General features: G+C 64.7%; 99 protein-coding genes and 3 pseudogenes (1 of these 102 running past the window's edge). 53 read left to right on the top strand and 49 right to left on the bottom strand.

What is annotated here, in order from left to right; translation table 11 throughout:
- The 3 genes from EN824_RS21575 to EN824_RS21565 form a co-directional block, all read left to right on the top strand.
- Positions 1-830, top strand: the 3' portion of a protein-coding gene (locus EN824_RS21575; RefSeq protein ID WP_127277787.1) for an acetate--CoA ligase family protein. 1,249 nt of this gene lie to the left of the window's left edge; only the last 830 of its 2,079 coding nucleotides appear in the window; the start codon falls outside the window, past its left edge; the stop codon is at positions 828-830.
- Entirely contained in the window at positions 823-1,605 is a 783-nt protein-coding gene (locus EN824_RS21570; RefSeq protein ID WP_127277786.1) for a carnitinyl-CoA dehydratase, read from the top strand. Before EN824_RS21575 ends, EN824_RS21570 begins: the two co-directional genes overlap by 8 nt.
- A 100-nt stretch (positions 1,606-1,705) precedes the next feature.
- Entirely contained in the window at positions 1,706-2,647 is a 942-nt protein-coding gene (locus EN824_RS21565) for an alpha/beta hydrolase (protein ID WP_127277785.1), read from the top strand.
- A gap of 18 nt (positions 2,648-2,665) precedes the next feature.
- On the opposite strand, the gene EN824_RS21560 is transcribed toward EN824_RS21565, so the two are convergent.
- Complete coding sequence (locus tag EN824_RS21560; protein WP_189343558.1) at positions 2,666-3,367, bottom strand: GntR family transcriptional regulator; 702 nt, start codon at positions 3,365-3,367, stop codon at positions 2,666-2,668.
- Positions 3,368-3,582: 215 nt separating this feature from the next.
- On the opposite strand from EN824_RS21560, the gene EN824_RS21555 reads away from it, so the two are divergent.
- The 7 genes from EN824_RS21555 (at position 3,583) to EN824_RS21520 (ending at position 11,935) form a co-directional block, all read left to right on the top strand.
- On the top strand, positions 3,583-4,623 hold the full coding sequence (locus tag EN824_RS21555) for an ABC transporter substrate-binding protein (protein ID WP_127277784.1): 1,041 nt from the start codon (positions 3,583-3,585) through the stop codon (positions 4,621-4,623).
- Between the two features lie 75 nt (positions 4,624-4,698).
- Positions 4,699-5,784: an ABC transporter ATP-binding protein gene (locus EN824_RS21550; protein WP_127277783.1), complete on the top strand. Its 1,086-nt coding sequence runs from the start codon at positions 4,699-4,701 to the stop codon at positions 5,782-5,784.
- Positions 5,781-6,707, top strand: a complete 927-nt coding sequence (locus EN824_RS21545) for an ABC transporter permease (RefSeq protein WP_127277782.1) — start codon at positions 5,781-5,783, stop codon at positions 6,705-6,707. Before EN824_RS21550 ends, EN824_RS21545 begins: the two co-directional genes overlap by 4 nt.
- Positions 6,704-7,504, top strand: a complete 801-nt coding sequence (locus tag EN824_RS21540; protein ID WP_127277781.1) for an ABC transporter permease — start codon at positions 6,704-6,706, stop codon at positions 7,502-7,504. Before EN824_RS21545 ends, EN824_RS21540 begins: the two co-directional genes overlap by 4 nt.
- 47 nt (positions 7,505-7,551) lie before the next feature.
- Positions 7,552-9,138 carry a gamma-glutamyltransferase gene (gene ggt, locus EN824_RS21535; RefSeq protein WP_135862769.1) on the top strand — a complete coding sequence of 529 codons (1,587 nt, stop codon included), beginning with the start codon at positions 7,552-7,554 and terminating at the stop codon, positions 9,136-9,138.
- 293 nt (positions 9,139-9,431) lie between these two features.
- Entirely contained in the window at positions 9,432-10,952 is a 1,521-nt protein-coding gene (locus tag EN824_RS21525) for an acyl--CoA ligase (protein WP_189343559.1), read from the top strand.
- Between the two features lie 2 nt (positions 10,953-10,954).
- Positions 10,955-11,935 carry a 2-dehydropantoate 2-reductase gene (locus EN824_RS21520; protein ID WP_127278044.1) on the top strand — a complete coding sequence of 327 codons (981 nt, stop codon included), beginning with the start codon at positions 10,955-10,957 and terminating at the stop codon, positions 11,933-11,935.
- A gap of 73 nt (positions 11,936-12,008) precedes the next feature.
- Here EN824_RS21520 and EN824_RS21515 read toward each other — a convergent pair whose 3' ends face one another.
- The 11 genes and pseudogenes from EN824_RS21515 to EN824_RS21455 form a co-directional block, all read right to left on the bottom strand.
- Positions 12,009-12,848: a hypothetical protein gene (locus tag EN824_RS21515; RefSeq protein ID WP_127278045.1), complete on the bottom strand. Its 840-nt coding sequence runs from the start codon at positions 12,846-12,848 to the stop codon at positions 12,009-12,011.
- Between the two features lie 338 nt (positions 12,849-13,186).
- A pseudogene (locus EN824_RS21510) lies at positions 13,187-13,465 on the bottom strand (branched-chain amino acid ABC transporter permease); the annotation flags it as partial.
- 26 nt (positions 13,466-13,491) lie between these two features.
- Positions 13,492-15,423 (bottom strand): ABC transporter ATP-binding protein, encoded by a 1,932-nt coding sequence (locus EN824_RS36105; protein WP_189522207.1) that lies wholly within the window; start codon positions 15,421-15,423, stop codon positions 13,492-13,494.
- Positions 15,424-15,631: 208 nt separating this feature from the next.
- Positions 15,632-16,576 (bottom strand): acetamidase/formamidase family protein, encoded by a 945-nt coding sequence (locus tag EN824_RS21490; protein WP_127278046.1) that lies wholly within the window; start codon positions 16,574-16,576, stop codon positions 15,632-15,634.
- Positions 16,566-18,209, bottom strand: a complete 1,644-nt coding sequence (locus EN824_RS21485) for an ABC transporter substrate-binding protein (RefSeq protein WP_127278047.1) — start codon at positions 18,207-18,209, stop codon at positions 16,566-16,568. Before EN824_RS21485 ends, EN824_RS21490 begins: the two co-directional genes overlap by 11 nt.
- A 46-nt stretch (positions 18,210-18,255) precedes the next feature.
- Positions 18,256-19,176 carry an ABC transporter permease gene (locus tag EN824_RS21480; RefSeq protein WP_127278048.1) on the bottom strand — a complete coding sequence of 307 codons (921 nt, stop codon included), beginning with the start codon at positions 19,174-19,176 and terminating at the stop codon, positions 18,256-18,258.
- A 30-nt stretch (positions 19,177-19,206) separates the two neighbouring features.
- Positions 19,207-20,112 carry an ABC transporter permease gene (locus tag EN824_RS21475; RefSeq protein ID WP_127278049.1) on the bottom strand — a complete coding sequence of 302 codons (906 nt, stop codon included), beginning with the start codon at positions 20,110-20,112 and terminating at the stop codon, positions 19,207-19,209.
- A complete protein-coding gene (locus EN824_RS21470; protein WP_127278050.1) occupies positions 20,090-20,707 on the bottom strand; it encodes an ANTAR domain-containing protein in 618 nt (205 codons plus the stop codon). Before EN824_RS21470 ends, EN824_RS21475 begins: the two co-directional genes overlap by 23 nt.
- Positions 20,704-21,798: a transporter substrate-binding protein gene (locus tag EN824_RS21465; RefSeq protein WP_135917573.1), complete on the bottom strand. Its 1,095-nt coding sequence runs from the start codon at positions 21,796-21,798 to the stop codon at positions 20,704-20,706. The genes EN824_RS21470 and EN824_RS21465 overlap by 4 nt, the downstream gene beginning before the upstream one ends.
- 196 nt (positions 21,799-21,994) lie before the next feature.
- Positions 21,995-22,477 carry a hypothetical protein gene (locus tag EN824_RS21460; protein ID WP_135932694.1) on the bottom strand — a complete coding sequence of 161 codons (483 nt, stop codon included), beginning with the start codon at positions 22,475-22,477 and terminating at the stop codon, positions 21,995-21,997.
- A 149-nt stretch (positions 22,478-22,626) separates the two neighbouring features.
- Positions 22,627-23,496 carry a helix-turn-helix domain-containing protein gene (locus EN824_RS21455; RefSeq protein WP_135932693.1) on the bottom strand — a complete coding sequence of 290 codons (870 nt, stop codon included), beginning with the start codon at positions 23,494-23,496 and terminating at the stop codon, positions 22,627-22,629.
- A 93-nt stretch (positions 23,497-23,589) separates the two neighbouring features.
- Between EN824_RS21455 and EN824_RS21450 the strand changes: the two genes are divergently transcribed.
- Together EN824_RS21450 and EN824_RS21445 are read left to right on the top strand one after the other, a co-directional pair.
- Positions 23,590-25,134: a 4-hydroxyphenylacetate 3-hydroxylase N-terminal domain-containing protein gene (locus tag EN824_RS21450; protein ID WP_135862790.1), complete on the top strand. Its 1,545-nt coding sequence runs from the start codon at positions 23,590-23,592 to the stop codon at positions 25,132-25,134.
- Between the two features lie 5 nt (positions 25,135-25,139).
- Complete coding sequence (locus EN824_RS21445) at positions 25,140-25,649, top strand: flavin reductase (RefSeq protein WP_135862792.1); 510 nt, start codon at positions 25,140-25,142, stop codon at positions 25,647-25,649.
- 323 nt (positions 25,650-25,972) lie between these two features.
- Here EN824_RS21445 and hpaR read toward each other — a convergent pair whose 3' ends face one another.
- Positions 25,973-26,368 (bottom strand): homoprotocatechuate degradation operon regulator HpaR, encoded by a 396-nt coding sequence (gene hpaR, locus EN824_RS21440; protein WP_245511996.1) that lies wholly within the window; start codon positions 26,366-26,368, stop codon positions 25,973-25,975.
- 215 nt (positions 26,369-26,583) lie between these two features.
- On the opposite strand from hpaR, the gene EN824_RS21435 reads away from it, so the two are divergent.
- From EN824_RS21435 to hpaH, 5 genes are all read left to right on the top strand, one after another.
- On the top strand, positions 26,584-26,970 hold the full coding sequence (locus EN824_RS21435) for a 5-carboxymethyl-2-hydroxymuconate Delta-isomerase (protein ID WP_135862795.1): 387 nt from the start codon (positions 26,584-26,586) through the stop codon (positions 26,968-26,970).
- 12 nt (positions 26,971-26,982) lie between these two features.
- Entirely contained in the window at positions 26,983-28,500 is a 1,518-nt protein-coding gene (gene hpaE / locus EN824_RS21430; protein WP_135862797.1) for a 5-carboxymethyl-2-hydroxymuconate semialdehyde dehydrogenase, read from the top strand.
- 14 nt (positions 28,501-28,514) lie between these two features.
- Positions 28,515-29,495, top strand: a complete 981-nt coding sequence (gene hpaD, locus EN824_RS21425; protein WP_135862799.1) for a 3,4-dihydroxyphenylacetate 2,3-dioxygenase — start codon at positions 28,515-28,517, stop codon at positions 29,493-29,495.
- A 250-nt stretch (positions 29,496-29,745) separates the two neighbouring features.
- Entirely contained in the window at positions 29,746-30,615 is an 870-nt protein-coding gene (locus EN824_RS21415; RefSeq protein ID WP_135862801.1) for a fumarylacetoacetate hydrolase family protein, read from the top strand.
- Complete coding sequence (hpaH, locus tag EN824_RS21410) at positions 30,612-31,418, top strand: 2-oxo-hept-4-ene-1,7-dioate hydratase (RefSeq protein WP_135932692.1); 807 nt, start codon at positions 30,612-30,614, stop codon at positions 31,416-31,418. Before EN824_RS21415 ends, hpaH begins: the two co-directional genes overlap by 4 nt.
- Before the next feature lie 24 nt (positions 31,419-31,442).
- On the opposite strand, the gene EN824_RS21405 is transcribed toward hpaH, so the two are convergent.
- From EN824_RS21405 to EN824_RS21380, 6 genes are read right to left on the bottom strand one after another with little or no spacing between them, the layout of a single operon-like run.
- Positions 31,443-32,465, bottom strand: a complete 1,023-nt coding sequence (locus EN824_RS21405) for a phosphotransferase (protein ID WP_127281113.1) — start codon at positions 32,463-32,465, stop codon at positions 31,443-31,445.
- Positions 32,462-33,748, bottom strand: a complete 1,287-nt coding sequence (locus EN824_RS21400) for an aminotransferase class III-fold pyridoxal phosphate-dependent enzyme (RefSeq protein ID WP_189522212.1) — start codon at positions 33,746-33,748, stop codon at positions 32,462-32,464. The genes EN824_RS21405 and EN824_RS21400 overlap by 4 nt, the downstream gene beginning before the upstream one ends.
- Positions 33,749-33,796: 48 nt before the next feature.
- Positions 33,797-35,146: an aminotransferase class III-fold pyridoxal phosphate-dependent enzyme gene (locus tag EN824_RS21395; protein ID WP_135932690.1), complete on the bottom strand. Its 1,350-nt coding sequence runs from the start codon at positions 35,144-35,146 to the stop codon at positions 33,797-33,799.
- Positions 35,147-35,167: 21 nt separating this feature from the next.
- On the bottom strand, positions 35,168-35,836 hold the full coding sequence (locus EN824_RS21390; RefSeq protein ID WP_135932689.1) for an HAD-IA family hydrolase: 669 nt from the start codon (positions 35,834-35,836) through the stop codon (positions 35,168-35,170).
- Positions 35,833-37,104 (bottom strand): Tm-1-like ATP-binding domain-containing protein, encoded by a 1,272-nt coding sequence (locus EN824_RS21385; RefSeq protein WP_189522206.1) that lies wholly within the window; start codon positions 37,102-37,104, stop codon positions 35,833-35,835. The genes EN824_RS21390 and EN824_RS21385 overlap by 4 nt, the downstream gene beginning before the upstream one ends.
- Positions 37,104-37,874, bottom strand: coding sequence for an IclR family transcriptional regulator (locus EN824_RS21380; RefSeq protein WP_135932688.1), 771 nt, complete (start codon positions 37,872-37,874; stop codon positions 37,104-37,106). The genes EN824_RS21385 and EN824_RS21380 overlap by 1 nt, the downstream gene beginning before the upstream one ends.
- A gap of 187 nt (positions 37,875-38,061) precedes the next feature.
- Between EN824_RS21380 and EN824_RS21375 the strand changes: the two genes are divergently transcribed.
- The 5 genes from EN824_RS21375 to EN824_RS21355 all read left to right on the top strand — a co-directional run bounded on the left by EN824_RS21375 (position 38,062) and on the right by EN824_RS21355 (position 43,965).
- The gene (locus EN824_RS21375; protein WP_135932687.1) at positions 38,062-39,510 is read left to right on the top strand and encodes an APC family permease; all 1,449 of its coding nucleotides are present in this window, start codon (positions 38,062-38,064) and stop codon (positions 39,508-39,510) included.
- 59 nt (positions 39,511-39,569) lie between these two features.
- Complete coding sequence (locus EN824_RS21370) at positions 39,570-41,057, top strand: aldehyde dehydrogenase (protein WP_135932686.1); 1,488 nt, start codon at positions 39,570-39,572, stop codon at positions 41,055-41,057.
- 242 nt (positions 41,058-41,299) lie between these two features.
- Positions 41,300-42,154 (top strand): MetQ/NlpA family lipoprotein, encoded by an 855-nt coding sequence (locus EN824_RS21365; protein WP_127275369.1) that lies wholly within the window; start codon positions 41,300-41,302, stop codon positions 42,152-42,154.
- Positions 42,155-42,239: 85 nt separating this feature from the next.
- Complete coding sequence (locus EN824_RS21360) at positions 42,240-43,328, top strand: methionine ABC transporter ATP-binding protein (protein WP_135932685.1); 1,089 nt, start codon at positions 42,240-42,242, stop codon at positions 43,326-43,328.
- Positions 43,309-43,965 (top strand): methionine ABC transporter permease, encoded by a 657-nt coding sequence (locus EN824_RS21355; protein WP_135921834.1) that lies wholly within the window; start codon positions 43,309-43,311, stop codon positions 43,963-43,965. The genes EN824_RS21360 and EN824_RS21355 overlap by 20 nt, the downstream gene beginning before the upstream one ends.
- Positions 43,966-44,240: 275 nt before the next feature.
- Here EN824_RS21355 and EN824_RS21345 read toward each other — a convergent pair whose 3' ends face one another.
- The 3 genes from EN824_RS21345 to EN824_RS21330 form a co-directional block, all read right to left on the bottom strand.
- Entirely contained in the window at positions 44,241-45,356 is a 1,116-nt protein-coding gene (locus tag EN824_RS21345) for an aminomethyltransferase family protein (RefSeq protein ID WP_135932684.1), read from the bottom strand.
- 185 nt (positions 45,357-45,541) lie between these two features.
- The gene (locus EN824_RS21340) at positions 45,542-47,239 is read right to left on the bottom strand and encodes a hydantoinase B/oxoprolinase family protein (RefSeq protein WP_135932683.1); all 1,698 of its coding nucleotides are present in this window, start codon (positions 47,237-47,239) and stop codon (positions 45,542-45,544) included.
- 265 nt (positions 47,240-47,504) lie between these two features.
- A complete protein-coding gene (locus EN824_RS21330; RefSeq protein ID WP_135932682.1) occupies positions 47,505-49,589 on the bottom strand; it encodes a hydantoinase/oxoprolinase family protein in 2,085 nt (694 codons plus the stop codon).
- 220 nt (positions 49,590-49,809) lie between these two features.
- Between EN824_RS21330 and EN824_RS21325 the strand changes: the two genes are divergently transcribed.
- From EN824_RS21325 to EN824_RS21305, 5 genes are all read left to right on the top strand, one after another.
- Entirely contained in the window at positions 49,810-50,637 is an 828-nt protein-coding gene (locus EN824_RS21325) for a ferredoxin--NADP reductase (protein ID WP_135932681.1), read from the top strand.
- 207 nt (positions 50,638-50,844) lie between these two features.
- Positions 50,845-51,891, top strand: a complete 1,047-nt coding sequence (deoC, locus tag EN824_RS21320) for a deoxyribose-phosphate aldolase (protein WP_127275362.1) — start codon at positions 50,845-50,847, stop codon at positions 51,889-51,891.
- Between the two features lie 59 nt (positions 51,892-51,950).
- Complete coding sequence (locus EN824_RS21315; RefSeq protein ID WP_135932680.1) at positions 51,951-54,323, top strand: aldehyde dehydrogenase family protein; 2,373 nt, start codon at positions 51,951-51,953, stop codon at positions 54,321-54,323.
- Between the two features lie 173 nt (positions 54,324-54,496).
- A complete protein-coding gene (locus EN824_RS21310) occupies positions 54,497-55,228 on the top strand; it encodes an SDR family oxidoreductase (protein ID WP_135932679.1) in 732 nt (243 codons plus the stop codon).
- A 210-nt stretch (positions 55,229-55,438) separates the two neighbouring features.
- Positions 55,439-56,284, top strand: coding sequence for a fumarylacetoacetate hydrolase family protein (locus tag EN824_RS21305; protein WP_127275359.1), 846 nt, complete (start codon positions 55,439-55,441; stop codon positions 56,282-56,284).
- A 167-nt stretch (positions 56,285-56,451) separates the two neighbouring features.
- Here EN824_RS21305 and EN824_RS21300 read toward each other — a convergent pair whose 3' ends face one another.
- The 6 genes from EN824_RS21300 to EN824_RS21275 all read right to left on the bottom strand — a co-directional run bounded on the left by EN824_RS21300 (position 56,452) and on the right by EN824_RS21275 (position 62,760).
- Entirely contained in the window at positions 56,452-57,450 is a 999-nt protein-coding gene (locus tag EN824_RS21300) for an ABC transporter ATP-binding protein (RefSeq protein WP_135932678.1), read from the bottom strand.
- A gap of 15 nt (positions 57,451-57,465) precedes the next feature.
- Entirely contained in the window at positions 57,466-58,527 is a 1,062-nt protein-coding gene (locus tag EN824_RS21295) for a Gfo/Idh/MocA family oxidoreductase (RefSeq protein WP_135932677.1), read from the bottom strand.
- The gene (locus tag EN824_RS21290) at positions 58,524-59,363 is read right to left on the bottom strand and encodes a carbohydrate ABC transporter permease (protein WP_135932676.1); all 840 of its coding nucleotides are present in this window, start codon (positions 59,361-59,363) and stop codon (positions 58,524-58,526) included. The genes EN824_RS21295 and EN824_RS21290 overlap by 4 nt, the downstream gene beginning before the upstream one ends.
- Positions 59,364-59,373: 10 nt before the next feature.
- Complete coding sequence (locus EN824_RS21285; protein WP_127275355.1) at positions 59,374-60,303, bottom strand: sugar ABC transporter permease; 930 nt, start codon at positions 60,301-60,303, stop codon at positions 59,374-59,376.
- Between the two features lie 235 nt (positions 60,304-60,538).
- The gene (locus EN824_RS21280) at positions 60,539-61,798 is read right to left on the bottom strand and encodes an ABC transporter substrate-binding protein (protein ID WP_127871134.1); all 1,260 of its coding nucleotides are present in this window, start codon (positions 61,796-61,798) and stop codon (positions 60,539-60,541) included.
- Positions 61,799-61,800: 2 nt separating this feature from the next.
- Positions 61,801-62,760 (bottom strand): N-acetylmuramic acid 6-phosphate etherase, encoded by a 960-nt coding sequence (locus EN824_RS21275; protein ID WP_135932675.1) that lies wholly within the window; start codon positions 62,758-62,760, stop codon positions 61,801-61,803.
- Between the two features lie 198 nt (positions 62,761-62,958).
- On the opposite strand from EN824_RS21275, the gene EN824_RS21270 reads away from it, so the two are divergent.
- From EN824_RS21270 to EN824_RS21250, 5 genes are read left to right on the top strand one after another with little or no spacing between them, the layout of a single operon-like run.
- Positions 62,959-63,837 (top strand): N-acetylglucosamine kinase, encoded by an 879-nt coding sequence (locus EN824_RS21270; RefSeq protein WP_135883820.1) that lies wholly within the window; start codon positions 62,959-62,961, stop codon positions 63,835-63,837.
- The gene (locus EN824_RS21265; protein ID WP_127275351.1) at positions 63,834-64,616 is read left to right on the top strand and encodes a GntR family transcriptional regulator; all 783 of its coding nucleotides are present in this window, start codon (positions 63,834-63,836) and stop codon (positions 64,614-64,616) included. Before EN824_RS21270 ends, EN824_RS21265 begins: the two co-directional genes overlap by 4 nt.
- The gene (locus EN824_RS21260) at positions 64,613-65,647 is read left to right on the top strand and encodes an SIS domain-containing protein (protein ID WP_135930727.1); all 1,035 of its coding nucleotides are present in this window, start codon (positions 64,613-64,615) and stop codon (positions 65,645-65,647) included. Before EN824_RS21265 ends, EN824_RS21260 begins: the two co-directional genes overlap by 4 nt.
- Complete coding sequence (gene nagA, locus EN824_RS21255) at positions 65,644-66,816, top strand: N-acetylglucosamine-6-phosphate deacetylase (RefSeq protein WP_135932674.1); 1,173 nt, start codon at positions 65,644-65,646, stop codon at positions 66,814-66,816. Before EN824_RS21260 ends, nagA begins: the two co-directional genes overlap by 4 nt.
- 10 nt (positions 66,817-66,826) lie before the next feature.
- Entirely contained in the window at positions 66,827-67,939 is a 1,113-nt protein-coding gene (locus tag EN824_RS21250) for an NAD(P)/FAD-dependent oxidoreductase (RefSeq protein ID WP_135862831.1), read from the top strand.
- A gap of 30 nt (positions 67,940-67,969) precedes the next feature.
- On the opposite strand, the gene EN824_RS21245 is transcribed toward EN824_RS21250, so the two are convergent.
- From EN824_RS21245 to EN824_RS21225, 5 genes are all read right to left on the bottom strand, one after another.
- Positions 67,970-69,496 (bottom strand): malonyl-CoA synthase, encoded by a 1,527-nt coding sequence (locus EN824_RS21245; RefSeq protein WP_135862833.1) that lies wholly within the window; start codon positions 69,494-69,496, stop codon positions 67,970-67,972.
- A 178-nt stretch (positions 69,497-69,674) separates the two neighbouring features.
- Positions 69,675-70,421, bottom strand: a complete 747-nt coding sequence (locus EN824_RS21240; RefSeq protein WP_127275346.1) for a GntR family transcriptional regulator — start codon at positions 70,419-70,421, stop codon at positions 69,675-69,677.
- 390 nt (positions 70,422-70,811) lie between these two features.
- A complete protein-coding gene (gene rpe, locus EN824_RS21235) occupies positions 70,812-71,489 on the bottom strand; it encodes a ribulose-phosphate 3-epimerase (protein WP_127871127.1) in 678 nt (225 codons plus the stop codon).
- A 220-nt stretch (positions 71,490-71,709) separates the two neighbouring features.
- Positions 71,710-75,570: a DUF11 domain-containing protein gene (locus EN824_RS21230; RefSeq protein ID WP_135862835.1), complete on the bottom strand. Its 3,861-nt coding sequence runs from the start codon at positions 75,568-75,570 to the stop codon at positions 71,710-71,712.
- Positions 75,571-75,580: 10 nt separating this feature from the next.
- Positions 75,581-77,545, bottom strand: a complete 1,965-nt coding sequence (locus EN824_RS21225; protein WP_127277751.1) for a hypothetical protein — start codon at positions 77,543-77,545, stop codon at positions 75,581-75,583.
- Between the two features lie 490 nt (positions 77,546-78,035).
- On the opposite strand from EN824_RS21225, the gene dnaK reads away from it, so the two are divergent.
- The 6 genes from dnaK to EN824_RS21195 all read left to right on the top strand — a co-directional run bounded on the left by dnaK (position 78,036) and on the right by EN824_RS21195 (position 84,002).
- Entirely contained in the window at positions 78,036-79,952 is a 1,917-nt protein-coding gene (dnaK, locus tag EN824_RS21220; protein ID WP_127277750.1) for a molecular chaperone DnaK, read from the top strand.
- Positions 79,953-80,150: 198 nt separating this feature from the next.
- Positions 80,151-81,281, top strand: coding sequence for a molecular chaperone DnaJ (dnaJ, locus tag EN824_RS21215; RefSeq protein ID WP_127277749.1), 1,131 nt, complete (start codon positions 80,151-80,153; stop codon positions 81,279-81,281).
- A gap of 105 nt (positions 81,282-81,386) precedes the next feature.
- Positions 81,387-81,992 carry a phospholipid N-methyltransferase PmtA gene (pmtA, locus tag EN824_RS21210; RefSeq protein WP_127277748.1) on the top strand — a complete coding sequence of 202 codons (606 nt, stop codon included), beginning with the start codon at positions 81,387-81,389 and terminating at the stop codon, positions 81,990-81,992.
- Between the two features lie 373 nt (positions 81,993-82,365).
- The gene (locus EN824_RS21205) at positions 82,366-82,962 is read left to right on the top strand and encodes an NADPH-dependent FMN reductase (RefSeq protein WP_127277747.1); all 597 of its coding nucleotides are present in this window, start codon (positions 82,366-82,368) and stop codon (positions 82,960-82,962) included.
- Positions 82,963-82,973: 11 nt separating this feature from the next.
- The gene (pyrF, locus tag EN824_RS21200) at positions 82,974-83,687 is read left to right on the top strand and encodes an orotidine-5'-phosphate decarboxylase (RefSeq protein ID WP_167531400.1); all 714 of its coding nucleotides are present in this window, start codon (positions 82,974-82,976) and stop codon (positions 83,685-83,687) included.
- A 27-nt stretch (positions 83,688-83,714) separates the two neighbouring features.
- Positions 83,715-84,002 carry a DUF1330 domain-containing protein gene (locus tag EN824_RS21195; protein WP_120017644.1) on the top strand — a complete coding sequence of 96 codons (288 nt, stop codon included), beginning with the start codon at positions 83,715-83,717 and terminating at the stop codon, positions 84,000-84,002.
- Positions 84,003-84,137: 135 nt separating this feature from the next.
- Here the strand turns inward: EN824_RS21195 and EN824_RS21190 are convergent, their stop codons facing one another.
- From EN824_RS21190 to EN824_RS21160, 7 genes are all read right to left on the bottom strand, one after another.
- Positions 84,138-85,196 carry a D-alanine:D-lactate ligase-like protein gene (locus EN824_RS21190; RefSeq protein ID WP_127277746.1) on the bottom strand — a complete coding sequence of 353 codons (1,059 nt, stop codon included), beginning with the start codon at positions 85,194-85,196 and terminating at the stop codon, positions 84,138-84,140.
- A gap of 128 nt (positions 85,197-85,324) precedes the next feature.
- Positions 85,325-86,200, bottom strand: a complete 876-nt coding sequence (locus EN824_RS21185) for an SMP-30/gluconolactonase/LRE family protein (RefSeq protein WP_127277745.1) — start codon at positions 86,198-86,200, stop codon at positions 85,325-85,327.
- Positions 86,200-86,838, bottom strand: a complete 639-nt coding sequence (locus EN824_RS21180; RefSeq protein WP_127277744.1) for a 2-dehydro-3-deoxy-6-phosphogalactonate aldolase — start codon at positions 86,836-86,838, stop codon at positions 86,200-86,202. Before EN824_RS21180 ends, EN824_RS21185 begins: the two co-directional genes overlap by 1 nt.
- Positions 86,835-87,788, bottom strand: a complete 954-nt coding sequence (locus tag EN824_RS21175) for a 2-dehydro-3-deoxygalactonokinase (RefSeq protein ID WP_135932673.1) — start codon at positions 87,786-87,788, stop codon at positions 86,835-86,837. The genes EN824_RS21180 and EN824_RS21175 overlap by 4 nt, the downstream gene beginning before the upstream one ends.
- Positions 87,785-88,552: an SDR family oxidoreductase gene (locus EN824_RS21170; protein WP_135930736.1), complete on the bottom strand. Its 768-nt coding sequence runs from the start codon at positions 88,550-88,552 to the stop codon at positions 87,785-87,787. The genes EN824_RS21175 and EN824_RS21170 overlap by 4 nt, the downstream gene beginning before the upstream one ends.
- Positions 88,553-88,719: 167 nt before the next feature.
- Positions 88,720-90,069 carry an EAL domain-containing protein gene (locus tag EN824_RS21165; RefSeq protein WP_135883834.1) on the bottom strand — a complete coding sequence of 450 codons (1,350 nt, stop codon included), beginning with the start codon at positions 90,067-90,069 and terminating at the stop codon, positions 88,720-88,722.
- A gap of 118 nt (positions 90,070-90,187) precedes the next feature.
- Complete coding sequence (locus EN824_RS21160) at positions 90,188-91,072, bottom strand: LysR family transcriptional regulator (protein WP_127277980.1); 885 nt, start codon at positions 91,070-91,072, stop codon at positions 90,188-90,190.
- Positions 91,073-91,190: 118 nt separating this feature from the next.
- On the opposite strand from EN824_RS21160, the gene EN824_RS21155 reads away from it, so the two are divergent.
- Together EN824_RS21155 and EN824_RS21150 are read left to right on the top strand one after the other, a co-directional pair.
- On the top strand, positions 91,191-91,916 hold the full coding sequence (locus tag EN824_RS21155) for an SDR family oxidoreductase (protein ID WP_127871119.1): 726 nt from the start codon (positions 91,191-91,193) through the stop codon (positions 91,914-91,916).
- Positions 91,917-91,921: 5 nt separating this feature from the next.
- On the top strand, positions 91,922-92,263 hold the full coding sequence (locus EN824_RS21150) for an Atu4866 domain-containing protein (RefSeq protein ID WP_135932672.1): 342 nt from the start codon (positions 91,922-91,924) through the stop codon (positions 92,261-92,263).
- A gap of 15 nt (positions 92,264-92,278) precedes the next feature.
- Here EN824_RS21150 and EN824_RS21145 read toward each other — a convergent pair whose 3' ends face one another.
- Positions 92,279-94,072: a GtrA family protein gene (locus tag EN824_RS21145; protein WP_135932671.1), complete on the bottom strand. Its 1,794-nt coding sequence runs from the start codon at positions 94,070-94,072 to the stop codon at positions 92,279-92,281.
- A 165-nt stretch (positions 94,073-94,237) separates the two neighbouring features.
- Here EN824_RS21145 and EN824_RS21140 point away from each other — a divergent pair, with 165 nt between their 5' ends.
- The 3 genes from EN824_RS21140 (at position 94,238) to gshB (ending at position 96,630) form a co-directional block, all read left to right on the top strand.
- A complete protein-coding gene (locus EN824_RS21140) occupies positions 94,238-95,239 on the top strand; it encodes a glycosyltransferase (RefSeq protein WP_127871116.1) in 1,002 nt (333 codons plus the stop codon).
- A gap of 3 nt (positions 95,240-95,242) precedes the next feature.
- Positions 95,243-95,617: a GtrA family protein gene (locus EN824_RS21135; RefSeq protein WP_135930738.1), complete on the top strand. Its 375-nt coding sequence runs from the start codon at positions 95,243-95,245 to the stop codon at positions 95,615-95,617.
- A 71-nt stretch (positions 95,618-95,688) separates the two neighbouring features.
- Positions 95,689-96,630: a glutathione synthase gene (gene gshB, locus EN824_RS21130; protein WP_135932670.1), complete on the top strand. Its 942-nt coding sequence runs from the start codon at positions 95,689-95,691 to the stop codon at positions 96,628-96,630.
- Positions 96,631-96,731: 101 nt separating this feature from the next.
- Here gshB and EN824_RS21125 read toward each other — a convergent pair whose 3' ends face one another.
- Positions 96,732-97,652, bottom strand: a complete 921-nt coding sequence (locus EN824_RS21125) for a LysR substrate-binding domain-containing protein (protein WP_135932735.1) — start codon at positions 97,650-97,652, stop codon at positions 96,732-96,734.
- Between the two features lie 104 nt (positions 97,653-97,756).
- Here EN824_RS21125 and EN824_RS35330 point away from each other — a divergent pair, with 104 nt between their 5' ends.
- The 6 genes and pseudogenes from EN824_RS35330 (at position 97,757) to EN824_RS21105 (ending at position 101,436) form a co-directional block, all read left to right on the top strand.
- A complete protein-coding gene (locus EN824_RS35330) occupies positions 97,757-97,927 on the top strand; it encodes a hypothetical protein (RefSeq protein ID WP_189522204.1) in 171 nt (56 codons plus the stop codon).
- Positions 97,928-97,958: 31 nt separating this feature from the next.
- Positions 97,959-98,567, top strand: a complete 609-nt coding sequence (locus tag EN824_RS21120) for a class I SAM-dependent methyltransferase (protein WP_135932669.1) — start codon at positions 97,959-97,961, stop codon at positions 98,565-98,567.
- Between the two features lie 225 nt (positions 98,568-98,792).
- A pseudogene (locus EN824_RS21115) lies at positions 98,793-99,434 on the top strand (magnesium chelatase domain-containing protein); the annotation flags it as partial.
- 223 nt (positions 99,435-99,657) lie between these two features.
- Positions 99,658-100,296, top strand: coding sequence for a hypothetical protein (locus EN824_RS21110; protein ID WP_135932667.1), 639 nt, complete (start codon positions 99,658-99,660; stop codon positions 100,294-100,296).
- A gap of 205 nt (positions 100,297-100,501) precedes the next feature.
- Positions 100,502-100,663, top strand: a complete 162-nt coding sequence (locus EN824_RS35325; protein ID WP_189522203.1) for a hypothetical protein — start codon at positions 100,502-100,504, stop codon at positions 100,661-100,663.
- 512 nt (positions 100,664-101,175) lie between these two features.
- On the top strand, positions 101,176-101,436 hold the full coding sequence (locus EN824_RS21105; RefSeq protein WP_135932666.1) for a hypothetical protein: 261 nt from the start codon (positions 101,176-101,178) through the stop codon (positions 101,434-101,436).
- Positions 101,437-101,472: 36 nt separating this feature from the next.
- On the opposite strand, the gene EN824_RS21100 is transcribed toward EN824_RS21105, so the two are convergent.
- The 4 genes from EN824_RS21100 to EN824_RS21080 form a co-directional block, all read right to left on the bottom strand.
- Positions 101,473-101,880: a hypothetical protein gene (locus tag EN824_RS21100; RefSeq protein ID WP_135932665.1), complete on the bottom strand. Its 408-nt coding sequence runs from the start codon at positions 101,878-101,880 to the stop codon at positions 101,473-101,475.
- A 569-nt stretch (positions 101,881-102,449) separates the two neighbouring features.
- The gene (locus EN824_RS36100) at positions 102,450-102,692 is read right to left on the bottom strand and encodes a hypothetical protein (RefSeq protein WP_245521002.1); all 243 of its coding nucleotides are present in this window, start codon (positions 102,690-102,692) and stop codon (positions 102,450-102,452) included.
- Positions 102,693-103,855: 1,163 nt separating this feature from the next.
- Positions 103,856-104,134 carry a hypothetical protein gene (locus EN824_RS21085; protein ID WP_135932662.1) on the bottom strand — a complete coding sequence of 93 codons (279 nt, stop codon included), beginning with the start codon at positions 104,132-104,134 and terminating at the stop codon, positions 103,856-103,858.
- 483 nt (positions 104,135-104,617) lie between these two features.
- A complete protein-coding gene (locus EN824_RS21080; protein WP_135932661.1) occupies positions 104,618-105,856 on the bottom strand; it encodes a hypothetical protein in 1,239 nt (412 codons plus the stop codon).
- Between the two features lie 875 nt (positions 105,857-106,731).
- Here EN824_RS21080 and EN824_RS21075 point away from each other — a divergent pair.
- The 3 genes from EN824_RS21075 to EN824_RS21065 all read left to right on the top strand — a co-directional run bounded on the left by EN824_RS21075 (position 106,732) and on the right by EN824_RS21065 (position 109,544).
- On the top strand, positions 106,732-107,202 hold the full coding sequence (locus EN824_RS21075) for a very short patch repair endonuclease (protein ID WP_135932660.1): 471 nt from the start codon (positions 106,732-106,734) through the stop codon (positions 107,200-107,202).
- Positions 107,203-107,325: 123 nt separating this feature from the next.
- Entirely contained in the window at positions 107,326-108,474 is a 1,149-nt protein-coding gene (locus tag EN824_RS21070; RefSeq protein ID WP_135932659.1) for a DNA cytosine methyltransferase, read from the top strand.
- The gene (locus tag EN824_RS21065) at positions 108,474-109,544 is read left to right on the top strand and encodes a NotI family restriction endonuclease (protein ID WP_135932658.1); all 1,071 of its coding nucleotides are present in this window, start codon (positions 108,474-108,476) and stop codon (positions 109,542-109,544) included. The genes EN824_RS21070 and EN824_RS21065 overlap by 1 nt, the downstream gene beginning before the upstream one ends.
- Before the next feature lie 36 nt (positions 109,545-109,580).
- Here EN824_RS21065 and EN824_RS21060 read toward each other — a convergent pair whose 3' ends face one another.
- Both EN824_RS21060 and EN824_RS21055 read right to left on the bottom strand, forming a co-directional pair.
- Positions 109,581-109,916: a DUF2958 domain-containing protein gene (locus tag EN824_RS21060; protein ID WP_135932657.1), complete on the bottom strand. Its 336-nt coding sequence runs from the start codon at positions 109,914-109,916 to the stop codon at positions 109,581-109,583.
- 181 nt (positions 109,917-110,097) lie between these two features.
- The gene (locus EN824_RS21055) at positions 110,098-111,741 is read right to left on the bottom strand and encodes a recombinase family protein (RefSeq protein ID WP_135932656.1); all 1,644 of its coding nucleotides are present in this window, start codon (positions 111,739-111,741) and stop codon (positions 110,098-110,100) included.
- A 39-nt stretch (positions 111,742-111,780) separates the two neighbouring features.
- On the opposite strand from EN824_RS21055, the pseudogene EN824_RS21050 reads away from it, so the two are divergent.
- A pseudogene (locus EN824_RS21050) lies at positions 111,781-112,683 on the top strand (ATP-binding protein); the annotation flags it as partial.
- A gap of 176 nt (positions 112,684-112,859) precedes the next feature.
- Here EN824_RS21050 and EN824_RS21045 read toward each other — a convergent pair.
- The gene (locus EN824_RS21045) at positions 112,860-115,028 is read right to left on the bottom strand and encodes a malate synthase G (RefSeq protein ID WP_135932655.1); all 2,169 of its coding nucleotides are present in this window, start codon (positions 115,026-115,028) and stop codon (positions 112,860-112,862) included.
- Positions 115,029-115,343: the final 315 nt, after the last annotated feature.

Here is a 115,343-nt window from a genome sequence, read left to right as displayed (position 1 = left end):
CCTCGCTACCGGAGAACCTGCCCGAGGAATACACCGCCGAGCTGATGGCGCGGGGCATGGTGCCGCTGTTCGGCATTTCCGAGGCGATGGACGCCGCAGGCGCGGCAGCCTTCATCGGCTGGGCATGGGCTGAACCGCAGGCGCAGCCGGTCGACACATCCGCTGCCGGCGCGGCTGGCGGCGACCACGTCACGCCCGACGAGGCCGAAGCCAAGGCGCGGCTGATCAAGGCCGGGCTTCCCGTGCCCAAGGGCGAGCGCGCCGGCAATGCGGTCGAGGCGGTGATTTCGTCCATGGCGCTCGGCTTTCCGGTTGCCCTGAAGGCTCTTGGCGTCACCCACAAATCCGAGGTCGGCGCTGTCCGGCTCAACCTCAAGGATGCCGAGTCGGTCAGCACGGCGGCGCATGACCTGTTGCCGCTCGGCACCGGGCTCTATGTCGAGCGCATGGTGCGCGACGGCGTCGCCGAACTGATCGTCGGCTTCACCAGGGATCCGATGTTCGGCGCCGTCATGACGCTGGGCACCGGTGGCGTGCTGGTCGAACTGCTGCGCGACAGCGTCACGCTGATGCTGCCGGCGACGCGCGACGACATCGAGGCCGCGCTGCGCGGGCTGAAACTGTTCCCGCTGCTCGAAGGCTATCGCGGCCGGCCGAAGGCCGATGTCGCCGCCGCCATAGACGCGATCGCTGGCATCGCCGGTTTCGTGCAGGAGAATGCCGGCGAGATCGAGGAACTCGACATCAATCCGCTGATCGTCTGCACACAGGGCAAGGGCGCCTGGATCGCCGACGCGCTGCTGGTGCTGGGAGAGACCAAGAATGTCTGACGTCATTTCGACTCGCCGCGAAGGCACCATCCTGGAGGTCACGCTCGACCGCCCCAAGGCCAATGCGATCGACCTGAAAACCTCGCGGCTGATGGGCGAGACCTTCAAGGTGTTCCGCGACGACCCGGAACTGCGGGTCGCCATCGTCAAGACCGCCGGCGACAAGTTCTTCTGCGCCGGTTGGGACCTGAAGGCCGCGGCCAGCGGCGACGCGGTCGACGGCGACTATGGCGTCGGCGGTTTTGCCGGGCTGCAGGAGCTGCGTGACCTCAACAAACCGGTCATTGCCTGCGTCAACGGCATGGCGGTCGGCGGCGGCTTCGAGCTGGCGCTGTCCTGCGACCTCATCTACGCCTCGGACCATTCCTCCTTCGCACTGCCCGAAATCCGTGCCGGCACGCTGGCCGACGCGGCGACGATCAAGCTGCCGAAGCGCATCCCTTATCATGTCGCCATGGACCTTCTGCTCACCGGCCGCTGGATGGATGTCGCCGAGGCGCATCGCTGGGGCCTGGTCAACGAGGTGCTGCCCAAGGAAAAGCTCGAGGACCGCGTTTGGGAGATCGCCCGCCTGCTCGCCAGCGGCCCGCCGCTGGTCTTCGCCGCGATTAAGGAGACGGCGCGGGTGGCCGAGGCGCTGACCTTCCAGGATGCGATGAACAAGGTGACGCGCCGGCAGTTGCCGACCGTCGACGCGCTCTATGGGTCGGAGGACGGTATGGAAGGGTTCCGTGCCTTCGCCGAAAAGCGCGAGCCTGTGTGGAAGGGGAAGTGACACTGGAGATGATGGCGCCAGGCACCCCCCTCTGCCCTGCCGGACCCGTTAGGCCAGAGGGCGGCCCCTGGGCGCATTCGTTGCTGTCCGGTCTCCCTTCATGACCGACTACGCAAAACTCATCGATGCCGAGACCTGGGCCTTTATCGAGCGGACCAATTCCTATTATCCGCCCGACACGATCGACTACACGGTCGCGCGGCAGCGCGCGATCTATGACCGGATGTGCCGCGAGTTCTTTGCCGGCTATCCCGAGGGCGTGACGGCCGAAACCACGGTTATCGCCACGCCCGCGCGAGACGTCCCGATCCGCATCTACCGCAACGCGACGCCGGACGATGCGGCGATGGTGGTCTACATCCATGGCGGCGGCTTCATTCTCGGCGGGCTGGACAGCCATGACGATGTCTGTGCCGAACTTTGCGGCCGCACCGGTCATGAAGTGGTTTCGGTCGATTACCGGCTGGCGCCTGAACATCTGCATCCGGCCGCTTTCGATGATGCGATGAGCGCCTTCGAATGGGCGGCCCGTACCTACGATCGCCCGGTCGTGCTGTGCGGCGACAGCGCCGGCGGCAACCTTTGCGCCGCCGTTGCACACGCGACGCGTGGCCATGTGAAAAAGCCGATCGGCCAGGTGCTGATTTATCCCGGTCTCGGCGGCGATCGCTTGCGCGGCTCCTATGTAAGGCACGCCGAAGCGCCGATGCTGACGGTACGCGATCTCGAATTCTACAAGCACATCCGAACCGGGGGCGTGGATCAAACCGGCGACATCACGCTGTCGCCGCTGGCCGATGCCGATTTCGCCAATTTGCCGCCGACCGTGCTGATCACCGCCGAATGCGACCCCTTGTCATCCGACGGCGAGGCTTATCGCGACCGCATCGTCGCGGCCGGCGGGCGCGCCACCTGGTTCGAGGAGCCCGGCCTGGTGCACGGCTATCTCAGGGCCCGGCACAGCGTCGGCCGCGCCCGCGCGAGCTTCACCCGGATCGTCGATGCGGTGGCGACGCTCGGAAAGGGCGGCTGGACCTGGTAGGGCCGGGGGCCATCCCGCTCAGGAGGCCTTGGCCAGGAAACTCTGATAGTCCGATTTCGCCTGCAGCAGGCGCAGCACGTTCTCGCGCGATCCCCGCACATGGGCGCGCGCCAGGGCGCCGGCCTTAGCGGCATCGCCGGCGCAGATCGCCTCGACGATCCGGGCATGCTCGTCGCGGGCGATCTTCCATTCATCGAGCCACAAGAGTTCGGTCCAGACATAATGCTGGCACTTGTCGAGGATGCCGCACAGCATGCCGTGCAGCATCGCGTTGCCGCTGATTTCGGCGATGACACGGTGCAGGTCGATGCCGACTTCCAGTTCCTGGAATTTCTCGCGCGTGGTGCGATCCGGGATGGCGGCCAGCCGTTCGCATTCGGCCAGCATGGCGCGCAGCCGCGCCTTGTCCTTGTCGGTCGCCGCGGTGGCCGCGAGTTCGGTCGCATGGCCGTCGAGCAGTTCGCGGATGTCGAAGGCCTCGCGGAACATGTTGATGTCGAACTCGGTGACGGCATAGCCCTGGCGCGGCCGGCCGGTGACCAGCCCGTCGCGCTCCAGCCGATTGAAGGCTTCGCGCACCGGCGTGCGGCTGACATTGAGTTTCGCCGCGATGTCGCTTTCGGTGACGCGCGAGCCCGGCGGAATCTGGCCGGTCACGATCATCGCCTTGAGCGCGGAATAGACCGAGTCGCGCAGTGTGTTTTTGGTTTCCTTGGCCAAGTTCCGTTCCCAGTTCTCCAGCCGCTTTAGCCGGACATTGCCTCGTTTGTAGTCGCAGTCGGCGCAATTTGCCACGCCTGCGGCATCGTCCCATCGCGTCGAACTGATCGTGCCTGTCGCAGTTGACAACATCGATCTCTCGGCTACATTCTAAATTGTATACAAAATCGCATGCCAAATCAAAAACAAATGGGAACACCGGTCGGAGAACCGAAATGAACAGGATCAGAAACGTTAGCGTTGTGGCGATCGCGGGCCTCGTGGCGGCGTTCGCAGTGCCCGCCGTCGCCGCCGACACGATCACCGTCGCCTCGTGGGGCGGCACCTATCAGGAGGCGCAGACCAAGGCCTTCTTCAAGCCGACCGCCGATGCGCTCGGCATCACCATCAAGGAAGACACCACCAACGGCCTCGACGACGTGCGGCTGCAGGTGACCGGAAATGCAGTGAAGTGGGACATCACCGAGCTCGGCGCCGACGAATGCGCGCGCGGCTCGAAGGAAGGCCTGTTCGAAAAGCTGGATTACGGCATTATCGACAAGAGCGGCATCAACCCGAAATTGGTGCATGACGACTGGGTCGGCATTTCCTACACCTCCGTCGTGTTGATCTACCGGACCGATGTCTTCGGCGACAAGGGCCCGAAGACCTGGGCCGACTTCTGGAACGTGGAAAAATTCCCGGGACGGCGCGCGTTGAGCAGCAGCCAGGCGACGGAGACGCTGAGCGTTGCCGCACTCGCCTCGGGCCTGCCGATCGACAAGGTCTATCCGGTCGATGTCGATAGCGCCTTGAAATCGGTCGACAAGATCCGCGGCCATGTCGATGCCTGGTGGACCTCCGGTGCCCAGGCCATGCAACTGGTGAAGGACGGCGAAGTCGACATGGCGAGCATCTGGAACGGACGCGCCGGCACCCTGAAGAAGGCAGGCGCGCCGGTCAGCTTCTCCTTCGACCAGGGCGTGCTCACCGCCGACTGCATGGTCATCCCCAAGGGCGCCAAGAACAAGGAAGCGGCGATGAAAGCGCTGGCGATGTTCGTCAGCCCGCAATTGCAGGCCAATCTGCCGCTCTATGTCGACAATGGGCCGGTCAACGAGAAGGCCTTCGAGACCGGCAAGATCCCGCCCGAGCGGATCAAGGACATCAATTCGGCGCCCGAAAACGTCAAGAAGCAGGTGCTGCAGGATGCCGAGTTCTGGCGCGACAACCTTGTCGAGGCGACGGAGAAGTTCAACAATCTGATCCAGCAATAGGCCGGAACCCTGACATTGCGGGGCGGCGCGAACGCCGCCCTGCTCCTTCAGCCTTCTGCCCAGGAGAGAAGAACCTTGTCCATTGCACCATCCGCGCTGCCGATCAGCATGCGCCGGATCGAGAAGAGATTTGGCAGCGTGCCGGTGCTGCGCGACCTGAACCTCGATGTCGAGGCCGGCGAGTTCCTGACCCTGCTTGGCCCCTCCGGCTCGGGAAAGACGACGCTGCTGATGATCCTGGCCGGTTTCGTCAGGGCCAATGCCGGGAGCATCAAGGTCGGCGGCGACGAGATCATCACCACGCCGCCGCACAGGCGCAATATCGGCATGGTGTTCCAGAACTATGCGCTGTTTCCGCATATGAACGTCTTCCACAACATCGCCTTCCCGCTGAAACAGCGCGGCGTCGCGGCCGGCGAGACGGCGCAGCGGGTGGAGAAGGCGCTGGAGCTGGTGAAATTGCAGGGACTGGGCGAGCGCCGCGTCGACCAGCTCTCCGGCGGCCAGCGCCAGCGTGTGGCCCTGGCGCGCGCCATCGTCTTCGAGCCGCGCATCGTCTTGATGGACGAACCGCTGTCGGCGCTCGACAAGGGCCTGCGCGAGCACATGCAGATCGAGTTGCGCGCGCTTCATCGCCGTCTTGGCATGACGACGGTCTATGTCACGCACGACCAGCGCGAAGCCATCACCATGTCTGACCGCATCGCCGTGATGAACGGCGGCCGCATTGAACAGCTCGATCGGCCCGAAACGCTTTACGCCGCGCCGAAGACACAGTTCGTGGCCGGCTTCATAGGCGAATCGAACTTCATCCCGGTCGAAAGCCGCAACGGATCGGTCTGGTATGGGGACAGGCGGATCCAGACCGGGGCACCGACACCGCCGGCTGGCCCGCATCTGATGGTGGTGCGACCGGAGAAGCTCAGGCTGGTCACGGCAGCTGACCCGTCGGCCGGCATCAATGTGCTCGAAGCGACGGTCAGCGACATCATTTACCAGGGCGACAGTTTCGTTTGCTACGCCAGCCTGCGCGACGGCCGGCAGCTGACGTTGCGCGACTATTGCCGCAGCGATGTGCTGGCCAGGATGCCGGCGCCCGGCCAGCCGATCATGCTCGGCCTCGACGCGAAGGACACGATCCTGGTGGCGGCCGAGGGATGAGCGCGCAATCCGCCCTGCTGAAGGAGATCGCCGGCCCGGCAGGGCAGGATCTCAACGCGCAGGCGCTGCGCGCCGACGCGCGGCGTGAGTCGCTGCGGCTGCTGGCGCTGCTGGCGCCGAGCCTGTTCCTCGTCTGCGCCATCATCATCGTGCCGATCGGCTGGCTGTTCTGGCTGTCGCTGTTCGACGAGACCGGCGCCTTCAGCGCCGCCAATTATGCGCGTTTCTTCGAACAGGCCTCCTACATCAAGACCTTCATCAGCACCTTCAAGGTCGCCTTCATCGTCACCGGCGCCTGTGTGCTGCTCGGCTATCCCCTGGCCTATATGCTGTCGCAACTGCCGCGCCGGGCCGCGTCGATCTGCCTGATCTTCGTCATCCTGCCGTTCTGGACCTCGGTGCTGGTGCGCACCTATGCCTGGCTGGTGATCCTGCAGCGCAAGGGCCTGATCAACAGCTGGCTGATCGATCTGGGCGTGATCAGCCAACCGCTGTCGCTCGCCAACAATTTCTCCGGCGTGGTCATCGGCATGACGCACATATTGCTGCCATTTCTCGTTTTGCCGCTCTATGCCTCGATGAAGACCATCGACACCGACTGCCTGCGCGCCGGCATGAATCTCGGCGCCGGCCCGGCCGCGACGTTCCGGCAGGTCTTCTTTCCGCTGTCGCTGCCCGGCCTCGCCTCGGGCGTGGTCATCGTCTTCGTGCTGTGCCTCGGCTTCTTCGTCACCCCGGCGCTGATGGGGGGCGGCAAGGTGGTGATGTGGGCGATGCGCATGGAACAGACCACCAGCCTCTATTCCAACTGGGGCGCCGGTGCGGCACTCGGCGTCGTGCTGCTGGTGGTCACGCTGGCGCTGCTCGGCCTGTTCCAGTGGCTGCTCGGCGCGCGCGCCACCGGCGTATGGAGCTCGCGATGAGCGACGGTATCGGCCTGCCGATCTCGCACCGGCAACGCCTGTGGCTCTACGGCTTCGGCGGCCTCGTGCTGTTGTTCCTGATCGCGCCGTCGGTCATCATCGTCATCATGTCGTTTTCGGATTCGACGCTGCTGCAATTCCCGCCGCAGCAATGGTCGCTGCGCTGGTACCAGAGCTATTTCCAGTCGCTGGAATGGCGCGATGCGACCATCGTGTCGGTCAAGGTAGCTATCATGACCGCGCTGGTGGCGACGCCGCTCGGCACCACTGCCGCCTATGCGATCAACCGGGGCACGCTGCGCTTCAACGGCACCATCAACGCGCTGCTCACGGCGTCGCTGATCATCCCGGTGATCCTGGTCGGTATCGGCACCTTCTTCCTCTACGCGCGCATCGGCCTCAACAACACGCTGACCGGCCTCGTTATCGCGCATACGGTGCAGGCGCTGCCGCTGGTGGTGCTGACGGTGCTTTCGGGCCTGCGCTCCTACGACATGAACCAGGAGCGGGTGGCGCGCAGCCTGGGTGCGGGACGCATCGCGGCCTTCTGGCAGGTAACGATGCCGCAGATCCGCTTCTCGATCGTCTCGGGCGCGCTATTTGCCTTCATCACCTCCTTCGACGAAGTTGTCGTCTCGCTGTTCATCTCGGGCGGCGAGACCACCACCCTGACGCGCCGCATGTTCAACGCGCTGCGCGACCAGATCGACCCGACCATCGCTGCCATCTCGACCTGCCTGATCGTGCTGTCGGTGCTGCTTTTGTCGCTGGCACAGATTTTCGGCCGGCGGCATTGATTTCATCGGACCAATTCGCAGAAATGACCTAGGGATATCCAGACAGAATGCGTGATTTCCAGTTTCCCGGCCGCTCGCCGGTTCGTGCCACCGAAGCGATCGCCGCGACATCGCATCCGCTTTCGACGCTTGCGGCCATCGAGATGCTGCGCGTCGGCGGCAATGCGATGGATGCCGCCATCTGCGCCGCCGCCGTGCAGGGCGTGGTCGAGCCGCAATCGACCGGCATCGGCGGCGATTGCTTTGTCCTTTACTGCCCCAGGGGACAGAGCGAGGTGCTGGCCTTCAACGGCTCTGGCCGGGCGCCGGCGGCCGCGACCGTCGACTGGTATCGCGACAAGGGCTTTAGCGAACTTCCCAAACAGGGGCCGCATGCGGTGACCGTGCCGGGCGCCATCGACGCCTGGTGCCGGCTGCTGGAAGACCATGGCAGCAAGAGCCTGGCCGAGGTGCTGGCGCCGGCGATCCACTATGCCGAGAACGGCTATGTCGTGCACGACCGCGTCGCCTTCGACTGGGCCGAACCCGAAACCGACCTTTCCGCCGACGAGCATGCCGCCCGCATCTTCCTGCCGGGTGGCGTGGCGCCCAAGGCCGGCGACGTGCACCGGCAGCCGGAGCTTGCCGCCACCCTGCGCATCATCGCCAAACAGGGCCGCGCCGGTTTCTACGAAGGCGCGATGGCCGACGACATGGTGCGCCGGCTCAAGGAACTGGGCGGGCTGCATTCGCATGAGGATTTTGCCGCGACCCGGGGCGACTATGTGGCGCCGGTGAGCATCAGCTATGGCGGCCACGAGATCCACCAGATGCCGCCGAACAACCAGGGCCTGACGGCGCTGTTGATGCTGAACGTGCTGTCGGGCTTCAAGCTTGGCGAGCTCGATCCCAACGGCGCCGAGCGCCTGCATCTGGAGATCGAGGCCGGGCGGCTGGCCTATCGCGACCGAGACCGTTTCGTCGGCGACCAGGACCGTGTCCAGGTGCCGGTGCGAGAGCTCCTGTCGACCGCCTATGCCGAGCGGCTGCGCGCCCAGATCGACCGCGAGCGCGCCATGACCCACCTGCCGGATGTGCAACTGCCCGGCAGCGACACGGTCTATATCTCGATTGTCGACCGCGACCGCAACGCGGTCTCGTTCATCAACTCGACCTATTATTCCTTCGGCAGCGGCGTGGTCGGCCCGAAGAGCGGCGTGGTCCTGCAGAACCGCGGCTCAAGCTTCCGCCTCGATCCGGCGCACCCCAACGCGATCGCGCCCGGCAAGCGGCCGATGCACACGATCATGCCGGGCATGGCGACAAGGAACGGCCGCGTGGTGATGCCGTTCGGCGTGATGGGCGGCGGCTACCAGCCCTTCGGCCATGTCCACCTTCTGACCAACATGATCGATTTCGGCATGGACCCGCAGCAGGCGCTGGACGCGCCGCGCGTGTTCTACAATGACGGCATGGTGGAGGCGGAGCGCAACGTGCCCACCGAGGCGATCGAAGGCCTGCGCCGGCGCGGCCACGCCATCGCCGAGCCGCACCATCCGCTCGGCGGCGGACAGGCGGTGCTGATCGACTGGGAGAAGGGAACGCTGACCGGGGCGTCGGACCCGCGCAAGGACGGGATGGCGCTGGGATATTGAGGTATGGGTACCGGTAGAGCGTACTGATGGGATTCAGTTCAAGGTTGCTCGCTACTTCTCCAGGCGCTGGCGCTGCCCCTCACCTGCCTGCCGGCATCCTCTCCCCGTATAGTGACGGGGGAGAGGGACGCTCCGCTCCCTCGGCGCTTTTCTGCAACGCTGGCAGTTGGCGAAACCATCGGCGAACAGCCCTTTCCCCCGTCGCTATACGGGGAGAAATGCCCGGCAGGGCAATGAGGGGCGGCGCGAACCTCCGCTGGACTTTCACAAGCTTTGAAACATAGTCGGTGATCATGACCCAAACCCACCCAGACCTCTCCCGCCGCCTCGCCGCCGGAGACGACAACGCCCCCGCCATCCTGGCGCCCGACAGGCCCACGCTGACCCATGGCGGTCTGCGCGCGCTGATCGCCGCCACCGCCACTCAGCTGCACGCCCTCGGCATCGGCCAGGGCGACCGGGTGGCGATCGTGCTGCCGAACGGACCGGAGATGGCGACGGCCTTCATCGCGGTGGCGGCCACAGCCTCGACGGCGCCGCTCAATCCGGCCTACCGGGCCGACGAACTCGATTTCTATCTCACCGACATCGGCGCCAAGGCTATCCTCGTCGCGGAGACCGAGACCGGTCCGGCCGTGACGGTGGCCGAGCGTCTCGGCATCGGCGTGCTGCGGCTCATCGTGCAGCCAGATGCTCCGGCCGGCAGCTTCATCATCGAGGGCAAGGCGGTCGGCCCGCAGGCGGCGCCCGCCATGGCGGGGGACGACGACATCGCGCTGTTGCTGCACACCTCCGGCACGACGTCGCGGCCCAAGCTGGTGCCGCTCAGCCATGCCAATGTCGCGGCCTCCGCCCGCCATATCGGCGCGACGCTCGGCCTGACGGCCAGCGATCGCTGCCTCAACATCATGCCGCTGTTCCACATCCATGGGCTGATCGCGGCGGTGCTGTCGTCGCTCGCCGCCGGCGGCAGCATCTACTGCACGCCGGGCTTCAACGCGCTGCGCTTCTTCCAATGGCTGAGTGACGCGAAACCAAGCTGGTACACGGCCGTGCCGACCATGCACCAGGCGATCCTGGCGCGCGCGGCGCGCAATGAAGGCGTGCTGGCAGCAGCTAAGCCGCGCTTCATCCGCTCGTCCTCGGCATCGCTGCCGGCGCAGGTCATGGCCGAACTCGAAGCGACCTTCGGCTGCCCGGTCATCGAATCCTATGGGATGACCGAGGCCGCGCACCAGATGGCCTCGAACCGGCTGCCGCCGGGCTTGCGCAAACCGGGCAGCGTCGGTGCGGCGGGCGGACCCGAAGTGGCGGTCATGGCGCCGGACGGACGGCTGATGCAGGCCGGCGAAACCGGCGAGATCGTCATTCGCGGACCCAATGTCACGTCAGGCTACGAGAAGAACCCGGACGCCAACGCCACGGCCTTTGCGCATGGCTGGTTCCACACCGGCGACCAGGGCGTGCTCGACGGCGACGGCTATCTCAAGGTTACCGGCCGGCTGAAGGAGATCATCAACCGCGGCGGCGAAAAGATCTCGCCGCTCGAGGTCGACGACGTGCTGATGGACCATCCGGCGGTGGCGCAGGTCGTCACCTTCGCCATGCCGCATGACAAGCTTGGCGAGGAGGTGGCGGCGGCCGTGGTGCTGCGCGAAGGCATGAGCGCCACCGAGGGCGATATCCGCGCCCACGCCGCGACCCGGCTCGCCGATTTCAAGGTGCCGCGCAAGGTGCTGATCCTGGACGAGATCCCCAAGGGCGCCACCGGCAAGCTGCAGCGCATCGGGCTCGCCGCCAAGCTCGGGCTCTGACGATGAAGATCACCATCTTCGGCGCCGGCGCCATCGGCGGCTATCTCGCGGCCAAGCTGGCCATCGCCGGCCGCACCGATCTGTCGATCGTCGCCCGCGGCGCGCATCTCGAAGCGATCAAGGCAGATGGCCTGCGCCTGATCGAGGACGGACAGGAAACGACCGCCCCGGTCAGGGCCGCCGCCAAGGCGGAAGAGCTTGGCGCGCAGGATTATGTCGTGCTGGCGCTGAAGGCGCATTCCGTCGCGCCCGCGCTCGACCAGATCGCACCGCTGCTTGGGGACCACACATCCGTCGTCACCATGCAGAACGGCGTGCCGTGGTGGTATTTCTACAAGGCCGGCGGCGCGCTCGAAGGCACCAGGCTGCAGCAGGTCGATCCCGGCGGCACGGTCTGGGAACGGCTCGGCCCGCAGCGTGTCATCGGCTCGGTCGTCTATCCCGCCGTCGAGGTCGACGCGCCCGGCCTCATCCGCCATGTCGAGGGCAGGCGCTTCTCGCTCGGCGAGCCCTCGGGCGAGAAGAGCGAACGGACCATGCTTCTGGCCGGGGAGTTGGTCAAGGCCGGGCTGCAGGCGCCGGTCCGCGACGACATACGCGGCGAAATCTGGATAAAGCTGTGGGGCAACCTCTCCTTCAATCCGATCTCGGCGCTGACCGGCAGCACGCTGGCGGGAATCGTCGCCGACGAGGGCACCCGCACGCTCGCCCGCGCCATGATGCTGGAAGCGCAGGCGATCGGCGAAAGCCTCGGCGTGCGCTTCCCCATAGACGTCGACCGCCGCATCAAGGGCGCCGGCGATGTCGGCGAACACAAGACCTCGATGCTGCAAGACCTGGAACGCGGCCGCCCTATGGAGATCGACGCGCTGGTGGGCGCGGTGCAGGAACTGGGGCGGCTGACGGGGCAGCCGACGCCGGCGATCGACGGGGTGCTGGCGCTGGTGCGGCGGCTGGCGGTGGAGCGCGGGTGTTACGGGTGAGGAGGCGGGCTGAGCCTGCGCTTGCGCGCCATCCCTCTCGACAAGAGCTGAACGCGATCGAAAGCAGGCGTGCTCAGTTGGTGCTGGTTGTTGCGGTAAACCCGCACTGCTTCTGTTCCATCTCGATCTGTTTCGTGATGCGGACGGCGTTCTGTGCGTAGGCCTCCGTCACCGAGCCACTATTCACGGTCTTGTCCTTCAGTGGGCTGACGCCCGCGCAGAGATGGAAAACATGCGGCTCCGTGGACTTCGCGGCTCCGTTTTCGGGCGCGATCCAGTAGACGACATCCTGACCGGCGGGATTTGCCGCGTCCTTCGTCGCCGCAGCCACCGCGGCCGAGTCGGTGGCTATCGCCTGCGCCTGGGCGGCGACGTCGGGCGAACAGGCGGTGGTGGGCTGCCCCGACTTGATCTGGGCTGCGCAGGCGTTCATATCCTGGGTGTATTGTTCGACCGACGGGGGTTTGAAACTGATCCCCATGACAGTCGCGAGCACGGCCAGCGCAGCGCCGAGGCCGCCGGCAACCTTCTTGGTCTGCGGATCCATGTTTTTGTCGGTGAGGATCAGGAAAACCAGCGGGAGGAAGGCTATCAGCGTGATGATTGCGCCGAGCTGGTTTTGGAAGAAGAACCTGGCTGTGTCGGATGCACGGGCCGGATCGTGCCTGTTGGCCGCCTTCCACAGCAAATTGCCGGCGATTGCGAAAATCGCAATGCCGACCAGAAGGCCGATGATCAGCGGCAGGTGTCCCTGGTCGAACCTGTTCTGGCGAAGCAGAATAATCCCGTAGATCTCGCCGCCAATGGCGACGATCCACGACAGTGCGGCGAAAAGGCGAAGACGCGTGGCGGAGGACTTCTGGCCCTGCGTCGCTTGCCAATCCTTGGTAACGTCTGGCTTGTTGTCGGTCATTGACCAGATCCCCTGATATCGACACTTATGCGAGCGGCATTGGACCAGAAGGCCAACCCGCCCTGCGCTGCGTCATTCAACAAACGTCACCTGCCTTAGCGACGCGGCGAAAACGCGAATACCATAGCAGGCTTCATCCCCATCCATATTGCGCATGATTGGATCCGTCCATACCCACGGAGGCGGACGCCTATGCGGCGATGGCTCCGTTCTTCTTCATCTCCGGCTCGAACTTGACGCTGCCTTCTCGCTTGCCTCGCCGATCAAGACGTTCCCACTCTGGGCAAAGCGCCCCTTGCGGCAGCCCGCTCAATCGCGGTTAGTCGATCTGGAGCTGATCAGCCCCTGCCCGGCCGTTTGAGAAGCCGCGCGTAAAGTTCGCCGACGATGCCGCGTCGGAAAATGGGCACGCACACCATGAAGATCAGCCCCGTCGCGATGGTCACCGGGAAGCCTGACGTGGCCAGCGTGTTTTCCAGGCCGACGACGAGGCTGGCGCCGATGATCGGGCCGACCATGGTGCCGATGCCGCCGAGAAGCGTCATCAGGATCACCTCGCCCGACATCTGCCAGGTGACGTCGGTGAGGGTGGCGAACTGGAAGACGATCGCCTTGAGGGAGCCCGGCCAGCGGCGGCCGTCCCTCAGCCCTCGGCGGCGACGAGATGGCCGTCGCCGACGTCGCTCAGCGCCAGTTTCAGCGGCGCCTCGCCGATCCGGCGCGTCGCGCTGGGGATTTCCTGATCGAGGCGGGCGAAACGGTTTCTGCGCCGCGCGGGATCGGGCACCGGCACGGCTTCGATCAGCCTTTTGGTGTAGGGGTGGCGCGGGTTTGAAAAAACCTGGTCGCGCGAGCCCATCTCGACGATCTGGCCGAGATACATGACGGCGACACGGTCGGAGATGTTCTCGACCACGGCCATGTCGTGCGAGATGAAGAGATAGGCGACACCGAATTCGCGCTGCAGTTCCTTCAACAGGTCGAGCACGCGCGCCTGCACCGAGACGTCGAGCGCGGAGACGCTTTCATCGGCGATGATCAGTTTTGGCCTGAGCGCCAGCGCACGCGCGATGCAGACACGCTGGCGCTGGCCGCCGGAAAATTCGTGCGGATAGAGCTCCATCTGATCCGATGACAGGCCGACACGATCGAACAAGGCCGCGACCCGCTCGCGGCGCTCTTCCTTCGAGGCGATGCCGTGGATGACCAGCGGCTCGGCGACGAGGTCGCCGACGCGCATGCGCGGGTCGAGCGAAGCAAACGGATCCTGAAAGATCATCTGCACGTCGCGGCGCACCGCCTTGCGCTCGTCCCGGCCGAGGCCGGACAGGTTGCGGCCGCCGACGACGATGTCGCCGCTATACGGCACCAGCCCGGCCAGCGCCTTGGCGGTGGTCGACTTGCCGCAGCCGGATTCGCCGACCAGCGCCAGCGTCTCGTTGGGCGCGATCGAGAAGCTGACGCCCTCGACGGCATGGACGCGGCGGGTGACCCGACCGAAGACGCCGCCGCGCAGGTCGAAGCGGACGTGGAGGTCTTTGACCATGGCGACGGGGGTTGAGTGCTCGGCGGAAGGCCCCCTCATCCGGCCCTGCGGGCCACCTTCTCCCCGTGGGGGAGAAGAGGAGGTTGACGCCACGGCCAGTTCCTCCTCTTTCCGTTGGGCAAAGGAGACTGGCGCGAACGTCGAAGAACTCCTCTCCCCTGGGGGAGAGGTCAGCCGAGCGGAGCGGAGGCTGGGTGAGGGAGCCGGCGCCGAGTCCGGATCCCGTCGCTTGCCGATACGCGGCACGGCGGCGAGCAGCTCGCGCGTATAATCGGCTTGCGGGTGAGCGAAAATGTCAGATGTCTTGCCTTCCTCGACCATGCTTCCATGCCGCATGATGATGACGCGGTCGGCCATCTCGGCGACCACGCCCATGTCGTGGGTGATCAGGATGACGCTGGTGCCATGCTGCCGTTGCAGGTCCCGCAGCAGCTCCAGCACCTCGCCCTGCACGGTGACGTCGAGCGCCGTCGTCGGCTCGTCGGCGATCAGCACGTCGGGCTCCAGCGCCAGCGCCATGGCGATCATCACCCGCTGGCGCATGCCGCCGGAGAGCTCATGCGGAAACTGTTTTAGCCGGCTTTCGGCTTCCGAAATGCGCACCGCCTTCAGCGCCTCGATGGCACGCTGGCGGGCCTGCGCAGGCGTCAGGCTGGTGTGCGCCTCGATGGATTCGGTGAGCTGGCGACCGATCGACAGCACCGGATTGAGCGATGTCATCGGCTCCTGGAAGATCATGGCGATACGGTCGCCGCGGATACGGCGCATGCGGCGTTCGTCAAGCGTGGTCAGCTCGGTGTCGGCCAAACGGATGGTGCCGGCGGAGATGCGCGCGGCGGGCTGCGGCAGCAGCTGCATGATGGCAAGCGCGGTCATGGACTTGCCGGAGCCGGACTCGCCGGCGATGCAGAGCGTTTCGCCGCGCTCGAGCGTCAGGGAGAGGTTGGAGACGACCTCGCGGGAGCCCTCCTCGCCGCGCACGGAGACGGAGAGGTTGGCGATGGTGAGGATGGGGTTGGTGGTGGTCATTGCAGGCGCAGGCTTCCGAGAGGTTTAGCGCGGCACGCCCCCCTCTGTCCTGCCGGACATCTCCCCCTCGAGGGGGGAGATTGAACGGCACGCAGGGCTTCGCCAATTTCCAACGCTGCAATGGGGGAAGCCGGCATGAATGACAGCCAATCTCCCTCCTTGAGGGGGAGATGCCCGGCAGGGCAGAGGGGGGTGCGGCGCCGACCCCTCATTCAAACACGCAACGCGGAAAATAGAACGACACCACCCAGTTGGGCATGTCGACGATCTCACTGATGCGGAGATCGCCGCAGACCGAGGCCAGCATGTAGGCCTCGACGGGATCTATTTTGTAGCGGCCCGCCAACAAATCGACCATCTGCGCGACCGCTTCCTTCGCGCCCGTCATCAGGTCGGGGCCTATGCCGGTCGTCACCTCATAGCCCTTGGCGTCGAGATGGCGCGTCACCGGGCCAGATGTGGTGAAGCGTGGCGTCTTCAGCCGCGCATCTTTCACCAAATCGAGCTTGAGCACGACGTCCATCGGGCTTTCGATCGCGGTGCCGCAGACCTCGCCGTCGCCTTGCGCGGCATGGGTGTCGCCGACCGAGAACAGCGCGCCCGCCACCTCCACCGGCAGATAGAGCGTGGTCCCGGCGGCAAGGTCGCGAATGTCGAGATTGCCGCCGACGCGACGTGGCGGCACCACCGAGTGGTGGCCCATCTCGGCCAGTGCATTGCCGATGGTGCCGGCAAAGGGCTTCAACGGCACGCGGGCATTTTTGCCGAACAATGCTGGCTCCAGTGAAGCCGCATCGTATTTCCAGATGTTCAGCGCCGGCTCCTTGAAGTCGTCGGCGAGCAGGCCGAAGCCCGGAATGTTCGCCGTCCAGCCGAAGCCGGACGGTTTGAACATCTCGATCGTCACCTTCAGCGCATCGCCGGGCTCGGCACCCTCGACGAAGATCGGTCCGGTAACCGGATTGATCCCCGCGAAGTCGAGCTTGGCAATGTCGGCGGCGGTGCTATCGGGCCTCAGCTGGCCACCGCCGGCATCGAGGCACTGGAACTCGATGGTGGAGCCGGGCGCCACGCGCTGCGCCGGGACAAACGAATTGTCCCAGCCGAAATGGTGATGGCGCCCGTGGATGGTGTAGTCGCAGTTATTGCACATCTTTTACGTACACATTGTCGTAGTTGATCGGGACATGGACCGGGTCCACGTAGAGGTTGTCGGCGCCGCCCATGCGGGCCGATTTCATGGTGAATCGCTGCTCGTTGAAGACCGGCGCCCAGGGCGCGTCCGCCATGATCTTCGCGTAGATGTCGCTCCACATCTTGCTGCGCTCCCCGGCCTTCGCAGGGTCGACAATCGAGTCGGCCTCGGCCGCCTTGGCGTCGAGGTCCTTGTTGCAATACCACGACCAGTTCCAGCCGCCCGGCACGGCACCGGCGCAGCCCAGGATTGGACCGTAGAAGTTCGACGGATCGGGGAAGTCGGCGATCCAGCCCATGCCGCCCGACCAGATCATCGGCGCGCCGGCCTTGTCGCCGCCGGCGGCGATGACGTTGGCCTGCGCCAGCGACTGGATGCTGGCCTTGATGCCGATCGCCGCAAGGTCCTGCTGGATCGCCTGGGCGATGCGTGGGTTGGGGTCGGTGTTCATGGCGAACAATTGCGTCTCGAAACCATCGGGATGGCCGGCCTCGGCAAGCAACGCCTTGGCCTTGGCGACGTCGTAGGGATAACCCTTGTACTCCTTGTCATAGCCCGGCATCGATGGCGGCAGCGGCTGGTTGGCCGGCACGGCGCGGCCGTTGATGATCTGGATGATGCGCGCCTTGTTGAGCGCCATGTTGACGGCCTGGCGCACCTTCACATTGTCGAACGGCGCCATGGTGGTGTTCATGGTGACATAGCCGGTGTGCAGCTGGCCGCCCTCGACGACGCGCGCCTTCTGCTCGGGATCGGCCATCACCTCCTGGAATTTTGCCGGAGGAATGCCGTCGAGCGGCAGGTCGATCTCACCTTTCTGCAGGCGCAGCAAAGCCACGATCGGCTCCTGGCCAACCTCGAAGGTGATCTTGTCGAGATGCGGCAGGCCTTTGTGCCAATAGTCCGGATTGCGCTCGAAGACGATGCGCTGGCCGAGCGTCCACTCGGCGAGTTTGAACGCCCCGGTGCCGACCGGATGCTTGCCGAAATCGGCGCCATATTTTTCGACCTCTTCCTTCGGCACGACATGCGAGAAGTTGATGGCCATGACATGCAGGAAGGTGGCATCGGGGCGGGTCAGCTCGAACTTGACCGTGTAGGGGTCGACGACGGTGACGCCGGAGAGGCCCTCGGCCTTGCCCGCGGCGACATCGTCATAACCCTTGATCGAGCCGAAGAAGCCGGCGCCGGGGCTCTGCGTCTTCGGGTTGGTGACGCGGTCGAGCGAATATTTGACGTCGTCGGCCGTCATCTCGCGGCCATTGTGGAATTTCACGCCGTGGCGCAGCTTGAAGGTGAAGGTCTTGCCGTCGGGTGAAATCTCGTAGCTCTCGGCGAGGTCGGGCTTGAGGTTGGTGGTGCCGGGCTCGTAATCCATAAGTCCGTCGAACAGGCTCTTGATCATCGACCAGTTCTGCCAGTCATAGCCGATCGCCGGATCGAGCGTCGTGACATCGTCCTTGTATGTGGCGATGATTTCGCCGCCCTGCCTGGCGTTGGGGTCGATCGTTTCCTCGGCGCGGGCGCTGGTCATGCCGAGCATCAGCGCCAAGGCCGATGCGGCTACGGTCGATGCGAGAAACTTCTTCATTGTCGTGTTCCCTTTCTCTGTTTGTTTTCTGGTTTCATCCGGGCGCTCATCTCAGTTTGATACGGGGGTCGATGAACGGCGCGATGATGTCGGCCAAGAGGTTGCCGAGCACGATGGCGAAGGCCGATACCAGCGTGACGCCCATGATGATCGGGATGTCGACACGCTGGATGGCTTGCCAGGCGAGCTGGCCGATGCCGGGCCAGCCGAACACGCTTTCAACGACGACGATGCCGCCCATGAAGATGCCGATGTCGATGCCGATCATGGCGATGACCGGCAGGATGGCGTTGGGCAGAGCATGGCGGAAAATGATGGCGCCCCGTGCCAGCCCTTTCGCACGCGCGGTGCGCACGTAATCCTGGCGCAGCACGTCGATCATCGACGAGCGCATCATGCGCGCGTACCAGCCGGCGCCGAGAATGCCCATGGTGAGCGAGGGCAGCACGAGATGGCGCCAGGTGCCGTAACCACCGATCGGAAACCAGCTCAGCCTAACCGCAAAAACGTAGAGCAGCAAAAGGCCGACGACGAATTGCGGCGCCGAGACGCCGACGAAGGAGGCGACCATCAAGGTCTGATCGGTGGCGGTGCCGCGCTTGACGGCGGCGATCAGGCCCATCGAGAGGCCGATCAGCAATTCGCACAGGATGGCGCCGACCATCAGAAGCAGGCTGGCCGGCAGCCGCGAGACGATGAGCTCGGTGACTTCGGAGCGCTGGATGTAGGAGCGGCCGAGATCGCCGCCGACGAGCTTCACCAGATAGTGCCAGTACTGGACGACGAAGGGCTGGTCGAGGCCGAGCTGCTGGCGGATGTTCTCCACCGTCTGCGGCGTGGCGCTGCGGCCGGCGATCTGGCGCACCGGATCGGCGGGCAGGAGATAGAGCAGCGCGAAGGTGATCAGCGAGACGCCGAGCAGGATGAGCAGCGACTGGATCAGTCGGCGGCCGAGATAGGCGATCATGACCGGCCTCCCATTATTCCCGGCCCCCCATTATTCCCGGCCCCTTTGCGTCGGGTCGAGGATGTCGCGCAGCGCGTCGCCGATCAGGTTGAAGGCCAGCGCCAGCGCCAGGATCGCGGCGCCGGGAAAAAACACCAGCCAGGGTGCGGCCTGGAAATAGGTCTGGTTCTCGAAGATGATGTTGCCCCACGATGCCGTCGGCGGCTGCACGCCGATACCGAGGAAGGAAAGCGTCGCCTCCAGCAGCACCGTGGTCGAGATGCCGAGCGTGCCCCAGACGATGATGGTGGGCAGGAGATGCGGCAGTATGTGGCGAAACAGGATGCGCGGCGCGCTCGCGCCGATGGTGCGCTCGGCGTCGATGAACTCGCGTTCGGCGAGCGACGAGGTTTCGGTGTAGATGACGCGCGCGGTCTGCACCCAGTTGACCAGGGCGATGACCATGGCGACGATCCAGAGGCTGGGCTGGAACACCGCCGCCAGGCAGATGGCCAGCAGCAGCGCCGGGAAGGCCATCATCAGATCGGTGAAACGCATCAGCGCGCTGCCGACCCAGCCGCGGAAATAGCCCGCGCTGACGCCGACAAGCGTGCCTATGAGCAGCGCCACGCCATTGGCGACGATGCCGATGATCAGCGAGGTGCGCGCGCCGTAGAGGATGCGGGTCAGAAGATCGCGCCCGAGCAGGTCGGTGCCCAGCCAGAATTTCGCGGTCGGCGGCAGCGGCGAGCCCTCGATGGTCAGGCCGTCGAACATCTGCTCGTTGGGATCGTAGCCGGTCAGCCACGGCGCCAGGATCGCGCCGGCGACGACGATGGCCACGATGACCAAGCCGAGCAGCGCCAGGCGGCGCTTGGTCAGCCGGCGCCAGACGCCGGCGCGCGGCTTGGCCGGCATGCGCCCGGCCGTGAGATTAGGCGCGATGGGACTGGTCATCGCCGCCTTCCTCTTCGGTCTTGGCCTCGTCCGTCATCGCCACGATACGGCGCGCGGCGTCCTCGACGCTGATCTGCCAGCTCATCGCCAGCGAGCGCAGCTGCGCATAGGCGCGGTCGTCGTCGCCGCCTTTCGACAAAGCCGAGACAGCCCGCACGATGGTCTGGCGCTCGGCGACACGCTGGCGCAGCGCGGCGATCTCGCCGGCTAAATGCTTTCGAGCCTCGAAACTCTGGCGCGCGATCAGCAGCGCGCTGTAGACGCCGGCATTGCCGACCGGCTTCAGGAGCTGGGCATCGGCCTTGTGCGACAGCGCCCATTCGATGCGGCCGGGCGCTTCGGAACCGATCAGCGCCACCAGCGGCATCGGCGCCTCGCCCGGCTTCCAGGGGAATTGCTCGTCGAAGCCGAGATCGGCGTCGAAGAAGACGAAGTCGGCGGCCAGCGCCTCCGGCGCCAGTTCCGGCCAGCAGTCCACGGTGACAAGCCCGATGGCCGACAATTGCCTGGTGATCGCCTGCACCGTCGGGTGCGGGCGATGCAGGACAAAGGCCCTGGCGCCGCCGAGATTGGGGATGCGCGGGGTTCGGGTCACGACACCACCCTGAGGCGTGGCCGGCCGAATGTCTTTGCGGGGTCGTAGCGCGACAGATACGGGTCCGGCGCGACCTCGTCCTCGCGGCTGACGACTTCGAAGAAGCCATCCGCGATCCGCCCGATGATGACAGGCAGCGTCGCGTGCTGGGAATGGGCGTCGATGGCGATCGGGCCGAGGCGGGTGGAAAAGCGCCGTTCGGCGAAGGCCTTGGAAAATTCCGCCGGGCCGGCGTCGGGATCGCGCGACAGCACGTCGGCCATCACCTGCACAGAGGCATAGGCGGAGGCTTCGAAGGAGGAGGCGAAGGCGGCCGGCCTTGGCGCGAAATAGGGCCCGACCGACAGATGGCCCTTGCCGGTCTCGCCGATCGCCGGCAGCTCACCCTCGGTGAGGTTGCAGGAGATGACCGGGCAGTTTTGCGAACTGAAGGCGGGATCCTCAACGCCCAGGTCACGATAGGCCGCCAGGAAGGCATAGGACGAGGTGCCGATCAGATTGTTGAGGACGAAGTTCGGCCGCGTCGCCCGGATTTCGGCGATCAGCCGCGACACGTCGATCTCGCCGATGCGCAGGTAGCGCTCGCCCAGCACCTTGCCACCGGCGTCCGCGATCAGGTCGCGCGCGACGCGGTTCATCTCCCAGCCCCAGATGTAGTTCGACCCGAGTAGAAAACCGTTGGCGCCGAAGCGCGGCACGACATGAGCCAGCAGCGGCACCAGGTGCTGGTTGGGGCAGGCGTGCATGTAGACGACATGCTCGTTGGCCTCGAAACCCTCATAGGGGCAAGCATACCAGAGCATGCCGCCGGCCTTCTCAAGCACCGGAATCGTCTCCTTGCGGCTCCAGGAGGTGACGCAGCCGACGACATGACGGGCGCTGCTGGTTTTGAAAATATCCTCGCACAGCGTCGCGTAGCGATCGGCATTGCTTTGCGGATCGCGCTCGACCGGCACCAGCTCGATGCCTGAACTCCTGTCGGCGTTGATGTCGGCGATGGCGCGCATGGCGCCCATGCGACACGCGTCGGAAACGAGCTGATAACTGCCCGAGCGGGAATAGAGGATGCCGATTTCGATGCGCCGTTTCAAACAGGACCCCAGAAATGACAATGCCCCGCAGCCAGCGCCGGAAAGGCGAGGCATACGAGGCATGTTTGCCGCCCGGCGATCAGAGCCGGTATTTAGCCTTAGCGTATTCGGTCCGGCGGGTCAGTCAAGCCCTCAACGCCATCCGCGTCAAACAGCGAAGGCCGGCCATCGCTATTTCCCGCGAAATCCGCTGCCGCTATTTGGCGGCCGGCCTGTGTTGGCGGGCATAGGCCACGCAGGCATCCACGGTGCTGACACAAAGCGCGTCGCGCCTGTTTGGCAGATTGTTGTCGCCGGCGTAGGCAACTTCGGCGACGCGGCCGCCGACCATGCGGACCTGCGTGTCGCAATAGCCGCCGGGAGCGACATTGAGGGAGCCACCGAGCGCCGGGACCGGTCCCACCGACAGGGTGGGGACGACGATGCTGAGGTTGCCGCGCTGAACGACGCGCTTATAGGTCCAGATCTGGCCGGATCCGCCGGCATCCGCGGTGGCGGTTGGAAACCCCGCGCACATACGAACGTCGGCTTCGCTGAGGCCTATCATCTCCTTGCGAGCCGCCGCCGCCGTGGGATCAACCTTGGCGATGCGCGACGTGTAGTCGGGAACGACGCAGGAAGACTGGACGGCGACGATGAGACCAGAAAGGGCAAGCTTTCGAATAGAGGAAAATGTCATACCGATTGTTGAGATCGCGTGGCGCCCCGGCCGCTCTCCCTACCTAGGCATGCAGGCCGCCGGATCAACCCGCGCACCTTCACGAAAAGGTGGCCGTGGCTGCATCGGGGAAGAATGCTGGCTTCAGGCACAATCAATCAGCGTAAGGATCACTGACCCCGCAATTGCCTCCGCCGCCACGCGGCCGGCGCCTCGCCGGTACGCTCGCGGAAGAAGCGGGAGAAATAGGCCGGATCGTCGAAGCCGATTTCGTAGGCGATGTCCTCGACCGTGCGAACGGTGAACAGCAGCAGCCGCTTGGCTTCCAGCAACCGGCGCTCGCCGACCACCCGCTTGACGCCGCTGCCCAGCACCGCGTGGGCGGCCTTGTCGAGCAAATGCGGCGTCGTGGCGAGGGCCTCGACGTAGCGGTCGACCGGCCAGTTGTCGCGGAAATGCGCATCGACAAGCCTCCGCAGCCCCCGCGCCAGTGAAGTGTCGGAAGAGCCCCGGGCATCCGTCGCCTCAGGAGCGAGCCTCGCGATATGGGAGAGCGCGACAGCGATCAGCGCCGGCAGCACCTTGTCGCTGCCGCCCTGCGCCTCGGCGTATTCGGCGGCGATCATGTCCAGCACCGTTGCCAGCCTTTGCCATGCGGCGTGCTGGGGCAGGGCGTCGGTGAAGACCGGCCGGTCGAGCGGCAGCAGGCTGTGGCCAGCAAGCGTGGCGAGCGCATCGTCGGCGACCGAGACGACGATGGCGTCGGTACCTGGCCCGATCGAAAAACCATGCACGATAGTGCTTGGCACGAAGCTGACGGCCGGCGCCGAAAAGTCCCAGGAGCGATCCTCGATGCGGTAGGTGCCGGAACCGCCGGTCCAGTAGGTGATCTGGCCCATCTGCGGGTGCTTGTGCGCGGCAACCTGGCCAAGGTGAATGTTGCTGCGGGCAAGCACCGTCTCGACATGCAGGAAGCCAACATCGAGCGGCCGCACCGGTTCGCCATAGACGAAGAAATCGGGAATGGAATTCTGGCTCATGGCGCCGGAAAAAGTCCAATCGGTTTTGCTGTTCCGTCCATACCCGATCGCCAGCGGAGGCGCTAGGGTTGCGGTACAAAGTGGAGGAGCATCATGCGGTCGGAAGAGTTTCGCGCGGACAAAGCACGCCCGTTCACCGGGGTGGAATATCTGGAGAGCCTGCGCGATGGGCGCGAGGTCTATATCAATGGCGAGCGCATAGCAGACGTCACCACCCATCCGGCGATGCGCAATTCGGCGCGGTCCCTGGCGCGGCTCTACGATGCGCTGAATGACCCCAAGCGGCGAGAGACGCTGACCTCTGCGACCGACACCGGGTCGGGCGGCTACACCCACAAATATTTCCGCGTCGCGAAATCCTCCGGCGAACTCGCGGCCCAGCAGACGGCGATCGCCGAGTGGTCACGCATGTCCTATGGCTGGATGGGGCGCACGCCCGACTACAAGGCGGCGCTGATGAACACGCTCGGCGCCAATGCCGACTGGTACGGACCGTTCAAGGACAATGCGCTCGCCTGGCACAGCAGAGCCCAGGAAGCCGTGCTGTTCATGAATCACGCGATCGTCAACCCGCCGATCGACCGCCACAAACCGGCCGAACAGGTGAAGGACGTCTTCGTCCACATCACTGGGGAAACTGATGCCGGCATCTATGTTTCCGGCGCCAAGGTGGTGGCGACGTCCTCAGCGCTGACGCACTACAATTTCCTGGCGCAGGGCTCGGCGACGGTGACCGAGGATCCGTCGCTGTCGGTGATGTTCATCGTGCCGATGAACGCGCCGGGGATAAAGATGTTCTGCCGCGTCTCCTATGAGCAGACGGCCAACACGGTCGGCGCGCCCTTCGACTATCCCTTGTCGTCGCGCTTCGACGAGAACGACGCCATCCTCGTGCTCGACAATGTCTTCATCCCCTGGGAGGACGTGCTGGTGCTGCGCGACGCGCAAAAGATCCTGTCGTTCCACCCGGCATCCGGCTTCATGCACGGTTACTGCTTCCAGGGCTGCACCCGTTTTGCCGTGAAGCTCGACTTCCTCGCCGGCCTGCTGGCCAAGGCGCTGCGCGCCACCGGCGGCGACGCGTTTCGCGGCAACCAGGCAGCGCTTGGCGAGGTCATTGCGCTGCGCCACATGTTCTGGAGTTTCTCCAATGCCATGGCCCACAACCCGATCCCGTGGGCGAACGGCGCGGTGCTGCCCAATCTCGATGCCGCGCTGGCTTACCGCACCTTCATGTCGGAGGCCTATCCGCGTGTCATCGACACGGTGCGCCGTGTGATCGCATCCGGCCTGATCTATTTGCCGTCGTCGGTGCGCGATTTCAACAATCCCGAGATCGACAAATATCTGGCGCAATATGTGCGCGGCTCCAACGACATGGGCCACATCGAGCGCATCAAGATCATGAAGCTGTTGTGGGACGCGACCGGCACCGAGTTCGGCGGCCGCCACGCGCTCTACGAGCTCAACTATGCCGGCGCCCCGGAAGAGGTGCGCCTGCAGGTTCTGAAAGGCGCCGAGCGCGGCGGCCGGCTGAAGGCGATGGAGGAACTCGTCGACACCTGCATGGCCGACTATGACGAGCATGGCTGGACGGGCGACACCTGGTTGCCGCCACTCACTCCAACGGCGGGATGAAGCCTATGGCCGCGCAGATTTCGAAAGCCGATTTCCGCGACGCCATGGCAAGGGTCTGCGCGCCGGTCAACATCATCACCACCGACGGGCCGGCCGGACGCGGCGGCTTCACCGCCACGGCCATGTGCACCGTCTCCGACGAGCCGCCGACGCTGCTTGTGTGCATGAACGGACGGTCGACGCAGGCCGCCATGTTCCTCGCCAACCGGCGCTTCTGCGTCAACGTGCTGACGCATGACCACATGCATCTGGCAGGAAAGTTTGCCGGCGCGACCAGGGACATGGAAGCCCGCTACTCGTCGGCGCGCTGGCAGACCCTGGCCTCGGGCACGCCGGCACTGTCGGACGCCATCGTCAATTTCGACTGCGAGATCGAGACGGTGCATATCGTCGGCACGCACAATGTCATGATCGGCCGCGTCACCGACGTCAGGCACGGCAGCGGCGGCTCGGCGCTGCTCTACGTCGACCGGAATTATACGCAGCCGACGCGGCTGGGCAGTTTTGGCGGGTGAGGCGAGGCCTTGGGAGCGCGGTACAGGCATTGGAGATCGGCCGCCGCCCTCTCAACCTCGTCATCCCTGGGCGGAGCAGCCGCGAAGCGGCGTCGCGGAGACCCTGGGATCCATTCCGTGACATTAGACGACGAGTGCAGCGGTGCAGAATCTGCACCGTGGGGGCGCTCAGGAGTCCCGGCATGGATCCTAGGGTCTGCGCGACGGAGCTTCGCTCCTGCTTCGCCCTAGGATGACGACACGATGGATGTCGCGGCTAATCGCGAAGGCGTGTTGCTGTCCTGGCGGCGATCATGCGAGCCGCCGCGACGAACCGAAAAGCCTCAGCTCTCGCCGTCGATCAGGCTTTCCAGCAAATCAAGCAGCTGCTCCAGCCTTTCCTGGCCGAAGCGCTTTTCGATGTCGTCGTAGATGATACGGCGCTCGGGCGAGAGCGCGTCGATCAGGGCCGAGCCGGCTGGCGCGATGGTGAGTACGACGCGGCGGCCGTCGCCTTCCGCCTTGTTGCGGGTGATGAATTTCCGGCCTTCGAGCGCCTTGATGATGCGGGTCAGGCTGGGCGGCAGCACCGAGGCGCGGTCGGCAAGCTCGGTCGCCTCGACCGGGCCGGCCTCGCTCAGCACGCGCAGAACACGCCATTGCTGCTCGGTCACGTCATGCGCGGCAAGCATGGGGCGAAACCGCGCCATCACGGCTTCGCGGGCGTGAAGCAATGCCATCGGCAAGGAGCGACGAGTGTTTTCCGGCAGCAAGAAGCAGCGCCCCCAATAAATTCGGTGGTCGGCGAGTTTTGACGCCGCATGGACCAACGTCAAACCCCGACCTTCCCATCCCGTATCGTCGCCTCCAGCCCGATGCAAGACTTGACTTCGGGGGCACGTCATGTAATTAACGCGTTAACTACAAAATGCAAGAATCCAGGGAACGAAACGCGGTGCCGCACTTCTCCATCGAGTATTCAGCCAACCTCGATGCCAAGGTCGACATGAATGAATTGTGCGCGCTGGTATTGCGCACGGTGCTCGACACCGGGCTGTTCGAGACCGGCGCCGTGCGGGTGCGGGCTTTTCGCGCCGATGCCTACGCCATTGCCGATCGCCTGCCGGAAAACGCCTTTCTCGATATGTCGTTTCGCATCGGTAGCGGCCGCGGCGCCGAGGACAAGAAACGCACCGGCGAGGCCGTGTTCACCGCGGTAAGCCAATACCTGGCAACGCTGTTCGAGACCCCGCATTTCGCCTTGTCGCTGGAGATCAGGGAAATCGACCCGGTGTTGAGCTGGAAGAAGAATGCAATCCACCCGCGGCTGCGCGGCAAGTGACGAAAGACCGACATGTCCGATCTCGAAGGCAATCTGAAAAAGGCGCAAGCCTACCTCGCCCGCTTCAAGCGCGATGGCGTGCTGAACCAGATCGGCGGCGAAGCGGTGCCTGCCGCCGACGGCTCGACCTTCGAGACGTTGTCGCCGGTCGATCTCAAGCCGCTGGCCAAGGTCGCGCGCGGCGGCATCGCCGACATCGACCGCGCGGCAAAAGCGGCGAAGGCGGCATTTCCGGCCTGGGCCGGCATGCCTGGCGAGGCGCGCAAGAAGCTGCTGCACAAAATAGCCGACGCGATCGAGGCGCGCGCCGAGGAGATCGCCTTCGTCGAATGCATGGACACCGGCCAGGCGCTGAAGTTCATGGCCAAGGCCGCACTGCGCGGCGCCGAAAACTTCCGCTTCTTCGCCGACCGCGCGCCGGAAGCGCGCGATGGCGAAACGCTACGGACGCCTGGCCAGGTCAACATGACGACGCGGGTGCCGATCGGGCCGGTCGGCATCATCACGCCGTGGAACACGCCATTCATGCTGTCGACCTGGAAGATCGCGCCGGCACTGGCCGCCGGCTGCACGGTGGTTCATAAGCCGGCTGAGTTCTCCCCGCTGACGGCGCGGCTGCTGGTCGAGATCGCCGAGGAGGCCGGCCTGCCGAAGGGGGTGTGGAACCTGGTCAACGGCCTCGGCGAACATGCCGGCAAGGCGCTGACCGAGCACCCCGACATCAAGGCGATCGGTTTCGTCGGCGAAAGCCGCACCGGCTCGATGATCATGAAGCAAGGCGCCGATACGCTGAAGCGCGTGCATTTCGAACTCGGCGGCAAGAACCCGGTGATCGTCTTCGCCGATGCGGATCTGGAGCGCGCGGCGGATGCGGCGGTATTCATGATCTACTCGCTCAACGGCGAGCGCTGCACCTCCTCGTCGCGGCTGCTGGTGGAGGCCTCGGTCTATGACCGGTTCACCGATCTGGTGGCGGAGAAGGCCAAGCGCATCGAGATAGGCCATCCGCTCGACCCCAACACCGTGGTCGGGCCGCTGATCCATCCGGTGCACGAGGAGAAGGTGCTGTCCTATATCGAGATTGGCAAATCGGAGGGCGCGGTGGTCGCCGCCGGCGGTGGGAAGTTCGCCGGTCCGGGCGGTGGCTGTTATGTCAGCCCGACATTGTTTACCGGCGCGACCAACAGGATGCGCATCGCCCAGGAAGAGATTTTCGGGCCGGTGCTGACCGCGATCGCCTTCAAGGACGAGGCGGAGGCGCTGGCATTGGCCAACGACACGCAATATGGCCTCACCGGCTATCTCTGGACATCCGACGTGACCCGCGCCTTCCGCTTCACCGATGCGCTCGATGCCGGCATGATCTGGGTCAATTCGGAGAATGTGCGCCATCTGCCGACGCCGTTCGGCGGCGTCAAGAACTCCGGCATCGGTCGCGACGGCGGCGACCATTCCTTCGATTTCTACATGGAGACGAAGAACATCGCCTTCGCCACTTCGGCGCACGCAATCCAGAAACTCGGCGGCTGACCGGAGGAAATCAGATGCCCTTGCCCAAGCCCAACCTCTTCCCCGCCTTCAACATCGTGCGTCTCAGCCATGTCGAACTCGCGGTAACCGACCTTACCCGATCCCGCGCCTTCTATGTCAACACGCTCGGCCTGCAGGTCACCGACGAGTCATCAGGCGCCATCTACCTCAGGGCCATGGAGGAGCGCGGCCATCACTGCATCGTGCTGCGCAAGGCAACGACGCCGGAAGCCCGCGACCTCGGCTTCAAGGTTTTTTCCGACGAGGACCTCGACAAGGCAGAGCACTTCTTCAGGGGCAAGGGCCTGCCGGTCGAATGGGTCGAGCGTCCCTACCAGTCGCGTACTTTCCGCACGCGCGACCCGCATGGCATTCCGCTCGAATTCTACGCGACGATGGATCGGCTGCCGCCGATCCACCAGAAATACGCGCTCTACAAGGGCGTGAAGCCGTTGCGCATCGACCATTTCAACTGCTTCTCGCCCAATGTCGACGAGTCCGTCACCTTCTACAACGAGCTCGGTTTTCGCGTTACCGAATATACGGAAGATGCCTCGAGCGGAAAGCTGTGGGCGGCCTGGACGCATCGCAAGGGCGGCGTCCACGACATCGCCTTCACCAACGGTATCGGCCCGCGCCTGCACCACGTCGCCTTCTGGGTGCCGACGCCGCTCAACATCATCGATCTGCTCGACCTGATGGCGACTACCGGCTACCTGCCGAACATCGAACGCGGCCCCGGCCGCCACGGCATTTCCAATGCGTTCTTCCTCTATGTCCGTGATCCCGACAATCATCGCATCGAGATCTACTGTTCGGACTACCAGACGGTCGATCCCGACCTCGAGCCGATCAAATGGGATTTGAAGGACCCGCAGCGCCAGACGTTGTGGGGCGCGCCGGCACCGAAAAGCTGGTTCGAGGAGGGCAGTGTCTTTGCGGGCGCCACAGTGCGCCAGCCGGATCTGACGGCCTCGCCGATCATCGCGCCGTGAAGGGCTATTGGGAGATGTCGGCGTTCTGTCGCACCCCCCTCTGTCCTGCCGGACATCTCCCCCACTTGGGGGGAGATTGGCTGGCATCCCTGCCTTCGCCAATTTTCAACCCAATTTTCAACGATGCAAGAGAGGCGCCGACGGCGCGGCCGGCTGATCTCCCCCCTTGTGGGGGAGATGTCCGGCAGGACAGAGGGGGGCGCCGTAGAACTCGGCGATTCCGGTCGGCAAATAGAACCGGAGCCGGAGCATGAGCACCCGCCTCGCCACCTTCACCGTCAACGGCAAGACGCGCTATGGCGCCGTCACGAGCAAGGGTGTCGTCGACCTGTCGGCCCGCCACAGCCAATGGCCGACATTGCGCGAGGTCATCGAGGCCGGCGCCCTGCGGCGCCTGGCGGAAGAGGCGGAGGCCTTCGCCCCCGATTTCCCGCTCGACGCCATCACCTACGACATCCCCATTCCCTCCCCGGAAAAAATCATCTGCGTCGGCGTCAACTATCCCGACCGCAACGAGGAGTACAAGGACGGGCAGGCAGCTCCCGCCAACCCCTCGCTGTTCATCCGTTTTCCGCGCTCTTTCGTCGGTCATGGCGCGCCGCTGGTGCGGCCGCCGGAATCACCACAGCTCGACTACGAGGGCGAAATCGTCATCGTCATCGGCAAGCCCGGCCGGCGCATCGCCGAGGCCGATGCGCTGGACCACATCGCCGCCCTGTCGCTGTGCAACGAAGGCACCATCCGCGACTGGGTGCGGCACGCCAAGTTCAACGTCACGCAAGGCAAGAACTTCGAGCGCACCGGCTCGATCGGCCCGTGGCTGGTGCCGTTCACGGACGAGGCGCAGATCGCCGACATCGCGCTGACCACCCGCGTCAATGGCGAGGCGCGCCAGCAGGACCGCACCAGCCGGATGATCTTTTCCTTCCGCAAGATCATCAATTACATCTCGACCTTCACCACGCTGGTGCCGGGCGATATCATCGTCACCGGTACACCGACGGGCTCCGGCGCCCGCTTCGACCCGCCGATCTGGCTGAAACCGGGCGATGTGATCGAAGTCGAGGCCGACGGCATCGGCGTGCTCAGAAACGGTGTCGTCGACGAGGCAACAGCATGACCCCAAGCCAGGTGGAAGACGCCGCCAACCGGCTGTTCGAGGCCGAGCGTTCGCGCCGCCAGATCCGGCTGCTCAGCCTCGATTTTCCCGAGGCGACGATGGAGGATGCCTACCGCGTCCAGGCGGCGCTGGTGAAGCGCAAGACCGATGCCGGGCTGAAGCCGAAGGGCTGGAAGATCGGCCTGACCTCCAAGGCGATGCATTATGCGCTGGCCATCGACACGCCGGATTCGGGCGTGCTCTTCGACGACATGTTCTTCAGCGACGGCGCGGCCATTGCCGCCGGCCGTTTCATCCAGCCGCGCGTCGAGGCCGAGATCGCCTTCGTCATGAAGGCGCCGCTTAAGGGGCCTGGGGTGAGCGTCTTAGACGTGCTCAACGCAACGGACTACATCACGCCGGCGCTGGAAATCCTGGACACGCGCATCGAGCGCATCAATGCCGAGACCAAGAAGGCGCGCACCTTCTTCGACACCATATCCGACAATGCAGCCAATGCCGGCATCGTCATCGGCGGGCGGCCGCAGCGGCCCGATGAAGCCGACATGCGCTGGATCGGCGCCATCGTCTCGCGCAATGCCGAGGTCGAGGAGACCGGGCTCGGCGCCGGCGTGCTCAACCATCCGGCCATGGGCGTGGCCTGGCTGGCCGACCGGCTCGCCCGCTACGGCCTATCGATCGCGGCCGGCGAAGTGGTTCTCTCTGGGTCCTTCGTGCGGCCCGTGGAGGCAAGGCCCGGCGACACGATCGTCGCCGATTTCGGCAGTTCGGGAACGGTCAGCATCCATTTTTCGAAAGGCTGACGGTTTCCCGCCAGCCATGCCGCCTCATTTGTCGCGCAAATAGGCCGCTATCACATCGGCGGCGATGTTCGACATGCGCAGGCCGACTTCGCGGGTGATGTCGCCCTCGACGCGGCTTTGCACCCAGCCCAGAAACGCGAAGGCCCGCAGCGCGGCGAACAGCGGCAGCGCAGCGATGTCCTGCGCGGTCAACTCCCGCTGCTGCCGGTAGCCGTCGAGCAGCGAGGCCTCGATCAGCGGATAGAGCGGCTCGTCTCGGTTCTGGTAGAGCGCAACCGCAAGGTCGTACATGTGCCAGCCAAAGCCGCAATCATCGAAGTCGATGATGCGCACGGCACCGTCATGGATCAGCACGTTCTCGCGCACCAGATCGGCGTGGATGATGCCGAAGTTGCGGGCGCTGTGTTCGTGTTCCGACAGCGCCTTCACGGCCTTTTCCCGCGCCCGGAAAACCAGCTCGCGGCGCGCGCCGTCGAGGAAGGGTGAGGTCTCGAAGCGTCCCCAAATCGGCGCCGCGCCGAAGAAACCGTCCAAGTCCCAGGCATGGCGGGTGAAGCCTGAAGGCGGCGACCACGTGGCGGTGACATTGTGCATGTGGGCGATGCATCGCCCGATCTCCCTGAACACCTGCTCCAACTGTTCCGGCGTATGGTCCAGCGGTACGCCGCGCGCGCCGATGGCGCGGCCCTCGAGCCAGCTCAGGCAATCGACCTGGCGTGGTTGCGTCAAAGCCGCGGTCCCGACGAGCACGAACGGGTCGCCGGCCTGCGTTGCGATCGGAGACGGGGTGGCGACGCCGGCGGCTTGCAGAAAGCCCATCCATTGCAGTTCACCGCGCAGCGCGGCATCCGTGTGGTAGCCAAGCCGATGCACACGCATCACGGCCGGCCGGCCATCGGAAAGGTGGATCCGGAAGACCGCATTCTCGCGGTATTTCAAGAGCTCCGGCTCACCGCCGCGAACGCCCCAATGATCCAGCGCGCGTCTGGCAAGGTCGGTGACATCAGCTGCCGTTTCGGGCCCCGCATGCGTCGAGACGGCGTTCACGCCGGCACTCCGCCGACTTCGCCGAGCACATCGTCGAGCGTTTCGATCAGCAGATCCGCATTGGCGCGGGAGAAGGGCATTGGCGGGCGTATCTTGAGGACATTGCCGTGGATGCCGGTCTTGCCCATCAGCACGCCACGGTCGCGCATCGCGTTGATGACGCGGCCGGCGATGTCGGGCGCCGGCTCGCGTGTCTTGCGGTCGCGGACCAGTTCGGCGCCGAAGAATAGCCCGGCGCCCCTGACCTCGCCGATCGATTCATGACGATCGGCCAGTGGCCGCAGCAGGCCGAGCGCATAGGCGCCGACGTCGCGCGCATTGGCGACGAGGTTTTCGTCTTCCAGGACATCGAGGACGGCATTGGCCACCGCACAGGACACCGGATTGCCACCAAAGGTGTTGAAGTAGCGGAAGGCGTCGCGGAAGGTCGCCAATATGTCTCGAGTGGTGACGACAGCGGCGACCGGGTGGCCGTTGCCCATCGGCTTGCCCATGGTGACGATGTCGGGAACGAAACCGGCGCGCTGATGGCCCCAGAAATGGCTGCCGGTGCGGCCGAAACCGGGCTGTACCTCGTCGGCGATCATCAGACCGCCGGCTTCGCGCACCGCCGATATGGCGTCATCGAAAAAGCCGTTCGGGAGTGCCGGAAAGCCCTCATTGGCGAGAAGGGGGCAGAGGATCATGCCGGAAAGGCCGATGCCGTCTCTGGCCAGCGAGGCGATCGCCTCGCGCACGGCATCGCCGAAGGCCTTGCCATTGGCCATCGCATCGGGATGGCGATAGCTGTCGGGGGCCGGCACCAGCCTGACATGGTGGGCGCGGCCGCCGACCGGCGGCATGCGGGTTGAGAGTTGCGAAACGGCTGCGGTGTTGCCGTGATAGGTGGCGTCGGTGGCGATGATGCCCATCTGGCCGGAGACCGCCTGCGCCATGCGCAGCGCGATGTCGTTGGCCTCGCTGCCGGTGCAGGTCACGATGGCGGTGGAGAGGCTGGCATCGAAGGTGGCGGTCAGCCGCTCGACATAATCGAGGATGGCGGTGTGGAGATAGCGCGTATGGGTGTTGAGCAGGCTCGCCTGCCGGCACAGCGCCTCGACCACATGCGGGTGGCAATGGCCGACATGGGCGACATTGTTATAGGCGTCGAGATATTTGCGGCCATCGGCGTCGTAGAGCCAGACACCCTCGCCGCGCACAAGATGCACCGGCTCGTCATAGAACAGTTGCGATTTCGCGCCGAGCAGCCGGCCACGCCGGCTAACCAGTGTTTCCCCAGCCAGTTCTTGCCGCGATTGGGCCATCGGTGTACCAAACCTCCGTTGCATGCGTCAGACCTTCGACAGGCCTGCGTCGATCGCCTCACCGATCCTGGTGACGTCGGCGGCGCTGATGATGAGCGGTGGCGACAGGATGATGTTGTTGCCGGAGACGCGCAGCATGACGCCGGCTTCGTAGGCCGCCTCCGAAACGACAGCCATGGTCTTCTTGTCGGCGGGTTTCTTCGTCGCGCGGTCTGCAACCAGTTCCACCGCCGCCATCAGGCCCTTGTACCTGACATCGCCAACGATCGCGTGCTTGGCCTTCAAACCTTCGAGAACCGCCGCCAGTTCTGCGCCGCGCGCGGCAGCGTTTTCGTCGAGGCGAAGCCGTTTGGTCTCGGCCAAGGCCGCCAACCCGGCCGCGCAGCCGACCGGATGGCCGGAATAGGTGTAGCCGTGGCCGATCGCGCCGAAGCTGGTCTTGTCGGCCTCGAATACGTCAGCAACCTTGGCGCCGATCAAGGTGGCACCGAGCGGGAAATAACCCGAGGTGATCGCCTTGGCGATGGTCATGAAATCCGGCTTCACACCGGACAGCCGCGACCCGGACCATGCGCCGGTGCGGCCGAAGCCCGTGACCACCTCGTCGGCGATCAGCAGGATTTCGTGGCGGTCGCAGATTTCCCGCACCAGCGGCATGAAGCTTTCATGTGGAACGATGACACCGCCCGCGCCCAGCACCGGCTCCATGATGAAGGCAGCGATCGTGTCGCCGCCCTGGAAGGCGATCTCGTCCTCCAGCGCCTTGGCGCACAGTTTCGCCAGCCGCGCCGGATCGGTCTCGTCGAACGGGTTGCGGAAGGTCCAGGGTGCGGGAATGTGGAAGACGCCGGGCAGCAGCGGTTCGTAGTTGCGGCGGAAATTGGCGTTGCCATTGACCGACGCACCGCCGAAATGCGTGCCGTGATAGCCCTTCTTCAAGGCGAGGAACTTGGTGCGGTCGCCCTGGCCGCGGATCTTCCAATATTGCCTCGCCAGCCGCAGCGCGGTCTCGACCGAATCCGAGCCGCCCGAAGTGAAGAAGGTGCGCACCATGCCTTCCGGCGCGAACCATTCCGCAAGTTCGTAGGCGAGTTCGATCGACGGTCCGGTCGAGGTGCCGCGAAAGCCGGAGTAGTAAGGCAGTGCGCCGAGCTGGTCGGCGATGGCTTGCTTGATCGGATCGCAGCTGTAGCCGAGATTGACGTTCCACAGGCCGCCGACGGCGTCGAGCACGGTGTTGCCGGCGATGTCGGTGACCATGACGCCCTCGCCCTTCATGATCACCTTGGGCGGATTGGCTCGCATCTCGGCCGGATGCGCCATCGGGTGCCAGATCGGCCTGGCGTTGGTCTCGGTGAGGAAGTTGATGTCGCGCATCACAAGGCTCCGCAAAAGGTCTCAGGCAACTGGAACGAGGTCGAAATGGCCGAGGGCCTCGGCATAGGAATGGGCCGGCCGGGCAACGTCGAAATGAACCGTGCGCATGCCGGCGGCACGGCCGCCATCGACATTGCGCTGCTGGTCGTCGACGAAGACACAGGCGGCGGCCGGTAGGCCAAGCGCTTCGGTGACGAAGGCGTAGGCACGCGGATCCGGCTTGAGAATGCCGGTATAGGTAGCGTCGACGATCACGTCGAACAGGCCAAGCAGCGGCAACCGGCGGCGAAAGTCGGCGCCGTAGAACAGGTCGAGTTCATTGGACAGGATCGCCAGGCGAAATCCCGCCGCGTGGACGGCGCGGATAGCGCTGATGGCTTCCGGCCGCACCACCTTTTCGGGCTGGGCGCCACGCGCGCGCTGGACGAAGGTTTCCATCGCCTGCCAGTCCTCGCCTACGAGCCGGCCGACCTCGCTGGTACGCGTGCGCCAATAGTCGCGCTCGGTGATCTCGTCGGCCTGCATGGAACGCCACAGCGGATCGCTGCCTGGATCGAACGGGCCGAGCCACTGCAGCGTTCCGGGCTTCAGTCCCAACGCCTGTTCGGTCAAGGCGTGCGTCTCGAACAGCGTGCGGGTGACGACACCGCCGAAATCGAGCACCAGGGCCTGGGCGGGAACGGCGCTCACGCCGCGACCTCCTTGGCCGGGGCACCGCGCGGGATAATGCCTTCCTCGACCCAGCGGTCGAAGATTTCCAGCGCCTTGCCGACAAAGTCGTCGCTGTTGATATGAGCGTCGATCTCGTGGAACTCGACCCCGGCGGGAATGCCCTTGCGCATTTCATCGACAAAGGCGGCAAGCGCTTCGGGTTCATAAAGCGGCTCGCCCTGCGTGTCCCATTCCTGGATACCCCGGGAAGGCAGGATGAAGGCAGAGCGCCCTTTCGAGGCGGCGAGCTTCCCGGCGATGGTCCGGGCGACCTCGCGGCGGTCATCCGCATCGACGGTAACCGAGGCAATCAGCCTGTTGTGGGCGTGGAACGGGCGTTCGGAAAATTTAGCCGGCAAATCCTGCCAGGTCGGCAGGTCGACCATGTCGATCGCGCCGGGTGCCGCGATCTGCGGGATGCCGCGGGCGCCGGCATTCTCAAGCCGGTCGGCGCCGGAGCTGACGACGGAGCCGGCCAGATGGTTGGTGATCTCCTGCAGGCTGAAATCGAACACCGCGCAGAAATGATCCTGACCGGCGATCGATTCGAAGGCACGACCGCCCATGCCGGTGGTGTGGAAGACGGCGACGTCATAGCCGCGCCGTTCCAGCGCCGGCTTCAGCGTCTTCATGTAGCGCAGGCAGGAGCTGCCGAGCGAAGTCATGCCGATGGTCGGGCCTTTCGCCGGCGCGCAGGCGCGGGTTTCAAGCATCATCTTCGTCGCGCCGACGACCGCGCCGCAGGCCTGCGACAGGACGAGCTTGCAGATCGAGTTGAGGCCGTAGAGTCCGCCCGCCCAGAGGATCATCATCAGGTCTGGCGCGACCCGCTCGGGCGGGATCAGGTGCGAATAGGCGACGGTCGAGACGACGAATTTCGGCATACCGAGCGGCAGACAAAGCGCTACATCGAGCGCCAGATCGGTTCCCATCGAGCCGCCTATGGCGATGAAGGCGTCGATCTCGCCGTCTTGCTGGAGCTTGCGCACCAATTGCACGGCGCCGCCCGCCATCAGCGTCATGGCGGTGTTCTCGTCACCGCTGGAGATGATCTCGGCGATGGTGACATCCACGGCGCGGGCGACCGCGTGCTTGTCGTGATCGGGGCTGTAGGGCGGGTCGCCCAGCACGCTGACATCCAGCATAACGGCGCTGCCGCCCGATGCCTCGATGCATGCTTTCATGAACAGCAGTTCTTCGGCCTTGGTATCGCCGGTGCCGATGACCAGGATGCGGGGTTCGGACATCAGGCCTGCCTCCTCAGCGCTTGCAGATTGTCGCCATTGAGCCGCATCGAAATCTCGCGCGCGGCGGCCACCGCCGCAAGTCCCCGCTCGGCGATGTCGACCGCCGTCGTCCTGGCCTTCGGAGCCGCCACAGCGATGGTGCCGAGCGCGAACCCATCCGCCGCCAGGATTGCCGCCGCGACTGATATGACGCCTTCTTCCAGGCCCTGGTCGCAGATCGAATAGCCGCGCTCGCGCGCCTCGCCCATGGAGCGCGCGAGCGCGGCCGGTTCGGTCAGCGTATGCGCGGTGAAGGCCTCCAGGGGACTGGTCAAACATGCCTTGACGGCCTCGTCCCTGGCGAAGGCCAGATAGATGATGCCGGAGGCGGTAGAATGCAGGGGCAGGAGTTGGCCGATATCGACATTGACCCGGTTTGCCCGCGCCGGATGCTCGACATGGACGGTGACCAGCCGGTCGATGCCGTATTCCGACAGATGCACGGTCTCGGCCGTGGCACTTGCCAGATCCCGCACCAGCGGCACCGCGGTCTGCAGGAAGGGAAAGCGGGCCTCGCGGATGCGCGCCAGCCGCGACAGGCCGGCGCCGAGCCGGTAGAGCCGCGTGACGGCATCCTGCTCGACGAGACCGTGGCCGGTCAGCGCCACCAGCAGGCGCCGCGTCGTCGCCTTGTCGAAACCCGACCGGCGCGCCAGGTCCGACAGTCCGAGCTCGGGCTCGGCCACGGTGAACAGCTCCAGGAGTGAAATCGCCTTGCCGACCGTACTCAACGCATTCCTCCCAGCAATGTGCGCCCCATAAGCGGCAATCAATTAACGTGTGAATTAACTTGACAGGAAGCCGCTTTGTTTGCAAGTCTATATTCAAAATAACGGTTCAAATAATGAACCATATCCAGAGCGTATGGGACAGGCCATTCGGCCGGCAAGCCAACCGGTTTGCAAACAGGAGGGACAAATGTCAGCAGTTTCGGAAGCGGCGCCGGCCAACAGGCTGCGCAAGAACAGTCTCGGCGTCGGCGCCATCACCTTCATGGTGATCTCGGCCGCCGCCCCGCTCACGGCGGTCGCCGGCGGCACGCCGCTCGGCATGCTGATGGGCAACGGCGCCGGCTTTGCCGGCACCTATCTGATCGTCACGGTGCTGCTGCTTCTGTTCGCGGTCGGCTATGTCGCCATGTCGCGCCATGTTGGCAACGCCGGCGCCTTCTATGCCTATGCCGCGCGCGGCCTGGGCGGCCTCGCCGGCGGCGCCACGGCGCTGATCGCCATCCTGTCCTACAATGCCATGCAGATCGGCGTCATGGGCCTGCTCGGTGCGGCAACCTCCGGGCTGTTCGCCAGCTGGGGCATCACCCTGCCCTGGTGGGTGTGGAGTTCCATCGCCATCGTCATCGTGGCCGTGCTCGGTTACCGCCAGGTCGACCTGTCGGCTAAGATCCTGACGGTGCTGGTGCTGTGCGAATACGCCGTGGTGCTGATCCTCGACCTGGTGATCCTCAAGACCGGCGGCGACAGCGGCCTCTCGGCGACCCCGTTCAGCTGGAGCCAAATCACCTCTGGCGCGCCGGCGATCGCCATCCTTTTCTGTTTCGCCGCCTTCATCGGCTTCGAGGCGACGACGATCTACGCCGAGGAAGCCCGTGATCCCAAGGTCACCATTCCGCGCGCCACCTACTTCTCGGTGCTGCTGATCGGCGTCTTCTACATGGTCACCGCCTGGCTGATGGCGGTGGGCGCCGGCGTCGACAAATTGCTGCCGGCGCTGCAGGGCCTGCAGGACCCGACCACCTTCCTGTTCGGCCTCTCCGACCGCTATGCCGGAACGCTGCTCACGCACGCGATGAGCATCCTGTTCGTGTCGAGCCTGTTTGCCGGCGTGCTGGCGTTCCACAATGCGGTTGCCCGCTACATCTATGTCTCCGGCCGCGAGAAGCTGTTGCCGCAGTCGATCGGCGTGACGCATTCGGCGCACCAGAGCCCGCATGTCGCTTCGGTGATCCAGAGCGTGCTGGCGGCTGTCGTCGTCGGGCTGTTCGCCGTACTCGGGCTCGATCCGGTGCTGGCGCTGTTCTCGTGGCTGACCAATGTCGCGACGCTCGGCGTCATCGTCATGATGGCGGTCGCCTCGCTCGCCGTGGTGATGTACTTCCGCGCCAACCCGTCGGCCCAGGAGAACGCGCTCAAGACCACGATCCTGCCCGGGCTGACCTTCATCGCCTTCGTCGTCATCATCTACCTGATCGTCATCAATTTCGGCAGCCTGTCGGGGGCCGGCGGCTTCCTCGGTGCGTTCCTGCCGGGACTGGTGCTGATCGCCGGCGTGGTGGGCCTGCTGCTGGCAGGCGCGTTGAAGAGCCGCGATCCGGTGGCCTTCGACAATCTCGGCGTACCGCTCAAGGATTGAGCGAGATATCAGGGCGGCGTATCACGCCGCCCCGCAGACCCTCCTGAAGTGAGAATATAATGATCAGTCAAAGTGCCATCGACACACTGCGCAAGGCGGAGATCGGCGCGCGCGGCCTGTTCATCGATGGCGCCCAAGCGGAGGCGGCAAGCGGCGCGAGCCTGCTGGTGATTTCGCCGATCGACGGCCGGCCTTTCGCCAGCATCGCCGACGGCAATGCAGCCGACATCGACCGCGCCGTGCGCTCGGCACGCAAGGCGTTCGAGAAGGGTTCATGGTCGCGCGCTGCCCCCGCTTTCCGCAAGAAGGTGCTGACCAGGCTCGCCGAACTGATCGAAAGACATGTCGACGAGCTGGCCGTGCTCGGCGTGCGCGACAACGGCACCGAGATCGGCATGGCCTACAAGGCCGAGCCGCTGTCGGCGGCCGGCACCATCCGCTACTACGCCGAGGCGATCGACAAGGTCTATGGCGAGATCGCGCCGACCGCCGACAACGTGCTTGGGCTGATCCACAAGGAGCCGCTCGGCGTCGTCGGCGTCATCGTTCCCTGGAACTTCCCGTTGATGATCGGCGCCTGGAAGATCGCGCCGGCCCTGGCCGCCGGCAATTGCGTGGTGGTCAAGCCGCCGGAGATCGCCTCGCTGACGCTGCTGCGGCTGGCCGAACTGGCTGCCGAAGCCGGGCTGCCCGCCGGCGTGCTCAATGTCGTGACCGGCCGGGGCGCGGTCACCGGCGAGGCGCTCGGCCTGCATGGGGATGTCGACGCCATCGCCTTCACCGGCTCGGGACCGGTCGGCCGCCGCCTACTCGAATACTCCGCCCGTTCCAATCTGAAGCGCGTCTTCCTCGAACTCGGCGGCAAGTCACCCAACATCGTCTTTGGCGATGCGCCGGATCTGAAGCAGGCGGCTGTCGTCTCGGCCAACGGCATCTTCCGCAATTCCGGCCAGGTCTGCGTCGCCGGCTCGCGGCTGCTTGTCCAGGCCTCCGTCTATGACCGCTTCATGGACGAACTGCTCTCGGCGACCACAAGGCTGAAGGTCGGCGATCCGCTCGATCTCGCAAGCGATGTCGGCGCGGTGTCGAGCGCGGAGCAGTTGGACAAGAATCTCGGTTTCGTCGCCAAGGCCACTGAAGAAGGCGCAAGGCTGGTCACGGGCGGCGAACGCATCCTGGCCGAGACCGGCGGCACCTACATGGCGCCGACGATCTTCGAGAACGTGACGCAGGACATGCAGCTTGCGCGCGAAGAGGTGTTCGGGCCGGTGCTCGGCGTGATGCGCTTCGAGACCGAGGAGGAAGCGGTGCGGCTTGCCAACTCGACGGTCTACGGGCTCGCCTCGGCGGTGTGGACGTCGAACCTTTCCACCGCGCATCGCATGGTGCGCGCCATCAACGCCGGCGTTGTCCACGTCAACACCTATGGCGGCGCCGACGTCACCGTGCCGCTCGGCGGCGTCAAGCAATCCGGCTTCGGCCGCGACAAGTCGCTGCACGCGCTGGAGAAGTATCTCGAACTGAAGACGGCATGGATTGCCCTTTGAGGAGCCCCCGGGTTCGCTGAGAACCTCACCGCTTCTCGACGCCCGCCGGATCGCACCGCAACCGTTGCGGTCGATCCTGGGCGTCTTTACTCCCTTCTTCAAAATTTTTGAGAGAATATTCCCGGCTTCAAGGGAGAATGGCGAAAGGCGTTCTTTGATAAAATCGATAGAAGTTCTGACGATGTGAACAAGCCTAGGCAATCCGCCTTGCTGCCATGACTTCACAACCGCAGAGATCAATCATGTCCGACCTCAACAACACTTTGTCCTCTTCCCCAAGGTCAACCCTGAACCGCCGCAGCGGCTTGGCTCTGCTGTTCGCATCGGCCGTCGCGATAGGCGCCCTGATGGCGCCGCATGCCTCCTTCGCCGAGGACAAGAAGGCGATCAAGGTCGGCATCATCAGCGGCGAGGACGAGGATGTCTGGCGCGTCGTGGTCGCTCAAGCCGCCGAGAAGGGCCTGAGCATCGAGACGGTGGTGTTCAACGACTATACCCAGCCCAACGAGGCGCTCGAACGCGGCGAGATCGACGCCAACGCCTTCCAGCACCAGCCCTATCTCGACAACCAGATCAAGACGCAGGGCTACCATATCGTGCGCGTCGGCTATACCGGCGTCTGGCCGATCGGCCTGTATTCCAAGAAGTACAAAGCGGTCGCCGACTTGCCCCAGGGTGCTGTCATCGGCGTGCCCAACGACCCGTCCAATGAAGGCCGGGCGCTGCGCGTGCTGCAGAATGAGGGCGTGATCAAGCTGAAGGACGGCACCGGCATCCTGGCCACCACCGCCGACATCGCCGAAAACCCCAAGAAGGTCGAGATCAAGGAACTCGACGCCGGCATCGTCGGCCGCTCGGTCGAGGACCTCGACGCAGCCGTGGTCAACACCGACTGGGCGCTGAAAAGCGGCTTGACACCGGAAAACCGCATCGCCCAGGAGCCGATCGCAGACAATCCGTACCGCAACTTCATTGCGGTCAAGGTCGGCAACGAGAACGAGGCCTGGGTGAAGACGCTGGTGGCGTCCTACCAGAACGAGGCGGTCAAAGCCGAGTTCGACAAGGTCTACAAGGGCACCGGCCTCAGCGCCTATTGAGCAATCCGGGCACGAAAGTGTCTGCTTTGACAAGAAAAGCGGTCCGCGCAACGCGCGGGCCGCAATCCTGTTTCGGGATCCGCGTATGAACCAGCATGTGACCGCAACCATCGAGAACACGAACGACGCCGATGCACCGGCGCGGGACGTGGTGCGTCTTGTCGAGCTGAAGCGCCGCTTCGGCGCGACGGCGGCGCTCGACGGCATTTCCCTGACGGTGCGCAAGGGGGAGATCCTCGGCATCATCGGCCGCAGCGGCGCCGGCAAATCGACGCTGATCCGCTGCCTCAACGGGTTGGAGCGGCCCGATTCCGGCGAGGTGTTCATCGAGGGCCGCGAAATCAGCCGGCTCGGCGAGCGCGACCTGCAGCCGCTGCGGCGGCGCATCGGCATGATCTTCCAGCATTTCAACCTGCTGTCGGCCAAGACAGTCGAGGACAATGTGGCGCTGCCGCTGAAGATCGAGGGCCGGCCAAAGGCCGAGCGGCTGAATCGGGCGGCGGAACTGCTCAATCTCGTCGGCCTGTCGGAGAAAGCGAAAGCCTATCCGGCGTCGCTGTCGGGCGGCCAGAAGCAGCGCGTCGGCATCGCCCGGGCGCTGGCCGCGCGGCCGGCGCTGCTTCTGTCGGACGAAGCGACGTCAGCACTCGACCCGGAGACAACGCGGTCCATCCTCGCCTTGCTCAAGGACATCAACCGGCAACTTGGCCTGACCATCCTGCTGATCACCCACGAGATGGAGGTGATCCGCTCGATCGCCGACCGGGTGGCGGTGATCGACGCCGGACGCATCGTCGAGGAAGGGCCAGTCTGGTCTGTGTTCGCCGATCCACGGTCCGAGATCACAAGACGCCTGCTCGGCGCGATCCGGCCGCAACTGCCGCCGGAGCTGGCGGCGCGGCTGCTGCTCGCGGGTGGTACCGAAACGATCTTGCGCGTCGACGTTGCGGGCGAGCCTGCGCGCGGGCCGCTGCTGTCCGACCTTGCGAGAACCGTGCCCGGTGCCTTCCGGCTCGTCCATGGCGGCATCGACCATATCCAGCGAGAGCCGGTGGGGACGCTGTTCCTCTCCATCCCTGGCGGCGATGCGGGTCATCTCGCCGAGGTGATCGCTTTCCTGGAATCCCGCCAGGCGCGGGTGGAGGTGCTTGGCCATGTCGCCGATCCTGTTTGAGCTTCTGCTGCGGTCGATCTGGGAGACGGTGCTGATGACGGCCGCCTCCGGCCTAATCTCGCTGGTGTTCGGCCTGCCGCTCGGCCTGGCGCTGATCGCCACCGAACGCGGCGGCATTGCCGAAAGCCTGTGGGTGAATCGCGTGCTCGGCGCCGTCATCAACGGCTTCCGCTCGGTGCCGTTCATCATCCTTCTGGTGGCGCTGATCCCGGTGACGCGGCTGATCGTCGGCACTTCGATCGGCACCTGGGCGGCCATCGTGCCGCTGTCGATCGCCGCCACGCCCTACTATGCGCGGATTGCCGAAGTGTCGTTGCGCGAGGTCGACCACGGGCTGATCGAGGCCGCCCGCGCCATGGGCGGCAACCGCTGGACGATCATCCGCGAGGTGCTGGTGCCCGAGGCCCTGCCCGGCATCGTCGCCGGCTTCACGGTGACGCTGGTGACGCTGGTCGGCGCCTCCGCGATGGCCGGCGCCATCGGCGCCGGCGGCCTCGGCGACCTCGCCATCCGCTATGGCTATCAGCGGTTTGAAACCTCGGTGATGGTGGCGGTGGTGATCGTGCTGATCATCCTGGTCTGCGGCATCCAGTGGGTGGGCGATCGGCTGGTGGCGCGGCTCGACCGGCGAGGGTGAGGCGGCTGATATTCAGGTTCGGCCGAACCTTCTGACTAAACAATCTTAGCGTTGGCGCCGCCCCTCACTGTCCTGCCGGACATCTCTCCCCGTAGAACGGGGAGAGAGAAGCTGGCCGTGACGCCGGCGCCCCTCTTGCAACGCCGATGATTGGCGAAATCGGCGACGGAGCGCCCCTCTCCCCGTCACTATACGGGGAGAGGATGCCGGCAGGCGGGTGAGGGGCAGCGCGGAGGATTGGCCGCTATGGCGCTGTGGGACGCGCACACACCAGGTTAGCCCCTCAACCTCGCGCCCTCCGGATCGAAGAACGGCATCGGCGCCACCACAGCGCGCACGGGCTGGCCGTCGATGGCGATGCTGAGCCCGGTGCCGATGGCCGTGAAGGGCAGCCGCAGATGCGCGGTGGCCAGCACCTTGCCGAGGGAATAGCCATGGTCGCTATAGGTGACCACGCCGACATCCTCGCCGTCGGCCATCACCCTGGCATCCGTCGCGGCCGGCTTGTCGCCGTCGAGGATCAGGCCGGTCCAGCGCTCGTCGAGGCCCTTGTCGCGGATCTTGAGCAGCGCTTCGCGGCCGACGAAATCGCCCTTGTCGAACTTGATCCAGCGGTCGAGGCCGACATGGAACGGCGTGCGGCTCTCGTCCATGTCGATGCCATGCGCCGGATAGGCCTTTTCCAGGCCGAGCGTGAACATGGCCAGCACGCCATAGGGTTTCAGGCCGAAATCCCGGCCAGCCTTCATCAGCGCGTCCCAGACGGAGGCCGCCTCGTCCGCAGGCACGAACAGTTCGAAGCCGAGTTCACCGGTGACGCCGGTGCGGGAAATCATAACCTTTGTTTCGCCGATGCGGCCCGAGGTGAACGCCCAGCGCTTCAGGCCATCGAGATCGGCCTCCACGACCAGCGCCTTCAGGAGTTCGCGCGAACGCGGGCCCTGGATCGTGGGGAAAGCGACCGCCGCGGTGATGTCGGTCACATAGGCCTTGCGGCCCTCAGCATGATGCTGGAGCCAGGGCAGCATCTTCAGCCGGTTGACCGAGCCGGTCACCAGCATGAAATGCTCCGGCGCCAGCCGGAACACGGTGAGGTCGTCCATGATGCCGCCGTCCTCGCGGCAGACGGTGGAGTACCGGACATTGCCCGGTTTCATCGCCGCGGCGTCGTTGACGATGACATGGTTGACCAGCGCCTCGGCGTCCGGACCCTTGATGTCCATCTTGCCCATGGTGCTGAGGTCCTGCACGCCGACATTGGCGCGGGTGTTCAGGTGCTCGTCGGCAATGCCGGAATAGTATTTGGCCGAGATGAAATCGCCGCCGACCCGGCCCATGGTCGCGCCCAGCCCGACGATGCTGCTGTAGAAAGGGGAACGCCGCTCAGCCAAGATAGTCAAGCAGCGCCGGTGGCGATGGTGAGGGCGACGGAAGCGGCAAGCACGAAACGACCGAAAAGACGCATGTTCGAGATCTCCGTTGACCGGATAAATCTACGGGCTTTCATGCTCCCGGCGGAGACGGAAACGACACGTCATGCGGCGATCACGGCGCGGGGCGGCTCATCCGAGTTTGGTCAGCTTCCTTGTGCCTCGATCCCGAACAGATGCTTGGCTTGCTCAGCTGTATAATAGCCAAGCTGGACATCCTGAGCGACCAGTTTCGGGTCGCGCTCACGCGGATCGCCATAGCCGCCGCCGCCCGGCGTGCCGACGCGCACGCGGTCGCCGGCCTTCAGCGGGATGTCCTGCTCCTTGGAGAGGTGCGGCGGTATGTGTTCTACGCCATCGCGGAAGACGGTCACGCTGTTGGGCTCGCCATCCCCACCGCCGAGCGCGCCCTGCGGGCCGAAACGGCCATGGTCCATGACGAAGGAGGCCCGCGCCTCGCCGCGCAGGATCTCGACCTCGTAGGCGAGGCCGAAACCGCCGCGATGCTTGCCGGCGCCACCCGAGCCTTCGCGCAAGGCATAGTGCCGGTAGAGCACGGGAAAAGCCTGCTCCATGATCTCGACCGGCGGCGATTTCGAAATTCCGATGGTCGAGCAGCCATTGGTGAGGCCGTCATGGCCCGAATTGCCGCCATAGCCGCCGCCGGAGATCTGGTACATGACATAGTCGCGGCCGCGCGCGGGGTCGCTGCCGCCCAAGGCGAAGTTGCCGCTGGAGCCGGCGGGAGCCGCCGTCACCTTGTCGGGCAGCGCCTGCACCATGGCCGCGAACACCGCCTCGGCGATGCGCTGCGAGACCTCGGCGGCGCAACCCGAGACCGGGCGCGGATACTTTGCGTCCAGGAAGGTGCCTTCCGGCCGCTTGACCTCGAGTGGCTCGAAGGCGCCGGCGCTGATCGGCACATCCGGGAAGATATGGCGCATGGCGAGATAGACCGACGACAAGGTCGTCGCCAGCACGCTGTTCATCGGCCCAGCGCAGGGCTTTGATGAGCCCGTGAAATCGAAGGTCAGCCTATCGCCCTGTTTCTCGACGGCGAGCGCGATGGTCAGCGGTTCGTTGACCACCCCGTCGGAATCGACGAAGGCCTTGGAGCGATAGGTGCCGTCGGGAATGGCGGATATGTTGGCGCGCATCTGCTCGGCGGCGCGTCGGCGCAGTTCGGCGATCGCCTTGGTAACCGTTTCATCTCCGTAACGATCCAGGATCCCGTTGAGCCTATCCTGGCCGATCAGCAGCGCGGCGGCCTGCGCCCTGATGTCGCCGATGCGCTGGTCGGCAACCCGGATGTTGGAGCAGATGATGGCGTAGATCTCTGGATCGAGCACGCCCTTCTTGAACAGCTTTACCGGCGGCAGCCGCAGGCCTTCCTGCTCGACGGCGGTCGCGGAAGCCGAGAACCCGCCCGGCACTGAGCCGCCAATGTCGGGCCAATGGCCGGTGTTGGACAACCAGCAGAAGATTTTTCCAGCGCGGTAGACAGGCATGACGAAGCGCACATCCATCAGATGCGTGCCGCCGAGATAGGGGTCGTTGACGATGTAGATGTCGCCCGGCTCCGGCGCCAGGCAGCGGCCGTCGGCGATCATCTCGATGACCGTTTTGGTCGAGTATTGCATGACGCCGACGAACACCGGCAGGCCCTGGCTGCCTTGGGCGATCAGCGAGCCATCGACGGCCGAATAGATGCCGTCCGAGCGATCATTGGCCTCGGCGATCACGGGCGAGAAGGCGGCGCGGGAAAAGGTCAGGTCCATCTCGTCGCAGACCTGCTGCAAGGCGGCCTGGAGAACCGAAAGCGTGATGGCGTCGAGACCGGTCATTGCTCAGTAATCCTCGTGGCAGGGGCCGGACATGGAAGGCCTGAGACGTCGCGCCGCCCCTCATTGTCCTGCCGGACATTTCTCCCCGTATGGTGACGGGGAGAAAGACGCCGTCGCCGATGATTTCGCTCACCTTCAACGTCGCATGAAAAGCGCCGAGGCCGCAGCTGCATCCTTCTCCCCGTCACTATACGGGGAGAAGTGCCCGGCAGGGCAGCGCGAGGCCGACTGTAAAAGGACAGAAAACTAACAGACGAATTTCCCATCATTCCTTGCCCACATCGATGATGATGTTGCCGTCGGCGTCGCAGCGCGCGCGGTCGCCGGGTTCGAGCACGGTGGTGGCGTCCATCTGTTCGAGGATCGCCGGCCCTTCGATGACCGCATCGAGCGGCAGCTTTTCCCTGATGTACACCGGCGTGTCGTGCCAGCGTCCGCCATACCAGACCGGCCGGATTTCGCGCCGCGCCTCTTCCAGCGTCTTTGCCCGCCCGGCCGGGTCGATCAGGCGTGACAAGTCGATCGCCGGGCGCATCCCGGTGACCGAGGTGTTGAGGTTGACGAGGTTGGCGCGGATTTCGGGCAGCTCGACCTTGAAGCGAGCGAAATAGGCTTTCTCGAACAGGCCCTGCAATGCAGCTCGCGTTACCGAGGAGGACGGCAACGGCACGTTGATGATGTGGGTCTGGCCGACGAACTGCATGTCCGCGGAGTGGGTGACGCGGATCGTTGCCGGCTTCACCGTTTCCTTGGCGATGAGTTCCTCGCCTTCGTTCCGGTGCCGTTCCAATACTTGGTGGAGCCGGCTTTCATCAAGCAGGGCCACTGGCTGGTTGATGGTGTTGACGAAGTCGTGGCGCAGATCGGCGACGACGCAGCCGAGCGCATTGGTGATGCCGGGACGTGCCGGCACCAGCACTTTGGGCAGGCCGAGTTCGCGGGCGAGCGCCGTCGCATGCAGCGGCCCGGCGCCGCCGAAGGCGAACAGCGCGAAATCGCGGGGATCGTGGCCGCGCGATACGGATACCATGCGGATGGCGCCGGCCATCTTCATATTGCCGAGCCTGAGCACCGCGCCAGCCGCTTCGACGCCGGAGAGGCCGGTCGACTTGCCGATCCGGTCCTCGAAAATGCCGGTCACGCGCTCCGCTGTGACCGGATTGTCGACGGCCAGCAATTTCTTCGGCGCCAGCCGGCCGAGCACCAGGTTGGCGTCGGTGATGGTCGGCTCGGTGCCGCCGCGCCCGTAGCAGATTGGGCCGGGATTGGCGCCCGCGCTTTCCGGGCCGATCTGGATCAGTCCGGCCGCATCGACGCGGGCGATCGAACCGCCGCCGGCGCCGACCGTATGCACCGCCACCATCGGGACATGGATCGGCATGGCGTATTCGATCTCGATCTCGTTCGAGACCGCCGGCTCGGCGTTGCGGATCAGCGCCACGTCGGTCGAAGTGCCGCCCATGTCGTAGGTGACGAGGTTTTCGAAGCCGGCGCGCTTGCCCGTATAGGCGGCGGCGATGACGCCGGAGGCGGGGCCTGACATCACGGTCTTTGCCGATTCACGTGTGACGAAGCGGGCCGATATCATGCCGCCATTGCCGTTCATGATCAGGAAGTCTCTGATATAGCCCCTCGCGGCCAATTCCTTGCGCAGCCGCTCGACATAGCGCTCGAGTATCGGCTGCACCGAGGCATTGACCGAGGCGGTTACCCCGCGCTCGAATTCGCGTGCCTCCGACAGCAGCGCGTGGCCGGTGGTGATGTAGCCGTTCGGCCAGAATTCGGCGGCGATTTCGGCCGCCCGCCGCTCATGCGAAGGGTTGGCGTAGGAGTGCAAGAAGTGGATGACGAGGGATTCGCAACCGGCGGCGATCAGCGCCTGTACGGCATCGCGCATTTCGGCCTCGTCGAGCGGCGTGCGGATTGCGCCTGATGCCTCGACGCGTTCGGACACCTCCAGCCGCAAATTGCGCGGGATGACCGGAACGAAGGTGCCCGTCATGCCATAGGGCTGCGGCCGCGTGCGCCGGCCAAGCTCGATCACGTCGCGAAAACCGCGCGTGGTGATCATGCCGGTTTTCGCCAGGCGGCGCTCCAGCACCGCATTCGTGGTGGTGGTCGTGCCATGCACGATGAGATCGATGCCGTCGACCGGAAAGCCGGTGGCGCCAAGCGCCGAAACCACGCCAAAGGCCTGGTTGTCGACCGTGGTCGGGGTCTTGGCCAGATACACCTTGCCGCCGTCCTTGCCGTCGATCAGGAGCAGGTCGGTGAAGGTTCCGCCGACATCGATGCCGGCGACGACGCTGCCCAGGGAATCCGGCGGCTGCACCGAAAAATTCTCTTTCATTGTCGAAACCCGAAATGCTGGGACTACGGATATGCCGCAGTTTGGAAAGGTGTTTTACGGCGGCATCTTGACGCAAATATCGTTTGTATACTAATAAATTCTCGACACAAGAGCTTACCGCTTCGCAGTGTGTGCAAGGCACGCCGGAACCTGAACGGTTCGGGCGCACACGGGAAAGTTTGGCGCCCGCGTCTGTAATTGGGCGAGAAGGTTGGAATTGATGAACACCACGCCCGCGTTCAATACCGCTGAAGCCCGCCCGCTGCAGTTTCCGATTCCGGCCAATGTCTATGCCGAAACCGTCGTCTCGGTGAAGCACTACACCGACCGGCTGTTCTCGTTTCGCATCACCCGTCCGCAGTCGCTGCGCTTCCGCTCGGGCGAGTTCGTCATGATCGGCCTGCCCAACGCCGAGAAGCCGGTGTACCGCGCCTACTCCGTCGCCAGCCCGGCCTGGGACGAAGAGCTGGAATTCTTCTCGATCAAGGTGCCGGACGGCCCGCTGACCTCGGAACTGCAGAAGATCCAGGTCGGCGACACGGTCATCATGCGCCAGAAGTCGACCGGCACGCTGGTCGTCGACGCGCTGACCCCGGCCAAGCGCCTGTTCATGATTTCGACCGGCACCGGCATCGCGCCCTTCGCCAGCCTGCTGCGCGACCCCGACACCTACGAGAAGTTCGACCAGCTTATCCTGACCCATACCTGCCGCGACAATGCCGAGCTGATCTATGGCCAGGAACTGGTAGCGGCACTGGAAAGCGACCCGCTGATAGGCGAGCTGACCGCCGGGCGCGTCACGCTCTACAATTCGACGACACGCGAAGAGTCGGCGCGCATGGGCCGCATCACCGCGCTGATCGGTTCGGGCAAGTTTTACAGCGATCTCGGCATCGAGAAGCTCAATCCGGAAACCGACCGCATCATGATCTGCGGCTCGATGCACATGCTGAAGGACGTCAAGGAACTCGCAGAAAGCCTCGGCTTCCAGGAAGGCTCGCTCAGCCATCCCGCGACTTTCGTCGTCGAGCGCGCCTTCGTCGGCTGAGGCGCGGGTCTCCCAAAAACCTGGTTTTGACCTTCCGGTCAAAAATCAGCTGCTTTCGCGGCCTTTTTCAGCTATCCCTCGCTTGAGGACTCGTGAAGCACGGCTTCGCGGGCTATCTTCGTGCGTGTCGCCCAAAAGTGTCGAACGGCTTTGGGAGAACGATGCGCCAAGACATCAGGCGCACGCCGCTGAATGAAAGGGCAGGAGATGAGCAGCACAATCCGCGAAGCCGATCTTGGCACCAAGGTGACGCCGCTGCCGGCACGCGCCGCCGCCAACACGCCGGTGCCGCTGGATCATCACATCGCGCGCAATCCCGGCCTGAAACTCGATCTCGGTTTTCTGGAATCGGTGCGCAGCGTCAACCGCTCGGCGCTGGAGCGCCGCGTCGTCAGCCTGACCAAGCGGCGCTCGATCAAGGCCGACAACCAGGCCGCCTGGCTGCTGCGGGCGATCGCCTGCATGGACCTGACGACACTGAATTCCAACGACACCGAGGAGCGCGTGCGCCGGCTCTGCGCCAAGGCGATCAACCCGCTGCGCCGCGACATCATGGAAGGCCTCGGCATTGCGGGCGAAACCATCCGGCCGGCCGCCGTCTGCGTCTATCATCCCTTCGTTGCCACGGCCGTTGACGCCGTGCGCGGCACCGGCATCCATGTCGCCGCCGTCTCCACCGCCTTCCCGCACGGCCTGGCGCCGCTATCGACCCGCCTGCAGGAAATCGAGGCCTCGGTAAAGGACGGCGCCGACGAGATCGACGTCGTCATTCCGCGCGGCTTGGTGTTCGGGGCCAAGTGGCGCGAGCTCTACAACGAAATCGTCTCGATGCGTGCCGCCTGCGGGGACGCGCATCTGAAGGTCATTTTGGGCACCGGCGACCTTGCCACGCTGCGCAATGTCATGCTGGCCTCCATGGTGGCGATGATGGCGGGCGCCGATTTCATCAAGACTTCGACCGGCAAGGAAAGCGTCAACGCCACGCTGCCCGTCGGGCTTGCCATGGTGCGCGCCATCAGGGCCTATTTCGAGGAAACCGGCTATCTCATCGGCTTCAAGCCGGCCGGCGGCATTTCCACCGCGAAAGTGTCGCTCGACTGGCTGGTGCTGATGAAGGAAGAGCTCGGCCGGCCATGGCTGGAGCCCGAGCTGTTCCGCTTCGGCGCGTCGAGCCTGCTCACCGACATCGAGCGGCAGCTCGAACATCATCTGACCGGGCATTATTCGGCCAATCACCGCCACGCGATGGCGTAGCGTCAGAGTTTTGCGGGGCGTAACCGAATGCCTTCTCTGACAACTATCTGGAGTGCCTGATGAACATTCTCGAACGCTATCACGCCATGGAATACGGCCCGGCGCCGGAGGCGCGCAATGAAGCTGATGCCTGGCTCGCGGCGCGCGATTTCGGCAAGGCGCTGTTCATCGGCGGCGATTGGAAGGCGGCGAGCGGCGGCAAGACTTTCGAGACCAGCGAACCGTCTTCCGGCAAGTTGCTGGCCAAGATTTCGGACGCCAACGCCGCCGACATCGACGCGGCCGTCGCGGCGGCCACGAAAGCGCTGCCGAAATGGAGCGCCAGTTCGGGCTACCAGCGCGCGAAGGTGCTCTACGCCATCGGCCGCGCCATGCAGCGCCACCAGCGGCTGTTCGCCGTGCTTGAGACAATCGACAATGGCAAGCCGATCCGCGAGAGCCGCGATATCGACGTGCCGCTGGCGATCCGCCATTTCATCCATCACGCCGGCTGGGCACAGGCGCTGGACAGGGATTTCCTTGGCCACAAGGGTGTCGGCGTCGTCGGCCAGATCATCCCGTGGAATTTCCCGCTGCTGATGCTGGCCTGGAAGATCGCGCCAGCACTCGCGGCGGGCTGCACGGTGGTGCTGAAGCCGGCCGAATTCACACCGCTCACATCAATCCTGTTCGCCGAGATCTGCGAACGCGCCGGCGTCCCGAAGGGCGTCGTCAACATCGTCCAGGGCGGCCCGGAAGCAGGAGCGGCGATCGTCAACCATCCCGGCATCCAGAAGATCGCCTTCACCGGCTCGTCCGAGGTCGGCAAGATCATCCGCAAGGCCACCGCCGGCTCGGGCAAGAAACTGTCGCTGGAACTTGGCGGCAAATCGGCCTTCATCGTTTTCGAGGACGCCGATCTCGACAGCGCCGTCGAAGGCCTCGTCGACGGCATCTGGTTCAACCAGGGCCAGGTCTGCTGCGCCGGTTCGCGCCTCTTGGTACAGGAAGGCATCGCCGACGCCTTGATCGCCAAGGTCAAGACGCGGATGAGCCGGTTGCGAGTCGGCAGCCCGCTCGACAAGAACACCGATATCGGCCCGCTGGTCGACCTGACCCAGCTCGACCGCGTCAAGGGACTGATCGCCGAGGGTGCCCGGCAGGGCGCCGTCTGCTGGCAACCGGATGCAGCGCTGCCGTCCTCGGGCTATTATCACCTGCCGACGCTGGCAACGAGTGTTTCGCCGGCTAATATCCTTGCCCAGGAGGAGGTGTTCGGGCCGGTGCTCGCCACCATGACCTTCCGCAACACCGAGGAAGCGATCGAGCTCGCCAACAACACGCGCTACGGGCTCGCCGCCTCGGTGTGGAGCGAGAACGTCAACCTCGCCCTCCATGTCGCGCCACAGTTGAAGGCCGGCGTGGTGTGGGTCAACGGCACCAACATGTTCGACGCCGCCTGCGGCTTCGGCGGCTATCGCGAGAGCGGCTTCGGCCGCGAGGGCGGGCGCGAGGGCATGTTCGAATATCTCTCTGCAAAATTGCCGCTCGGTCCGGTCATCAAGCTGGCGACGTCGTCCGCTCAGCCCGTCGAACAGGCGGATGGCTCAGCCATCGATCGCACGGCCAAGCTGTTCATCGGTGGCAAGCAGGTGCGGCCTGACGGCAATTATTCGATTGCCGTCGCCACCGCCAAGGGGAAGCTTGCCGGCGAAGTCGGGCTCGGCAACCGCAAGGATATCCGTGACGCCGTTTCCGCCGCGCGCGCCTGCAAGGCCTGGCCGGAGGCAACCGCTTATAACAGGTCCCAGGTGCTCTATTACCTGGCCGAGAACCTTTCCGGCCGTGCCGGCGAGTTTGCCGCCCGCCTCACCGAACTGACCGGGGCCAACGCCAAGGCGGCGCGGGACGAGGTCGAACAGTCGATTGAACGGCTTTTCCTCTACGCCGGCCTCGCCGACAAGTTCGAGGGCCGGGTGCACCAGCCGCCGGCGCGTGCCGTGACGCTGGCGTTGCATGAGCCGGTCGGCGTCGTCGGCATCGTCGCGCCCGACAATCAGCCCTTGCTCGGCTTCATCTCGCTGGTCGCGCCGGCGCTGGCCATGGGCAACACGGTGGTGGCCGTGCCGTCGGAACGCCACCCGCTGCTGGCCACCGATCTCTATCAGGTCATCGAATATTCCGACGTGCCCGCCGGCGCCATCAACATCGTTACCGGCCGCACGGCGGAGCTTGCAGGCGTGCTGGCCAAGCATGACGACGTCGACGGGCTCTGGCTGTTTGCCGACGCCGACACCTGCGCCAAGGCGGAAGCCGACTCCGTCGGCAACCTCAAGCGCGTCTGGAGCGGCAATGGCCGCAGCCTCGACTGGGCCTCGGAAGAAGCCGCCGGTGACGCCTTGCTGCGCCGCGCCATCGAGGTGAAGAATGTCTGGGTGCCTTACGGCGACTGATGTTCGCACTTGGTGATCGCGTTCGGGCTTGACGCCCGGACGCATGTTCTTTAACGAGAAAAAACATCTTTATCAGTGAACTGGCACAGGCCGCACGATAGCGCCTGACTGGCACATGACGCCTTCGCCGGCCGCCGATAAAGGCAGTTGACCCAAGCAGGCGAGGAAAAGATATGGCGGATCTGGCAGGCAAGGTCGTTGTCATCACGGCGGCGGCGCAAGGCATCGGCAAGGCAAGCGCGCTGGCCTTCGCCAAGGCTGGCGCCACCGTCCATGCCACCGACATCAACGAGACGCTGCTGGCGGAACTCGCCAAGACCTCCGGCATCAAGACGCGCAGGGTCGACGTCCTCAATGACGAGGCGGTCAACTCGGCCTTCGCCGAGATCGGCCGTGTCGACGTGCTGTTCAACTGCGCCGGTTTCGTCCATTCCGGCTCGATCCTCGAGATGAAGGATGGCGACCTCGATTTCGCGCTCAACCTCAACGTTCGCGCCATGGTCCGCACCATCCGCGCCGTGTTGCCGGGCATGCTGGAGCGCGGCGACGGATCGATCATCAACATGGCCTCGCTGGCGAGCTCGACCAAGGGTGTACCGAACCGCTTCGTCTATGGCCTGAGCAAAGCCGCGGTCATCGGCCTGACCAAGGCGGTCGCGGCCGACTATGTCGGCAAGGGCATACGCTGCAACGCCATCTGCCCCGGCACGGTCGAGAGCCCTTCGCTGGAGGACCGCATGCACGCGCAGGGCGACTACGATGCCGCGCGTGCCGCCTTCATCGCCCGCCAGCCGATGGGCCGGCTCGGCACGCCGGAAGAGATTGCCGATCTCGCCGTCTACCTGGGCGGCGCCACCTACACATCGGGGCAGGCCTACAATATCGACGGCGGCTGGTCGATCTGAGCGCTGCCCGGAGACAATCGCGGGCACCGGGCGATCGGGTTTGGCGAAGGATCGGGAAGTCTGAAAATCCCGCTCGCCGGCTGTCAAAACAGGCTGCCTGCGCTTGTCGTGAAGCAGGCCGGTGGCTAGGGTCCGCCCGGTTCCGAAAGGGCTGATGCCTCGGCGGAGAGTTTGTAGAACGGCCGCGAGGCCGCAATCAGGAGAAGATGCATGAAACTGCTGCGCTATGGCGAGGTGGGAAGCGAACGTCCCGGCCTGCTCGATGCGGATGGAACGATCCGCGATCTCTCCGCCCATGTCGCCGATATCGCCGGCACCACGCTTCATCCGGCCTCGCTCGACATGCTGTCGAAGCTCGATGCGAAGTCGCTGCCGGCGGTTTCCGGCAAGCCTCGGCTCGGCGCCTGCGTGGCCGGTACCGGCAAGTTCATCTGCATCGGCCTCAACTATTCCGACCACGCTGCCGAAACCGGCGCCACCGTGCCGCCGGAGCCGATCATCTTCATGAAGGCAAGCTCGGCCATCGTCGGCCCCGACGATGACGTGCTGATCCCGCGCGGCTCGGAGAAGACCGACTGGGAAGTCGAGCTCGGCGTGGTCATCGGCAAGACCGCGAAGTATGTCAGCGAAGCCGATGCGCTCGACTACGTCGCCGGTTACTGCGTCTCACATGACGTGTCCGAACGCGCCTTCCAGGCCGAGCGCCAGGGCCAGTGGACCAAGGGCAAGAGCTGCGACACGTTCGGTCCGACCGGCCCGTGGCTGGTGACCAAGGACGAAGTATCCGACCCGCAGAATCTCAAAATGTGGCTGACCGTCAACGGCAAGACGATGCAGAACGGCTCGACCAAGACCATGGTCTACGGCGTCGCCTATCTCGTCTCCTACCTCAGCCAGTTCATGTCGCTGCACCCCGGCGACATTATTTCGACGGGCACCCCGCCCGGCGTCGGCCTGGGCATGAAGCCGCCGGTGTTTCTCAAGGCTGGCGATGTGGTGGAGCTGGGCATCGAAGGCTTGGGGCAGCAGAAGCAGACGTTTAGGGCTGACGTTTAAGTCAGCGATCCTTGCGAAGCTTGCGCCGCCCCTCATCCGCCTGCCGGCACCTTCTCCCCGTATAGTAACGGGGAGAAGGGAAGCGCTCCAGCGTTGGCGACCTCCTCTCCCAGTTTTTCACGGGGAGAGGATAAGGGTGAGGGGCAGCGCCGACCTACGCTGAAACACTACTTCAGCACCTTCCCATCAGCGCCAAACCGATAGGTCCTCCCCGGATCGGGCGTCGCATAAAGCGTGGCGCCGGGTTCCGCGTCGTAGACGCCGAAAATCCGCACGGTGATCAGCCCGGCCTTCTCGCAGTCGAGATAGAGATTGGTGTCGGCGCCGAGATGCTCGGCATGGACGACCGTGCCCTTCCAGGCGCCGGATTTCGGATCGACGGTCAGATGCTCCGGCCGCACGCCGATGCTCTTGGCTGTCTCGCCGAGGCGGGCGCCGTCGACGAAATTCATCTTGGGCGAGCCGATGAAGCCGGCGACGAACTCGTTTGCCGGCGAATTGTAGAGCTCCATCGGGCCGCCGATCTGCTCGATTTTTCCCGCGTTGAGCACGACGATCTTGTCAGCCAGCGTCATCGCCTCGACCTGGTCGTGGGTGACGTAGATCATCGTCGCCTTGAGGCGGCGGTGCAACTGCGCGATTTCCAGCCGCGTGTTGACGCGCAACGCGGCATCGAGGTTCGACAGCGGCTCGTCGAACAGGAACAGTTTCGGCTCGCGCACCACGGCGCGGCCGATGGCGACGCGCTGGCGCTGGCCGCCGGAGAGCTCCGCCGGCCGCCTTTCCAGGTACGGTTCCAGCGACAGCATGGACGAGGCGATGCCGATGCGGCGGTCGATCTCCGCCGCAGGGGTGTTCGCCTGCTTGAGGCCGAGGCCCATATTGTTTCTCACCGTCAGATGCGGATAGAGCGCATAGGTCTGGAACACCATGGCGATGCCGCGTTTCGCCGGCGGCGTGACGGAGACGTCCTCGCCATCGATCAGCACACGGCCCGAGGTCGAATCCTCCAGCCCGGCGATGACCCGGAGCAAGGTCGACTTGCCGCAACCCGAAGGGCCGACAAAGACGACGAACTCGCCATCCGTCACTTCGAGATCGATGCCCTTCAGCACCTCGACCGGCCCAAAGGCCTTTTTCACATTCTCGATATTTAGCGAGCCCACGGCTTCTTCCTGTCGTTAGAGTTTGACGGCTGCGCCGCTGCGAACGCTCTCGTCGGCGGCAAGGCAGACGGCGAGCGACCGCACCGCATCGTCCATGTGGCGGGTCAGGTCCAGGTCCTCGCGAATTGCCTTGAGGACAAAAGCCTGTTCGAGATCACACAAGTCCTGATGGCCGGGTTCGCCTTCCATCGACAGCATCTCGTCCGGCTTTAGGAACTTGCCGTCCGTGCCGGTCGCCGCACTGTGCAGGCGGATGGTCGAGGTTTTGGTGTGGGTGTCGATGTCGTCGGACTTCACGCCCTCCTTCATGACGATCGACACGCAGCCCTTGGGCGACATGACATCCTTCACAAAGAAGGCCGTCTCGGAAATCATCGGACCCCAGCCGGCCTCGTACCAGCCGACCGAACCGTCATCGAACAGCACCTGCAGATGGCCGTAATTGTACATGGAGGGCGCGACCTCGTCGGTCAGCCGCACGCCCATGCCGCGCACCTCGACCGGCTTGGCGTCGGTGATCTGCAGCATGACGTCGAGATAGTGCACGCCGCAATCGACGATCGGCGAGGTCGTCTGCATCAACTGCTTGTGCGTCTCCCAGGTCGGCCCTGAGGATTGCTGGTTGAGGTTCATGCGGAACACGTAGGGGCCGCCGAGCTTGCGCGCCTCGGCGATCAGCCTGATCCAGGACGGGTGATGGCGCAGGATATAGCCGATCACCAGTTTTTTGCCGTTGGCCTTGGCGGCGGCAACGACGCGCTTGGCGTCGGCCACCGTCGTTGCCAGCGGCTTTTCGACGAAGACATGGCAGCCCGCCTCGAACGCCTTCACCGCGTAGTCGGCATGGCTGTCGGAATAGGTGGCGATGCAGGCGACGTCGGGTTTTTCGTCACGCAACGCGTCGTCGAAGGAGCGTCTGATGCCATAGCCGGACAGCCCCTCCGGCAACGGCACGTCGGAACGGTTGATCAGGGCGGCGATCTCAAAGCCTGGATTGGTGTGATAGGCCAGCGCGTGACTGCGCCCCATATTGCCGAGCCCGGCGACGACGACACGAAGGGGTCTTTCTGAACTCACTTGACGGCTCCGGAAGTAATGCCGCGGATCAGCTGCCGCGAGAAGATGACGTAGAGGATCAGCACCGGCAGGATCGCCAGCGAGAGCGCGGCCAGGATGGCGTTCCAGTTGGTGACGAACTGGCCGAGAAAGAGCTGCGCGCCGAGCGTCACCGTCTTGGTCTCTTCGGACGGCGCCAGGATCAGCGGGAACCACAGATCGTTCCAGATCGGGATCATGGTGAAGACGGCGACCGTAGCCATTGACGGCCGCACCAGCGGCACTACCAGGCGGAAGAAGATGGTGTATTCCGACAGGCCGTCGATGCGGCCGGCATTCTTCAGGTCGTCGGAAACCTGCTTCATGAACTCCGACAGGATGAAGACGGCCAGCGGCAGGCCTTGCGCGGTGTAGACCAGGATCAGCGCCGTCAGCGTGTTGACCAGCCCGCTCGCCACCATCAATTGCAGGATGGCGACGGTGGCCAGCCGGATCGGGATCATGATGCCGAGCGCCAGGTAAAGCCCCATCAGCGTGTTGCCGCGAAAGCGGTATTCCGACAGCGCGAACGCCGCCATGGCGCCGAACAGCAGCACGAAGAACAGCGAGCCGACGGTGACGACGAGACTGTTCTGGAAATAATGGATGAAATCGCCCTGGCCGATCACCGTGGTGTAGCCGATCAGGTCGAAGGTTTTCGGCGTCGGCGGCGTCAGCGGCGCGCCGAAGATGCCGGCGCGCGACTTGAACGAATTCATGATCACCAGAACCACCGGGAAAAGCGCGATCACCGTGTAGGTCAACAGGATCGCGTGGGCGCCGATGGTGCGGGGGAGTGAACGGGTGGCGATGCTCATCTCTTGCCCCTCAGAACTGGTAGCGACGCAGGCGCGTCTGGATGAGGAAGAGGTAGACGCAGACACCGCCGAGGATGATCAGGAACATGATCGTGGCGATGGTCGCGCCCATGTTGGGGTCGCCGACCTGCAGCTGGAAGCCGAAGAAGGCGCGGTAGAGGAAGGTGCCGAGAATATCGGTGGAATAGTTCGGCCCGGCGAGCGCGCCTTGTGCCGTGTAGATCAGGTCGAAGGCGTTGAAATTGCCGACGAAGGTGAGGATCGAGATGATGCCGATCGACGGCAGGATCAGCGGCAGCTTGATCTTCCAGAACTGCGACAGTCCGGTGATGCCATCGCATTCAGCCGCCTCGATCACCTCGTCGGGGATCGACAGCAGGGCGGCATAGATCAGCATCATCGGGATGCCGATGAACTGCCATACCGACACCAGGCTGAGCGCGGTCAGCGCGTATTGCTCCTTGCCGAGCCACGGCGTGAACAGGCTTTTCAGGCCGACGAAATCGAGCAGATGCGGCGCCACGCCCCACAGCGGCGACAGGATCAGCTTCCAGGCGAAGCCGACGATGACGAAGGACAGAATGGTCGGCACGAAGATCGCCGTGCGGTAGAAGGCCGAGAACCGAAGCTTCGGGCTGGACAGGAGGGCGGCCAAAAGCACGCCGACCGGGTTCTGCACCAGCATGTGGATGATGAAGAACCAGACATTGTTCCTGAGCGCATTCCAGAAATTGACCGACCAGTTGGGGTCGCCGAACAGGGTGCGGAAATTGTCCAGGCCGACGAAGACCTGGGACTGGTCAACGTTGCGGAACAGCGAGAGCTGCAGCGTGCCGGCCAGCGGCAGGATCATGATCGCCGTATAGACGAGCACCGCCGGCGCCAGGAAGACGGCGATATGCCAGCGGAACGGTCTTTTCGGTCGTGTTTGTGCGGCCATGAGTTCGGTCCCCGCCGTCTCTCGGTTCAGACGATATGATGCTAGATGACGCCTCGATGCACGGCCCGAATGTTCTTGCCGGTGAGGCAACAACAAAGCCTGCGACTGGTCAGCCAGCCTTCCCCAACAAGAGCAAGGGTAAGGCCGAGAGGCGATGCCGACAATCGCTATCTGAACTGCCAGGTAGTCCGGAACCGGCCGGGCATGCGCCCAGCCGGCTCCGTTGCCTGAGCTCTTACTTCGCCGGATGATACCAGCTGTCGAGACCGGTCTGCAGCTTCTTGGCCGCGGCTTCGGGCGTATCGGTGCCGTTGATGACGTTGGCCGATTCAACCCAGGTCTCGTTTTCGAGATTCGGCGTGCCGCGCGACAGGATCTGGTAGGTCGAGCGGATCGTCGACTTGCACTTGCCGCGCCAGGAGACGAATTCCTGCGCCAGCGGGTCTTCCATCTTCACCGGCGCGGAGTTCAGGCTGAAGAAGCCCGGCAGCGCGTTGGCATAGATGGTGGCGAAATCAGGCGAAGCCACCCAGGACAGGAAGGTCTTGGCCGCGTCGGCGTGCTTGGAGGCTGCGTTCAGGCCCATGCCGATGTCGGTATGGTCCGAGATGTAGCAGGTGTCGCCCGCCTTCTCGACCGGCGGCGGGAAGGCGCCCATCTTGAACTGGGCCTGGGTGTTGAACAGGCCGATTTCCCACGAGCCGGCCGGGTAGATGGCGGCGCGGCCGAGCGTGAACAGGTTCTGGCTGTCCGGATAGGTCTGAGCCTCGAAGCCGTCGCCCAGATAAGGCTTCCACTTGGCCAGTTCCTCATAAGGAGCGACCCAGTCCTTGTCGGTCAGCTTCTGATCGCCCTTGATCAGTGCCGCGCGGCCGTCCTCACCCTTCCAGTAGTTGGGGCCGATATTCTGGTAGCCCATGGTCGCGGCTTCCCACAGGTCCTTGGTGCCCATCGCCATCGGGATGTAGGTGCCGTCGGCCTTGATCTTGTCGAGCGCGGCGAAGAATTCGTCGCGGGTCTGCGGCACCTTGATGCCGAGTTTGTCGAAGGCGTCCTTGTTGTAGATGAAGCCATGGATGACGGAGGCCATCGGTACGCAGAAGCTCGCCTTGCCGTCATCGGTCTGCCAAGCGGACTTGGCGACGGGCGAGAAGTTTTCCATGCCGGGCAGCGCCGAGAGATCGGCAAGGTTGCCCTTCTTGAACAGTTCGAGCGACTTGTCGAACGGGCGGCAGGTGATCAGGTCGCCCGCCGAACCGGCGGCGAGCTTGGCGCCGAGCGCGGCATCATATTCCGTCGGAGCCGATGGTGCGAACACCACCTTGATGCCGGGGTTCTTGGCTTCGAAGGCCGGGATCAGCTTGTCCTTCCAGATGGCGAGGTCGTCGCCGCGCCAGCTTTCGATGTTGAGCGTTACGTCCTCGGCGTGAGCCAGCCCGGCCGAGCCGAGAATGCTTGTGCCCAGAAGCAGTGCCGTCAGTAGTTTCGTTGTCATGCTCAGTCTCCCTGTTGACCTTTTTCAGGTTCCGTTTTGATGAGAACAGAGGCGTTGCGCCCCTTGCTCCCCTCGATTGCTGAAAGCGCCGGCCGCAGCTTCTGGCCGGTCCCTTCCAACAGTTTCTCGGCCGCGTCGGCGCTGTCGGCGCCGGCGGCAAGCAAAATGGCGGTCTTGACCGCGCCGCCGCTCTTTTCGAGCAGGCTGGCGGCCTCTTCCTGGCCGCGGCCGCTGACGGCGGCGACGATGCGCGCCGCCCGGTCGCGCAGCTTCATGTTGTCGGCCATGAGGTTGACCATGTAGCCGTCATGAACATGACCAAGATGAATGGCGGTCAGCGTCGACAGCATGTTGAGCGCGATCTTCTGCGCCGTGCCGGCACCCATGCGGGTCGAGCCGGCAATGACTTCCGGCGGGGTTTCGAGCAGGATGGCGGTGTCGGCCTGCCGCAGCAGAGCCGAACCCCTGTTGTTGGCAATGCCGATGGTGACGGCACCCCGTCGCCGCGCATCCTCGATGGCGCGCACCGCGTAGGGGGTCGTGCCGCTGGCGGAAAGCGCGATCAGGCAATCGCCCGCGCCGATGCCGGCATTGGCGACCGCGGTCGAGGCCTCCTCCGTATCATCCTCCGGCCCGCCGGCCAGTGTCTTGAATGCTTCGTCGCCGCCGGCGATCAGGATGGCAATGCGGTCGCGCTGGATGCCGAACGTGCCCGGCAGTTCCAGCGCGTCGGCCAGCGCCATCAGGCCGGAGCTGCCGGCCGCGGCATAGGCAAGCTTGCCGCCGCTGCTCAGGCAGCCGGCAATGATCTCGGCTGCCCTGGCGATGGAAGGAATGGCGTTGCGGACCACTTTCGCGGCCTCGACCTGCGCATCGGCCAGCGAGCCGAGGATCGCTTCGGGCGCCTGGATATCCAGCCCCTCGGCATTCCCATGCAGCGCTTCGGTGCGCATTTCGGCCATCCCAGTTCCTCCAATCCACAAACAATACCAAAAAAATACCACTTGTCCACACGCATTAACGAATTCGCGGACAGGGAATCGCTGAGCCGACGAATTACGCAAGTTTTTCAGTAAAATACGGCTTAATCTTTTTGAAACGGAAATTAACTCTTGGCTATTGGTATTTTATTGGTATTATCCGCCCGGAGGAGAAATCGCGTGAAATTCGTGCTCGGTATCGATGGCGGCGGCACCAGCTGCAGGGCCGCCCTGGCAACAGTCGACGGCGCCGTCATCGGCCGCGCCAAAAGCGGCGCCGCCAACATCCGCACCGACCTCACCGGCGCCCGCTCGAACATCGTCGATGCGGCGCGGCAGGCCTTCATCGCCGCCGGTCAGGATCCGGACCTGATCCCGCAAACACCCGCCATTCTCGGCCTTGCCGGCGCCAATGTCGGAACCTATCGGCAGCAGCTCGAAGCGATCCTGCCGTTCAGCACCAGCCGCGTCGAGACCGATGCCGAGATCGCGCTCGAAGGCGCGGTCGGTTCTGGTGACGGCGCGATGGCGATCCTGGGCACCGGCACGGCCTATATGGCACGCAAGAACGGCAAATCGCGCGCCATCGGTGGCTGGGGGTTCCAGGTCGGCGACCAGGGCAGCGGCGCCCGCATCGGCCGCGACCTGCTTGAACAGACATTGCTCGCGCATGATGGCGTGCGCCAGGCATCGCCGCTGACCGACAGCATGATGGCCGTTTTTCGCAACAATCCCGAGGACGTGGTCGAGTTCACCACCAACGCCAAACCAGGCGATTTCGGCGGCTTCGCGCCGAAAGTGTTCGAGCACGCGAAAAAAGGCGACATCGTCGCCAACTGGATCCTCGACAAGGCGGTCGCCGATGTCGAGGCATCGCTCGGCGCGCTCGACCTCGCGGCCGGCGCGCCGCTTTGCCTGCTCGGCGGGCTGGCGCCGCTCTATGCGCCGCGCCTGTCGGCGCGCTACCGCGCCCTGCTGAAGGAACCGCTTGACGATGCGCTAGGCGGTGCCGTTCAGATGGCGGCGCGTCTGTTCGCCAGGACGGAGGCCGCACGATGAGCGATGCCGCCGACCAGATCTTCGCCGCGCTCAAACAATCCTCGCAAAGCGGTGCGCCGCTTTACCTGCAATTGCGCAAAAGCATCGAGGACGCGGTCAATCGCGGCCTGATCGGCCCGGGTGACGCGCTGCCGTCCGAGCGCGACATCGCCACCAAGGCCGACATTTCGCGCGTCACCGTGCGCAAGGCGGTGCAGGACCTGGTCAAGGGCGGCATCCTCGTCCAGCGCCATGGCTCCGGCACTTTCGTGGCGCCGCGCATGGAACGCGTCGAGCAGTCGCTGTCGCGACTCACCTCCTTCACCGAGGACATGGCGCGGCGCGGCATGGCGGTGCGCTCCGCCTGGCTTGATCGGGGGCTCTACGCGCCCTCGCCCGACGAGATGATGGTGCTCGGCCTGTCGTCGAACGAGCTGGTGGCGCGCGTCGCGCGCCTGCGCATCGCCAATGACACGCCGCTGGCGATCGAACGCGCCTCGCTGTCGGCCAGCGTGCTGCCCGATCCGGCCGGCATCGGTTCCTCGCTCTACGCGGCACTGGAACTGACCGGCAACCGGCCGGTGCGCGCCGTGCAGCGTATCTCCGCCGCCAATCTCGGCGAGGGCGATGCGCGGCTGCTCGAAGTGCCGCCGGGTATTGCCGGCCTGCACATCGAGCGTATTTCCTATCTGGCGAGCGGCAAGGTGATCGAATTCACCCGCTCCATCTACCGGGGCGACGCCTATGATTTCGTCGCCGAACTTCGGCTGACAGGGCCGAGCGAAGAGGGCCGACCATGATCTCCAACACCACCCATATGCAGCGCGAGATCGAGGAAATCCCGCAAGCCGTCGCCCGCCTGCTCGACGGCTCCGGCGCGGTGCTGGCCGAGGCCGGGCGCGGCATCAGGGAACGCGACCCGCATTTCGTCGTCACAGTGGCGCGCGGTTCGTCCGACCATGCCGCCACCTTCATGAAATATGCCGTCGAGCTGACCGCGGGCCTTGCCGTCGCCTCGGTCGGCCCCTCCATCGCCTCGATCTATGGCCGCAAGCTGCGGCTTGAAGGCTCGGCGTGCCTGGCGATCTCGCAGTCCGGCAAGAGCCCCGACATCGTCGCCATGGCCGAAACCGCACGGGCCGGCGGCGCGCTGACCATCGCCGTCACCAACACCGCCGATTCGCCACTCGCGCGCGCCTCGGACTATGCTATCGACATACTGGCGGGTCCGGAGCGCAGCGTCGCGGCTACCAAGACCTTCATCAACTCCGCCGTTGCCGGTCTTGCCTTGATGGCGCATTCGACCGGCGACGAAGCGCTCCTCGCGGCACTTGCCCGCCTGCCCGAGCATTTCGGCAAGGCGATCGCCTGCGACTGGATGAGCGTGCTCTCCGAAACGATCGAGAAGCAGAAGTCGTTGTTCATTCTCGGGCGCGGGCCGTCGGCGGCGATGGCCAGCGAGGCGGCGCTGAAGTTCAAGGAGACGTGCGGCATGCATGCCGAGGCCTATAGCGCGGCCGAGGTCATGCATGGCCCGCTGGCGCTGATCGGCCCCGACTTTCCGGTGCTGGCGCTGGCCGCGCGCGACGCGTCCGAGCCCTCCGTCGCCGAAGCCGCCGACAGCCTGGCGGCCAAGGGCGCGCCGGTGTTCGTCACCTCGGCACTCGCCAATCGCGCCACGCGCCTGCCGCATGTCGCCACCGGTCACCCGCTGACCGATCCGCTGACGCTGATCGTCTCCTTCTACATGTTCGTCGAGGCTTTTGCCCGCCATCGCGGCCTCGACCCGGACGCGCCCCGCAACCTTCGCAAGGTGACGGAGACCGTATGAGCGACCGTTTTGCCCTGACCGGCGCCCGCATTTTCGACGGCGACGACTGGCATGAAGGTGCCGCCCTTGTCGTGCGCGACGGCCTTGTCGAAGCCATGCTGCCGCTAGGCGCAGTTCCCGGGGATATCCGTGCCATCGACATCGGCGGCGGCATGCTGGTGCCGGGCTTCGTCGATATCCAGGTCAATGGCGGCGGCGGGGTGATGCTCAACGACCATCCCGATGTCGCCTCGATCGAAACCATCTGCCGCGCGCATGCGCCGTTCGGCACGACGGCACTCCTGCCGACGCTGATCACCGACACGCCCGCGATCACCGCTGCAGCCATCGCCGCCGGCGAAGCCGCAGCGCTGCAAAAGGTGCCGGGCTTTCTAGGCCTGCATCTGGAAGGGCCGCATCTCTCGATCGCCCGCAAGGGCGCGCATGATCCGGCGCTGATCCGGCCGATGACGGACGCCGACCAGGCCATGCTGATGGCGGCGCGCCGGAAGCTGCCGGTGCTGCTCACCACGATCGCGCCGGAATCCGTCGACCCGGCCCGCGTCACGGCCCTGGCCAAGGCCGGAATCGTCGTCAGCCTCGGCCATTCGGATACGGGCCATGCCACGGCAAAAGCCTTCGCCGAGGCCGGCGCCAGTGTCGTCACCCATCTGTTCAACGCGATGAGCCAGATCGGCAATCGCGAGCCCGGGCTGGCGGGAGCCGCCCTCGACATAGGCACCTTGTCCGCCGGCCTGATCGCCGACGGCATTCATGTCCATCCGGCGACGATCAGGATCGCTCTCGATGCCAAGCAGGGGCCGGGCAGGATCGTGCTGGTCACCGACGCGATGGCGACGATCGGCACCGACATGACGTCGTTCACCCTCAATGGCCGCACCATCTACCGCAAGGATGGGAGCCTGCGGCTTGCCGACGGCACGCTGGCCGGCGCCGACCTCGACATGATCTCGGCTATCCGGTTCATGCACCGCACCGTCGGACTCGAGCTATCCGAAGCCTTGCGCATGGCTTCGCTCTATCCGGCGCAGGCGATCGGCCAGTCGCACCGGCTTGGCCGCTTCGCCAATGGCACGGCGGCGGACATCGTTGCGCTGTCGGGCGATCTTGGCATAGGAAGCGTCTGGATCGGCGGCGACAAGGTGTTCGAGGCTGCCGCTTCCCGCTGAGCGAGAGGGCATGCAGACAATCGATTGTGTCGTCGCCGGAGCAGGCGTCGTCGGCCTTGCCGTCGCCAGGGCGCTTGCCTTGTCGGGCCGCGAGGTGGTGGTGATCGAAAAGGCCGACGCGATCGGCACCGTCACCAGTTCACGCAATTCGGAAGTGATCCATGCCGGGCTCTATTATGCGCCCGGCAGCCTGAAGGCCCGGCTCTGCCTCGAAGGCCGCCGGCTTCTCTACGCCTACTGCGCCGAACACAATATCGGCCATCGCCGCCCCGGCAAGCTGATCGTCGCCAGCGAGCCAGGCCAGGCGGACGGGCTGCGGGCGATCGCGGCCAATGCCAGGCGCTGCGGGGTCGACGATCTTGAGTTTTTGACACGCGGCGAGGCCGAGCGCCTGGAACCGGCGCTGAGCTGCGCCTCCGCGCTGCTGTCGCCGTCGACCGGCATCATAGACAGCCATGCGCTGATGCTGTCGCTGCGCGGCGACGCCGAGGCATCAGGCGCATCCCTGGCTTTCCTCACTTGCGTTGCCGGCGCGACGACCGAAGCCGGCCGGATCCGGATCGACACGCGCGATGCCAATGGCGAGACCTTCGCCTTGGAGGCCGGCGCTTTCATCAACGCAGCGGGCCTCGATGCGCAGGCGGTGGCCGGCCGGATCGAGGGTTTTCCAAGGGACCTCATCCCCCGGCAGTGGCTGGCGCGCGGCAATTACTTCGCGCTTCCCGGGCAGTCGCCCTTTTCGCGGCTGATCTATCCGGTTCCGGTCGAGGGCGGTCTCGGCGTCCATCTGACGCTCGACCTTGCCGGCAATGCGCGCTTTGGTCCCGACGTCGAATGGATCGACAGCGTGGATTACACGGTCGACCCCGAGCGAAGCACTGTCTTCTACGAGGCGATCCGCAGCTATTGGCCTGATCTTGCCGATCATGCCCTGCAGCCGGCCTATGCCGGCATCAGGCCGAAGCTGTCCGGCCCGGGCCAGGCTTCAGCCGATTTCATGATCCAGGGTCCAGCCGATCATGGCGCGGGCCGGATCGTCAATCTGTACGGCATCGAGAGCCCCGGCCTGACGGCGAGCCTGGCGATCGCCGACCATGTCGTCGAACTCTTGTACACAAGCTGAACCGGCGTCCTCGCCGGGGCGGGTTTCTGCCTAGCCGGCCTTGGCGGAGACATAGAGATCCTTGTAGCTGTCGCGAAGCAAGTTCTTCTGTACCTTGCCCATCGTGTTGCGCGGCAGTTCGTCGACAAAGATCACCCGTTTCGGGTGCTTGTACTTCGCCATGCGGCCGGCGATGGCGTCGAGGATTTCGGCCGCGGTGATACGCGAAGCGGGCGAGCGCACGATGACAGCGGTGACGCCTTCGCCGAAGTCCGGATGGGCAAGGCCGATGACGGCGCTTTCCAGGACGCCGTCGAGCGCGTCTATCTCGCTTTCGAGCTCCTTCGGATAGACGTTGTAACCGCCTGAGATGATCAGGTCCTTGCCGCGACCGACAATATGGACATAGCCGTCGGCATCGATGGTGCCGAGATCGCCAGTGATGAAGAAGCCGTCGGCGCGAAATTCCGCCCTGGTCTTTTCCGGCATGCGCCAGTAGCCGCCGAACACGTTCGGCCCCTTGACCTCGATCATGCCGACCTCGCCCTGGGCAAGCGGCTTGCCGGTGTCGGGATCGGCGATGCGCAGCGACACGCCGGGCAAGGGGAAGCCGACCGTGCCGGCGCGCCGCTCGCCCTCATAGGGATTGGAGGTGTTCATGTTGGTCTCGGTCATGCCGTAGCGCTCGAGGATGGCGTGGCCGGTACGCTCGCGCCATGCCTTGTGCGTTTCGGCCAGCAACGGCGCAGAACCGGATACGAACAGGCGGATGGTCTTCGCAGCCTCGCGATCCAGCCCCTCCTGCTGCAACAGCCTGGTATAGAAGGTCGGCACGCCCATCAGGGCGGTGGCGCGCGGCAGCAGCGAGACGACGCGGCCGGCGTCGAATTTCTGCTCAAACAGCATCGAGGCGCCGGCCATCAGGACGACATTGGTGGCGACGAACAGGCCGTGCGTATGGAAGATCGGCAGCGCGTGGATCAGCACGTCATCCCCGGTGAAGCGCCATTGCTCGACCAGGACCCGGGCATTCGAGGCGAGATTCTCGTGGCTGAGCATGGCGCCTTTCGAGCGGCCGGTCGTTCCCGACGTGTAGAGGATCGCCGCAAGGTCGTCCGCGCCGCGCTCGACATCATGGAAATCGGAGGACTGCCGCGATGCCTGGTCCGCAAGGGATCCCTCGCCATTGCGGTCGAGCGTGACCACGACGGCACCGGACGGCTCGACCATCCCACGGATATCCGCCGACCGCGCCGGATCGCAGACAATCACCCGGGGTGCCGCATCGTCGAAGAAATAGCCGAGCTCGGCCAGCGTATAGGCGGTGTTGAGTGGCAGGAAGACGGCGCCGGCGCGCACGCAGGCGAGATAGAGCAAAACCATCTCCGGGCTCTTCTCGACCTGCACGGCAACCCGGTCGCCGGGCGCGACATCCATTTGCAGCAGCGCATGCGCGAGCTGCGCCGATCGCGCCAGCATGTCGCCATAGGTGAGCGTGCGGCCATCATCGGTTTCCATCAACGGATGCCCAGGCGAGGGCATCCGGGACCGGAATGCATCGAACAGATGATTGCTCATGAAATCTTCCTGGAGTGACGCAATTGTGGGTGACGGCAATGTCGACGCCGGCCGCGGGTCGGCACGCGGCGAAGCGTTCGCGTTTCCCGGCCCGGCCGTCAAGGCCGCAAACGGCTGCCCGGCGTCTACCGAAAAGATTCGAGAGATGGGACAGCGGAGCGCGACGGTCAGACAGCCGTCAACGCTGGGCGCGCTGACCCGGACCGGCGGCGGCCTTTGGCGTCTCGCCTTGCTTGAAGCGTTCCATGCACATGGCGGCGGTCAGCTGGTAGTGATCGATCAGGGCCTGGACGGCGCCGTCCGCATTTCCGTCCAGCGCATTTTCAGCAATGAGCCGGTGTTCGGCGAAATCGTCGCGCTGGACGCTCTCGCCGTCATTGGCCATCTGGCGATAGCGGTAGGCGTGATCGGAAAGCTGGTCGCAGAAGCCCACCAGCCAGTGCGACCGGCAGGCCGAGATCAGCACCCGGTGGAAGGTGCGGTGCAATTTCTCCCAGTCCGGATTGAGCGACGAGCTGCTTTGCGGCAAAAGACGTGAGGCACGCCCCAGGCGATGCAGCGCCAGCACCAATTGTTCTTCCCATTCGGCGGTGCGGTGGGCAATGGATTCGCGCAGCGCCCGCTCCTCGAGCCAGCAACGGGTGCGCGTCAGCTCCTCGAGTTCGGCCGCAGTGACCGGCATGATGAAGAAGCCGCGCTGGTCATGGCGGCCGAGGAGACCTTCGGAGGCAAGGCGATTGAGGGCTTCACGAACCGGAGAGGCGCCGGCGCCATACTTGGAAACGACCCACTCGACGCGCAGCTTGCTTTCGGTTTCCAGGGCGCCGGCGAGAAGATCATCACGCAATTGATGATAGACCGTGCTGGCAAGCGTACTCTTGGCTCCGGGCCCGTCGTCGTTCAGATTGGCAACTCCGTATGTCAAAAGCGACTCCTTGTCCCCAACTGTCGTCTTGGGCAATTCGAGTCCGAAAATTCCCCTTCTGTACCAGTACCATACAGCGCCACGCTCCAGCCGCTCAAGCAGAAGATCGCGCTATTGTACTTTAGAACAAAGAAATATACCCAATCCGCACGCCGATCGCGGGAATTCGAATATCTCTACAACCAGTGGAAACTTAACGTGTTTTGTATGCACGCACAAACATCTGTTTCTCCTGTGCCCGTGCGAGCATCTTTTCTGTCGCGCGCAAAGACAAGGAACAACGCGCCGAATCAGGCCTCCCGGGCGGCCTGATTCGGGCGTGCCTACGCTGAAGGGTGGTGATCGCACAAAGCCGGCGTGTTGGAATTGAAGCCGGATGACCGCGCTGTGTTAGCCGGCAGCCTTGTCGGCCGCGGTCCTGATCGCTTCGATATTGGCGCGGTAAGCCTCGACGCTGCCGCCCTTGAAGATGGCAGCACCCGCCACCAGCACGTCGGCGCCGGCCGATGTGACCAACGGGGCTGTTTCCGGCGAGACCCCGCCGTCGATCTCGATGCGGATCGGCCGGTCGCCGATCAGTGCCTTGACCCTTCTCACCTTGTCGATGATCCCCGGGATGAAGGCCTGGCCGCCGAAGCCCGGATTGACGGTCATGATCAGGATCAGATCGAGCCGGTCGAGCACATATTCGATCATTGTTTCGGGCGTCGCCGGATTGAGCGAGACGCCGGCCTTCTTGCCGAGGTTCCTGATGGTCTGCAGCGAGCGGTCGAGATGCGGCCCGGCCTCGGCATGCACCGTCATGCCGTCGCAGCCGGCCTCGGCGAAGGCGGCGAGGTAGGGATCGGCGGGCGCGATCATCAGGTGGCAGTCGAAAAAGGCCTTGGTGCGGTTGCGGATCGCCTTGATGACAGGCGGGCCGAAGGTGATGTTGGGCACGAAATGCCCGTCCATCACGTCGAGATGGATCCAGTCGGCACCTGCCGCCGCCACCGCCTCGACCTCGTCGCCGAGCTTCGAGAAATCCGATGCCAGCACCGACGGTGCGATCAAGGTTTTTTTGCTCATCTCGTGGCCTTTCCGGGCGTCCTTTTCATACGGGCGCTCCGAACCGACTGCCTAAAGCGCTCCTGGCGACTTGTCGAGGGCGCAAGCACGGCGGTTCCACAGGCAGGGGTAACGTCGCGGCGCGCGTTGGTCCTGGGCGGCCAATCACCGCCTGCGCGGGTCATGAAGAAAAACCCGCCGGATTGCTCCGGCGGGTTCTCGTTTGGCGTCGCGCAGATGGCTATTGCTGCTGGAGCTTCAGGACCCTGTTAGGAACCGGATCCTGTTGCTGGTCGATCTGCTGCCTGCGCTGCGGCAGCAATTGCAGCAGTTGGCCCGGATCGAGCTCCAGCGACGGCTGCCCGCGTATCGGCCGGCAGTTCGGATACCGCCCGATCGTACCCTCCGGGCAGTGTCGCCTGAAGATCGGCTGGCACTGGCCGTTGACCATCTGCGAGCCCGGCGCGCATTCGCTCTCTTGCCTGGGCTTGCGGCATGCGCCGTCGATCACCTCGGTCCCACGCGGACAGACGCATTCGCCGCGCTTGTTGTGGACTTGGCCGCGTATGTCGCACTGCTGGAGCACTGGACCTGGTCGACGACATGCGTTGCCCTGCACCTCGGTACCCCTCGGGCAGACGCAATTGCCGTTGGCGTCGTGGACCTGGCCACGGATGGTGCACTGGTCAGGCTGCGGCCGGACCGGGCGGCAGGCTCCGTCGCGCACCTCGGTGCCTTGCGGGCAGACGCAGTCCCCGTCCGCATTGTGGACCTGGCCACGGATGGTGCACTGCTCGGGCTTCGGCCGGACCGGACGGCAGGCGCCATTGCGCAGCTCGGTGCCTTGCGGACAGACACAGTCGCCATCGGCATTGCGGAACTGGCCAGGGATGCGGCACTGCTGCGGTTTTGGCCGGATCTGACGGCAGGCGCCGTCCCGCACCTCGGTGCCGCGCGGGCAGACGCAGTAGCCGTCGGCGTCGTGGACCTGACCACGGATGGTGCACTGCTCGGGCCTGTCGGTCCTGACGCATTTTCCGTTCTCCAGCTCCGTGCCGCGCGGACAGACGCAGCGTCCGTCCTCGGTGCGGATCTGGCCTTCGAGCAGCACGCAGCGCGGTGGCGGTGGCAACGGAAGAACGTTGGTGCCGCCGCCCGTGCACTGGCCGTTGCGGAAGGTGGTGCCTTCCGGGCAGACACAGCGGCCGGCGTCGTTCATGACAAAGCCCGGCGAGCACTCGTTCTTCACCTCATGCGTGATGATGAAGGGATGGCACGCATAGGCCTTGCCGCGATCGCCCTGGACGTTGGTCGCATCCTTGGACAGCACATCGCCGCCGCCCTGCACACGTGTGTCGGGAGAGAGCACGCCAACGCAGTTCTGGCCATTGACGTTGCCCTGCAGGTTGGCAAGACGCCCATCGTCGGGGATGACCACCGTCACACGGTGCGACTGGCTTTCGCCGGCGCCGAGCGTCAGGTTGGCGATGCAGGAGGCCGGCAAGGTCGTCGGCTCCGGCGAGCAGCCGAAAGGCGGGTCGATCGAGGTGATCGCAACACCTTCCAGCCGGCCAAGCCCTTCCACGCCGATCGCATCGCCGATGCGGACCGGACCCGAGAAGGGGCTCGTCCCGTCATTTGTGATGGTGATGTCGAACGAGCAGGGCTGGCCGACGCGGCATTCGCGGTCGCCGGTCTTTTCGACACGGATCGTCGAAGGACCGCCGCCCTTGGCGCAGGCCTGGCCGATCGGATAGACGACATCGTCGCCCTGCGCCGGCCCGTAGGAGCCGCGCGCGCAGTTCTCGAACTCGCCATTGGCCGAGACCGTCACGTCGAAGTGCCTGGAGGTTCCGGGCGTCATGACGGCGCCTGGTATCTGGCACGACAACGCGTTGGCCGGAACCGGCCCGCACGCCCATTCCGCGCCGTCGGGGGTGACGGTCTGGATCTGCACGGGCGCTCCGCCCGACACCAGCGTGGCGGCATCGTTGACCCGCACCGGACCGGTGGGGGCAGCGGTGCCGACGCTGCTAACGGTGATGCGGCAGGAAACCAGCGCCGCGCCGGCGAGCGAACCGCTGCACACCTTGGTGATGCGCAAGGTCGGCTGGCCGCCATTGGGATGGCGGATGCGTTCCTTGGCGCAGGCCTTGTTGTTGGTGAGGTCGACCTCACCGGGGACGGCCTTCACCTCGGCGCAGTTCTCGATCGTGTCGGACCGGTAGCCGGCCGGCACGACCGCCTTGACGAAGATCGGCGTCGAGGCGCCCGCCGGCAGCGAGATGGCGGGATTGTCGCAGCGGAACTGGCCGGGGCCGTTCGGGCCGCATGTCCAGGGCGGGCTCGGCCCGAAGGTCGAGGATGTCGGCGCGCCGCTTGGGTAGTTGTCGATCACCGTCAGCGGCCCGTTATAGGTCGATGTGCCGTTGTTGATGATGTCGATGATGAAGGTGCAGACGCCATCGGCGGTGCAGATTTCGGTGCGGGCACGCTTCTTGAGGATCAGGTCGACCTTCTTCTCGACCGGCGGCTGGCACTCCGGGTTGCGGTCGCCGCGGCGGCAGATCGGGATCGAGGCACAGCCACGGTCATTGGCCTGGCTGCCGAACAGCGGCTTGCCGCTGGCGCCGTAATTGTAGGTGGCGCAGTTGCGCAGCACGCTGCCTTGCCAGCCTCCGGCCGGCTTGAAGCCGAGCTTGAGGTCGACAAAGGCCCCCGGATTGAGCGTGGTCACCGGATAGGTGCACGTCATCGGGGTGGTACCCGGCGCGCAGACCCAGGGCGGATTGGGCCCTGAATCGAGCGTCGAGCCGGCCGGCAGCGTCACCTCGTCGAGCACGATCTTGCCGTTGTAGGGCGCGGTGCCGACATTGGTGACCCGGATGGTGAAGACGCAGCCGCCACCCATCGTGCAACGTGTGACATCTGCATGCTTTTCAACCTTGAGGTCCGGCTCCTTGTCCTTGGGCGGGCACCTCTGGTCGCGCGGGATGATGATGTCGATGGTTTGCGTGCAGCACAGGCCCCAACCTTCCTTCGGTCCGGCATAGGTCTCGATGCCGGTGACGATGAGATGGATGACGTCACCGGGTGAAGCGCCGACGATCTTCCAGTCGAGCACCCCGCCGCCCACCGGCACTTTCTGGGTGTCGGGGATGATGGTGATGCCTGGTGAGGTCGTCGAAACCTGCACCCACTTACCGCCCATCTCCGGGCCGACAGGCATGTGATAGATGAAGGCGCCGCCGCCGGGCACGCAGTCGACCGTGCCGCGCTCGACCTTGAAGCATTCGTGGTCGGTTGGAGGCGGAGGTTGCCTGTCGCATTTGGTGAGGTCGATCCGGATCGAGGTCTTTTCGCCGGTCGCGATGTTGCCGTCATCCGGCTTGCCCGGATCCTGCGACGGGATGAGGGTACCCGTGCCGGGGCCCGAGGTAACCTTGATCAGGCCCTGGTTGTCGACATTGACCGGCGCCGGAAACGCGGCGTGGTCGATCTTGGCCGTAATGCGGAAAGTGATGACGCGTTCGTTCGGTGCGCCCGAGCCATCGAGATCGCTGGCGGAAATCCGGAAATCGGAAACCGTTGCGGTGTCGTTGGGGCCGGCCGAATTGCTGATGACAGCACTCGGCAAGGCCCCGCCCGATGCATCGGTGCCGTCGCCGGAGACCGTCACGTTGACGATCGAAAGACCGTGCGGAAGCTGGTCCTTGAAGTCGAGCTTGGCTTTCTTCAGCGCCGCCTCGAGGCCCGGATTGGCAAAACCTTGCGGATTGCCGCGCAGCCCGAAGGTTAAGGTGTAGAAGACATAGTCGCAGCTGCGCTGGCCACCGGTCTTGGTGAAGAACGGCACGACACGTCCGGGTTCCGGGTTGATGATGCGCGGATTGTCGAGCTGCAGCGGCTGCACATCGGGGCTGGTGACAGCCTGGACGGTCTGGGCGGCGGATGCCGGCAGCGCGGGCGCAAGGGCGACCGCGATACCGGCCGCCATCAGCCAGCGCGCACCGCGCCTGGCATATGACAGGGGTTTCATGATCGTCTCCATGACGGTTTTTTGCGTTTTGGTCGCGAGCGGGGATGGGGCAAGAATGGTCATCTTTGCCTCCTCAACGTTCGCAGCTGACGGCTGGGGTGCGGAGCGGCAAGGTCATCTTGCAGCAAGGGTAGTAGCCACCCTTGTCCTTATCGGACTTCCTGTAGAAGCACAGCCCGACATCCACTCTGTCGCCCGGATAGTGGCCGGTGATGTCGATCGTGTACGGCTTGCCTGGCGCATGCGACATGGGTGATGTCACCCCGACGCCTGGCGTCCTGGACTGGACCTTGATCGAATCGCCGCCGAAGCCGGCATGGTCATGGAGATAGAGATCGGCCTCGAGGCCGCGCGGCGTGCAGTAGAATTGCACGTCCTCGACATCGAGACACGGAGGCAGATTGCCGGGCGGTGGGAAGTCCGGCGGGTAGAAGGGAGGCTCATAGCCGCCCGGTATTTCCTCGTAATAGCCGGCACGGCCCTCGCAGGGATGCCAGACGGCGACGTCGCCGACATGGCCTTCCACTTCGGGATCCTCGAAATAGCCGTCGAAATCGACGAACCAGGAGCCGAAGGGCGGCACGTTGGCCGGCTTGACCAGGTCCTTGGGCGTGATCTGCACGCCATGGACCGCAAGCGGCCCGCCAGCCGCGAGTTTTTCGGCAAGCTCGGGGTTGTCGCGCAATTTGTCGCCGGTGTTGACCAAGGTCTGGGTGCAGACCGAGGTGTCGAGATTGCCGTCGGCATCGTAGCCATATTGCAGGTCGAGACCGCCGGCCGACTGCCTGTTGCCTTGCGGGAAGCCGACAGCATATTCCTGCGGCGCTTCGACCCAGACCGATTCCGTCGAGGGATCGTCGGGATACTCTCTGAAGTAGCGGATTACCTCGCCCTTGCCGGAATCGGCGAAGCGGCTGTAGTCATAGCGGTTTTCGACAGGGCCGCGCTGGGCGAGATACATGAAGCCGCTGTTGTCGAAGGTAATGTCGGTGACGGCGTAGTCCTTGTCGGCCTTGACCGTCAGTTCCCAGCGCGGATCGCCGGCGAAGGTGCCGTCGCGGGCAATGCCCACAGACCAGATTTCCGACTTTTCGCCAACCGAATAATAGAGCCGGCCGCCATGATAGGAGACGGCCCAGACGCGGCGCTCATCCTGGGTGTAGCCCCAGCTGTCGGGGTCTTCGGTGTCGAAGGCCGCGCCCTGTATGTCCATTATAGCGCCATCGTCGGCGACCGGGGCCAGCCCATGCGCTGGGCGGCCGGCGACACCGTGGTCGAAAGTGTCGATCAGTCTGCCGTTGGCGTCGATGCGATGGATGAGGCCGGTGTCGAGATCGGAGGCGAAGAACTGGCGGTGGACGGGATCGAAGGTGAGATTGCCGATGCCAGGACCGCTGTTGGTGTCGATATCGGCGAATTTGGCGACCTGGCCGGTAATGCCGTCGATCTTCCAGATGGTGCCCGGTCCGCCGCCGTTTTCGGTGCCGAACTGGCCATTCATGAAGGTGGCGCCCGCCGTGCCGCGGCGCTGCCGCTCCGGCCTGCCGTCCTTGTCGGCGTCCGGCGTGACGATCTCGACGCCATGCAGCGAGGTGGCGGCGGCATAGAGGTTGGGAATGCCGGACGGCACACCGTCGCGCACGCCGTCATCATAGGTGAGGCCGAACACCTCACCGATCTGGCCTGCGGTCACCTCGAAAGGCGGCGGCGTGAAGACGAGCTGGCCGGAGGCCGGACCGCCCAGGTGCGAAACGTCGAACACGCGCAAGGTGGCGCGCGAGGTGTCTATGAAGGTCTCGTCGACCGGATCGACGCCGGGCGGCAGTCCCTCGTCGAAATTGGGGATGATGGTGCCGGGAAAGCCGGTGACCGCCATCGAGCCGGGATAAATGATCTGGGTTTCCTGCGCCCTGGCCGCGCCGCCCAGCCACAGGCTGGCGGCAAGCGCGAGAGCCAGCAAGCCTGTGGCCTGCAAGGCACCGCGCAAGCGGCCGTCTAACTCTGAAGAAGGCACGAACGAGCCGCGGATGCGAGACATGACACTACCCCCGTAGTCCAGGGGAGAGACGTCCGGACTTGCCGCACAAATCAGGGCAAGTCGCGGCGGTCCGGCTCGTTCTTCCCTGATTGAATTGTCTGCTTTCCTCATAGTGACGATACGCCTGCTCCTGCGCAGGGTCAACGGAATCAGCGGAAAGCCCAGCGCATCGACCCCGTCCCGAAGGCGGTGGTCGCGCCGAGCTCCTGTTGGTCCCGGAGACCGCGGAGTCTCTGGGTTGCTGGTCATGGGGGCTTCCTTTCCGGGGCCGCACCATGCGGCACCTGGACATCAGTCGCTGGCCGGCGTGGAAAGGTTCATGGAAGCCTTGCGCAGAATGCTTGCGCGCGATGCCGCCTGTTCTTATATACGCGCCAAGCCGTGCGGCGCCGGACAACCGGTGGCCGGACGGGATTTCTTGTGAACAGGGGCTTTCATCGGAACGCCTTTACCGGGTCCTGAGAGCCTGCTTAGCGGAGAGACTAGAAAAATGGCAAAAGTAATCGGTATCGATCTCGGCACCACCAATTCCTGCATCGCCATCATGGATGGCAAGGAACCGAAGGTGATCGAGAATGCGGAAGGCGCGCGCACGACGCCTTCCATCGTCGCCATCTCGGGCGACGGCGAACGTCTCGTCGGCCAGCCGGCCAAGCGCCAGGCGGTCACCAATCCTGAAAACACCATCTTCGCGGTCAAGCGCCTGATCGGCCGCCGCTATGACGATCCGGTGACGGAGAAGGACAAGAAGCTTGTCCCCTACAAGATCGTCAAGGGCGACAATGGCGATGCCTGGGTCGAGGCCGGCGGCAAGAAGCAGTCGCCCAGCCAGATCTCGGCCATGATCCTGCAGAAGATGAAGGAAACGGCGGAAGCCTATCTCGGCGAGAAGGTCGAGAAGGCGGTCATCACCGTTCCGGCCTATTTCAACGACGCCCAGCGCCAGGCCACCAAGGACGCCGGCAAGATCGCCGGCCTGGAAGTGCTGCGCATCATCAACGAGCCGACGGCCGCGGCACTCGCCTACGGCCTCGACAAGAAGGAAGGCAAGACCATCGCCGTCTATGACCTTGGCGGCGGCACGTTCGACATTTCGGTGCTGGAAATCGGCGACGGCGTGTTCGAGGTGAAGTCGACCAATGGCGACACCTTCCTCGGCGGCGAGGATTTCGACATGCGCCTGGTCGAATATCTGGCGGCCGAGTTCAAGAAGGAACAGGGCATCGACCTCAAGGCCGACAAGCTTGCCCTGCAGCGCCTCAAGGAAGCGGCCGAGAAGGCCAAGATCGAGCTGTCGTCGACGACGCAGACCGAGATCAACCTGCCCTTCATCACCGCCGACGCGACCGGCCCGAAGCACCTGACGCTGAAGCTGACCCGCGCCAAGTTCGAAAGCCTGGTCGAGGATCTCGTCCAGCGCACCATCGAACCGTGCAAGGCGGCGCTGAAGGATGCCGGCCTGAAGGCTGGCGAGATCGACGAAGTGGTCCTGGTCGGCGGCATGACCCGCATGCCCAAGATCCAGGAGATCGTGAAGCAGTTCTTCGGCAAGGAGCCGCACAAGGGCGTCAACCCGGATGAGGTCGTCGCACTCGGCGCCGCCATCCAGGCCGGCGTGCTGCAGGGCGACGTCAAGGACGTGCTTTTGCTCGACGTGACGCCGTTGTCGCTCGGCATCGAGACGCTGGGCGGCGTGTTCACCAGGCTGATCGAGCGCAACACGACGATCCCGACCAAGAAGAGCCAGGTGTTCTCGACGGCCGAGGATTCGCAGTCGGCCGTGACCATCCGCGTCTTCCAGGGCGAGCGTGAAATGGCCGCCGACAACAAGGCGCTCGGCCAGTTCGACCTGGTCGGCATTCCGCCGGCGCCGCGCGGCGTGCCGCAGATCGAAGTCACGTTCGACATCGACGCCAACGGCATCGTCAACGTCTCGGCCAAGGACAAGGGCACCGGCAAGGAGCACCAGATCCGCATCCAGGCCTCGGGTGGTCTTTCGGACGCCGACATCGAGAAGATGGTCAAGGACGCCGAGGCCAATGCCGACACCGACAAGAAGCGTCGCGCCGTTGTCGAGGCCCGCAACCAGGCCGAAGCGCTGGTGCATTCCTCGGAGAAGTCGCTGAAGGAATATGGCGATAAGGTCTCCGAGGCCGAGCGCACGGCGATTTCGGACGCGATCGCGGCGCTCAAGACCGCTGCGGAGGGCGACGACCCGGCCGACATCGAGGCCAAGAGCCAGACGCTCGCCGAAGCTTCCATGAAGCTTGGCCAGGCCATGTACGAGGCCTCGCAGAAGGAAGCGGCGGAAGCCGACGCCAAGGCGGATGCGGCCAAGGACTCCGACGTGGTCGATGCCGATTTCGAGGAAATCGACGAGGACGACGACAAGAAGAAGTCGGCCTGAACGGCCTGACGGCAAGATAATGCGAAAAGCCCGGCGCAGGCCGGGCTTTTTTGCAACCCTCGCGGAAAAAATAACAGAAAAACCCGGACAGGCGCACACCGGCACTGGCATCCGGGCGGCACCGATCCTAAATCGAGACAACATGCCGGCAAACGACGCAACAATGCATCAAGACGTTGATCCGGACTGCGGGAAAAAATGAAAGCTGATTTCTACGAAACGCTGGGCGTGCAAAAGGGCGCCGACGAGAAGGCGCTCAAGAGCGCTTTTCGCAAGCTCGCCATGCAGTTCCATCCCGACCGCAACCCCGGCGATCATTCCTGCGAGCACAAGTTCAAGGAAATCAACGAAGCCTATGAGACGCTGAAGGACCCGCAGAAGCGCGCGGCCTATGACCGTTTCGGTCACGCCGCCTTCGAGCAGGGCGGCATGAATGGCGGCGCGCAAGGCTTTGGCGCCGGCGGCTTCGCCGACATCTTCGAGGATATTTTCGGCGACATGATGGGCGGCCGCCAGCGCCGCTCTTCCGGTGGCCGCGAGCGCGGCGCCGACCTGCGCTACAACATGGAAATCTCGCTGGAGGAAGCCTTCGCGGGCAAGACCGCGCAAATCCGCGTGCCGGCTTCGATATCCTGCACGGAATGCTCCGGCAGCGGCGCCAAGCCCGGCACCCAGCCGGTTACCTGCTCGATGTGCAACGGCCACGGCAAGGTGCGCGCCACGCAAGGCTTCTTCTCGATCGAGCGGACCTGCCCGCAATGCCAGGGCCGCGGCCAGACGATCAAGGACCCGTGCCCGAAATGCGCCGGCCAGGGCCGCGTCACCGAGGAGCGCTCGCTCTCGGTCAACATCCCGGCCGGCATCGAGGACGGCACCCGCATCCGGCTGGCCAATGAAGGCGAGGCCGGCCTGCGCGGCGGGCCGTCGGGCGACCTCTATATTTTCCTGGCGGTCAAGCCGCACGAATTCTTCCAGCGCGACGGTGCCGACCTCTATTGCAAGGTGCCGATCTCGATGACGACGGCGGCCCTTGGCGGCTCCTTCGAGGTGACGACGCTCGACGGCACACAGACCAAGGTGAAGGTCCCCGAAGGCACGCAGAACGGACGTCAGTTCCGCCTCAAGGGCAAGGGCATGCCGGTGTTGCGCCAGCCCAATGTCGGCGACCTCTACATCCAGACCGCGGTCGAGACGCCACAGAACCTGTCGCGTCGCCAGCGCGAGCTGCTGGAGGAGTTCGAACAACTCTCCTCGCAGGACAATTCGCCCCAATCGAGCGGCTTTTTCGCTCGCATGAAGGACTTTTTCGAGTCTTTCGGCGAACGTTGAGACGCGACCAAAGCTATCTTATCCACGACATAGGCATGGCCGTGCCTTGCCTTGCGTCACCCAGATGTTAAGTAGCTTCCAAGGGGCGCGCTGAGGAGAGCTTGCATGGCACGTGGTCACGGACTGCGGAAGGCGTTTGCCGAGAAGTTCGACGACGAACTCAAATTCTTCAAGGGCTGGATCGACAAGCCGAAGACCGTCGGCTCCATCGTTCCGACCAGTTCGATCACCGCGCGCAAGATGGCCTCGATCGTCAACCCGAAGTCCGGCCTGCCGGTGCTCGAGGTCGGTCCCGGCACCGGCGTCATCACCCGCGCCATCCTCGCCCAGGGCGTGCGGCCCGAAAACCTCTACGCGGTCGAATATTCCACCGATTTCGTGCGCCATCTGCGCCAGCTCTATCCCGGCGTCAACGTCATCGAGGGCGATGCCTTCAACCTCAACGCCACGCTTGGCGAGAGGCGCGGGATGATCTTCGATAGCGTCGTTTCCGGGGTGCCGCTGCTCAACTTCCCGGTCGCCCAGCGTATCGCCTATATCGAAAGCCTGCTCGATCGCATCCCGGCCGGACGGCCGATCGTCCAGCTGACCTATGGTCCGATGTCGCCGATCCCGGCGGGCCGCGGCGACTACACGGTCAAGCATTTCGACTTCATCTTCCGCAACATCCCGCCGACGCAGCTGTGGATCTACCGGCGCGAAGCGCATTAGCGGACGCGCTGAGCCGTTCGCGGTTCCTGATGCTGGCTGCATAGCTTGGCGATTGGCCGAAACATCCCTCATTTCGTCATCCACGGGCGGAGCAAGGAGCGCAGCGACGCGGCGCAGACCCCTGGCGTTGCTTCGCAGCCCAAGGGATCCATGCCGCGACCTCGACGTGCCGCGGCGAAGAAGAATTCTGCTCCGCTGCACTCTACGTCCAAGGTCACGGAATGGATCCCAGGGTCTCCGCGACGGAGCTTCGCTCCTGCTTCGCCCAGGGATGACGAAGTCGGGGGCTTCGGCCAATACCGAGCGTTTTATGGCGCCGATGCGTTGATTTGATCGAACCTTGGCTGTACGTGTCCCAGAACAAGGTTGGCCAATGGCAGTGATCCCGAAAATCCTCGTCTTCGCCGGCTCGGTGCGCACAGGCGCTTATAGCGGCAGGACCGCCGACGTGGCGCAGAAGGAACTTGCGGTGCAGGGCGCCGAGGTCACCCGCGTTTCGCTCGCCGACTATCCCTTGCCGATCCTCGACGAAGACCTGGAAATGGAAAGAGGCGTCCCCGAAAACGCCCAGAAGCTGGCGCGGCTGATCGCCGCTCATGACGGGCTGCTGATCGCGACGCCCGAATATAACGGCTCGATCCCGCCATTGCTCAAGAACACGATCGACTGGGTGAGCCGGGTGCGACGGGATGGCGGCCGATCGGTCAGGCCGCTTGCCGGCAAGGTCGCGGGCCTCTGCTCGTCCTCCAACGGACACTTCGGCGGCATACGCTGCATCAACCATCTGCGCGCCGTGCTGGTGCGCTGCCAGATGGAGGTGGTGACGCCCGAATGCTCGGTGCCGGAGGGTGGCGACGCCTTCGACGGGGACGGCCATTTCCGTGACGAAAGACTGCACAAATCGATGGAGCACCTATGCCGCACGCTGATCGAGACCTCGCGCATGCTGTCGACCAGGGTCGAGGTGTGACCGCCGCAACCATGCAGGCCCATTCCATGCAGGCCCAATCCATGCAAGAGCGACTGATCGTCGGCCTCGACGTGCCGACCGTCAAGGAGGCCGAGCAGGCGGTGCGCGAGCTCGACGGCGTCGTCTCCTTCTACAAGATCGGCTATCAGCTGGCCTTTGCCGGCGGGCTCGACTTTGCCAGGGAGCTGGCCAGCGGCGGGACGAAAATCTTTCTCGACATGAAGCTGCTCGACATCGACCACACGGTGGCCAAGGGCGTCGAGAACATCGTCAAGATGGGCATGACCATGCTGACCATCCATGCCTATCCCAAGGCGATGCAGGCGGCGGTGGAGGCAGCGCGCGGCAGCGAGCTTTGCCTGCTCGCCGTCAGCGTGCTGACCTCGATGGATGAGCAGGACATGATCGATGTCGGCTATGAATATGACCCGCACACGCTGGTGCTGAGGCGCTCGGAACAGGCGCTGCATGCCGGCATGGGAGGTATCGTCTGCTCGGCCGCGGAAGCCGAAGCGGTGCGCCGCATCGTCGGCCCGGACATGGCGGTGGTGACGCCCGGCATCCGGCCGGCCGGCAGCGACCATGGCGACCAGAAGCGCGTTGTGACGCCGGCGCAGGCGGTCCGCAACGGCGCCAGCCATCTGGTCGTCGGACGGCCGATCGTCGCGGCAAGCGACCGGCGCGCGGCGGCCGAGGCCATTCTGGAAGAAATGCGCTCGGCCTGACGAGCCAGCACGATAGGAGAAAAGAGAATGCCCAAGGGATACTGGATCGCACGTGTCGATGTGCGCGACGCCGAAGGCTACAAGGACTATGTCGCGGCCGCCAAGCCGGCCTTCGAGCGCTTCGGCGCGACATTTCTCGCCCGCGGCGGTGAACACGAGAAAGCCGAAGGTCCGGGCCGCGCGCGCAATGTCATCATCGAATTTCCATCACTCGCCGCCGCGCATGACTGCTATCACTCGCCGGAGTATCAGCGCGCGGTCGCCATCCGCCAGAAGGTCGCCGACGGCGAGATCGTGCTGGTCGAAGGCATTTAGGTCCGGGGGCGGCCGAGCGGAATTCCGCACCGTCGCAGCGGATCGAAGTCACGGCATGTCCGCGCCGCGTCGCTTCGCTCCGTGCTTAGCCGTCGGATGCCGATTGCGAGGGGTGTCGCGCCGCTATCCCTGGCGTCATGAGCGCAACCGGCTTGCGGCGGTTTCCGCCATCGCGTCCGCCAGGCTCAGCGCCCATTGCTGGCGGCAGTAGGCGCGGAAATCGAAGCACGGCAGGCCGGGGCAGACCTCGAATTCTATGAGATGAACCGTGTCATCTGCCTCGACGCGCAGGTCGATGGAAAACACGTCGCGCAGGCCGAGCCCGCTGATCAGCCGTTCGGCGATCACCCTGATCCTCGCATCGGCCACCGGCTGGCTGTCCGCGACTGGAGCGAGTTCGGGTTCGGCATAGTGCCCGGCAGCCTTCGCCGCCTCACCGGTGTCACCATAAAGCGCCAGGCTGTCCGCCATGGTCTGGAAGTCCGCGCCTGACTCGACAAAGGCGACGCCAAGCGCCTCGACGCCGGTTTCCGGCGTCAGGCCGAGGAAGCTGGCGCGCACATTGCGGCCGGCGACATAGGGCTGGACGACGACATCGTCGCGATAGGCCGCGAAAACACGGCGGCTGAGCTCCAGCGCGTGGCCGAGATCGGCTACGCGCGAATCCGGCCAGATGCCGATCTTGGCGCCGAGCCTGTTGGGCTTGACGAACCAGCCGGCAGCGGAGGCCGGCGGCTCGACCAGCCAGTTTCCATTGCGGGCAAGTCCCGCCTGCGGCGCCGGCAGGCCGAGCGCGCCAAGCACGGCGCCGGAGCGGAACTTGTCCTGGCAGAGCGCGAACAGCGAATCGTCCGCGCCGATCGTTCTCAGGCCATTGAGCCGCGCCAGCGCGGGTGCGCCGCCGCCACGGAAATAGGCGATGCCGTCGGTCAGCGTCCAGACCAGCGTCGTGGCCGGATCGGCTCCGGTGAGCGCGCTTGCGGCATCGTCCAGCTCCACCGCGGCGAAGGCGAGGCCGCGGCTGTCACAGGCTGCGGCGAGCGTGTCGAATTCGGGCGCGAGGTCGGTCGACTGCGCCAGGTAGGACGAAATCTCGGCGGCACGCTTCGGCGCATAGCCCTCGGCGACCAGGCGCTCGAAGCAAGCCTTCTCCGGCTCGTGGACGAGGATCAGTTCTGGCCTGCGGCTGGACATGCGATGATTGAATCCCGGCTATGTGATCGCCCAGCATCGCACGGCGCATGCCGTGGGCTTTCGCGAAACCGACCGTCCCGGACGGTTGCGTGACAACGCCGGCGAGGACGTTTATCGGCCACCTTCGTTCAGGCGATCAGCACGCGTGGCTCGAAGCGGCCGTTGACCTTGATGTCGAGGACGAACGTCATGCCGGCCTGCGGGTCGAGCTGGCGCTGCTTCTCGTCCTTGCCCTTCCAGGCCGACGTCACCGCCAGCCGGTCCGCCTTCGCGCCGGCGAAAGCCGGGCAGGAAGGCTGCGTCACCGGCATCGCAATTTCGCGCAACAATGTGCCGTCGGGCGAATAGGCCTTGACCGCCTTGCCGCCCCAGACGGCGTTCCACAGCACGCCATCGTGGTCGACGACCGACCCATCGACATAGCCCTTGGACGAGCGGTGATCGACGAACACATTTGGTTCTCCAGCGGGCAGGCCGGTCGCCGGATTACAGGCGACGCGCATCAGCAGGCCGGTCGAGGTGTCGGTGTAATAGGCGAGCGCGCCATCCCCGGAGAAACAGATCGAGTTCGACACGGTGATGCCGGAGAATAGCTTGCGCAGTTCGCCCTTGAAAAACCAGTAGATCGAACCGGCGCCCTTTGCCTCGCTCTTGCCCATCGTCCCCATCCACAAGGCGCCGCAGGGATGGACACGGGAATCGTTGGAGCGGGTAAGGGGGTTGTCTGCCTCGACAGGCGTATGCAGCGTCATCCGGCCGGTCGCGACGTCGCGGACGAAGAGGCCGGTCTCGGTGGCGATCAGCTGACGCTTGTCGTCGATGATGGCGATGGCGCTCGCCATCTGGCCAAGCTCGTGGATCTTCAGCGCACCGCCGGCCACGGATTTCTCCAGGAGCCGACAGTTGACGATATCGAACCAGTACAACGCATCGGTGGCGGGATCGTAGCTTGGCCCTTCGCCGAGCTCGCAGACATGGTCGGAGAAAACCGAAACCTCGCTCATCATGCGTCTCCGAATGCCGCGTCCCAGGCAGCGACGGCGGCGTGTGCGCGCGCCGCTACGTCGTCGACGCTCGTGCCAGGCTTGAACAGGCTGGAGCCAAGCCCGAAGACCGTCACGCCAACCGCCTTGTAGCCGGCAAAATCCTTGTCCGAAACGCCGCCGACCGCGCCGACCAGCGTCTGCGCCGGCAGTACGGCCCGGATCGCGGAAATGCCCGATGCGCCGAGCACGCTGGCGGGAAAGAATTTCAGCGCCGAAGCGCCGAGCCGGATCGCCTGGAAAGCTTCTGTAGGGGTGAACACGCCAGGCATGGTGACCATGCCATATGTCTTGGCGCGGCCCATCACCTCGGCATCGATGTTGGGGCTGACCAGCAATCGACCGCCGGCCCGGTGCAGGCTGTCGACATCGGCCGCCGTCAGCACGGTGCCGGCGCCGACCAGGGCCGTTTTCGGCAGCACTTCGACAATCCTGGCGATCGACGAGAACGGTTCGGGCGAGTTGAGCGGCACCTCGATCGCCTCGATGCCGGCGTCGAACAGCGCCTGGCCCATGGCGATCGCCTCGGTGGGCTTCAGGCCGCGCAGGATGGCGACCAGGCCGCGCTTGAGTTTGGGAAAAGGTGCGGTCTGGCTCATAGGGCTGCTCCGGTTCTGGCGATCATGCCGTTCTCGCGCGCGGCTTCGATCAGCCCGGCGCGTACTGCTTCGTCGGCGTCGACGGTGCGCAGGCCAAGCCCGGCAAGGCCGAGCGCCGTCTGGTAGAGCACGGCCAGCGCGCCCGAGGCAACCAGCACCACCGATGTCGCGCCGGCGCCGTGCCGGCGCCGGGCGGAGGCAATCTCGCCGCCGATCAGCAGGCCGGACAGGCAGGCGGCCGCATCATCGGCCTTCAAATCCTGGAGCAGGCCGGCGGCGCGGATGGCAAACAGCCGCGAGGTGACGTCACCACCCTCGCCCAGTGCGATTTCGCACCAGCGGCGGAAGAACGGATTGTCGGCAGCAACCGGGCTGGGATGTTCGCCCAGCGAATGGCGCAGGATCGAGTGCGCGGCAAGCACGGAAAACAGCTCGCCCGTCGGCCAGGTGCCAAAGCCGGTGACGGCGCCGTCCTCGACCAGCACCCATTTCGAATGGGTACCGGGCATGCAGACGAGATGGCGGCCCTTGGCCGGCAGGCCGGCGCCGGCCAACTGCGTTTCCTCGCCGCGCATGACGTCGGGCGCGTCGGCCAGGCGCTGGGTAAGGCCGGGAACGATACGGATGTCACGTTTCTGATCAGGCACACGGGCGGCGCCGCCGAGAATGGCGCCGAGCGGCGACGGCACGCTGACATAGGGCGCCTCGAGCCAACCCTGGCGCGAACCGGCCATGCCGCAGATGATGACGGGCAATTCCTCCGGCGCACCCATCGCCGTCAGATGGCTCTCCAGAACGTTGGCGAAGCCCTTTTCGCGCGCGGTGATCAGGCCGTCGTCGCCGCGACGCTCGGCAAGCACCTTGCCGGCGCCGTCGATCAGCCAGGCCCGGAGCCGGGTCGTGCCCCAATCGAGCGCGGCAACCGCCGGAACGTTGCTGGCTGGGCTCACAGGAAGCCTCCATCGACGATCAGCATCTGCGCGGTCAACATGCGCGAAGCGTCCGAGGCCAGGAACAGCACCGTGCCAACCATGTCGTCCGGCCGCATGACGTCCCTGATGCACTGCTTGGCGACATGGGCGGCGAGCGCCTGTTCGGTCACCCAGCGCTCCTGCTGCCGCTCGGTGATCACCCAGCCGGGCGCGACGGCGTTGACGCGGATGCGGTCGGGCCCGAGCTTGCCTGCCAACCCCTTGGTGAGGCCGAGTATGCCCGCCTTGGCAGCGGTATAGGCCGGCATGTCGGGATGGTTGATCAGGTAGGAGGTCGAGGTGAAATTGATGATCGAGCCGCCGCCGGCCCGCTTCATGCCTGACACCACCGCCTGCGCGGTGAAGAAATGCGGCCTGAGATTGATGGAGAGATTGTTGTCCCAGAATTCGACGGTGACGTCCTCGACTTCATGGCGTTCGTCCCAGGCGGCGTTGTTGACCAGCACGGTGACGTCGCCATGCGCGTCGGCGGCCCGGGCCGCGGCCGCACGCAAGGCCTCGACGTCGCGCAGATCGGTCTTGAGGTAGAGCGGACGCCGGCCGAGCTCTTTCTCAATGCGGTCGGCGAGCGTGATGCTCGGCGCATCGGCGATGTCGATGAAGGCGACCTTGGCGCCCTGGCGCGTGAACCCTTCGGTCAACGCCGCGCCGATGCCGGAGCCGCCGCCGGTGATCAGCACCGAAGCGCCTTCGAGGTCGGCAAACCGCGCCGATGGCATCATGATTTTCGTCTCCCGGGTCAACCGGCGCGCATCCTAGCCAGACACGTCCGGCGGGCAAGGGCGAAAAGACGCATTTTCGGGCTTATGTCTGACAAAAAGGCGATGGTGCCACGCTCGACCCGCGAAGCGGCGTCGCCCCATGGTGGGCAGCACCGTTTTTTGCCGTTTTAGATCGCCTTGGCGCGCAAGGCGCCACGGAAGGAATCACGGAGGTAGCCCAATGTGGCATCGGCATCGGCCGGTTTGCCGAACAGATAGCCCTGTCCGCCGGCGCAACCGAACTGGACCAGCCGGTCGGCCTGCGCCTCCTCTTCGATGCCTTCGGCGACGACGTCCATGCCGAGCCCTTCGCACATGGCGAGGATGGCGCGGATGATGTGCTCGGATGGCCGGTCTTCGAGAATGGAGGCGACGAAGGCGCGGTCGATCTTGAGCTTGTCGAAATGGAATTCACGCAGCCGGCCGAGCGAGGACTGGCCGGTGCCGAAATCGTCGAGCGAGACGCGGATGCCGACGCGGCGCAGATCCTCGACGATCTGCGCCGCCGAGGCAGGGTCGTTCATCAGGCCGGTCTCGGTGATCTCGATCTCCAGCCGGCGCGGATCGAAGCCGGTGCGGTCGAGGATCGCCAGTATGTGCAGGCCGGTGTTCTGGTCGACGAGCTGCGAGGGCGACAGGTTGAAGGACAGGAACAGGTCCTTCGGCCAGCTCCTGGCGGCTTCGGTCGCCTTGCGCAGCACCAGCTGCGACAGCGGACCGATGATGCCGCGCTCCTCGGCGATGGGGATGAAGACGGTCGGCGGCACCGCGCCGAGATCGCGATCGGTCCAGCGCGCCAGCGTCTCGAAGCCGATGGTGCGGCGCGTGGTGAGGTCGACGATCGGCTGGAAATGCGGCTCCACCTCGCCGGCGGAGACGGCGCGGCGCAGCGCCTGCTCGATGCGGGTGACGCGCTTGGCGGCCTCTTCCATCTCACGGGTGTAGACGACGACGCGGCCGCGGCCGGAACGCTTGGCATGGTAGAGCGCCGTTTCGGCCTTGTTGATGAGGATCTCGGTGGTCTCGTCGCCCGAATAGAACAGCGAGCAGCCGACCGAGGCCGAGAGCCTGGCGGTGCGCTCGCCGACATCATAGGGCGCCGACAGGATCTCGATCAGCATGCGGGATTTTTCAGCCGCCGCATCCTCCGAGAACACCAGCGGGTAGAGGAAGGCGAATTCGTCGGCACCGATGCGGCAGACCGTCGAATGGCCGTCCATCGAGGCACGCAGCCGCATGGCGACCTGGATCAGGATGTCGTCGCCGGCCTTGTGGCCGAACAGATCGTTGATCGGCTTGAAGCCGTCGAGGTCGAGAATGCCGACGGTGAAGGGCGCGGGATCGTCGGCGCGGTCGCTGATCAGGCGGTCGACCTTGTCGAAGAAGCGGCGATGATTGCCAAGCCCGGTCAACGGATCGGTGAACGCCAGATCCGTGCTTTCCCTGTTTGCCTGACCGGTGCCAAACGGAGTTTGCATCGGTGTCCCTGTTCGTCCCTGTTTTGTCGTCGGAATTTATTTCGAGACTGGCAGCAAACCCTTTAGGAAACGTATCGCTTGAATCGATTTTTCGAGACCCGCCAACGATCCCACGACGCTATCTGAAGCGTTGCAGGTGATCGACAAGCGCGCGCAGCTTCGGCGCCAAGTTGCGGCGGCCGGGATAATAGAGATAGAAGCCGGCAAAGCGTGGGCAGTAGGACTCCAGGATGGGCACCAGCTCGCCCCGGTCGAGCCAGGGACGGAAGCTCCGTTCCATGCCGAAGGTGATGCCGGCGCCGGCGACAGCGAGCCTGATCATCAACGTCATGTCGTTTGTCGTGATCTCCGGGGCGACGGCGACGCTGAACTCCTTGCCGTCGACCGCGAATTCCCATCGGTAGGGCGCAACCCCGGGAGCGGGACGCCAACCAATGCAGCGACGGGCCGCAAGCTCGCTCGGATGCGCAGGCTCACCAAATCGATCGCGGTAGGCTGGCGCGCAGACAGCCAGCTGCCGCTCGTCACCGGCAACGGGAACCGCGATCATGTCCTGCTCGATGACTTCGCCCAGCCTGACGCCGGCATCGTATCCCTGGGCAACGATATCGAATTCATCGTCCGTCACCGTGATGTCGATCTGAACCTCCGGATTGGCCTCGGCGAAGGCTGCCAGGAACGGCCCTGACAGGAAGCCCTCGGCGATCGACGAAACAGCGAGCCGCAACTGCCCGCGCGGGCGCCCACGCAAGCTGCCGGCGGCCTCGACCGCGGCACGCATGTCCGCGATGGCCGGCGCGATTTCGGCGCGGAGCCGCTCCCCCGCCTCGGTGAGGCTGACGCTGCGCGTCGTGCGCCGCACAAGCGCTATGCCGATGGTCTCTTCCAGCCGCCTGATCGTCTGGCTGACGGCCGAGCGGGTGACACCCAGCCGGTCGGCGGCGGCGCGAAAACTCCGCTCCTCGGCGACAAGCGCAAAAACGGAGAGCGCGTTGAGATCCATTGGTTAGCGTGGCTTTCCATAGCGTCAAGAAATGGCTGTCTTAACGCGACAATGGGGCAATTCTATCTTCCTGGCAACCGACGCAAGGCGGCGGTCAATCCAGGAACAGGAGACAAGCATGCCCCTCGACAAGACCGTCCTCATTACCGGCGCATCAAGCGGAATCGGCGCGGGGATTGCCCGCGAACTCGGCGCCGCCGGGGCGAAAGTCATGCTCGGCGCGCGGCGCACAGACCGGCTGGAGGCGCTCGCCGAGGAGATCACCGCGCACGGTGGGGAGGCCAGGATCCGCGGCCTCGACGTCACCGACCGTAACGATGTCGCTGCCTTTGCCGAGGCGGCGCGACAAGCCTGGGGACGCGTCGACGTGATCGTGAACAATGCCGGCGTGATGCCGCTTTCGCTGATGGCCTCCCTCAAGGTCGACGAATGGGACCGCATGGTCGACGTCAACATCAAGGGCGTGCTCCACGGGATCGCCGCGGTGCTGCCGGAGATGACCGCGAGAGGCTCCGGCCACATCATTAACATCGCTTCGGTCGGCGCGCTCTCGGTCGCGCCAACGGCAGCGGTCTATTGCGCGACCAAATACGCGGTGCGGGCGATTTCCGACGGCCTCAGGCAGGAGAACGACGACATTCGGGTGACCTGCATTCATCCCGGCGTGGTCGAGAGTGAATTGGCCCATTCCATCACCGATCCGCTGGCGGCCGAAGCCATGAAGACCTACCGGGCGATCGCCTTGCAGCCGGACGCGATCGGCCGCGCGGTGCGCTTCGCCATCGAGCAGCCCGACGACGTCGATGTCAACGAGATCGTCATTCGGCCGACGGCCACAAGGTAGCGGCCATGACGTCGTCGTTTTCCCTGCTTGCATCGCTCATGCTTCTCTTTGGCGCGGTCCCCGTGCAGAAAGGTGTCGCCCAGATGAATCCCGACCAGCAAATCATTGCTCAAAGCCATCCCTATGCAGGCATGTGGGTGACAGCCGATGGCCATGTCCGTCACAAGCTGCTTCCAAATGGCCGGTACGACGAAGCGCGTGGAACCCGGGAGAGCGCGTATCGGGGGCGTTACGAAGTCCGGGGGCATCACATCGACTATTGGGACGATACCGGATTCACCGCCGATGGCACGTTCATCGACGGCGTGCTGCATCACGGCGGCATGATCTTGTATCGGAAGGAGTAGCGACTGCCGGCCGGATCAGCCGCCGAGCCGGACGCGGTAGAGTTCCAGTGGGTTGCCCCTGGTCTCCGCCACCAGCTCCAGCCATTCCGGCACGCTGCCGCGCATCAGCCCGGCCAGAAAACCGTCCGGCGCCCTGGCCGCGAACAGCCGGCTTTCCGGGTTGTCGCGGCAGAGCGCGACAAGGCCGACATGGTGGCTTTCGACGATGGCTTTGGCGTCGGTGGCCGAGCCCAGCAAGGCATCGAACACGAGCAGGTTTCCGGCGACGTTGCGATGATAGGGCCCGGCGAATACGCGATGACCGGTAAAGGCGAGGATGGGCGAGCCAAGATTGGAGATGGCAAGCACCGTGGTGGGGGCCATCGCGCCAAGCACGGCGAACGAGGCCTTGCTGTTGCAGGGCGCATCGATGCTGGCGTCCCTGGCGGGTGCAGCGGTTGCGAAGGCGCTCGAGGCGGCCTCGGCGGCACCCGACCAGATGGCATTGACCGAGATCAGCCAGGCCGCCGCCATCCTGAGTACCGAGCCGCTGGACGGGCTGGCTTCGGCCCGCTGCCGCCATTTGGCGATCCAGGCCGAAAGCGGGATCACCGCGAAGGCGATGGAGAAGGTCGAGCCGCGCACTTCCCAGGCGCTGACCAGGACCGCCACGACCAGCAGTGCGGCGACGAGGCTGTCCTGCCGCCGCCAGCCGCCATGGCTGAAACGGAGCGCCATCAGCACGATCGCCACCAGCGGCGTCGCAAAACGCGCCACGGCCCTTGCCGGATCGTCGGCGACAAGCTGGACGATCGACTGTGCCTCCTCGATATAGCCGAGCCACATCTGCTGCAGGCGCGGGTCGAGATGGGCATAGGGCGCCGCCAGGCATTGCGGGAAGAAGAGCATCACGACGAGGGCGAGAGCGACGGCAAGCAGGCCAAGCGACATCAGGCGCCGGGCGGCCGTCGCGTTGGCGGCCTTCCACGAAGCAATGATTGCCAGACCGGCGCCGGCAAGCGCGGTAACGGCGAACTGCACGAGCGAGAACGTGTCGCACTGGGCTTGGCCCCAGGACGACACCGGAATGGTGGCGGCGAAGACCAGAGCCGAGACGCCGGCTACGCCGAGACCGAAATCCCTGGCGATCAGCCTTTCGGCGTCGCCATTGCAGAGAAACAGCAGAGCGACGACGGCGCCGAGGGCCCCATCATAGGGCGCGCTTTCCATGCCGATGGCCAGGGTCAGCGTGGCGCAGATGCCCGCGACAAGGGCAGCCGGCCGATACGTGGGCGCCTCGAGCAGCAAGGCCAGGCTCGCCAGCGTCAGCATCAGCTGGACATTGTGATGATCGAGCGCGCCTGGGGAAAAAATCCCGATGTAATACAAGGCCGCCCCGCCGACGACGGCGGCGGGCAGCACAGCGGGCGGGCCGGCGAAAGCGCGCGCGGCGCGGATGATGAACAAGACCGCGATAAAGAACTGCAGGGCCGGCCAGACTATTTGCACGATCTGTTCGGCCAGGGCGGCGCTGCCGGTCAGGCTCGAAACGGCAAGGATGCTCAGCGCCAGCGGCGCGTCGAGCAGCCGCGACCAGTGCATGACGAAGCCGCCCTCCAGCCCCATTCTGTACTGGTGCAGGTCGAACCAGCCTTGGCCCGCCAGCAGGTCGCGGACTTCGACCAGTTGCAGCAGGCTGTCATTGTCGCCCGCCGGATTGGCCAGTTGCGGGAATCCCTGCTGGGCATTGAGGCCGAGCAGCAGCAAGGCGGCAAGCAACGCGAACGCGATATCGGACTTCCCTGTGGAAGTTCCCGTTGCTGTGCTCATGCCGATCGCCCTTGGCGGGAATGCCGGGCCTTTCCAGGCCAAATCGACACTCGTGAAGTCGGTCTTAAACCTAGCCTTAACGGCTTCAATAAATAGTAAAACCGCCTGAACGCGGCCGGTTTCCGGAGCGCGACCGCATGGTCGACAAGGCATTCGGAGACGAAAATGCCGCAAGACATCAGCCATGAACCCGTCATCGCCGTGCTCCTGCCCTGCTATAATGAGGAGCTGACCATCGCCGAGGTGGTGCGGCGGTTCCGCGAGACGCTGCCCGCGGCAACCATCTATGTCTACGACAACAATTCGAAGGATCTGACGGCGCTGCGCGCCCGCGCGGCCGGCGCCATCGTGGTTCGCGAGCCGCGCCAGGGCAAGGGCAATGTGGTGCGGCGCATGTTCGCCGACATCGACGCCGACATCTACCTGATGGCCGATGGCGACGGCACCTACGCGCCCGAGGACGCGCCGCAATTGATCAACACGCTCCTGACCGAGCGTTGCGATATGGTGGTGGGCACCAGGCGCGGCGTCACCGACGATGCCGGCAGGGCCGGCCATGCCTTCGGCAACCGGGCCTTCAACAGCCTCTACAAATGGCTGTTCGGCAGCGATTTCACCGACATTTTCTCCGGCTACCGCGTCTTCACCAGGCGTTTCGTCAAGAGCTTCCCCGCCGTCTCCGGCGGCTTCGAGATCGAGACCGAAATGTCGGTGCACGCCTCGCAGCTCAAATTGCCGGTCAGCGAGATTGCGCTCGACTACGGCCGCCGGCCGGAAGGCTCGTCGTCGAAGCTGTCGACCTTCCGCGACGGCGCCAGGATCCTGTGGATGTTCGCCATGCTGATGAAGGAGACGCAGCCGTTGCGCTTCTTCGGCGCCTTTTCGCTGTTCTTCCTGGCCTCGAGCCTGTTCCTGATGGCGCCGGTGCTGGTCGAATTCGCCGAGACCGGCCTGGTACCGCGCATGCCGACCTGGGTGCTGTCGGTCGGCCTGCTGCTTCTGTCCATGCTGGCGGCGGTGACCGGACTGATCCTCGATTCGGTCTCGCGTGGGCGCGCCGAGCAGAAGCGGATCTTCTATCTCTCCATGCCTTCGGGCCGTGTCGAGCGCCGCACCGGCGACGTGGTTCGGAAGCCGCAACCGGGCAAGGCCTCGCGTGCGGCCTGACCGATGCAACGCATCGTCCGCTTTGTCTTCGCCGGCGGCATCGGCTTCGTCGCCGACGCGGCGGCGCTGTGGCTGCTGCTCGCCGTCACGCCGCTCGGACCCTTCGTCGCCCGCATGCTGTCGATCGGCTTCGCGCTCTGCGTCACCTGGCAGATCAACCGGCACCTGACCTTCTCGCCGTCGAGCAGGGGCGTGACACAGGAAGGCGCCCGCTATGGCGGCGTCGGCGTCGCCACCAGCATCGTCAACTATGCCGTCTACTCAGCCATCCTGCTGGTGCTGCCGGCGGCGCCACCACTGGCGGCGCTTGCCATCGCTTCGCTGGCAGCCATGACGCTGTCCTTCCTGGGTTACTCGCGGCTGGTCTTCGACCGTTAACGGCGTGGCCCGATTGGCAGAAGGCGCCGGGACCCTTATATCGCTTGCGTTGACTGCGCTGGGGATCCGCCATGAAGCTGAAAATCGCCGTCCAGATGGACCATGTCTCGACCGTGTCGATCGCCGGCGACACCTCGTTCGCGCTGTCGCTGGAAGCGCAGCGGCGCGGCCATCAATTGTTCCACTACACGCCCGACCGCCTGTCGCTGCGCGACGGCAAGGTGTTTGCCCGCATCGAGGAGATGCAGGTGCGCGACGAAAAGGGCAGCCACTACTCGCTGGGCGAAAAGGTTCGCACCGACCTGTCGGAGATGGACGTCATCCTGCTGCGCCAGGACCCTCCCTTCGACATGAACTACATCACCACCACGCATATCCTCGAGCGCATCCATCCGAAGACGCTGGTCGTCAACGACCCGGCCTGGGTGCGCAACAGCCCGGAAAAGATCTTCGTCACCGAGTTTTCCGATCTGATGCCGGACACGCTGATCACCAAGGATCCGCTCGAGGTGGCCGCCTTCCGCAAGGAATTCGGCGACATCATCGTCAAGCCGCTCTACGGCAATGGCGGCGCCGGCATCTTCCATTTGCTGGAAGCCGACCGCAACCTCGCCTCGCTGCTCGAAATGTTCGGCCAGCTGTTCCACGAGCCCTATATCGTGCAGCGCTACCTGAAGGATGTGCGCAAGGGCGACAAACGCATCATCCTGATCGACGGCGAGCCGGTCGGCGCCATCAACCGGGTGCCGGCCGAGCACGATTCCCGCTCCAACATGCATGTCGGCGGCCGTGCCGAGAAAACCGAGCTGACGGCGCGCGAGCGCGAGATCTGCGCCCGCATCGGGCCGTCGCTCAGGGAACGCGGCTTCATCCTGGTCGGCATCGATGTCATCGGCGACTACATGACCGAGATCAATGTCACCTCGCCGACGGGCGTGCGTGAAGTGCATCGCTTCGGCGGGGCGGATATTGCCGCCCTGTTCTGGGATGCGGTCGAAGCGAAGCGGACATAATCCGTTTTCATTTTGTGTTAACCATGTTCCGCTTTTTGCAGCCGGCTACAACCGGGGCGCAACCGGTCCGGTTACCGGTTCCCCTGATGTTCCTGATTTGATCAAGGCTCTTCGACCCGGCGCTGTTCGCGCTCCCTGACATCAGCCGTCTCGGCCAGCACCCAGTCCCTGAACAGCCTGATCTTCGGGGTGTTGCGGCGGCTTTCGGAATGCACCAGCCAGTAGCCGTCGCCGTCGGACCCCATGGCCTCGAACGGCTGAATGAGCTGTCCTGTCGCCAGCAACGAGCTGTAGAGGTTGCGGGTGAGGATGGCGACGCCCTGATCCGTGAGCGCCGCCATCGCGTCGTAGGCCTGCGTGCCAAGTTCCGGGCCGGCTATGATGCGATCGGGCTCGAAGCGGGCGCCGGCTGCTTCGAACCAGATCTTCCACCAGGGATCGGTCGAACAGCATAATGGCAACTTGTAGAGATCTTCGGGGTGGCGGATGCCTCCCACGCTCCGCACCAGCCTCGGGCTGAGCATCGGCGTGTAATCCGCCTTGAACAGATAATGGGCTGCCAGGCCCGGCCATTTCCCGGTGCCGGTGCGAATGCCGATATCCATGCCGTCGCGCCCAAAATCGGCCAGCCGGGACGATGTGTCGACCTTCACGGCAAGATCCGGATGCATCAGCTGGAATGCTCCAAGGCGCACGGCGAGCCAGGTCGAGGCAAAGGTCTGGACCGTGGTGACCGACAACACGCCGGTGGCGCCGCCCTTGGTCGCCACCCACGCATCGGCCAGCGCCGAGAAGGCACCCGATGCGTGCGGCGCCAGCTGCTCGCCGGCCTCGGTCAAGGCGATCTGCCTTGTTTTTCTTACGAAAAGCGGTGTTCCGGCGCGTTCCTCCAGCACCTTGATCTGGTAGCTGGCCGCCGACTGGGTCATGCCGAGCTCTTCGGCCGCCTTGGTAAAGCTGCCCAGCCGCGATGCGGCTTCAAACACCCTGATGGCGCCCAAGGGCGGCAGGTCCCAGCTCATCATGCATCAATCCCGTTGATGCATGATACGCGACGTTCGATTGGAAACCAAGAGGAGAACGGCGCACACTCCAGCCATCAACACAACGCCGAAAGGACATGGCAATGACCCCCTCTACCCAGCGCATCACGGTCCGTCATCCGATCCTCGACCTCTTCGTCGCTCCCTTCAGATCGCGGTCGCGCGGCCTGCTCGACCAGCGCGCCCTGTCGGACCATTTCCGCCGCGATATCGGCCTGCTCGACGGCCACGCGCCCTATGGCAGCATCCGCTGACCGCGATGGCGGCCACATCAAGGAGGCAGCGATGACCGTACCGGCGAAGGCCCTGGCGCAAAGCCGCCAGACGATCGAGTCGTATGAGGACTACGCGGTCCGCTATGACGAGATTGTCGGGCATGTCCCCCACCCGAACGACCAGGCCGCGCTGAAGCGCGCCGCGGCGATCGCCGGGCCGGGCGGCCGCGTCCTGGAAATCGGGTCCGGACCTGGCCGCGATGCGGACTTCCTGGAGGGCCTCGGCGTCAAGGTCCGGCGGACCGACGCGACACGGCGCTTTCTCGAACTGCAGGCAGCACGCGGCAAGACCGGCGATCTGCTCGATGTGATCACCGACGAGCTTGGCGGTCCCTATGACGCGGTGGTGGCGCTTGCCGTGCTGATCCATGTGCCGCGCGACCAGATCGACCCGGTTCTGGAGAAGATCGCGCGGGCGTTGCGGCCCGGTGGTGCCTTTGTCGTCTCGATGCGCGACGGCGACGGCGAAACGAGCGGCAGATACCATACGGTCGACTGGCGCAAGGACGCCTTCGCGGCGCGCATCGAGGCCGCCGGCATGGAGCTTGTCAGCCACAGCTTCCGCGTCGGCAGGAAGGAGCGAGGGTGGAACACTTTTCTGGCGGTGAAGCCGTCGTGATCTGCACGGACTCCCGGAACCTTCGCCTCCATCCTGCGCGGCTCGCATCGTCACGCGCACGGTGAGGCGCCTTGCAGGCAGTTGCGAGCCCGTCGACGGTATGCGCACGCCTCTCTTTGTTCCTGTATTGTTCTTGCCTTGGGCTAAAATCTGTGGTTGTCTCGCGTTGACGTCGCTCGCGGCCGGCTCACAAAGGCTGGGGAGAGACGGCATCGGGGGCAAAGAATGGTGGCGCGGGTTCGTACGGTCGCTTTCCAGGGCATCGAGGCCGTGCCGGTCGACGTGCAGGTGATGATCGCGCCCGGCAAGGTCGGCATTCAGATCGTCGGCCTGCCCGACAAGGCGGTGGCCGAGAGCCGCGAGCGGGTGCAGGCGGCGCTGCATGCGTCGGGCCTGTCGATGCCGTCGAAGAAGGTCACCGTTAACCTGGCGCCGGCCGATCTGCCCAAGGAAGGCAGCCACTACGATCTGCCGATCGCGCTTGGCCTGATGGCCGCCCTTGGCGCCATTCCAGGCGACATGCTGGCCGGCTATGTCGTGCTGGGCGAACTGTCGCTCGACGGCACGATTACCGCCGTGGCCGGCGCGCTGCCGGCGGCGATCGGCGCCAATGCCGAGGGCAAGGGCCTGATCTGCCCGTTCGCCTGCGGATCGGAAGCTGCTTGGGCGGGCGCTGATTTCGACATATTGGCGCCGCGCAGCCTGATTGCCATCGCCAACCATTTCCGCGGCACGCAGGTGCTGTCGCGGCCCGAGGCCGGCATCCGCGCCGCGCCGCGCGACCTGCCCGACCTCGCCGACATCAAGGGCCAGGAGACCGCCAAGCGGGCGCTGGAGGTGGCGGCTGCCGGCGGCCACAACCTGCTGACGTTGTGCTACATTATTCGACACTTGCAAGTAGCGAATTCAGCTACCCGATGAACCAGGCACCTTCCGGCGCGGAATGGCTGGAGCCGACTTGGTCGTCATTCAAATTCGACCGTCATCGTTGACGCGGACTTCAGCTATTCCAGGCTATGGACTGCTGTTCAACCCGGTGGAATCGAGATGAAGATACTAGGTTGTGAAATTTATCGGCAGCCCTGGGACTATGACCAGTTCGCGTCCATCCTCAGTCATTAGACGGTTTATCGACTGGGTATTTATGCGCCTGTCGTGTAATATCCGGGTTGACGGTCTGTGGGTCGGTGTCTTTGCTGACGAGAACGATACCGAAGTGCTTCGCAAGCTAGAAAAGGCTCTTCAGCTCATCAAAGCGTATGACATGTATCGGTATCGAAGGATCTTGAAAGAGATCGATCGAATTTGGTCGCATCCGCTCCCCGTCAAAACGGCTTGCTTCGTCGAGAGCCTGCGACGGTGCCTGGTCGATAACGAGTATGTCCTTAACACCTCTCCGGAAATTATCGCATCCACCCTCGTTCATGAAGCAACCCACGGCAGGCTAATCAGGTATAACATCGGCTACTCAGAGGAGATACGCTCCCGCGTCGAGAGGGTCTGTATCCGCCAGGAAAGGGCGTTTGCGCTGAAGATCCCGCAAAACGGGGATTTGCTACAGAAGATCGAACGCAAGCTGGCAATTGCGCCGGACTACTGGACCGACCACGCGGCTTTGGAGCGTCATCGAGAGGGCATGATTGTCATGGCCGAGGACGTAGGGCTTCCTAACTGGCTAGGGCGCGCGCTGCTCAATTTTCGAGAGAGATTGGGCCGCGTTAAGCCGTGACCCAGGTCGGCTTTCAACCTGCTGCGGCACCTGCATAGGCAGCCTCCGTCCTTTGCCAACGTTAGTATCCACTAATATCTGGCGGAGCGCACCTGCTGACGTTGTGATACATTAATTGAAGAAAAGAAATCTTCCTCGCCTGAAGACATTGTCAACGATGAGGCGCTACCCCCTTTGACAGCGATCCGCTCGAAGGGGCAAGCAGATGAAAATCTATCCGGAATTAGACGGCGAGGGCCGTCCCACAGGTCTATTTGAAGTCTGGAGCGGCAATGCCCGCCTCTACGGACCCAAGAGCAAGGCGGACTGCGAAGAATTCATTGAAAACGAGACGCGCGACGACTCTCCCTCTCCGTCGCAGCCTTAATGTCCCCGGGAGGCGGCGAGGCAGGGGTTGACGAGCTGACCGGCCGCATAGGCTCCGACCCGCCTCGGCCCAAAGGGGCGTGGCGGTGCCCGCAGGGCATAGGAGCGGCCGGGCAGACCGTCACCGAGCCGAGGGGCCCCGGCACTATGCGGGAGGGGGGTGGGCCGTAGGCCCAGGACGGGGCAAGTGACCCGTCCGACCCTCCGGAGCATCGTGTGGGGGTAAGGCGAGGGGAACCCCTGCCGGATCCCCAGGTGAGCGTGATAGCCCCATTGAGGTGAGCCCGAGCCCCTTCAATGAAATTCAATAAAACTTTAGGCTTTGAATCCTTGGCCCCAAGGATTCAATGGATGGTTGAATCCTTGCGCTCCGTTTCGAATCCTTTTCTGAAGCGTTAGACAGCGACAACGGGCGGAAATTACTGGGAAAATCGTCCAATTTTTTCTGATTCGACCAGGCCGCAAACGTCATGCTACTCGCCTCCTGTCTACAACCAAAGGGAGTACTGAAGCATGAAAAACACGACACGATTTTTGCAATGGGAGCCGGAGCCAGACGTGTACGGCTACGCGTCCGCAATCGCCGGGCCGGGCGGCTGCCTGCTCGCGGAGGCGACGGTGACTGTTCCCGATGATGAGGACCTGCAATGCAGCTACGATGTCATCGGCAGGGATGGAGTCTCAGTCGTCGCTACGGGCTTTGCAGACACGCCCGAGGAGGCGATGACAGCCGCAGAGTACGCTATGCGGCGGCTGGCCATCCGCGCGCTGTAGAAGACAAAAGGGGAGCCTCGGAGGCTCCCTTTTCCGTCACCGACCTCGCCGGCGGCGCTTGTTGTCATTATCGTCGCCGTCGTCTTCATCATCAGTCGATGCCGCTGCGGCATCCTCGGCAGCCTGTCTCAACAGGGCTTCACGCGCGGCAGTTACAAGAGCGGCATCCGCCTCTGCGTCGCTCATGCCGGGTTGGACGATCGTACGAAGCGCCGCCCAATCCTCCTCCCGTAGGACCGCGTATGTCCATTCGAGGGCTTCCATCGGCACTCGCGCGAGCAACGCCCCGGCTGCGTCGACACGGGCAGCAACAGCGGGACGGGAGAGATCCCGGAGAATTCTAGAATACGACGGCAGCACACGATAACGACCGTGCACCACTCGCGGCTGCATCGCTATCCGGCCGCCCTCACCGTGCTCTCGTTCGATCTGTTCGGGAGACATGTCCGTGCGTCGGGGAGCCGGACGCGGAGACGGTGCGGGTTGAGGCAGTTGAACAGGGAGGATAGGCACGCGTCCAAAGACGGCAAAGATCACGGTGAGAAGCTGAAGGAAAGCCGACGTTGCGGGGTTAGCCGCCGTCCGGCGGCGTTGGTGACGCTGGTATCGCCAGCGGTCGCGGCATGACCTCCGGCGGTTCTTCCCAAGTTGGCGCTGATTGTTCATGGCTCTCCCCCTTTTTCAAAAGCGTGGTCGATATGCGGGTGCCGGGTCCTGTTCCGGAACGGTTCCGGACGCGTAGTTGCGAGGCCGCGACAGGCGGCTCTCATAGTCGCGAGCAACGCGGGCCAAGACCGCTGCTCTCGTCTCCGGCGGCGGCTCCAACCGAGTAAGAAGCGCAGCGATACGGCGGCCGATGGCTTCGGCAAGCCGCCGCAGTTCGTCTAGGTCAACGCGCGCAAGGCGATGTACCGCAATTGAGTCGCGGCCGCGCTGCCGAAACCGCTTCCGGAGACGGCGAGCGTTGGCGCGGACTTCCGCGCTACGCGCAGCGCGGGCGAGAGCCACACCGGCTAGCGCCTGCCCACGTCGATACGAGCGGTCAGCCGCTCGATCGCTTCGAGCGTCTTTTCCTGCGTCCGAAGGATCGTTGCGAGGAGGGCCGTCACCTCGTCCAAGGGACTCCCTTCCGCCCCCTCCGGCGGGTCCAGCAGGGCTAGCAGCGGGGCCAGCGCTTCGGCTGCCTCCCGGCCCTGGCGGGCCTCGTCGAAAGTCGCTTTCAAGGCTCGCATCGCGGGCGGGATCTTCTCGGTCATGTGTTCCTTCCTGTGTCATGCGGGCGGCCACGTCGTGGCGTTTGACGCGGGCCAAGCGATCTAGGCTGCCGAGCGTTTGTCCGTCGCCTGTGGTGACGATCCACACACCCGCCTTGTCGCCAGCGGCCACGGACAGGCCACGCTCGGCGAGTGCAGCGCGCAGCGCGGCCGGGCTGTCGCTGGCCGCCCAGGCTGCTTGAACAGCTTCCCGCACATCAGGAAGGCTCAGGCCGTGGCGGTCGGCCCGCGCCCGCTGGCGCGACGACATGGACGACTGTGGCGGTTCGGGCGGCGCATCGCACCGGACCCGCGCGGCAACATCGGCACGGCCGGTGTACTCCAACTCCGCTGTAACGGCTGCCGTCCTGCGGCCGGGGGTCAGGCTGTGGCCGAAATCGTGCTCCAGCGCTCGCGCAGCGGCCTCCAGCCGCACGAAAGAACGGCCGTCGTCTAGCGCCTTGCCGTCGGGGCCAACGTTGCTGACAACCAAGTGATAGTGCGATTTGACGGCGCTGCCACGCCTGGGCTTTTCCGAATGCTCCCAGACGACATGCGCATGGTCTTCCGCGCCCATGGCTGCAAGAACACGGACGACGGCCTCCTCGCGCTGGTCGTCCGTGAGTGCTTCAGAAGGATTCAAGGAGATATGGTGATAGGCGACCGTCGCCCGGCTGCCATCGCGCAGCGCTTCCATATAGGTCAGCGCCTCAGGGGCGGTCCCCGTCGGTGCGGCGACGTGGACCACGCGGGAACGCTGGCCCTGCTCCTTGGACAAGTGCGCCAGCAGGTACTGAGTGTCGCGGGCAGTGCGGCCATGGCGAACGGTCGTGACGATCATCGCGGCTCTCGATGGGCAAGGACGGCAGCCGTCAAGCGGGCAAGCTCCGTCCGGAGAGCCGCCAGCTCATCGGCCCGGATACGTCCGCCCTGGTGAGCGTGGCGGGCCATCTGATTGACGTTGTTGCCGATCCTGCCTGCCTCCCCGAGCAGTCGTGCGATGGCCCTCGCTAGCCCGTCCGGACGGCGGCGCACGGTGGTGGCGCGACCGACCGCTGCCATGACGGCCTGCCGGGCATAGGAACATGGGCCGAGCCCGGCGGCGGAGGCTGCTGCGTCAAGGGCGGCGCGCTCATCGGCGGTCAGGCGGATGGTTGTGGTGGCCGTCACGGACGGAACCCCGATGCTACGTCCGGATCATCCTCGACACCCTTTTGCGATCGACGTGCCATACGAATCCGAAAAGCCTCCAAAGCGCCGTCAGATGAGGTCGCTGCCGCTGTGGTTGCCAAGCGCTCAAGCTCGCGCTGTCGATCCGGATGCATGGGCCTGCTCGACCTTCGTGCGAGCGTGGCTGCAATATCCTGTCTCTGAGATTCGGTCAGCGAATCCCAGGAAGCCAGAAGAGTGGCGATCACGCCCTTGGGCGGAGTCTGCTGCGTCATGCGTCGTCTCCTATCTCGACCGCCGGGCGGCGGGTGGGGGTCAACGGGGGAGGTTTCCTCCCCCTTGCCAGCGGGCGGGGCGTAGCACCGACCATTGCTGGCTACCCTCCAACGATTGCGGCCGGCGGATGGGGAGACAAGGGCTGCTGGTCAGTTTTCGAATTAGGCGCTGCAACGCGGCGATGGGGATTTTCCCGTGAGTCAAGATACCGGACGACCTCGGCGAGGGCATCGTACGGGCATTCCTGCGCGTTAGAATGTTGACGCTGGTGTCCGAACAGCCGGATTTGAGAAGTCAGTGGCCGTCCGATCGACAACCCGCCGCAGCGCCTTTCCGCGAAGGGGTGCGACGTGCCAGCGGCTTGGCTTGGGTCTTCCTGTCGGAGATTGATTTTACAATCCGGGATCGCTTCGCTCTGACTTGGTAGGGCTACGCCACCATCTACCGTCACGAAACGTGAACAGCCTTGGAAACCAAGGCGTTCAGCTGTTTTTCACTGCTTCGGAAATTGCCTTCGAGAGCTGTCCCATAGAAACCTCAAACTGGGCAGCGAGATCGCGAATGGAAAGCCCGTCGCGAGCCTGGAGATACAGAGCGCGCCGCCCGAGTGCGAGCCTTGCGGACTGCGCCTCGGCACGGGACGCAGCGCCCTTCCGCCGACGGCTGGCTTGTTGCCGCTCTGTCGCGAGTTCCCTGCTGCGGCCTTGGTCAACGAGCATCCGGAGTCCGGCTTCCCGCATCTCGCCGGGGTGAATTTCGAGCCAGTCAATAACCGTCGAGGATCGCATGCGGTAGCGGGGGTCCACCTCGCGACCGTCATGCTCAAGCCTCGTCCCTGCGGCTGCCATTCGGGCGCGGGCAAGGGCCGATGACATTCGACTCTTGGTCTCGGCTCCAGTCCAGCCGGCCGCTTCCATTGCGAGGGCTGACAACTCTCTCTCCAGAACGGCAGGCGGTGAAAGATGCGACATAGCCACCGCTGCACAGAAAAGCCACTTGTCCCGTTCGCCGGATCGGATGGACCCTTCGGGATACCGGAGCGCCCGCAGCCGTTGCAGATCCGTCAACAATGTCTCCGCCCAGGTCTGCGTGGTCAGCGTGTGGACGGGTGTGCCGGCTGCCCCGATGCGCCCTGCCGCCTTCCTCTTGGCACGTTCGACCGACAGGCTGCGTAGCTCGGCGCGCGTATGCGGCAGCACCTCGTCGGCGAGGTCGCCGAAGACATGACGGTAGGGCGCAGCTGTCGCCCCCTGACACCAAATCATCCGGACGGTCGCGTCCAGCGGGTCGGCTCGGCTGTTGGTCGAACCGGCTACCCGGAACACGCGCGCGGCATCGAGGGCGGCCTTGTCAGCACCGAAGCGTGTCAGGACAGCCGCCAAACGAACTTGGACGGCTTGCCAGCGAGGGAGCGCTGCGCGGGGCAGGAGTTCCGTGAGCCACACCGCACACAAGCCACGGCCGGTCTTCATGATGTAGGAAGGAGCCGGGATTCCTTCCTCATCCAGCGCCGACAAAATGCCCTCAGCGACAGCCTCGGAGGGCTTGCCTGCGTGTGTTGCCCGCGTCCGATAGTCGAGGTCGACATAACACGCTCCGAGCGTCGAAAGTTGAGCTATCCGCCGCCAGCCTCGGAACGCGTTCTGACTGACATACAGGTCTTCGGCTTCGCCCCGCACAACCAGGTCGCCTGCCAGATGCGCGGCTTCCGACAGGTCCACGGACCACTCCCGCCAAGGACGTTCGTGGTCGCGGACACGCTGGGCGAAGGAGACTGTTCCACACCTCCGCCCGCCGTCCAATCGCGTGTTGCGAGGGTGCAGCGCCGTCAGGTGCTCGAACGGCCCGAAAGCCTCGTAGTGCCTACGTTCGTCAACAAATTTGGTCTGAGGGGTAGACTTCGGCGTCTGGTCGGCTGGCCTGATTGCCAGCCGGGCGGTCACTCGTTGCCAGCAAGGGGCTTTACAATCTCAACGCCGATGTTCATCATTATCGAACAATCTCCAAGAAGGCCGCTGAGGGTTCCCGCCCTGTGACGCGGCCTTTTTTCATGGTCGGCCGGCCGGCGGACTAGGTCAAGCTCTCACCTCTCCCTCCCGGCCTTCGGCCATGCTGCGCCCTCCCGGGGAGGGCTCACGCACCTCGCGGGGCGACCTGGATACCCGCTGGGCCGTGCCGGCACGGCCCAGCGGGCCAAAGGAAAAGAGCAGCGTATAAAGACGACGCTCTGGGCGACCGAACTTTCGGACAGAGCCGCCCGGAGCCGAAGGAAAATTCGCGTCCGCGATCCCGGTTAACAAGGGTCGCCGTAGGAGGTTCAGCATAGCGCCGCCACAGGCGGGAACCGGGACCGACGGCCCCCGGAGAGCGGTCCATTTGAAAGAAGGGGCGGGCTTTTCTAACGGGGGTGGAATCTGGTCGATTCCGGCCTTCGCGCAATAATCTGTCGCGTTCTAAGGGGTCATAGAGCGCTGCTTTTGAGGCAGGCGGTATCTGAACCCATGGAATTCTGGCGGCCCTAGACAAGGCGTAGCGGTGCATGGGAGGGGGCGGTAGCTGGTCTTCTCGCAGTGGGCACGGGATGGCACAATGGCATATGGCAGATACCGTTTCACCTGAAGTCCGAAGCCGGATCATGGCATCGATCCGGGGGCGCGACACAAAGCCGGAACTGACAATTCGGAATGGCCTCCATGCCCTGGGGTTTCGCTATTCCCTCCATTCTTCGAGATTTCCTGGAAGGCCCGACATTGTATTGACCAAGCACAGGGCCGTCATCTTCATCCACGGCTGCTATTGGCACGGCCACCGATGCGGCACGGCAAAGCTTCCTTCATCAAATGAATCGTACTGGCATCCGAAAATCGAACGCACGCGGGCACGCGACATCAGAAACGCCTCGGCAGTCGAATCGGCAGGCTGGCGGAGCCTGACAATCTGGGAGTGCGCGTTGCGCGGAAAGTCCGCACTCGGGGCCGAGCAGGTCATCGAGATGGCTGCGCAGTGGATAATGGCAGGAACTGCGTCTTGCGAGATCGCAGGGGATTCACTTCCTGAATCCTTCTGATACCATCCCGCCGAATCGGCGGGGCTTGCGGCGAGCCCGCCCGATTCACTGTAGCGCGTGAAACATTTCTTAAATGTTCTCGTTTTGTATCTGTCCAGAGGATCCCGGCTCCCGGAGGGAATTATGTCGCACAATGGAACCGTCGTAGACTTGTTCTGCGGCGCGGGTGGACTGTCCGAAGGATTCAGGCAGGCAGGTTTCCACGTCCTCGCCGGGCTGGATTATGACGAGAGCGCGGGCCTCACCTTCAGGGCTACGCACGAAGGGGCGAAGTTCCTTGGCGGGCGCATCCAGGACATCGAGGTCAAGCACATCCTGGCCGCGACAGGCCTGAAGCCGGGCGAACTCGACGTGCTCGTGGGAGGGCCGCCCTGCCAAGGCTATTCGGTCTACAACCATGGCCGCGGCGTACATGACCCCCGAGCAGGCCTTTTCAGGGAATACCTGCGCATCGTGAAAGGGTTGAAGCCGCGCTGGCTGGTTATGGAAAACGTCTCCGGCCTGACGAGCATCGCCGACGGCGGCATCATTCGCGAAATCCAAGAAGGCATGAACCGCCTTGGATACCATGTGGAATGGAAAATCCTGAAAGCTGAGGAGTATGGCGTTCCTCAGGAGCGGCGGCGGATATTCTTCATCGCGAACAGGATCGGCGCGCCTATTCGCTTTCCCGAGCCGACGCATGGCGAAGGCCTCAAGCCGTTCGTGACAGTGTGGGACGCGATCAGCGACCTGTCGCCCCTGAAAAACGGCGATTCGCACCCGGTGGAATCCTATGGAAGCCTGCCGATGAATCCGTACCAGCGCGAGCTCCGCAAGGGAGTGAAGCGGCTGACAAACCACTCAGCTTCTCGCCTTTCCAAGGTCAACGAGGAGCGGATGAAGCACATCCCGGCGGGCGGGAGCTGGCGCGATATCCCGTTCAACCTGCTGCCGGAGGGCATGAAGAGGGCCAAGCGGTCCGACCACACCAAGCGATATGGCCGGCCTCGCAAGACGGACCTTTCTTGCACGATCCTGACCAAGTGCGATGTCCATTGGGGTGCCTACATTCATCCTGAGCAAGACCGCGCCATATCGGTGCGGGAGGCGGCAAGGCTGCAGTCCTTCCCCGATTCCTTCGAATTCAAGGGGAGCCGGACTGACCAATATGTCCAAGTCGGCAATGCGGTTCCTCCGCTGCTCGGGCGTGCCGTGGCGAAGGCGCTGCTGGAGACCGACCGTTCCTTTGAGCGGGACGAACCCGAGAGCGCATCCCTCGCGGTCGCCTGATGGCGAAGAAAGCAAAAGCCGCCAAGGCGGACAAAAAGAAGCAGTTTTACGGCATCGCCGAGTGGTACGGCCAACGCTTCATTGGCTTGTCGAACGACAAGCGCAGGGAGTTTGTACAGGCCAAGAACACAGCCATGCCGTGCCCGTTCTTCCACCAAGTCCCGGCGCTTGGGCCGCAGAGCGGCAACCTTCACTGCAACAAGGCTGGTGGGGTATGCTCGATCCGAAACTTCCACCCGCCGCTCAAGCCCGGCGACGACATAACGTTCGGCCCGATCACGGCCACCTGTCCAAACCGCTTCCTCGAAAACGGGACAATAGTCAGGCATATCGGGAAGGAACTGCTGGGCACCGAGAACCCGCTGTTCGCCAAGGAAATCCCGTTCCTGCGAAGGCCGAAGTCCGTGGCTGCCGCCGATGCAATGGCGGACGCGGAGGAGGAGACCGCAGAGGAGGCCGACGACGAGGGTGTCCTTGATCCCGGCCAAGAGGATGTTGGCAGGATCGACCTGGTTTTCGTGCACCCAGAGGACGGCGCGAAGTGGTGCGCGGTGGAAATGCAGGCCGTGTATTTCAGCGGCGGCGCAATGTCGAAGGACCACGCCGAGATCATGTCCTTTAACGGCAACGGCGTTCCTATGCCGGGTGCCGCGCGGCGGCCAGACTTCCGCTCAAGCGGCCCCAAGCGCCTGATGCCGCAGTTAATGATAAAGGTCCCGACCCTTCGCCGCTGGGGCAAGAAGATGGTCGTGGTGATCGACCGCCCGTTCCTGGATGCATTGGACTACATGGAACCGATGGACCACATCTCGAACTGCGACATCGTTTGGATCGTCGTCGCGTTCGACGAAACTGAAGAGCCGGGCAAAGCCATCCTGAAAATCGACAGGACGATCTACACGACGCTAGAGGATGCTGTGAAAGGCCTTACAGCCGGCCGGCCGACCACTCTCCCCGAATTCGAAAGCAAGCTAGGTGGCAAGGTGGCGGAAGCGCTGCCCGCGCCGAAATTCGAGATCGGCGAGAATGGTGCGACAGTCTTCCCCAACCCCACCCCTTCCGGCAACTGACACCTTGCCGACGTTGCCGGGGAGTCGGATCGCCGTCTACGCGACGATCCTGCGACACCGCCAAGCGTCGAGGGCGTATTCCGAGAGCGTCTTCCTCGCCTTGAAATGGCGGTCGCGTTCAACCAGTACGCGGCCGGGGCCGCGAAGGCTCTGAAGCTCGGCAAGGCTGGCGTAGCCGAGTTCCGGGCTTCCCTGGCCGAGATCGCAGAGGCCAAACAAGGTATCCTCATCTTCGGCGAGCTCCGTGAAAAGCCAAGCCGCGCCCGTATTCGGGAGGAAGCACTTCACGAGCGGGTAGTGGTCTCGTTCACGTTGGTGCGAGAGATCCGCATTGCGGCGGAGAGCGGTGCGGAGTTCGTGGGTGAGAAGCATTTCCGGCCTCCTGTTTCGGCTGCACAATGCAGCCGTTCTGGAAGCCCGAAAGGGCGGGAAAGCGAGGCTAGCTGGATGCCGTAAGGCACGCTTGCGCTTGTCCATAAGCGTTGAGGAGCGGCCGCCCTATGAAGGCAGAAAGAACGGACACCGTGCAGCCGACAATAGGTGGCCGTGGAGGTCACCACCCAAGAAACGCATCCTGCGTCGCCTCGTCCGCATCTGCCTCCAAGAGCGCACTCCACACGGCACGGTCGTCTCGCCGAAAAGTAAACGGCGCTACACCTTCAAGCCGACGTGGGCCGAGTCTGGGCTTCAGGACCATAACAGCCCCAAGCTCGCCGCACTCAACGCGCTCAACAAGCTCACGAAGGATTCCCGACAAGCGGATACGGAGTGCTCGCCGCGCTTCCGCGTCGGCTTCCTCGATTTGGCGGGACAGCGTGGCGGCATCGGTAAGGCGAGCGATCATGCCGGGGTCTGCCGCCAGCCGCGCGGCCTCCGTCTCGGCGGCCTTGAGTTCCTTCTTGAGAGCCTTGACCTCGGCAGCGGCAGCCGAATAGCGCGCCTTGGCCTCGTCGTCATCGACGCTGTCAGGGTCGTCCAGAACGTCGCCCCAGCGCTTCCGCCGTGTATTTGCGGCTTCAAGCTTGACGCGGGCCACGGTGACGCGTTCGACAGCCACGGGGGTCGCGTCGTCCAGCGGACTGAACGCCTGCGCGTCCACAAAGCCGAGAGCGGTCAGAAGAGAGGGTTCCAGACGGTCCACGCGCCACCTGCGAGCATTGTCGCACCCGGCCTGTCGCTCGTGCGAGGAACAAACGAGATAGATCCCACCCTTCGGCGGAGCACCGTGATTCCGGAGGTGCATCGCTCCTTCACACGATGCGCACCGGGCGATGCCCTGCAGGAGGTGGACGGCGTTGCCCTTCCGACCTGCCGATCGCTGGCGACGGCCTTGGGTGGCCTCCTGCGCCCGACTATAGGTCACCTCGTCAATGATTGATGGGTAGAAGTCGAGAATGGGGTCACCATCCGGTTTCCGGTTCCTTGCGCGGTGTGTCCCCGTGTGAGGCTGATATTCGCCAAGCACGGCGCGGCCTTGAATGACCTTGGCAACACTGGAAGTATGCCACCCCTTGCCGCCTCGGAAAGGCGGTATGCCTTCGGCATTGAGGCGGCGCACGATCTCGCGACGGCCGGCCCCGTCGTTTGTCTCTTGGAAAACGCGGCGAACGATGGCGACACGTTCGGGGCGCTCCACGAACCGACCGTCCCTGAGTTCGAGCCATTCCGGACAGCGCGGCGTAAGCGGCCTCTGTTCGGTCCGCGCAAGGGCTTTCTTCTGCCGCCATGCCTTACCGACAAGTTCGGACTTCCGGACGGATTCAAGGTGTGCCTGGGTCATCTTGACGACAAGCAGGAGCATGGCGGAAGGGTCGGTTCCCGAAAGGCGTTCAGCGGAATATTCCTGTCCGTCATCGGTGGTCACAAGGGTGATCCCGAGACGCACGAGGCGGAACAGACGGTCCGCTGCTGCCATCGGATTCTCGCGGCTGAAACGGTCCAGCGCCTCGATGACTAGGTACGATCCCTTTTCGACAATCCCCGCTTCGGCGGCATCGAAAAAAGCGCCAAGGGCACCCTCGCGAAAGTTCGCACCTGTAAAGCCGGATCGACCAAGGTCCCTAAACGACAACGCCTGATCGAGCTCGATCCCCTTGCGCTTGCACCACTCGATCGCGGCTGTAGATTGCCGACGGGTCGAGTCACCGCTGCTCTGCTCCGGAGTGGAAAAACGGAGATATGAGTAAGCTTTAGGCATGGTCCGATTCCCGTAACATATCCAACCCAATTAATGTAGCATAATCTGCTGATGGTCGGTCCGCCCGGCTCTGGAAAATCGATGCTGGCGCAGCGGCTGCCTTCGATCCTGCCGCCGCTGGCGCCGAAGGAGCTCCTGGAGGTCTCGATGATCGCCTCGGTGGCCGGCGAGCTCGGCGAAGGCAAGCTGACGGACCGGCGACCGTTCCGCGCTCCGCACCACTCGGCCTCGATGGCGGCGATGGTCGGTGGCGGCATGCGCGCCCGGCCGGGCGAGGTGTCGCTCGCCCATCACGGCGTGCTGTTCCTCGACGAGTTCCCCGAATTCACGCCGCAGACGCTCGATGCGCTGCGCCAGCCGCTGGAGACCGGCGACTGCATGATCGCGCGCGCCAACCACCGCGTCACCTATCCGGCACGCATCCAGCTGGTGGCGGCGATGAACCCGTGCCGATGCGGCATGGCCGGCGAGCCGGGTTATCGGTGCGTACGCGGCGAACGCTGCCGCACCGACTATCAAGCGCGCATCTCAGGACCGCTGCTCGACCGCATCGATCTTCGTATTGAAGTGCCGGCGGTCTCGGCCAGCGACCTGATCCGCCCCGACAGGGCGGAGAAGAGTGCTGACGTTGCACTCCGCGTCGGCCGCGCGCGCACGCTCCAGCGCGAGCGCTTCGAACGGCTCGGCGTCAACAGCGCCGCCACCAACGCGCATTGCGCGCCGGCTGTCATCGAGGCGATCGCCATGCCCGATGCCGCCGGCCTGTCGCTGCTCAAGGACGCCAGCGAAAAACTCGCCTTTTCCGCCCGCGCCTACCACCGGGTGTTGAAAGTGGCGCGCACGCTGGCCGACCTCGACGCCAGCGAAACCGTCGGCCGCATCCATCTGGCCGAGGCGATTTCCTATCGCATGAGCGCGGAGCGTGTGGCGCAGGCGGCGTAGAGACCGCAGCACTGGGCACAACATTGCCGGCTCTACGCTCGCGAGGCGACCTCGAGGCACCGGCCGGGCCGGTGACGGCTGGCAGATAACGTTTCGAAGCTGCGCGATGCGCTTGGGCTGAACTGAGCCCATTCAGGAGGGTCCGTGGACCGGTTCCGGTCCAAGCTTGCGCCAGCTCAGCCCTGTTTCGCCTTCAACTCCAGCCGCCGCTTATGCAGCACCGGCTCGGTGTAGCCATTCGGCTGGCTGGTTCCCTTGAACACCAGGTCGCAGGCGGCCTGGAAGGCGATCGAACTGTCGAAATCCGGCGCCATCGGCCGGTAGAGCGGATCGCCGACATTCTGCAGATCGACGATGGCCGCCATGCGCTGCAACGAATCCCTGACCTGGATTTCCGAGCAGACCTTGTGGCGCAGCCAGTTGGCGATGTGCTGCGAGGAGATGCGCAGCGTGGCGCGATCTTCCATCAGGCCGACATCGTTGATGTCGGGCACTTTCGAGCAGCCGACGCCCTGGTCGATCCAGCGCACGACATAGCCCAGAATGCCTTGCGCGTTGTTGTCGAGTTCGCGCTGGATCTCGTCGGGTGTCCAGTTCGGCCGCACGGCCACCGGCACCGACAGGATATCGTCGAGTTTCGCCTTCGGCCGGCTCTTCAGCGCCGCCTGGACGGCGTGGACATCGACCTTGTGATAGTGCGTGGCGTGCAGCGTCGCGGCCGTCGGCGACGGCACCCAGGCAGTGTTGGCGCCGGCCTTGGGGTGGGCGATCTTCTCGACCAGCATCGCCGCCATCAGATCGGGCATCGCCCACATGCCCTTGCCGATCTGGGCATGACCGGCCAGCCCGCATTCGAGACCGGTGTCGACATTCCAGGCCTCGTAGGCGGAAATCCAGGCGGCCTGCTTCATGTCGCCCTTGCGGATCATCGGGCCGGCTTCCATCGAGGTGTGGATCTCGTCGCCGGTGCGGTCGAGGAAGCCGGTGTTGATGAACACCACGCGCTCCCTGGCGGCGCGGATCGCTTCCTTGAGGTTGATGGTGGTGCGCCGCTCCTCGTCCATGATTCCCATCTTGATGGTGTTCTTCGCCATGCCGAGCAGCGCCTCGACGCGGTCGAAGATCTCGACCGCGAAGGCGACTTCCTCCGGTCCGTGCATCTTCGGCTTCACCACATACATCGAACCGGCGCGGGAGTTCATCCGCCGCCCCTTCGGCCCGACATCGTGCAGCGCGATCAGCGCCGTCATCGCCGCGTCCATGATGCCTTCCGGCACCTCGTTGCCGTCACGGTCCAGAATCGACGGATTGGTCATGAGGTGGCCGACATTGCGCACCAGCATCAGCGAGCGGCCAGGCACGGTGAGTTGGCCGCCGGCGGGTCCAGTGTAGGCGCGGTCGGGGTTGAGCTTGCGGACAAAGCTCTTGCCGCCCTTGCTGATCTCTTCGGCGAGGTCGCCCTTCATCAGGCCGAGCCAGTTGCGGTAGACGACGACCTTGTCCTCAGCGTCGACAGCGGCGACCGAGTCCTCGCAGTCCTGGATGGTGGTCAAAGCCGATTCCAGGATGACGTCGGCGATTCCAGCCGGGTCGGTGCGGCCGATCTGGTTGGCGCGGTCGATCAGGATTTCGGTATGGAGGCCGTTCTTGACCAGAAGCACGGCTTCCGGATTCTCGGCATCGCCGCGATAGCCGGCGAACTGTTTCGGGTCGGCAAGGGTGGTGGCGCCGGCGCCCTCGCCGAGCTTCAGCGCGCCATTGGCGATCGAGAGCCCGTTGACGCCTGCCCATTTGCCCGTGGTCAGCGGTACCGACTGGTCGAGGAAGTCCTTTGCCCAGGCAATCACCTTGGCGCCGCGCGCGGGGTTGAAGGCCTTGCCCTTCTGCGCGCCGCCGGTCTCGGGAATGGCGTCGGTGCCGTACAGCGCATCGTAGAGCGAACCCCAGCGCGCATTGGCGGCGTTGAGCGCATAGCGCGCGTTCATTACCGGCACGACGAGCTGCGGCCCGGCGACGACGGCGATTTCCGGATCGACATTTTCGGTCGAGACGCTGAAGGCCGGACCTTCGGGAACGAGATAGCCGATCTCCTTCAGGAACGCCTTGTAGGCGCCCATGTCGATCGGCGCGCCCTTGTCGCGGTACCAGCCGTCGAGCTTCTCCTGCATGGCATCGCGTTTCGCCAGCAGCGCCCGGTTCCTGGGCGCCAGATCATGGACGATGGAGGACAAGCCGTTCCAGAAGCGTGCCGCTTCGATGCCAGTGCCGGGCAACGCTTCGTCGACGACGAAGTCATGCAGCTCGCGGGCAATGCGCAATCCGGCGATCTCGATGCGATCGGTCATCAGGCTACTCCAGATGAAAGGCTTTGCGGGGCGTTTGGCATGTCAGGGGTGCAGGGTCAATTCAGCTTAGGGTGAAGGTGGGGCATTTTAGGCCTTCTTTGAAGACACATCCGTGCGGAGTGTTCTTCATCTGTTTGCGTGCGCCATTCTGAACCGTTCCCTCTACCTCCACCGTCACGGAATGGATCCTAGAGCGGTTCCTGTTTTGAGAGAATCGTAGGATTCCCAAAGCAGCTGGTTTGTGATTCAAGATGCTGGCTGGATTGGAGGCCAGCATCTGATGACGCGAGCGCTTTCAAACGATCTTCGTGAGCG

The sequence above is a fragment of the Mesorhizobium sp. M8A.F.Ca.ET.181.01.1.1 genome (genome assembly GCF_004792025.1).
Classification (GTDB): Bacteria; Pseudomonadota; Alphaproteobacteria; order Rhizobiales; family Rhizobiaceae; genus Mesorhizobium.
This window is presented reverse-complemented; position numbering and strand designations above follow the sequence as displayed.

Bases quoted from the DNA above. Each gene is read 5' to 3' on its own strand.
- EN824_RS21570 (WP_127277786.1), top strand. From the start codon at position 823: ATGTCTGACGTCATTTCGACTCGCCGCGAAGGCACCATCCTGGAGGTC.
- EN824_RS21565 (WP_127277785.1), top strand. From the start codon at position 1,706: ATGACCGACTACGCAAAACTCATCGATGCCGAGACCTGGGCCTTTATC.
- EN824_RS21555 (WP_127277784.1), top strand. From the start codon at position 3,583: ATGAACAGGATCAGAAACGTTAGCGTTGTGGCGATCGCGGGCCTCGTG.
- EN824_RS21545 (WP_127277782.1), top strand. From the start codon at position 5,781: ATGAGCGCGCAATCCGCCCTGCTGAAGGAGATCGCCGGCCCGGCAGGG.
- EN824_RS21540 (WP_127277781.1), top strand. From the start codon at position 6,704: ATGAGCGACGGTATCGGCCTGCCGATCTCGCACCGGCAACGCCTGTGG.
- ggt (WP_135862769.1), top strand. From the start codon at position 7,552: ATGCGTGATTTCCAGTTTCCCGGCCGCTCGCCGGTTCGTGCCACCGAA.
- EN824_RS21525 (WP_189343559.1), top strand. From the start codon at position 9,432: ATGACCCAAACCCACCCAGACCTCTCCCGCCGCCTCGCCGCCGGAGAC.
- EN824_RS21520 (WP_127278044.1), top strand. From the start codon at position 10,955: ATGAAGATCACCATCTTCGGCGCCGGCGCCATCGGCGGCTATCTCGCG.
- EN824_RS21515 (WP_127278045.1), bottom strand. From the start codon at position 12,848: ATGACCGACAACAAGCCAGACGTTACCAAGGATTGGCAAGCGACGCAG.
- EN824_RS36105 (WP_189522207.1), bottom strand. From the start codon at position 15,423: ATGACCACCACCAACCCCATCCTCACCATCGCCAACCTCTCCGTCTCC.
- EN824_RS21490 (WP_127278046.1), bottom strand. From the start codon at position 16,576: ATGTGCAATAACTGCGACTACACCATCCACGGGCGCCATCACCATTTC.
- EN824_RS21485 (WP_127278047.1), bottom strand. From the start codon at position 18,209: ATGAAGAAGTTTCTCGCATCGACCGTAGCCGCATCGGCCTTGGCGCTG.
- EN824_RS21480 (WP_127278048.1), bottom strand. From the start codon at position 19,176: ATGATCGCCTATCTCGGCCGCCGACTGATCCAGTCGCTGCTCATCCTG.
- EN824_RS21475 (WP_127278049.1), bottom strand. From the start codon at position 20,112: ATGACCAGTCCCATCGCGCCTAATCTCACGGCCGGGCGCATGCCGGCC.
- EN824_RS21460 (WP_135932694.1), bottom strand. From the start codon at position 22,477: ATGACATTTTCCTCTATTCGAAAGCTTGCCCTTTCTGGTCTCATCGTC.
- EN824_RS21455 (WP_135932693.1), bottom strand. From the start codon at position 23,496: ATGAGCCAGAATTCCATTCCCGATTTCTTCGTCTATGGCGAACCGGTG.
- EN824_RS21450 (WP_135862790.1), top strand. From the start codon at position 23,590: ATGCGGTCGGAAGAGTTTCGCGCGGACAAAGCACGCCCGTTCACCGGG.
- EN824_RS21445 (WP_135862792.1), top strand. From the start codon at position 25,140: ATGGCCGCGCAGATTTCGAAAGCCGATTTCCGCGACGCCATGGCAAGG.
- hpaR (WP_245511996.1), bottom strand. From the start codon at position 26,368: ATGGCATTGCTTCACGCCCGCGAAGCCGTGATGGCGCGGTTTCGCCCC.
- hpaE (WP_135862797.1), top strand. From the start codon at position 26,983: ATGTCCGATCTCGAAGGCAATCTGAAAAAGGCGCAAGCCTACCTCGCC.
- hpaD (WP_135862799.1), top strand. From the start codon at position 28,515: ATGCCCTTGCCCAAGCCCAACCTCTTCCCCGCCTTCAACATCGTGCGT.
- EN824_RS21415 (WP_135862801.1), top strand. From the start codon at position 29,746: ATGAGCACCCGCCTCGCCACCTTCACCGTCAACGGCAAGACGCGCTAT.
- hpaH (WP_135932692.1), top strand. From the start codon at position 30,612: ATGACCCCAAGCCAGGTGGAAGACGCCGCCAACCGGCTGTTCGAGGCC.
- EN824_RS21395 (WP_135932690.1), bottom strand. From the start codon at position 35,146: ATGCGCGACATCAACTTCCTCACCGAGACCAACGCCAGGCCGATCTGG.
- EN824_RS21385 (WP_189522206.1), bottom strand. From the start codon at position 37,104: ATGTCCGAACCCCGCATCCTGGTCATCGGCACCGGCGATACCAAGGCC.
- EN824_RS21375 (WP_135932687.1), top strand. From the start codon at position 38,062: ATGTCAGCAGTTTCGGAAGCGGCGCCGGCCAACAGGCTGCGCAAGAAC.
- EN824_RS21370 (WP_135932686.1), top strand. From the start codon at position 39,570: ATGATCAGTCAAAGTGCCATCGACACACTGCGCAAGGCGGAGATCGGC.
- EN824_RS21365 (WP_127275369.1), top strand. From the start codon at position 41,300: ATGTCCGACCTCAACAACACTTTGTCCTCTTCCCCAAGGTCAACCCTG.
- EN824_RS21360 (WP_135932685.1), top strand. From the start codon at position 42,240: ATGAACCAGCATGTGACCGCAACCATCGAGAACACGAACGACGCCGAT.
- EN824_RS21355 (WP_135921834.1), top strand. From the start codon at position 43,309: ATGTCGCCGATCCTGTTTGAGCTTCTGCTGCGGTCGATCTGGGAGACG.
- EN824_RS21340 (WP_135932683.1), bottom strand. From the start codon at position 47,239: ATGACCGGTCTCGACGCCATCACGCTTTCGGTTCTCCAGGCCGCCTTG.
- EN824_RS21330 (WP_135932682.1), bottom strand. From the start codon at position 49,589: ATGAAAGAGAATTTTTCGGTGCAGCCGCCGGATTCCCTGGGCAGCGTC.
- EN824_RS21325 (WP_135932681.1), top strand. From the start codon at position 49,810: ATGAACACCACGCCCGCGTTCAATACCGCTGAAGCCCGCCCGCTGCAG.
- deoC (WP_127275362.1), top strand. From the start codon at position 50,845: ATGAGCAGCACAATCCGCGAAGCCGATCTTGGCACCAAGGTGACGCCG.
- EN824_RS21315 (WP_135932680.1), top strand. From the start codon at position 51,951: ATGAACATTCTCGAACGCTATCACGCCATGGAATACGGCCCGGCGCCG.
- EN824_RS21310 (WP_135932679.1), top strand. From the start codon at position 54,497: ATGGCGGATCTGGCAGGCAAGGTCGTTGTCATCACGGCGGCGGCGCAA.
- EN824_RS21305 (WP_127275359.1), top strand. From the start codon at position 55,439: ATGAAACTGCTGCGCTATGGCGAGGTGGGAAGCGAACGTCCCGGCCTG.
- EN824_RS21290 (WP_135932676.1), bottom strand. From the start codon at position 59,363: ATGAGCATCGCCACCCGTTCACTCCCCCGCACCATCGGCGCCCACGCG.
- EN824_RS21285 (WP_127275355.1), bottom strand. From the start codon at position 60,303: ATGGCCGCACAAACACGACCGAAAAGACCGTTCCGCTGGCATATCGCC.
- EN824_RS21280 (WP_127871134.1), bottom strand. From the start codon at position 61,798: ATGACAACGAAACTACTGACGGCACTGCTTCTGGGCACAAGCATTCTC.
- EN824_RS21275 (WP_135932675.1), bottom strand. From the start codon at position 62,760: ATGGCCGAAATGCGCACCGAAGCGCTGCATGGGAATGCCGAGGGGCTG.
- EN824_RS21265 (WP_127275351.1), top strand. From the start codon at position 63,834: ATGAGCGATGCCGCCGACCAGATCTTCGCCGCGCTCAAACAATCCTCG.
- EN824_RS21260 (WP_135930727.1), top strand. From the start codon at position 64,613: ATGATCTCCAACACCACCCATATGCAGCGCGAGATCGAGGAAATCCCG.
- nagA (WP_135932674.1), top strand. From the start codon at position 65,644: ATGAGCGACCGTTTTGCCCTGACCGGCGCCCGCATTTTCGACGGCGAC.
- EN824_RS21250 (WP_135862831.1), top strand. From the start codon at position 66,827: ATGCAGACAATCGATTGTGTCGTCGCCGGAGCAGGCGTCGTCGGCCTT.
- EN824_RS21245 (WP_135862833.1), bottom strand. From the start codon at position 69,496: ATGAGCAATCATCTGTTCGATGCATTCCGGTCCCGGATGCCCTCGCCT.
- rpe (WP_127871127.1), bottom strand. From the start codon at position 71,489: ATGAGCAAAAAAACCTTGATCGCACCGTCGGTGCTGGCATCGGATTTC.
- EN824_RS21230 (WP_135862835.1), bottom strand. From the start codon at position 75,570: ATGACCATTCTTGCCCCATCCCCGCTCGCGACCAAAACGCAAAAAACC.
- EN824_RS21225 (WP_127277751.1), bottom strand. From the start codon at position 77,545: ATGTCTCGCATCCGCGGCTCGTTCGTGCCTTCTTCAGAGTTAGACGGC.
- dnaK (WP_127277750.1), top strand. From the start codon at position 78,036: ATGGCAAAAGTAATCGGTATCGATCTCGGCACCACCAATTCCTGCATC.
- dnaJ (WP_127277749.1), top strand. From the start codon at position 80,151: ATGAAAGCTGATTTCTACGAAACGCTGGGCGTGCAAAAGGGCGCCGAC.
- pmtA (WP_127277748.1), top strand. From the start codon at position 81,387: ATGGCACGTGGTCACGGACTGCGGAAGGCGTTTGCCGAGAAGTTCGAC.
- EN824_RS21205 (WP_127277747.1), top strand. From the start codon at position 82,366: ATGGCAGTGATCCCGAAAATCCTCGTCTTCGCCGGCTCGGTGCGCACA.
- pyrF (WP_167531400.1), top strand. From the start codon at position 82,974: ATGCAGGCCCATTCCATGCAGGCCCAATCCATGCAAGAGCGACTGATC.
- EN824_RS21195 (WP_120017644.1), top strand. From the start codon at position 83,715: ATGCCCAAGGGATACTGGATCGCACGTGTCGATGTGCGCGACGCCGAA.
- EN824_RS21190 (WP_127277746.1), bottom strand. From the start codon at position 85,196: ATGTCCAGCCGCAGGCCAGAACTGATCCTCGTCCACGAGCCGGAGAAG.
- EN824_RS21185 (WP_127277745.1), bottom strand. From the start codon at position 86,200: ATGAGCGAGGTTTCGGTTTTCTCCGACCATGTCTGCGAGCTCGGCGAA.
- EN824_RS21180 (WP_127277744.1), bottom strand. From the start codon at position 86,838: ATGAGCCAGACCGCACCTTTTCCCAAACTCAAGCGCGGCCTGGTCGCC.
- EN824_RS21170 (WP_135930736.1), bottom strand. From the start codon at position 88,552: ATGATGCCATCGGCGCGGTTTGCCGACCTCGAAGGCGCTTCGGTGCTG.
- EN824_RS21165 (WP_135883834.1), bottom strand. From the start codon at position 90,069: ATGCAAACTCCGTTTGGCACCGGTCAGGCAAACAGGGAAAGCACGGAT.
- EN824_RS21160 (WP_127277980.1), bottom strand. From the start codon at position 91,072: ATGGATCTCAACGCGCTCTCCGTTTTTGCGCTTGTCGCCGAGGAGCGG.
- EN824_RS21155 (WP_127871119.1), top strand. From the start codon at position 91,191: ATGCCCCTCGACAAGACCGTCCTCATTACCGGCGCATCAAGCGGAATC.
- EN824_RS21150 (WP_135932672.1), top strand. From the start codon at position 91,922: ATGACGTCGTCGTTTTCCCTGCTTGCATCGCTCATGCTTCTCTTTGGC.
- EN824_RS21145 (WP_135932671.1), bottom strand. From the start codon at position 94,072: ATGAGCACAGCAACGGGAACTTCCACAGGGAAGTCCGATATCGCGTTC.
- EN824_RS21140 (WP_127871116.1), top strand. From the start codon at position 94,238: ATGCCGCAAGACATCAGCCATGAACCCGTCATCGCCGTGCTCCTGCCC.
- EN824_RS21135 (WP_135930738.1), top strand. From the start codon at position 95,243: ATGCAACGCATCGTCCGCTTTGTCTTCGCCGGCGGCATCGGCTTCGTC.
- gshB (WP_135932670.1), top strand. From the start codon at position 95,689: ATGAAGCTGAAAATCGCCGTCCAGATGGACCATGTCTCGACCGTGTCG.
- EN824_RS21125 (WP_135932735.1), bottom strand. From the start codon at position 97,652: ATGAGCTGGGACCTGCCGCCCTTGGGCGCCATCAGGGTGTTTGAAGCC.
- EN824_RS35330 (WP_189522204.1), top strand. From the start codon at position 97,757: ATGACCCCCTCTACCCAGCGCATCACGGTCCGTCATCCGATCCTCGAC.
- EN824_RS21120 (WP_135932669.1), top strand. From the start codon at position 97,959: ATGACCGTACCGGCGAAGGCCCTGGCGCAAAGCCGCCAGACGATCGAG.
- EN824_RS21110 (WP_135932667.1), top strand. From the start codon at position 99,658: ATGACCAGTTCGCGTCCATCCTCAGTCATTAGACGGTTTATCGACTGG.
- EN824_RS35325 (WP_189522203.1), top strand. From the start codon at position 100,502: ATGAAAATCTATCCGGAATTAGACGGCGAGGGCCGTCCCACAGGTCTA.
- EN824_RS21105 (WP_135932666.1), top strand. From the start codon at position 101,176: ATGAAAAACACGACACGATTTTTGCAATGGGAGCCGGAGCCAGACGTG.
- EN824_RS21100 (WP_135932665.1), bottom strand. From the start codon at position 101,880: ATGTCTCCCGAACAGATCGAACGAGAGCACGGTGAGGGCGGCCGGATA.
- EN824_RS36100 (WP_245521002.1), bottom strand. From the start codon at position 102,692: ATGACCGAGAAGATCCCGCCCGCGATGCGAGCCTTGAAAGCGACTTTC.
- EN824_RS21085 (WP_135932662.1), bottom strand. From the start codon at position 104,134: ATGACGCAGCAGACTCCGCCCAAGGGCGTGATCGCCACTCTTCTGGCT.
- EN824_RS21075 (WP_135932660.1), top strand. From the start codon at position 106,732: ATGGCAGATACCGTTTCACCTGAAGTCCGAAGCCGGATCATGGCATCG.
- EN824_RS21070 (WP_135932659.1), top strand. From the start codon at position 107,326: ATGTCGCACAATGGAACCGTCGTAGACTTGTTCTGCGGCGCGGGTGGA.
- EN824_RS21065 (WP_135932658.1), top strand. From the start codon at position 108,474: ATGGCGAAGAAAGCAAAAGCCGCCAAGGCGGACAAAAAGAAGCAGTTT.
- EN824_RS21060 (WP_135932657.1), bottom strand. From the start codon at position 109,916: ATGCTTCTCACCCACGAACTCCGCACCGCTCTCCGCCGCAATGCGGAT.
- EN824_RS21055 (WP_135932656.1), bottom strand. From the start codon at position 111,741: ATGCCTAAAGCTTACTCATATCTCCGTTTTTCCACTCCGGAGCAGAGC.
- EN824_RS21045 (WP_135932655.1), bottom strand. From the start codon at position 115,028: ATGACCGATCGCATCGAGATCGCCGGATTGCGCATTGCCCGCGAGCTG.